We start from the raw sequence: 98,024 nt of genomic DNA on the forward strand, positions 1-98,024 counted from the left end.
TATTGGATTTTGAAAACAGGTATTAAACAGATGAGGCACAGACTATTGACGCTCCTGATGTTTGCCGTGTGCGGCTATATGGCACACGCCCAGCAGGTCTTGTTCCAACGCCTGACATGGCAAGAGGCCAAGGATAAAGCTCGCGCCGAGGGTAAAGGTATTTTTGTTGACGTCTATACCACATGGTGCGCGCCCTGCAAAAAAATGGCTAAACAGGTGTTCACGCAGCCTAAAGTGGGCGATTATATCAACAATAACTTCGTCGCCCTGAGCTTAGACGCAGAGAAAGAGGCCGCGCATGGTTTTTTCAAATTGTACAAGGCGTCCGCTTACCCCACCTATTTTTGGTTGGATGCTGACGGTAATCTTTATGACACACAGTCAGGGTTTTACCCCGCCGACGAGTTCATCAGTGTGTCCGAACAGGCTTTGCGCTCTAAGTTTTCGCGTCAATATGTCGCCGACCGCGCTAAGTGGGAGCGTGGGGAACGGTCATTAGATTTTGTCAGGCATTTCCTGTTTGATGTCGTGGCCAAGGTTTATCCAGACTCTGTGCGTCCGTATCTTAACAAATATCTTGGCGGATTGACCGAGCAAGAGATAGCCACCAAGGGGGTAGGCGAGTTACTCCAATGGTTCACCTATACCATCAGGGACGATAGCGTGTGGCTGGCATTGGCCAAGCACAACGATATTTACCAAAAACTTTTGGGCAATGACTTCGGCAAGAAAATGTACATGAACCTCGTGCGCGTGCCCATGATCAACAGCACGGAGGATGTTGTCGAGTTCAACAGAGGTCAATCAATCGTCGAGGTGACCGACTTCCCGAACAAGAAAATGTATAGTGACATTCTCACTATGGAGCGAACGTTGCGGCAAAAGGCCTATGCCCCCGCGCTCAAGAGAGCGCTGGCGATAGGATTGGCGCACGAAGGCCATTTCCCCAACGTGTACTCGGAGATGATATACTCGTTTATCCTTGCCGATTTTTTTGTTGACACCCATAAGCGCACTGCCGAGGAGGTAGCCGACATGCGCCAATTGGCCGACCGTGCCTTTCGCATGGCGCCCTCACAGTGCACGTTGCTTTACAAGGCGGCGGCGCGGGCACTCGGCAACGATTACCAAGCGGCCTATCGCCTGCTCGCCAACCTGCCTTTCTATGGAGAGCCAGCGCTCAGCTCGGCGGTATATGCCAAACTGAATTTGCGACGCATACACATAGACGAAAAATAATTTTCAACGTGATTTAACGCCATGCCCTTATATCCCAATGGCACCCATCCAAACAATGTAAAGGGCGTGGCGCGTCTCGAGGGAAGCCCGAACCACACAATGGCTCATGTGTGGTTCGGGCTTTTAAATGTCCTTGAAATAAACCGACAAAGGCCCATCAATCTCACGTAAATGTCCCAAAACAAGGCAAATGTACCGAAAAACGGCAAAAAACAACGTTTTTGTAAGGCATGGATTGTCAGCGCATTATGAATGGCGGCCATGAGACCTTGGTGGCATAATGTTGAGATCGGTTTGCGATTAGGCCTTAATCGCAAGGCGATTAAGCCTTATACGCAGTGCGTTAAAGGCTCATTCGCCTTGCGTTTAGCACTTGAAGGCGACCCCATTAGATACCAATCGCAAAACGGTGGCTATTTTTGAGGAAGGAAATGGTAGAGAAGTCATGCCATTTTCAAGATTTTTAGGTATGATGGTGGATAACGGAAGAATTTATTATAGACCAATTATTTTTACATTGTGGACTTTTCTTGGTTGTTTTCGAGGTATGTTACAGTCTCGCCAGATGGCATGAAGTGTGTCATGGAGACGAGCTGTCGGTTGATTTTAGAGTGCGTATTTGTTTTTCGGTCAATCGCTTGTGACAATCAAAATAAAAAGTTATCTTTGCAATATGAATTTGCAAGAAACAAGCAATGTCAAGTTGAGCGAAAACATGATTATCGCCGACGCTGATTACATAGACTATGTGGCATTCCAGTTGACGGTACAGTTTGAGCGTATGATAGGCCGCGCTATTCCGCCTGCAGACCTTAGTCGTTGGGTCGTGAATATCGCCTTGGATGGCGGGCTGCGCCAAGACGGACTGTCGCACGAAACGCAGGTGGTGCTGATTCACGACGAGGGCAAACGCGCCTTGGACAATTTTCGTCCATCGGTGTACGACAGCGAGCTTAGCGCGCGGGCTTTCAAAGATGAGCAGTTGGGCGAGTTCTTGGTCAATTCGTACGCCGTGGGTAGTGTGGTTTCGAAAGACGACTATATGCTCGACATCGTGAAGATGGTGCGCGAGCACCCTGAGGTGAAACGCTTGATGGTGGTGCCCAACGCAGAGCGGGGCGACGTTTATGACGAGTTGCGTCATCAGTTGCGTGGCGCGCCCGATGGATTGCGTGCCACTCTCTTTGCCATGCAGCCCATGGAGGGCGGTAATTTCAGGCAGGAGATATTGGGCTATTCGCTCATGAACGCCATGGGTATCATGGCTGACGAACTGAAATGAGGCTTGCGCGGTGGGCGATAGCCTCTTGCGTGCGTTGTCATGGCCCGTGGGGCAAGTGTGGTTAACGTGTTGTCAGAAATAAAAAAGCTAAAATAATGAGTAGAGTATTAATGATTGGAGCCGGTGGCGTGGCCACGGTTTGCGCTTTCAAGATTGTCCAAAACAAGGACGTTTTCAGTGAGTTTATGATTGCCAGCCGCCGCAAGGCGAAGTGTGACAAATTGGTGGCTGACATCCACGCCAAAGGCTACGACATGGATATTAAGACCGCGGAGGTGGACGCTGACGACGTGGAACAGTTGAAAGTTCTCTTCGATAGTTACAAACCGCAGTTGGTAATCAATCTCGCGCTGCCCTACCAAGACCTCACCATCATGGAGGCTTGCTTGGCATGCGGGTGCAACTACCTTGACACGGCCAACTATGAGCCGCGAGATGAGGCTCATTTCGAGTACAGTTGGCAGTGGGCATACAAGGAGAAGTTTGAGAAGGCAGGCCTCACGGCTATCTTGGGTTGTGGTTTCGACCCCGGCGTGTCGCAGGCTTTCACGGCGTACGCGGCCAAGCATCATTTTGACGAAATTCATTATCTCGACATTGTGGACTGCAACGCCGGTGATCATCATAAGGCTTTCGCCACCAACTTCAACCCCGAAATCAATATCAGGGAGATTACGCAGAAAGGACTTTACTATGAGAATGGCGAGTGGATAGAGACAGAGCCTCTGGCCGTGCACCAAGACATCACCTATCCTAATATAGGTCCGCGCGACAGCTATCTCATGCACCACGAGGAGTTGGAAAGCCTTGTCAAAAACTATCCCACCATTAAGCGCGCGCGCTTCTGGATGACGTTCGGGCAGCAATACCTCACCTATCTTGACTGTATACAGAACCTTGGCATGAGCCGCATAGACGAGATAGAATACGAGGCGCCGCTCGCCGATGGCTCAGGAAAAATGGTCAAAGTGAAAATTGTGCCTTTGCAATTCTTGAAGGCGGTGTTGCCCAATCCGCAAGACCTCGGCCAAAACTATGAGGGCGAGACCAGCATAGGGTGTCGCATACGTGGCGTGAAGGATGGCAAGGAGCGCACCTATTATATATACAACAACTGCAAGCATCAAGACGCTTACAACGAGACGGGCATGCAGGGCGTGAGTTATACCACGGGCGTGCCTGCCATGGCTGGCGCGATGATGTTCGTGAAAGGCCTGTGGAAGAAACCCGGCGTGTGGAACGTGGAAGATTTTGACCCGGACCCATTCTTGAGGGTGATAGGAGAGCAGGGTTTGCCCTGGCACGAGGTGCACGACTCGGACCTTGAACTATAAGAAAACAATGATATTAACAGGTGGTTTGAAACCGTAGGCCATGCCTCGCCGATGCGACATGGCGCGAACATGAAATGACAGGCCGCCCTTGAACAAAAAATATTTATGGCAAAAACAGAAGAACAAACAGCCGCCGACAACACGGCTAAACAAAAGACTGAGAAAGAGGCTAAACTCAAAGCCCTGCAGGCTGCCATGTCCAAGATAGAGAAAGACTTTGGCAAAGGCTCTATCATGCGCATGGGTGACGAGAGCATAGAAGACGTGGATGTTGTCCCGACGGGTTCCATTGGTCTTGACGTGGCTTTGGGCGTGGGGGGCTATCCACGTGGCAGGATTATAGAAATATATGGCCCGGAATCGTCTGGTAAGACCACGCTGGCAATTCATGCCATAGCCGAGGCGCAAAAAAAAGGTGGCATAGCAGCTTTTATCGACGCGGAGCACGCCTTTGACAGGTTTTACGCCGAAAAACTTGGCGTAGACGTTGACAATCTGTGGATTTCTCAACCCGACAATGGCGAGCAGGCCTTGCAGATAGCCGACCAGCTCATTAGCAGCTCGGCCGTGGATATCTTGGTAATCGATTCAGTGGCCGCGCTCACGCCAAAAAAAGAAATAGACGGCGAGATGGGCGACTCGATGGTGGGCCTGCAAGCTCGGTTGATGAGCCAGGCGTTGCGCAAGCTTACCAGCACAATATCTAAAACCAACACTTGCTGCATCTTTATCAACCAGTTGCGCGAGAAAATAGGCGTCATGTTTGGCAGTCCGGAAACCACCACTGGAGGTAATGCGCTCAAGTTTTACGCTTCTGTTCGTTTGGACATTCGAAAGTCTAGCCCCATCAAGGACGGCGATAACGTATTGGGTAACCATGCCAAGGTTAAAGTGGTGAAGAACAAAGTGGCTCCTCCTTTCCGCAGAGCCGAGTTTGATATCATGTTTGGTATGGGTATCAACAAGATAGGAGAGATAGTGGATCTGGGTGTGGAATATGGCATAATCCAGAAAAGTGGCAGCTGGTATAGCTACGGCGACACCAAGCTCGCGCAAGGGCGCGATGCCACGCAGAGTATGCTTCGTGACAACCCCGAATTGTGTGATGAGTTGGAACAGCTCATCATGAACGCAATTAGAGAGAAAATGGAATGACGCAAAAGTCTGCGATGCGCTGAGCTGAGCGCGCGCTTGGTGATTTGAGCGCACGCATGCTCGATACGCAAAAGGCCTCAATGCGGTGATATTACCGTGTTGAGGCCTTTTGCGTGTCGGGGTGTCAATGTCGGCATGGCATGGCACTTGTGTCGGCAGTCTAATTCCTTGTCCAGAACGATGGGGTTAGGATGATCAGCACTGTAAATATTTCCAAGCGACCAATGAGCATCATGATGGAGCACATCCACTTGGCGAAGTCGGGCAAGACAGACCATGACATGGTTGGACCAATCTCCACGCCCAACGTGGGTCCTACGTTGCCCAAGCAACTCAGGCAGATGGTGATGGAGTTGGTGTTGTCTATACCCATCGCAATCATGATAAATGCCATCAGCAACAGCAACAGCAAGTAGGCAGTGAGAAAGGCCAATAGCGACACGCGCTGGGCGTTGGGAATGTTCTGACCGTTAATCTTGAGTGGCAATACGGCTTTGGGATGCAATCGCTGCGTGAACTCGTTACGCACAACTTTGGCTACCATTACTGCCCGAATGGCCTTGAAACCACCGCTCGTGCTGCCCGAGCATGCTCCTATGAACATGCAAATGGACAGGACAACCCACGTGACATGTGGCCACTGTCCGGCGTCGTCGTTGTAAAGGCCGGTAGTGGTGATGAATGAAACCACTTGGAAAATGCCACACCGAAAGGCACGCTCGATGCCATAACCGTTTTTGTAAATAAGCTCGAGCATGATGAAAAGCGTGAAGCCTAACACTATGTAGAGGTAAAATCGCAGTTCGGTGTTTTGCCAAAATTGCTTGAATTTGAATTTGGTCGCAATGGCATAGAGCAACGTAAAATTGACACCAGACAAGAAACAAAAGAATGTAGTGGTGTACTCTAACGCTGGCGAATTAAAAAATTCGGTACTATTGTTGTGAATGGAAAAGCCCCCAGTGGCCGCCGACGACATGGCGTAGTTTACGCCTTGGTACCAGTCCATGCCAAAAGTCATGTAGCATGCCATGCAGCCAAAGGTGATAAAGAGATACACTATCCATATCCACCGTGCACTCATGGATAGTTTTGGGTGCAGCTTTGTTTTGATAGGTCCGGTGGCTTCGGCTGCAAACACCTTGGTGCTACCGCCTACAAGCGATGGCAACAGGGCCACGGTGAAGAACACAATGCCTAAACCACCAATCCATTGAGTGAGCGAACGCCAAAACAATATGCCGTGAGGAAGCGCCTCCACGTTGTCAATAATAGTGGCTCCAGTGGTGGTGAACCCAGACATGGTCTCAAAAAAAGCGTCGGTGTAAGTGTGCAAATAGCCACCAATAAGGAAAGGAGCCGTGCCGAAAGCAGAAAAGACGATCCACGCTAACGTGACCACGAGAAACGAATCTCGACGTGAAAGCGTGTCGCCCGAGTTCTGTCCGAAATATCTGAACGTGAAAGCGCCAATCAATGTAATAAGGACGGACGACGTGAATGTAAAAATGTCGTCCTCGCCAAAGTACAAGGCCATGAACAAACAAAGCAGCATTAGCGCGGCTTCGATGAAGAGAAGGGTCCCTAAAATCTTGTATATGATTCGAAAATTAACCATTTAAATAAACAGCTTTTCGATGTTTTTTAAGTTTACATCGTGGCAGAATACCACTACAGAGTCACCTGCTTGGATTTGGGTGTTGCCCGACACGAGCATACCCTCGCCATTTCTCACGATGCCTCCGATGGTGATGCCTTTTGGCAATCCTAAATCTTTGACCGGCTTTCGGGTTACTCTCGAGTCTTCTTTTGGCACAAACTCGGCCACGTCGGCATTGGCAGACATGATAAAGGTGATGTTCAGCACGTCGGCATCAAGCATCAATTGGTATATGCGGCCAGCCGCGATGGCTTTCTTGTTGATAATGGTGCCTATGTCAAGGCTCTCGGCCATGCTCACGTAGTCTACGTTTTCTACCATCGCGACGGTCTTTCTCACACCGAGACGCTTGGCCGCGAGGCACGCCAGGATATTGGCTTCGGCATTGCCCGAAAGTGCGACGAAGGCCTCGGTGTTCCTGATACCCTCGTCGATGAGCAGTGATACGTCGCGAGCGTCTCCATGAATGACCAACACATTGCTGTCCAATAGGTCGTTCAAGTCTTCGCAACGGTCGGCGTTTACCTCAAATATTTTAGCCCCCATATATTTTGGAAGGTTTTGCAACGCTCTAACAGCGGTGGTGCCTCCACCCATGAACATTACGTTCTTGACATCTACGTATTTTTCCTTTCCTACTATTTTCCTGATGTAGGGAATGTATTGTGGGGTGGTCATAAAGTAGGCGAGGTCAAAACATTCCAGTTCATCCTTTCCGCCGGGGATGATTGTTTCGTTGCCGCGTTTGATGGCCACGATGTGGTATGGGTCTTCAGGTCCACAGAGCTTGTGCAGTGGTTGGTTGAGCACTTTGCATTCTTCGCGCAACTTAATGCCTAACATCACGAGCGCTCCGTCGTGCACATCCCATCTCTGTCGTACCCAAGACATCTTCAATCCGTTGATAATATCTCGGGCGGCAAGTATGTCTGGATAAATCAGCTGGTCCACGCCGAGGTCCCTGTACATGTCGCGCACGCTGTCAATCATAAATTCCTCGTCGTTCACTTGTGCCACGGTTTTCTTGGCATGGAGTGCGTGCGCAATGATACAGCTGTTTATGTTTTCCTCCTCGTTGGGTGTAAGGGCAATGAAAAGGTCAGTGTTTTCGATGCCAGCCTGTTTCAATATCTTGACGCTCGAAGGCGATCCTTGCAATGTCATCAGGTCATAGTCTGAACCGATACGTGCCAATCTATCTTCGTCAATGTCAATAACGACCAGTTCTTCTTTGCTGTGCGATAGCAGACGAGCCAAGTATCGCCCAATGGCGTATGCTCCAGAGATGATAATTTTCATATCAAACGTTAAGATTTCATGGTTTTTAAAATAGACGTTGCAATAGAGTCAACATCAAGTCCGCATAGCTGTTGCAGTTGAGGCACGGTGCCATGTTCCACAAAGTTGGTGTCTGGTAGGCCCAATCTGACAATTTTAGGTTGATAATTGTGGTCGTTCATCCACTCCAAAACAGCCGATCCAAGGCCACCATTGCGCACGCCATCCTCAATGGTGATGACGCGCTTAAACTTTCTTCCCACCTCGTCCATGATGTCTTCGTCCATGGGTTTGAGGAAGCGCATGTCATAAAGGGCGCACGACACGCCCGATTTCTCGATGGCTTCCTTGGCCCTGTTGCCTATCGGTCCAATCGAAAGTATCGCCACTTCGGTGCCATCGCATAGCTTTTGCCCCTTTCCTATGGGTATCTCTTCTAACGCGCAGCGCCAATTTTTAAGTTCCCCGCGCCCTCGAGGATAGCGTATCACGAACGTGCCTTGCCCGGGAAGTTGGGCCGTGTACATCATTTTTCGCAACTCGTGCTCATTTAATGGCGAGGCGATGGTGAGGTTGGGGATGGGTCGCAAGGCCGCCAAGTCAAAGGCTCCGTGGTGTGTCGTGCCATCCTCTCCCACCAATCCGGCTCGGTCCAAGCACATCACCACGGGCAGGTTAAGTATGGCCAAGTCATGGATTATATTGTCATAAGCCCGTTGTGAGAATGAGCTGTAGATATTACAAAATGGTATTAGCCCTTCCTTGGCCATTCCGCCGGAGAACGTCACGGCATGCCCCTCGGCAATACCCACGTCGAATACCCGGTCGGGCATGGCTTTCATCATGATGCTCATGGAGCATCCCGTGGGCATAGCAGGTGTAACCCCCATTATCTTTGGGTTTTTCTGGGCTAGTTCTAACAGCGTGTTGCCAAACACATCTTGGTATTTGGGCGGTTGGTTAGAGGTGTCGCAAACATAACGTTCGCCTGTTTTCGCATCAAATTTACCCGGTGCGTGCCATATGGTTGCGGCATTCTCGGCCGGCTTGTAACCTTTGCCCTTCACGGTATGAAGGTGCAATAGTTTTGGCCCTTTCATGTCTTTGATTTGCCTGAGCACGCGCACCATCTCCTGAACGTTATGTCCGTCGAAAGGCCCGAAGTAGCGCACGTTCATGCCTTCGAATATGTTTTGTTGGTGACTGATGGCGCTTTTGATGGCGTTGTTCAGCCTGATAATGCCTTTGCGACGCTTATCGTCCAAATAACCCTTGGCGCTCAGCCATTGGGATGCTTTGAAACGCAACTTGTTATAGGTGGCATTGGTGTCGAGATTGAGCAGGTATTTCTCCATGCCTCCTACCGCTCGGTCTATCGACATGTCATTGTCATTGAGTATGATGAGCAGGTCGTTTGGCGTTGAGCTTGCGTTGTTCAGTCCCTCGAAAGCCAGTCCGCCGCTCATCGCGCCATCTCCAATAACGGCCACCACGTGCCTATTGTCACTACCATTTTTCTTTGCGGCCACCGCCATTCCTAAGGCGGCGGAAATGCTGTTGGACGCATGCCCGCACGTGAAAGTGTCGTACTCGCTTTCCAATGGGGTGGGAAATGGCCTGATGCCGCCCATTTTTCTATTGGTGGCAAATCGCTCTCGTCGCCCGGTCAGTATCTTGTGCCCATAGGCTTGGTGCCCGGTGTCCCATACAATGCGGTCCTCGGGGGTGTCGAACACATAGTGAAGCGCCACCGTCAATTCTACAACGCCGAGACTCGACGCCAAGTGGCCGGGGTTAACAGAGACCTCGTCAATGATGGTTTGGCGCAGCTCTTTGCACACTTCGGGTAGTTGACCAGCGTTTAGCTTTCTAAGATCGGAGGGGTAAACGATTTGGTTTAAAAGTGTGTTTTTGCCTTGTTCCATTGAAAATCTGTTGGAATAACCATGCAAAGATACTATATTTTATTGAGAATGGTGGCTAAACATCGATTATTTTACTACCTTTGCAACATAGCAAAATATATTTTTCACTTACCATTAAAACCTAATTTATGAGCACAAGAGTACTTTTTCTATCCTCCGCTATTGCTTTATGCGGATGCGTCTCGGCGCAAACCGTGGGTGGGGGTGTTTCCCAAGAGATGTTGCGCCAAATACAAATAGCACAACCTCGAGGCGTAGCTGACAAGGCGTTGGCAAACGCAATAGCCGCCAATAAGATTGACGATTTGGCCAGAAACCGCAGCAACCAAGGCAGCGTCGACTCTTATTTCAGCGTCGAAACGCCCAAACAGAGCATCCATGATCAGAAGAGTTCTGGTCGTTGCTGGATGTTTTCAGGATTTAATGTACTTCGTTCCAACTTTGCCAAACGCCATAACGACTCGATTAGGGTGGAGTTTTCGCAAGCCTACCTTTTCTTTTATGACCAGTTAGAAAAGGCCAACCTCATGCTTCAAGGTGTGATAGACTGTGCTCGCAAGCCCATTGACGACACTCGCGTGCAATTCTTTTTTCGCAATCCCATCAACGATGGCGGCACGTTTTGCGGTGTCTCCGACTTGGCAGAAAAGTACGGACTTGTGCCTATGGACGTCATGCCCGAGAGCTATTCGTCTGACAACACTTCGCGTATGCAGCGCATGGTCGCTTCCAAGTTGCGCGAGTTCGGGCTCGAATTGCGCCAAATGGTCAATGGCGGTAAAGGAAAAGCGGCCGTTAACAAGCGCAAAACAGAGATGCTTGGCACCATTTACCACATGCTGTCTTTGACCATAGGCCAACCTGTCAAAGAGTTTACCTACGCCATGCGCGACAAAAATGGCAAACCTGTGGGAGCCGCCCGAAAGTACACTCCCAAGGAGTTTTATGCCGAAACCGTTGGCGGTCCCATCAATGGCACGTTTATTATGGTGATGAACGACCCACGCCGGCCTTATCACAAGACGTTCGAGGTGGAATATGATCGCCATGTTTATGATGGGCACAATTGGAAATACCTCAATCTTCCGATGGAGGAGATAGCCCAATTGGCCATTGCCTCGCTCAAGGATGGACGCAAAATGTATTCCAGCTACGATGTAGGCAAGCAGTTTGACCGTAAGCGTGGCTATCTGGATACAGAGAATTATGATTATGCTTCGCTCTTCGGCACAACGTTTGGCATGAACAAGGCGGAGCGCATAGAGACTTTCGACAGTGGCTCCACCCATGCCATGACGCTTACGGCTGTAGATCTTGACGCCACCGGAAAGCCTTTGAGGTGGAAGGTTGAGAACAGTTGGGGCGCCAATAGCGGTGTGAACGGCTGTCTCATTATGACCAACCGATGGTTCAACGAGTACATGTTCCGCTTGGTGGTAAACAAGAAATATGTACCCGCTAGCTTGCTGAAGGAGTTTGAGCAGAAACCCATCATGGTGGTGCCCGAGGACCCATTGTTCATGCCTGACAACCGCTGATGTGCCTCGTCGCGCTCTTGGTGTCGTTTCTCACGGTCGTGGAGCTGAACTGTGAAAACCTTTTTGACACTGTTGATGATAGTTTGAAGCGAGACGAGAGCTTTCTTCCCGCCTCTAACTATCATTGGACTCCTAATCGCTATTGGCGCAAACTCAATCGCGTCGGGCAGGCCATCCTTTCTTGTGGCATGCTTGACTCGCTTCAGGTGGTGCCCGATTTGGTCGCGCTCACCGAGGTGGAAAACGACTCGGTGATGCGCGATCTCACCTGCCGCTCTCTGCTCAGGCAGGCTGGTTATAGCTATGTCATGACTGATAGCCCCGACGAGCGTGGCATAGATGTGGCTTTACTCTACTCCCCCTTCGCCTTTCGCCTGTTGCGTTACCATTCCATTCGCATTGCCCCGATGAGCCATTTTGGTGCCACGCGCGACATTCTTTACGTTTCGGGCGAGGTCATTTCGGGTGATACGCTGCACGTCTTTGTGGTGCATGCGCCCAGTCGTTCTGGCGGCGAGCGGTTTACACGCCCTTATCGGTTGCATGTGGCCCGGCACTTGTGCCATGCCATCGACTCGCTGCGCGCCACCACGCCTACGCCCCGTATTATAGTGATGGGCGATTTTAATGATTATACCGATGATGCCGCCATGCTCTTGTTGCGATCTAAAAACTTGACAGACATATCAGCCCGCGCCCATGGACGCCATGGCGCCAAGGGCACTTATCGCTACCATGGCGACTGGGGCAGCTTGGACCACGTGCTGTGTGACAGCTCTATGGCTGCCCGATTGGTGGAGTGTCATGTCAACGACGCGCCTTTTTTGCTCTGCGACGATGACAAATATGGGGGTGTCAAGCCCCGTCGCACCTATTTGGGACCGCGCTACCTCGGCGGCTTCAGTGATCACTTGCCATTGGTGTCCGTGTTTCGAATGGGGGAAGCGCAAGGAAGGTAAATTTGCAGTCGGGGCTTCCTCCCTATGTGGATGGTTGCGAAGGTCTGCGTGTTTTATTTGTTTCGCCTGTAATATTCCAGTCCTGCTTGTACGTTTTTCATTAACGCCTTGCTCGACATTGTGGCGCCGCTCACGGCGTCCACGCTCATCTTCTCAGCCTTGCGCGTGGTCTTCCCTTCGTAGTTTTTGAGCAATTTTTTGGCTTTCGCAAAATATTTTGGCGTTTCTTGGTTAGGCAATGCTTCCACTTTTACAACGCGATTTCTCTCTATGTATATTTTCACGGGCGTATTATGCTTGTAGCCTTTCACCCCTTTGGCTATTGTCGTGGTGTTCACAATTGTTGTGTTGCCTTTACTTGTCATCGTGCTATCGGCAGGCATGCCGCTGACTATAAATGCCGCTGATACCGCGACCATACACAGTTTGATATTTTTTTTCTTCATGATAATCTTATGAGTTGATTTAAAAAACTCTATAATCTTAATGTATATAGACAATCAAAAATAAAAAAAAGATCTGAAAAGTCATGTTTCTTTTAACGTTTTTAGCGAGTCTTTTAATGTTTTTTGCTCCCTAATATAATTTTTTCTGATATTTGTTTTTTTTACGATTTGATATGTGTTTCTCTTTTTTTACTTACTTTTGTGATCAAAGAAGTGTTTTATGAAAATCAAAATCAGACACAACAGCTTGATGCGCCTTGTCTTTGGCAGTTTGTTGTTCATAGTTTTGCCAGGTCTGCTGTTTCTTTTTTTATGCCCATTGGTGGGCTGGAAGATAGCGTTGGGGCTGCCAGTCATGGTGTGGGTCGTGGCGATTTATGGTTTCTTTTTTGGTTGGCGACATATCGTGGTACGTCAAACCGTTTGCTCTTCGCCGCTCTTGCCAGTCTCGTTTGATGGCTATAGGGTGTTACAAATATCGGATATTCATATAGGCACTTTTCTTCGCAACCGTCAGTTTGTTAACAAGATGGTAAATCTTGTCAATGCTCAGCGCGCCGATCTTATCGTTTTCACGGGCGACTTGGTCAACGTGAGCGCCGAAGAGCTGATACCTTTTCAGCACGTGCTTGGGCAGATAAGAGCTCGCGACGGTGTGTACTCCATCATGGGCAATCACGATTATTGCGAATATGGCGAGAACAAAAATGGGCGCGACGTTGAGCGTAATCAAACTGTGTTGAAATACATGGAGCGCAAGATGGGGTGGCGATTGTTGCTCAACGAGCATGCGTTTGTCAGCAATGATAGTGGCGATCAGATAGCTGTCATAGGTGTGGAGAACATCAGTAGGCCACCGTTTCAAGACTATGGTGACCTTCAAGCAGCCATGCGCGGTTTGCCTCGTGGCATGTTCAAAATTCTGCTCACCCACGACCCGAGCCATTGGCGTCGTGGCGTTCTTGGCCAAACCGACATCGCCCTCACTCTTTCGGGGCACACCCATGCCGCTCAAATGCGCTTGGGCAGGTTCTCTCCGGCCAAATGGGCGTATAACGAGTGGGGTGGAAAATACACCGAGAAAGGTGTCATGCTTCATGTGTCATTGGGCATAGGTGGCACTGTGCCGTTTCGGTTTGGCGCTTGGCCAGAAATCAATATTATCACGCTACGCCATGCCAAATGATAGTTTGGCGCTTGTCTTTTATTTTTCAAGAAGTGAAAGTAGGATTGGTGGCACAATCTGTGTTATCTGTTACAGCATGCCTTAAATGGGTGTCAAAAATGAAACGTAGGTTTTGCCCTTATGTGTTTTTTTCGATAGACTATCTATAAAAATGAGCATGAATATGATGATAGTAAATGGCAACCACTTGTTTACAATACTTTCTTTTCAAAATAATACATCTGAAAACTTTTGACAAAACATCTGTTGTATTTCGTGTATTTGAAAATTAGAAGCCAATGGTTGTAAATACGCTCAAAACAAGCGTGTTTTTATAACTGATTGTGGACCAGTCTTTTGCGTGTATATGCGTTCTTTTTCTTTAAACTAAGCCCCATGAAAGGGCTGCCTTTAATATCCAATTGGATGGCGATTAGACCTTAATGGTGGTTTGATAACGGCCTATTGGCGTCTCAATTAGGTGCTAATGGCAGTCTGAATAAGTAATAATCGCGAAAGATAGTCAGCTTGCACAAGTGTAAATGTCACTCATTTGTTTCTGTTATGCTGCCGCAATGCGAATATGGCCACTATTTTTTCGCTAAAAGGATAAGTTCTGGAGGTGCTGTTTTTGTGATTATTTATTTACACGCAGGGCAAGGGACGCATGTTTGTGTGATGGGCGAGGATAAAAAAAAGGCTGGCCATCGTGGATGCCAGCCTCTTATGTTGGGAAGATAAAGACATTACACCAATGTTCCGACGATTTCCTCGCGACTGCCAGGTAACATGTCTATCACCGGAATTTCGGGCATGGTATAGCAGCCCGGTTGCAGGCGCATCGAGGCTCTCGCCACGTTAACCAACACCTGTGCCGTGAGCGCCGGGTTGTTGATGCTCATGTTGAACTCCATGCGCTGGTTGGGCGTTTGCCCACTGACACCCTTGCGCACAAGGTTCACGCCATGCCCCATGTCTTGCACGTCCTTTACCGAGGCCACCGCGAACACATGGGTCTCGTCGTGCGCGAAGTAAGGGTCTGCCTTGATTTCGGCCGTCACGTCTTCCAATTTTGCGCCGTCTTCCAATTCCACGTAGACCATACGGCGATGTATGCCCTCGCCCAATGGAATGGTGACAGAGAGCGCGTCTTTCACGCCTTGCTTGCCGCGCACGCACACACTATGGCCCATTGACATGCCCGGGCCAAAGTTGGTGTAGGTTAAGCCCTTGGGAGCGAGGCTCTGCATGAGCACGCGCACGATAGAGTCTGACCCAGGGTCCCATCCGGCCGAAATGACACTGACACGACCGGCGCGTTTGCAATGCTCCATCTGGCTTGTGCGATAGTCTAAGATGGAGGTGTGTATATCAAAGCTATCCACTGTGTTGATACCCATGGCCACTATTTTTTCTGCGTATTCAGGGCACGAACGGGTGGGCGTGGCGAGTATGGCCACGTCAATGTCCTTGAGTTTGGCAATGTTGTCCACCACCTCGTAAGGGGTCAGCGCCAATGGTTTGTCTTTGTCACCCTGACGGCGCACGATGCCCGCAATTTCAAAATCTGAGGCCGCCTCCAACGCCTCCACGGCGTAGCGACCTATGTTGCCATAACCGACAACAGCTGCTCTAATCTTTTTCATAAGCTCTAACTATTTGATTGTTGATATCAATTCATGTCCGCAAAATTACATTTTTCTCACGATAAAATCGTAATCAAGGCCTATTTAAATCTTGAAAAAAGTGTAAAAGATAGCAAAAAGATACTTGATAAATAATTTTTGAGACAATATGGCAAATGCGTATTTCTTTACCCCAAGGATGTATTTGTCATTTGTTGGTGTCGCGTTTGGATGGGTGTGACATATCTATGAGACGGCAATGCTTTTTTTTCGCGTGCGCAATATGCGAGCGTTTAGGGCGTTATTACTTAAAAAGAACAATAGTATGATAGAATATATAAAAGGTGAATTGACCGAACTTACGCCAGCGTTGGCCGTCGTCGAAACCGCTGGCGTGGGTTACGCGCTGAGCATATCGCTCAACACTTATAGTGATATACAAGGAAAAAAGGTGGCAAAACTTTATGTGCACGAGGCCATACAGACGGGTGGCCGCGATGACAACTACACTCTTTATGGGTTTGCGACCAAGCGCGAGCGTGAGCTTTATCGCCTGCTCATCACCGTATCGGGCGTGGGAGCCAATACCGCGCGCACCATGCTGTCCTCGCTCTCGCCACAAGAGTTGTGCAATGCCATTGCAAATGGTGACGAAAAACTCATCAAGACCGTCAAAGGCATAGGCCTGAAGACGGCTCAGCGGGTCATCGTGGACCTGCGTGACAAGATAATGAGCACGGGTATTGCCGACGAGCTGCATGTGGGCAAAGGCACGTCGGCCTCGTCGGCCATCAACACGCCAGTGTACGAAGAGGCCGTTTCGGCCATGACCATGCTTGGTTTTTCTCCGGCTCCAACGGCCAAAGTGGTGACAGAAATTATCAAAGAGCACCCTGACTGGACTGTAGAGACGGTAGTGAAAGAGACCCTCAAACGCGTGAAATGATGTGTAAAGCATGGCCTGCGTTGAATGGCCGGTAGCCATATCAATATGACGGAAAAACGCCATGCGCCCTTGACGGCTGGCACTCGTCATGGATTGTGGCACGGATAATGGCAAAAGAAGAATGGTTTTGACATGAAATTAAGGAAACACTATTTCGTGGTTATGGCGTTGCTGGCCGTGACAATGGCTGCCTATGCGGTGGTGTCTCCTCTTTTTCAGGTAGACCCCAACCGCAAGAAACGTGTGCACGCCCAAACGGGTGCCAACGCCACGAAAAGTAACGCAAACGCCAACGACAGCACACCTGAACGCCACGGCGTGATGGGGCAACCGCTATTGACCGATGAAGACAGTATTCCCGACTCACTGCTCAACCCACGTTGGAAAATACAACGTATCACACCCATCACCTACGACGACTTGGACCAAAGTGCCATGGACTTGCAACGCCCTGCGAGCTTGAGGTATGAGGTGACCTACAACGACTCTATCGACCGCTATATCATTGGCACCAAGATTGGTTCCACATATCTCGCGGCCCCCATCATGATGACACCGGCCGAGTATATGAAATGGAGCGAGAAGCACAGTAGGTACGCTTACTACCGCAGCAAGAACGACGAGATATACAAAGCCAAGGGCAAAGAGAAATTCGATTTTGCCGATATGCACTTCGACCTTGGACCGGCCGAGAAAATTTTTGGGCCGGGTGGGGTGCGTATCAGAACGCAGGGAACGGCCGAGCTAAAATTTGGGGGCACCTATAAAAGTATACAAAACCCATCGCTGCCGATAAGAAACCGCAAGCGATTGTCAATGGATTTTGACGAGAAAATAAACCTGAACGTCAATGGGCGCGTGGGCGACAAGGTGAACATGAACCTCAACTATAACACCGATGCCACATTCGACTTTGACGCCCAGAATATGAAGTTGAAGTATGACGGCAAGGAAGACGAGATCATCAAGCTTGTGGAGGGTGGAAATGTGTCGTTCCCGTCCAACTCTTCTCTCATTCAAGGTGCCAGCAGTCTGTTTGGTCTACGCACTGACTTGCAGTTTGGCAAACTCAAATTGCAATTGGTGGCGTCGCAGAAGAAAAGCTCATCCAAGAGCGTGTCCACACGGGGTGGCAAACAACTCACGGCGTTTGAGATGGGAGCTGCCGACTACGAAGAGAACCGCCACTTCTTTCTTTCACAATATTTTCGCAAGCATTATGATGAGGGCATGCGTACATTGCCCAATCTCACCACTGGCGTGAGCGTCAACAGGGTGGAAATATGGGTTACTAACAAGAATGGTATCACCACCAACACCCGTAACATCGTGGCTCTAACAGACCTTGGAGAGAGCGACAATATCAGCAATACCAAATGGGTCTCGAGCGGCGTGAGTGTGCCGTCTAATGGTGCCAATAGTGAATACGCAGCCTTGGCAGGCTCGCTCAACGCCGCTCGAAACATAGACCAAACATCGATAGTGCTCAATGGCGCTGGCTTGGTGGGTGGAGTGGACTATGAAAAGTTGCAAAGCGCGCGCCTGTTAACCTCATCGGAATACACCTTGAACCAAGCCCTTGGCTACGTGTCTCTGCGCGGAGCGCTACAAACAGACCAAGTGTTGGCAGTGGCTTTTGAGTATACTTACGGTGGACGCACTTACCAAGTGGGCGAGTTTGCGAGCGACGTGAGCGACGTGACGCAGGCCCTTTTTGTCAAGTCGCTGAAAAACACAAGCAACAATCCGTCGCAAGGCAACTGGCGCTTGATGATGAAAAATGTGTATTACCTGGCCTCAAACGTAGAAAAAGACCAGTTCCGCTTGGACGTAAAGTTCCAGAGCGACACCGCGGGCGTATACCTCTCTTATATACCTGAGCCATTGGTGAAGAGCGAACCGCTAATCAAGGTGCTTGGCGCCGACCGCCTTGACAATAACAACAAGGCGCACTCCAATGGCTACTTCGACTTCGTGGAGGGCTACACGGTGAGTGATGGACGGGTGTTTTTCCCTGCTTCAGAACCATTTGGCTCATACCTGTACAATTATTTGCGGTCCAAAGGCGTGGATGCCGCCAAGGCAGAGAGGTACGCTTTCACCGAGCTTTACGATTCGACCAAGACAGTAGCCAAGCAGATAGCAGAGAAAGATAAGTTCTTGTTGCAAGGTCAATATCGTGGCACATCGGCCAACGTCATATCTCTCGGCGCCTTTAACGTGCCGCAAGGATCGGTGGTGGTGACAGCGGGTGGTGTGCGATTGACCGAGGGCGCGGACTATTCGGTAGACTATAGCGCAGGTGAGGTGACCATCCTCAACCAAAGTATCATAGACGCTGGCACGGCCGTGAACGTGTCGTTAGAGAGCCAGTCTGAATACATGCAAGAGCGTAAAACCATGCTTGGCATGAACTGGGAATACGATTTCTCCAAGAGTTTTCAACTGTCGGGCACGCTGCAACATCTCTCGGAGCAGCCCCTCACAACCAAAGTGTCGATGGGAATGGAGCCGCTCAACAACACTCTATGGGGCTTGAACGTTAATTGGAAGAAAGAAAGCCAGTGGCTCACCAACGTGCTTGACCTCATTCCGTTCCTAAGACTGACCCAACCCTCGTCCATCTCGTTCTCCGGGGAGTTTGCCCAGCTCATTGCAGGGCAGAACCACGGAGTGCAAGACAGGGCCTCGTATCTTGACGACTTTGAAAACGCCACCGACAAGATAGATGTCTCCACCCCGACCAACTGGATATTGTCAAGCGTGCCATCAATGTTCGTCGAAAGCAAAGATCATACGGGGTTGACAAGCGGCTTTAACCGGTCACAATTGGCTTGGTACACCATAGACCCACTTTTCACGCGGCGCAGCAGCAGCCTTACGCCCGCTCATATCAAGAGTGACATAGACCAGTTGAGCGATCCATACGTGCGGGAGATATATGTACGCGACCTTTATCCACAACGCAACCAAAGTAGCTACAACGGCGCGACCTCTACGTTGCCCATTTTGAACTTGGCTTATTATCCCAACGAGCGTGGACCCTACAACTTCAACCCCGATCTCTCGCCCACGGGCGCGCTTAACAACCCACGCCGACACTGGGGCGGCATGATGCGCAAACTCGACACTAACGACTTTGAGGCCGCCAACATAGAGTATATCGAGTTTTGGATGCTCGACCCTTTTATCAAATCCAACAGCTTGCCAAACGCGTCGGAGTATGGTGGCGACTTTTATATAAACCTCGGCGAAGTATCGGAGGACGTGCTGCAAGACGGAAAGAAATTTTATGAAAGTGGCATGCCAGTAGACGGTTCGGCCAATTTCGTGTACACGCAGTGGGGAAAGATACCCATGCAAAGCACTGTCACTTACGCCTTCGCTACATCCAAAGGCAGCAGAGCTCTGCAAGACGTGGGATACAATGGCATGAACGACACCGAGGAACAGCGATTTAAATCTTACCAAGACTTTCTCAAGCAGATACAAGGAAAGGTGAATGCCGCGGTGAGGGACTCGATATGGGCCGATCCTGCGCATGATGATTATCATTATTTCAGGGGCGCAGACCTTGACCGTATGGAGGCGTCGATACACCGTCGGTATAAGTATATCAACAATCCGCAGGGCAATTCGCCCGACAACGACAGCCGAACGGAGGGTTACGATACATCTTATAAGGCCACGCCAGACGTCGAGGATATCAACCAAGACTACACGCTCAACGAGTATGAGAAGTATTATCAGTACCACGTCTCTATCAGACCGGAAGACCTTGTGGTTGGTAAAAACTTCATAGTGGACAAGCGAGAGACCATGCGAGCGGCTCGAAACGGCAAGTCGCCCAAGCTCACATGGTATCAATTTCGTATCCCAGTGAGCGAGTTTGAAAGCAAGAATGGCGCCATTTCCGATTTTAGCAGCATACGATTTATGCGCATGTTTCTCACCAATTTTGAGCATCCTGTCATCCTTCGCTTTGGAAGCATGGATCTTGTGAGGGGCACTTGGCGCGTGTATGAGCAGAATTTGGACAACGTGCCTGGCTCGGGTAGCATGACAACGGCATCGGTAAGCGTTGAGGAAAACAACGACAAGACTCCCGTGAACTACGTGTTGCCGCCGGGCATTACGCGCGAACAAGATCCCACGCAGCCCCAATTGGTCGAGGCCAACGAGCAAGCCCTGTCCATAAACGTGTCGAACCTTGCGAATGGTGAGGCGAAGGCCGTGTACAAAAAGACCACTGTCGACATGCGACAGTATAAGCGCATGCAAATGTTCGTGCACGCAAATGCCGACGAAGAGAATGTGACCAATCTTAAAGACGACCAATTGGCGGTGTTCATACGGCTTGGCTCCGACTATAAGAGCAATTTTTATGAGTACGAAATACCATTGAAGCTCACGCCTCCCGGCACCTATAACCGAAGGTCCAGGGCTGATTGTATAGCCGTCTGGCCCGAGGAGAACATGCTTGACGTGCCGTTGTCAAGACTAACCAAGGTGAAAAAGGAACGCAACAAACAAAAAGGCATGGGGCTCGCGTCGTTTAATCGCCCCTATTCCGCGTACGATCCAGAACATCCCAAGAACAAGATTACGGTGATGGGAAACCCCACTTTAGGCGAGGTCAAGACCATGATTATCGGCGTGAGAAACCTTTCGGCCAATCCTAAAAGTGGCGAAATATGGGTTAACGAGCTGCGATTGAAAGAATATAACAATTCGGGAGGATGGGCCGCCAACAGCAATTTGAGCGTGCAATTGTCCGACTTGGGCAACATGAACGTGCAGGGAAGCTATGTGTCGGAGGGCTTTGGAGGACTCGAAGAGGGTGTCAACGCACGCTCTCGAGATGACCAAAGCAATGTGTCGATGATGGCAAACATAGAGCTTGGAAAGTTTTTCCCGGAAAAAGCGAATGTCACCGCACCCTTGTATTATAGTGTTACCAAGCAGGTCAAAAAGCCCAAATACAACCCACTTGATACGGATATGAAATTGAATGACGCCCTTGAGGGCGCCGCTTCAAAGTTTGAGCGCGACTCCATAGAAAGCATTGCCGTGACCAAAAGTATCAGCACCAATTTCTCCTTGTCCAACATAAAGGTGGGAATACAGAACAAACGCCATCCCATGCCATACGACCCCGCGAACTTTACTTTCTTTTACAGCCACAGCCACAATCATATTCAAGGCGAAACAACGGTCTACGAGAACGAGGACAACTGGCGAGGCGGCATGAATTACAACTGGACTCCGGTTTATAAAGCATGGGAACCGTTCAAGAAAACCAAAGGCAAGAACAAATGGTTAGACTTCCCTAAACGTTTCGGACTAAACTGGTTGCCACAAAACGTTGACTTTAACACAGAGCTGACACGTTCTTACTACGAATTGCAAAAACGCGACATGGAGGCCATGGGGAATGCCACGCTGCCCGTTGTGTTTGCCCAACAGTTTCTCTGGAATCGCGAGTTTCGCCTGCGCTGGGATTTAACGCGAAACATTCACATGAACTTCCAAAGCGCCACGCACGCTGAAGTGGAGGAGCCATACGCCCCCGTCAACAAGGATTTGTACCCCGACCACTACGAGGCTTGGAAAGATTCGGTGTGGAATAGTATCCGGAAATTCGGCCGTCCACTGGACTATCAACAAAACTTCGCGTTGTCTTATCAATTGCCTTTGAACCTATTGCCCATATTTGATTGGGTCAGTGGCGATGCCACGTACAACGCCACGTACAACTGGTTGCGCGGAGCCGAACAAGAAAATGGTGCCTCTTTGGGAAACACCATACACAATAATCGACAGTTCAACGTCAATGGCAGATTCGATTTAGTGCGTCTTTACAATCACAGCGCCTTTTTGAAGAAAGCCAACGAACGGTTTAACAGACAACCTTCGGAGACTGACAAGGACAAGAGACAACAGGCTCGGCAGGCTGCCAAGGCCGAAAAACTTAAACAACGCGAAGCCGAGGCCAAGGCCCGCAAGCAGGCCATCGCTGATGGAAAAGACCCCGACGAGGCTGTTCGTCTGTTGCGTGAGAGCCACAAGCAGGCCACGACACGGCAGGGAACGTTGCCATTGAACAAAAATGCGTTCGAGAAAGAGATTACCTTGTTGCCCGATTCCACCATCGAAGTGAACCATGGGCGCAAATCGAAGCGGCTCTTTGTGACGGCCAAAACAGCCGATGGCAAACGGATTAAAATAAGTTTTAAAAAACTTGACGATAACAGAATACGCATCAATAACAAGGTAGATTCGGCACTTAAGGTTAAAATAACGGTTCGCAAAAAACCTGATCTCGATAACGTCGAGTGGTACAAGATAGCTCAGTCGGCCGCGCGGGTGGCCATGATGATACGCAATGTCAGCGTCTCTTACCGCAATCAGTACTCTATGGCGCTACCCGGTTTCATGCCGAATATTGGCGATGCGTTTGGCCAAACCAATCGAACGGCAGCGCAAGGTCTGTCTCCAGGCCTCGATTTTGCGTTCGGCTTGACAGGTGACAACTATATCGAACGAGCGCGAGCCAACGGTTGGTTATTGGTGAATGACAGTGTCGCGACGCCAGCCACAACCAACTTTACCGAGGACTTTCAGTTTAGAACGACCATCGAGCCCATCCGAAATTTGAAGATAGACCTTACCGCAAGCAGGATGAGGACAGTCGCAAAGAGCGTTCAATACATGTACGATGGCAATCCCACCACACAAACCGGCACTTTCACCATGACCACTTTGGCTGTGAAATCGGCTTTCGAGGGTATTGGAGACGCCAACAATGGCTTCCGGAGTGCCACGTTTGAGCGATTTTGCAATGCCTTGGAGGGCTACCGAAGGCGCGTCGAGGCAAGGTATGCGGGCACCCGATACCCGGCTGGAACGCCACTCGCTGGCCGAGCGTTCGACCCTGCCAATGGTGCGACGAACCTTTATGGCGCAGACGTGATGGTGCCCGCCTTCTTGGCTTCGTATACCTCCATAGGTGGCAACAACCTCAGCATCTTTCCCGCTCTTACCCGATTGCTCCCCAACTGGACACTGCGTTACAGTGGCATGAGCAAGTTGCCTTGGTTCAGAGACGTGTTCAAGAGTGTCAATTTGAACCACAGTTACAAAAGCGTTTATGCCGTAGGCAGCTACCAGAGTTACTCCACCTTTATGCGACTTATGGGACCCGACATGGGGTTCATTATCGATGCCACTAACGGTCAAGCCCTGCCCAGTTCCATGTACAATGTCTCCACCGTGAGCATCAACGAGTCTTTCTCGCCACTTTTGGGCGTGGACATGACCTTTCAAAACGATCTTACTGCCAAAATAGAGTATCGCCAAACACGCATTCTCACACTGTCCATGACCAGCGTGCAACTCAATGAGGCCCTGAGCAGAGACTGGGTGGTGGGGCTTAGCTATCGTATTAACGACCTGAACCTGTTTGGCGGGCGTGCCTCGAGACTTGCCAAGAGCGACAAACGCAACCGAGGTGCAGCCGTGATCGATCCATCCGCGCGACCCACCACACGCGACGGTATAAATCATGGGCTTAATATCCGCCTTGACATATCCTATCGCAAACAGGCTTCCATCACCCGCGACATTGCCTCCATGACCTCGTCGGCCAGCAGTGGCAACACAGCTTTCAAGCTGTCGTTCATGGCCGACTATACCCTTTCTAAGCTCATGTCCGTCAGTTTTTATCTTGACAGACAGTCTAACGCACCCCTTCTTAGTAGCAACAGCTATCCCACCACCACCCAAGACTTTGGCTTGAGCCTGAAATTCTCACTCACACGCTGAGCCATTTTGTGACAGGTGTTTAGCATGTCAATAAGTGTTATTTGGTGTCAAAATTAGCAAGAATACATGCCCGTTAACCCATTATTCGCGATAATCTTTGTAATTTTGCACCTATCAATCATCTTTCAGCAGGCGCTCGCACGCTTGTTTGTATGTTATGAGTCGTACTTTTCACCATAAATTTACGATAGGCGCCAAATGTGGAGTTCTGTTTTTCGTGTTCCTTGCCTTTTATTTGTTTTGGGTCAAGGCTTTCCTCATAGGCTTGTTATTAGTGATCTTGGCGGTGTTTCTCATGGAACGGTCGCTCCACTCAGAATATATTTTCAGTGATGAAGAGTTAACTATTTATCGTGGTAGGTTTGGAGGGTCCAAGATTTTGCCTTTGTCGCAAATTCGTTCGTGTCGTCCACAGGTTGCCAATTTTGGCTTGAGCCGTTTCCTCATCCTTGAATACGGCGACAATCGCTATGCCACAGTCCAACCTGATCAAGAAGCGTCTTTCGTGAAATGTCTGCGCGAGCGCATAGCGGCACTTGCAAAAGCTCATGCTGATGAGCGCAAACCAGAGATGTGCGAAGATTAATATTCAGTTGTGATATGTTTTCCATTCGTAATCTAAAAATATTTTTTTGCGGTTTTTCCCTCCTTCTCTACGCGGTGTCCACACGGGCACAGGTCTATGAGGACGAGTTGTCGGCTGATAGCGACACTATCCAAAGTAGTTTGGTTTGGACCGATACCATTGTCATGCGCAATGACACGCTGCCGTGGCCCAAGAGCGTTCAGTCTAAAATAGACCAATTGTTGCGGCATGATATGTTCCAAACTTCCCAACTTGGACTAATGATTTGGGATTTGGATGCTGATTCGGCCATCTACCGTTTCAATGAGCGGCAGCTCATGCGCCCTGCTTCCACGATGAAAGTTGTCACAGCCATTGCCACCCTTGACAAGTTTGGAGAGAACTATCAGTTTAAGACAGAGTTGTGCTATACGGGCAAGGTGGACAGCTGCACACTCTCTGGCGACGTGTATTGCGTGGGCGGCTTTGACCCCCGTTTTAATTCTGACGACATGCGATCGTTTGTTGAGGCATTGCGAAAAATGGGCGTAGACACCATTCGTGGCAATATCTATTCGGACAAGTCGATGAAAAATTCAGACACCTTGGGCGAGGGGTGGTGCTGGGATGATGACAACCCTGTGCTCTCACCCCTGCTTATCTCGCGAAAAGATGAGTTCATGCAGCGGTTTTATACAGAGCTGCGCAAGGCCGGGATATATCTCACGGGTGCGATTGGTGAGCGTCAAAAACCACAGACCGCCAACTGTATCGTGAGTCGTTTCCACACTATAGATCAGATATTGATGCGTATGTTGAAACAGAGTGACAACCTCTACGCTGAGGCCATGTTTTATCAGTTGGCTGCCGCCACGGGCAATAGGCCCGCCACGGCCCAAGGAGCCAGGGATATGATCAAGCAACTTGTCAATAAGTTAGGTTACGATGGTTCGCGCTATCGCTTTGCTGACGGGTCTGGATTGTCACTTTATAATTATATCAGCGCTGAGCTTGAGGTGCGGCTTTTGCGCCATGCCTATAAAAATGAGAATATCTTCAACCATCTCTTGCCAGCCCTGCCCATCGCTGGCGTGGATGGCACGCTCAAGCGGCGCATGCAGTCACAGTTCACGCGTGGCAACGTTCACGCCAAGACCGGCACACTCACCGGAGTAAGTTCGCTGTGTGGTTATCTCACCGCGGCTAATGGGCACCGCATCTGTTTCGCCATCATCAACCAGGGAGTGATGCACGTCAAGAATGGGCGAGCATTTCAAGACAAGGTCTGCTCCATACTGTGCAGCCCCTAATCAATATTTGCATTATAGGTGGTTTTTATAAATTTCCACCGCAACTATATATCTCTTTCATGTGGGTTACGTCCTGTCATCATTTGGTTTCTGTTTGGTTCAATGCGTAAGTACGCTCGCTCGTGTAGTCCACTGCGTTTCTTCTCTTACTTACACTTTGTCCAAAAAAATAAGCTCAAAAACAGACAAGGCAATTTCATAGAATTCAAATAGCGTATAACAAACCGTTTATGGAACAAATCATCGTACTTGTAGAATATCTCATCAAGCAGTGTGGCCTCACTGGCAACGCTGTAATGTGGGTGCGTCACGGCATCCTAATAACCATTGTCGTAGCTTTGGCGTGGGGCGTTTACCGCCTTTGTCGAGGCATCGTGTTGCCTTTGGTTGCTCGTCTCACACGTCGCACGGCCAACGATTGGGATGACATTCTTTTGGGCAGACCGGTACTTTTGGCTGCCTGCGGCATCGTACCTGCTATCGTTGTGTGGCAACTTTTGCCTGTCGTCTTTTTCCAATTCCCCTTGCTTCAGGAATTGTTCAATAGGCTTACGGCTGTCTATATCACTATTGCCACGGTTCGGTTGTTCGTCGTTTTCATCAACAACCTCAAGCTCATAGAGAGTGGGCATCATGCCAATTTGCACCAATATGTCGCGTCTTTCTGCGGACTATTGCAGGTTGTCGTCATTTTTGTGGCTATCATCATCGTGGTGTCTATCATTATCAACCGCAATCCTGTCACGCTCTTCGCAGGTCTTGGTGCCATGTCGGCCGTGTTGATGTTGGTGTTCAAAGATACCATCGAGGGGTTGGTGGCTGGTATACGTCTCACCTCCGCGGACATGTTGCACGTGGGCGATTGGATAACGGTTCCCTCAACCACTGCCGATGGCACGGTCATCGAGATGAATCTCACCACCGTAAAGGTGCGCAATTTTGACAACACCATCGTCACGGTGTCTCCCATGACACTTGTGTCTGGTTCGTTTCAAAACTGGAAAGGCATGGAGGCCAGTGGCATGCGCCGTGTCAATCGCAAGGTCTTTTTTGACGTGCGCAGCATCAGGTTTGTGGATGAAAAGCGCGAGGAGACCAACATGTCGCGCTATCGCGAGGCTTTGGAAAAATATATTGCTGGGCGGTCGGAAGTAAACTCGAACGCACTCGTGTTGGTGAGCCAAGACGAAGCTACACCGAGTGGCTTGCCATTGAGCTTGCTTTTCTTCATCGACAACAAGGGATCCGTTCACTATCAGCACACTTTAGCCAGTGTCATGGAGTATGCCTATATCTTAGCTGGTGAGTATGGCCTGAGGCTTTACGAGCATTTCCCCGAGCAATAGCCGCTCCTTATCATCAAGAGACGCCGCACGATGTGCGGCGTTTTTTTATGTTTTGCGTCCCCGATCCTTGCCAATGCCAATGTCCCCGCGCCTGTTATCCATGATTATTGATGAACGGCCAAATTTTCAAGTAGCCTCTGCCTTCGCATGCGAATGGCGTATGCGATGGATGCCGTTATAGATATGATCACCACATAGACAAGCCACAGTTGTGCCGTACCCATCCGGATATGCTCTATACTCGCTCCCGGCCACTGGGCCATGTGTCCCAATATGCCATTGAGCGTGGCGGCCACGTGCGCCAGCGCCGTACCCAAGAAGTGTTGGATGATGGGAGCGGGCGTGGCCATCGCCATCAGTATGCCCATATATAGAATGATAGTGACGGCTGGGATGGCAATGATATTGGTGAGCAAGAAATAGCATGAGAACCGCCCAAAATAATAGGCTACCAAAGGTGCGGTGCCAATCTGGGCGGCTACGGACAATGCGCACAGACTCCACACCCACCGGGCCATTTTCCATCGTGGCTTGATCAAGCTGAGTATGGGTTGGTAATATACTATGATGGACAGCACTGCCATGAACGACATTTGAAATCCCACGTCCCAAAGAGCCAGTGGGTTGGCCACAAGCAGCGTCAATGCGGCGAAGGCCAACGTGTTGACGGATGCCCTTTGTCGACCCAACAACAGGCAAACGGCATACACCGTGAGCATGGTGGCCGACCGCATGGCGCTGATGGGCATGCCCACCATCACAACAAAGGCCCACACCGTGGCGAGTGTCAATCCCTGTGCCACCCATCGCCACCGCCAAAAGCGTCCTATCAGCAATGTGAACAGCGCATAGATGATGCCGAGATGAAGGCCCGAGAGGGCCAACACGTGCGAGGCTCCCGTGACCGAATAGTTATTTTTGAGCGCGTTTCCAATGTGGCTCTTGTCTCCCAAGGTCATTGCCGCTACCACGGCAAGCTGTTCGTGATCAATACCAAGCTGTTGCAAACACTCAAGCAATGCCTGCCTGAATTTCCGCGCGCGCAATGTGACGCGTTCCCATCGAGATAGCGTGGTGGTGGAGACAGCCGCTTTGCGCCAATATAGCCAGTGCACGAATGTTTGCGCTCGGTAACCATGCGCTCGTAGCCATCGAGGGTAATCAAAGTTTGTGGGCTTAAAAAATCCCTTGGGCGCCTCCAGTGTGGACATAGCCTCGATGCCATCGCCCACATGCAGATGCTGCCAGCGGCGGGTGGCGGCGTCTTTTAGCAAGGTGGCTCTCACCTTGATGGCACGACGTTGTGACAGCCCGTTTATCTTCAAGATGGCTATGTCGCAGCGTATGGTCTTACCCTTTTCTTGTGGCTCTGAGGTCACGATGGCCGAGTAGCTCACCTCGCATGCGGTCTCTATCGGAGTGGTGACGAACTTTTGTCGCATGGAGAGTGCCGCTCCTACCAATAGCGAGCATGCCATGATGCACGCCCCCTGCCAACCGTTGTGCTTGTGTCCTAACGCCGATGCCACCGCTATCAGCACGCCGCCACCCATTAAGAGCGCCCACCATGCCAAGTGTTGCCCCCATGCGTCGCCCACGACGATGCCCGCTATGAACATCAGCGCGATGCGTGTGAGAGAATGTAGGTTCATGCTTTCTGCAGCTTCCATGTTGCAAAAATAGTGTTTTTTGCGATAGGTGGCAACACTCTCCGTTGTTTTTTAGGCGTGGGTGTCAGCCGTTTCGACACTCGATGGCTGGTGTGTCGGCGCCATACCGTGGCATGTCGCTCACTTGCTCAATGGCTTGAAGATACCGTGGGTTAGCGTGGTGGGCGGATATTTGGAGCAAAATGATATGGCAAGGCGATATATGTTGACATGGCATGAATAGTTTGAAAATAGTTGACAAAAGGTCTCTTGTGGCTCGCGTATTTGCAAAAGGGAAGCCGTTCGACCACAAATACGCAATTCTGAGGACTGTTTTGTAAATACTTGTGCTTCAGTAGGCTATAAAATTTCTGACGCTTTTTACCCCCAAATGTTAGACAGTGGCTTCGTGTTTAGTACCTAATCGTGATGCGATGAGGCATTATTCACACTGCCATTAACGTCTTTTCGGATGGCGATTAGGCCTTTGTCATGCTGCCAATAAGTACCAATGGGATGACAGGCGCGCCATGAATCCTACCCGGCCGTATGTCAATGGGCTGTTGATACGTTTTTTGGCACGCTATAAGGTGGCAAGATGAGTATCCTTTTTTTGTGATGTTTATTTGACATTTCAGATACGATCCTCTTGCCATGGCGTGGAGGTAGGGACTTGTTAGAGCGGAGACGAGAAAACTTTGAAAAAATGATGGTGGTTCGTAAAAAATGGCGTAACTTTGGATAACGCTACTACTTTGTGCCATGCGATGCGTTTGACACTTTGTCAAATGATGACGTAGTGGTGCTGTCGTCCACGGTGGCGAGAGATAGCCGTGGTGGCGCGACGCTTGGATGCGTACGATATGATAGTGTGAATATAACCATACATGAACGATGGAACAAAACAATGAACTGGCAACGGCATGGGAATTTGTGGAACATACGGGTATCAGCATTTTTCTCACGGGCAAGGCTGGCACGGGCAAGACCACCTTTCTGAAGGCGGTGAGAGAGCACTCGGCCAAACGTATGATAGTGGTGGCGCCCACGGGCGTAGCTGCCATCAACGCTGGCGGTATGACCATCCATTCGTTTTTCCAGCTGCCCTTGTCGCCCTACGTTCCCGGTACCTCCATCAAGGACCGCTATGATTTCGGCAAAGAGAAACGTAGAATAATCCGCACGTTGGACATGGTGGTGATAGATGAGATATCAATGGTGAGAAGTGACCTGCTCGATGCTATTGACACTGTGCTGCGACGTTACCGCGATCATTCGAGGCCTTTTGGTGGGGTGCAATTGTTGATGATAGGCGATTTGCAACAGCTCACCCCTGTGGTGACACCACAAGACGAAGAAATACTGCGTGGACACTATGACACGCCCTATTTTTTCGGAAGTAAGGCATTGTCTCAAATCAGCTACGTGACTATACAGTTGACACAAGTTTTCAGGCAGCGAGACAAGGCCTTTGTTGACCTTTTGAACCATGTGCGCGATGGTAAGCTCACCGCCAGCGACATGGAAATGCTCAGGTCTCGCTATCAACCCACCTTTGCGCCCATGGCCGAGGATGGGTACATACGCCTGACCACGCACAATCGCATGGCTGATAGCTACAATGAGAACAAGTTGGCCAAACTCAAAGGCGAGAGCCATGTGTATACGGCGAAGATAGAGGGCAACTTCCCGGAGTACAGCTATCCTGCCGATGTGAGGTTGGAACTCAAACCGGGGGCGCAGGTTATGTTTGTCAAGAACGACGCGTCGGGCGCTCGCCGCTATTACAACGGCCGCATAGGGCATGTGGTGGGCATGGACGGTGGAAAAATAGTTGTGCGATGTACCGGCGACCCAAATCCCATCGAGGTGGAACCGCAGGAGTGGGAAAACGCGAAATACGTGATCAATGAGAAAACCAAGGTGATAGAGACTCAGGTGCAGGGGGTGTTCAGGCAATATCCATTGCGGTTGGCATGGGCCATCACCATACACAAAAGCCAAGGGTTGACGTTTGAGCGTGCCATCATCGATGCGGGAAGATCGTTCGCGTCAGGGCAGGTGTATGTGGCGCTGAGTCGCTGCAAGAGCCTTGAGGGTTTGGTGCTGGCGTCGCCCATTCACGAGAGCTGTATTATCAATGACCATAGGGTATCTGACTATATAGTGCACCAGCGAGAGGCTGCCGAGCGGAGCGTTGAGTCACTGTCTGACCTGAAAGATGAGTATTTCAGGTTTCAACTGTTGGATCTTTTTGATTTTGGAGAACTGTATCAGGCGGAGCAGTTGGTGTACCGCACATTGCTGGAGTATTTTAAAGGTTGCCAGTCTCTGACCACGCTGCATGGCGATGTGGTGCGAAACATCAAGACGAGCGTGATGGATGTGGCCTACAAGTGGCAGAGCAAGATGCGCGCCATGAAGGTTGATGAGTTGCGTGAAAACGATTTTTTGGAGCGGGTGAAGCGTGGGGCCGGTTATTTTCTTGATGCCATCGAGGCGCAGTTGAGCGATACTATTGAGAAAACCAAGCGGGCTGAGAGCCAAAACGCCAAGGGTAACGCATTGATGGAAGAGCGATTCAAGGAGCTGTGGATGAGCTATTTGGCCAAGAACAAAGTGCTGCGAAAGATGGAAGAGGAGACCTTTGACGTGCCTCGCTATATGATGGCCAAGCAAGAGGCCATGCTCGACGCCATGGACGTGGTAAGTCCTGGCGCCCGCTCGTCGCGCCCTCGCCGCCGGCGCAAAAATTCCGGCACGCCATTTGGGACTACTGACGATAATGGCCAGAACGGGGAAGCGGAGCGTAAAAGCAAGCGCAAGAAAGGTGAAACATACAGGTTGACTTATGAGATGTTTAAGCAGGGGCAAACGCCAGCGGACATTGCCAAGGAGCGTGGGTTGACCCTTGGCACCGTCTATGGGCATTTGGGACGATTTGTCAAGTCGGGGGATATATCCGCTGACAAGGTGATAGGGGCCTCAAAAGTGAAGGCTATCAGGCACGCCATCAGCCAGTTGCCTGAGGGAGCGACGATAAGAGACGTAAAAGATGCTTGCAGAGCGGACATCACGTGGGATGAGATCAGGTTGATGATGATAGGTTAGGCTAAAGGTATGCCACTATACACGCAAGGCCCGCGCCATAAACGGCGCGGGCCTTGCGTGTGGAGGAACATGTGCGTCTTGGCGTGACGAAAACGCCATCGGGCGGCACGCTTTAGGTGCAAAGGCCCTCTTTATGGGTTCGCGGCGGCTGGCTTCCACTCTTCCAGCAGTGTGACAAGGGTGTCGCCCTTGTCGGTTATGTAGAATTTTGCACGAACCACGTGCCCAAAGTCGGCGTTGCCTGTCACCTTGACGTGTTTGCCTTTGGTGTATATGGCGCTGTCTTGCCGATGCGGATAGCCCACGAGCTGCACGCGGCGGCGTGTGGAAGCGTTGCCGATATAGAAAATGTCAGAGCTGTCCACGGTTGTTGTATCAGTTGCTTTGGCGCGCATGGCTACAAGCGTGGCCGTGTCTGCTGGCTCGAAATATTTGGCCTCAACGGTATCGCCAAGGTTATGTGACGGTTGCATTCGGCAGGAAGTGGATGCCATGAACGATACTGTCAAACCGAAAAAAACAACAATAACTTTTCTCATGGATTGATGTTGTATGAAGGCTGGGTGCTGAAAAGTTTACTCAGGATAGGAGAAATAGTCGAGCGCTGTGGCCAGTCCGCCCTCTGATGTCTCTTTATAAAGTGACGGAATAGCGTGCCCAGTTTGTTTCATCACCTCCACCACGCGGTCAAAGTCCACACGATGTTTGCCGTCGCTGAACGACGCATAGAGGTTGCAATCAAGGGCGCGGGTGGCTGCGAAAGCGTTGCGCTCAATGCAAGGAATTTGCACGAGTCCGCATATAGGGTCGCATGTCATGCCCAAATGGTGTTCGAGCCCCATCTCTGCAGCGTATTCTATTTGTGCCGGACTGCCGCCAAATAGCTGGCAGGCGGCTGCCGAGGCCATGGCACAAGCCGTTCCCACTTCACCCTGACAACCCACGTCGGCACCCGATATGGAGGCGTTCTCTTTGACGATGTTGCCAATAAGACCAGCCGTGGCTAAGGCATGGATAATCTTGCGGTCATTGAAATTGTGCCCACTGGCAAGGTGATAGAGTACGGCGGGCAAGACACCGCAACTGCCACAGGTGGGCGCCGTGACAACAGTGCCTCCCGATGCGTTTTCCTCGCTTACGGCAAGGGCGTAGGCATAGACCAGTCCGCGAGTCTGTAAGCTCTGCTTATATCCTGTGGCTTTGATGTAATAGGACGATGCCTTGCGCTGTAAGTTGAGAGGTCCGGGTAGAACTCCGTCTTTGTTGATACCACGCTCAACGGCCTCTTTCATGGTTTCCCACACTTCCAATAGATAGTTCCAAATGGACGGTTCCTCGTATGCCTCTACGTATTCCCATAGGGTACGACCATTCTTGTCGCACCAATCCAAGATATCCAAGAGGTGTGTGAGCTTGTAGATATCCTTGCTTTCGGGAAACAATCCTGTGGGATGAGGGCCTTCAGAGATAGCGCCGCCGCCCACGCTGTATGCCTTCCATGGCTCTCCCTTTTCGGTTTCGAAGAGCATGGCGTTAGGATGGAACTTCATAAACACGCTCTTTTCCCATACGATCTCCACTGGCGCCGTGGGACTGAGCACCTCAGTGATGGCCACGTCGGTCATATGCCCGCGCCCCGTGGCGGCCAAACTGCCATACAACGTGACGCGAAAACGTTTGGCGTTGGGATGTTTGGATAAATAAACTTGGGCGGCTTTTTGTGGTCCCATGGTGTGACTCGACGAAGGACCTTTACCTATGCGGTAAATCTCACGCAGTGATTTCATAATTGTTTTTTGCTATAATCCTTATAAATTGGGGTGTTAGTGATGTGTGAAAGGGATGTTTGTTTTGTATAAAATAGACGTTCACGGTTTACAAGAATACTTTTTACATGGTAAAAAACTATCTTTACGTTATGTGAAATGAACGTTTATAGTTTTGGGAATAGTGTTTTTATGTTGTTTCAATATTAAAAAGCCCCACCCACATATTTAGTGGGTGAGACTTGTTTTGTTTGTTCATGCCGCGGTCATGCCTCTGTTACGGATACAAACTTGCAATCATCAAGGTCGGTGATGTCAAAAGATTCGATGAATGCAGTGTGTCCGACAACATGTTCTTCTGTCAGTCGAGTGTAAAGCCTTGCGCTCTTGGCAAAAAGCTCTGGAGCTTTTGAGGCGTCATTGATAAGCAGCAGTGACATGATGATTTCGCCCGTCATGTCATACAAGCGGCGTCCCAAATAGTCGTGTTGCTCTTGGTTTGTGCCTGCCTTTACTTTCTCGATGGCCCGTCTGTACAGCTCCACGCAATGGGCAATGCGCTCTCGGTAGGGCTTCAGCTCATCGGAAATTTCACCCTGTAGCAACTCTTGGATGATGTCAAGGTAGGTGCCGTTGGTGATGAAACGGATGGCAGCCACCACTTGCAACTGTGTGGTGCCCTCGTAAATTGAGAATATTCGAGCGTCGCGGTATAAACGTTGGCATTTGTATTCCATGATGAAACCAGAGCCACCATGTACCGAAATGCAATCGTAAGCGTTTTGATTGGCGTATTCAGAGGCCATTCCCTTGCTCAAAGGGGTAAGCGCGTCGGCGAGACGATGGTATGTTTTCATCTCGTTTCGCTCCTCGGGGCTCAGCTTTCGCTCTTTTGAGATATCCTCAAGCGTTTTGTAAATGTCAACGTAGCGCGATGTTTGGTACAATATCGCACGTCCGGCGTCGAGCTTGGCTTTCATTCGAGACAGCATGTCGTACACCGCGGGGAAGGTGATAATGTTCTTGCCGAATTGTGCGCGAGCCTTTGCGTAGCTCACAGCTTCGTTGTAAGCCTCTTGTGACAGCCCCACTGATTGGGCGGCAATGCCAAGGCGAGCGCCGTTCATCAGGCTCATCACGTATTTGATTAGACCCATGCGGCGGTCTCCACAAAGCTCCGCTTTAGCATTCTTGAAGACCAATTCGCAGGTTGGGCTGCCATGAATGCCGAGTTTGTTCTCTATGTGGCGCACGGTCACTCCGCCGTCGTGCTTGTCGTAAATGAACATGGACAGGCCTCGACCATCTTTCGTTCCTGCTTCCGATCGGGCCAAAACCAAGTGTATGTCAGAGTCACCATTGGTGATAAAACGCTTTACTCCATTCAGCCTCCATGTGCCGTCCTTGTCTTGAGTGGCCTTGAGCATCACGCTTTGCAGGTCCGATCCTGCGTCTGGCTCTGTCAAATCCATGGACATTGTCTCGCCAGCGGAGACACGAGGAATATATTTTTCTTTTTGTTCCTCAGAGCCAAACTCGTACAATGTGTCTATGCAGCTTTGCAAACTCCAAATGTTTTGGAAGCCGGAGTCGGCCATGCCCATCATCTCTGAAAGCATTGAGAAAATGGTGATGGGAATGTTCAAGCCGTCATATTGACGTGGCATGGACACTCCCCAAAGGCCAGCTTGTCGTGTGGCTTGTAAGTTCTCTTTGGTCTTCGAGGCGTAAAGCATACGGCCATTCTCGAGGTGAGGTCCCTCCTGATCCACGCTCTCAGAGTTGGGACCGATAATGTTGGCCGTGATATCACCCGTTATTTCGAGTAGTTGCTTGTAATTCTCTATGGCATCATCATAGTTTACGGGAGCCTCGTCGAACTTGTCCCGGTCAGCGTAATTGCGTTCCTTTAGTTCCACGATCCTCTTCATCAATGGATGGTTGAGATGAAATCCTATCTCGGGATGGTCTGTATAATAATTGGACATGGTGCTGATTTTATTCTGTTTCGTCATTGAAGTCCGTGCCAAGAAGCGCGGAAGGCGTGTTATTTGCTGTTTTGTTTGTAGTATTTTATCATCTTGGGGATGACCTCCTCGGCGTTACCGTTGATAACATAGTCGGCTATGGCGTTGATGGGAGCGTCCGGATCGTTGTTCACGGCAATAATGATGCCAGCGTCTTGCATGCCGGCTATGTGCTGGATTTGTCCCGAGATGCCAAACGCGAAATACACTTTCGGATGCACTGTCACGCCAGTTTGTCCTACCTGACGGCTGTTATCCAGCCATCCTGCGTCCACGGCAGCGCGACTGGCGCCCACCTCGGCGTGCAGCACATCGGCCAAATCGTATAGCTTTGCAAAAGCTTCTTTCGATCCCATGCCATAGCCACCAGCCACCACGATGGGCGAAGCCTTGAGGTTATTCTGTGCCGCTTGCACATGGCGGTCAATCACTTTCACCACGTAATCGGTCTCTGGTACGTAGTCGGCAACGTTGGGATAAACCACCTCGCCTTTGTAATCGTTATCCACAATCTCTCGCTTCATCACGCCTGATCGCACGGTTGCCATTTGCGGTCTGTGGTCAGGGTTCACAATGGTGGCCACTATGTTGCCGCCAAAAGCGGGCCTGATTTGGTAGAGCAAGTTCTTGTAGAGCTTGCCCGATTTCTTATCCTCATAGTCGCCGATTTCCAATTGCGTGCAATCGGCCGTCAATCCGGAGGTTAACGAGGAAGAGACGCGTGGGCCAAGGTCACGTCCTATGACGGTGGCGCCCATCAAACAGATCTGCGGTTTCTCCTCTTTAAATAGGTTTACAAGTATGTCTGTATGAGGTGCGGATGTGTATGGAAAAAGTCCCTCGCCGTCGAAGACAAAGAGTTTGTCCACTCCGTAGGGCAGAATTTGGCTCTCCACTTTCCCCTTAACGCCTGCGCCAGCCACTACGGCATGTAGTTTTACGCCTAACTCATCGGCCAATTTGCGACCTTTGCTCAGTAGTTCTTGAGACACTTCCTGCACGGTTGTCCCTTCTATTTCGCAATATACAAAAACGTTATTCATATTTGTTGGATGGCCCGAAGGCACGGTCTATGTTGTCAAATAATTTTTTCGCTGATAAGTTCTTTCATCAATCCCTCGATGTCTGCGTCGCTATCAGTCATTTTTTTGCTTTCCTTGGCTTGGAACACAATGTTCTGAACGGCCTTCACCTTAGTGGGCGAGCCCGACAATCCGCACTGCTCCTCGTCGGCATTAACGTCTGCCACGCTCCATTGGTTGAGCGTAAGGTAAGGTCTCGACTCGTAGAGGGCCGCCCATGGCTCGTCTCCTTTGCGCTCCATGGGGCAGGTGGCGTATTTGTATTTCATTACCAACTTCACGTTGCATGGGCGCGCCGGAGCGGCCGTTCCGTTCACGGTGATCAGCACCGGGAGTGGAGCCACAACGGTTTCCACGCCGCCATCGATGTATCGGCGAATGGTGGCATGCCCATTTTCTATCTTCAAAATCTCCTCGGCATAGGTCACTTGGTTCAGCCCTAATTTTTGAGCCACCTGTGGTCCCACCTGTGCGGTGTCGCCATCAATGGCTTGGCGGCCACCGATGATGATGTCCACCGGCCCTATCTTGCGTATAGCCATAGACAAGGCGTACGACGTAGCCAACGTGTCCGCGCCCGCAAACTTGCGGTCTGTGAGCAGCCAGCCAGTGTCCGCGCCACGGTATAGCCCTTGACGAATAATCTCACCGGCTCTTGGAGGCCCCATCGTGAGCACGCCAACGGTAGATCCCGGGTGGCTTTCTTTTAGGCGAAGAGCCTGCTCCAAAGCGTTCAAATCTTCTGGATTGAAGATGGCGGGCAGAGCGGCTCGGTTCACCGTGCCTTGTGCGGTCATCGCGTCTTTGCCCACATTTCTTGTGTCAGGCACTTGCTTGGCAAGCACAACTATTTTGAGTTTCATGTTTTTTATGCTATATATAATATATGTGTACTACCCAGCAAAATTACTATTTTTTTGTGTCTTGACCAAACAAAACGCACAAAAACAGTGTCTATGTGCATCCTGATGCGTTTCTTGGCTGTGTGACATCTGCGATTGGATATTAATTTTAGCCTTTTTTGTATCATCTGGCAGAGAAAAAAGCGTACCTTTGCCCTACATCGAGACTGGATTATATATGATAGACCGACAAACCGTAGAGAGAATTAAGGATGCCGCCAATATCGTGGAGGTGGTGTCAGAGTTCGTTGCGCTCAAGAAAGCGGGGGCCAACTACAAGGGGCTTTGCCCGTTTCACAATGAGAAAACACCATCTTTTTTTGTTTCGCCGGCTCGTGGCACGTGCCACTGTTTCGGCTGTGGCAAGGGTGGAACGCCTGTCAATTTTGTCATGGAACATGAGCAGATGACATATCCTGAGGCTTTGCGTTGGCTCGCTAACAAATACCATATTGAGATCAAAGAGCGTGAACTCACCGACGAGGAGAAAGAGGAGCAGGGCAAACGCGAGTCCATGTTCATAGTCAACGAGTGGGCATGCAAGTATTTTGAGGATTTGCTTCACAACCATGCTGATGGCGTGGCCATTGGCTTGCGGTATTTTCGTGGCAGGGGTTTTCGCGATGATGTCATCAAGAAGTTTCGGCTGGGCTATGACTTGCTTGACCGTCAGGCTCTTGGTCTTGAGGCTTTGCGGCAAGGATACAAAGAGGAGTTCTTGCTGTCCACCGGCATTTGTTTCAAAACCGATCATGGCGAGCTAATAGATCGTTATGCCGGGCGAGTGGTGTTCCCGTGGATAGGCGTGAGCGGCAAGGTGGTGGGCTTCACCGCTCGTGTCTTGGACAGCCGAACCAAGGGTATAAACCAAAAATACGTCAACTCGCCAGCGAGCGACGTTTACCAAAAAGACCGCGAGCTATATGGTATTTGGCAGGCCAAAAAAGCTATTGTCAAGGAAGACCAAGTGTTCTTGGTAGAGGGACAAGCCGATGTTATCTCCATGTACCAGAGCGGCATAGAGAATGTCGTGGCCAACTCAGGCACGGCGCTTAGCTACCACCAAATACATACGTTGCATCGCTTCACGTCAAACATCACGCTTGTCTACGACAATGACGAGGCGGGGCTTCACGCCGCCTTAAGGGGCACTGACATGCTTCTTTCAGAGGGCATGAACCTCAAGGTGGTGCTCATGCCAGACGGATTAGACCCAGATGAGTACGCCCGTAATCACACGGCCGACGAGATTAAACAATATGTTGAAAGAAATGCCGTGGATTTCATACGCTTCAAGTCAGACTTGCTGCTCAAGGGCGAAACCGACCCTGCCAAGCGCACTGCTGCTATTGGTTCCATCATAGAGTCGGTGTCGCATGTACAAAACCAAATTCTCCGCGACTCTTACATTCACGATTGCGCCATTCGCACGGGTACCAAAGAGTACTCGCTCATCAGCCAAATGAATATCCTTATTCGCAATCGGCGTTCCAAAAAGGTCTTGGAGCCAGAGCAGGTTGGGGCAGAGCCTTCCTCCGTGACCGCGGCCGCGGAAATCCCTCCCATCACCTCCGCCGACCCATTGAGGCAGGCAGCCAAGGTGGAGAGCCTGCTCACGCAGATAGTGGTGCGGCATGGCGAGCGCGTTATCTATGAGAATGTGGAAGACGAAGAGGGTAATGTGCGTGATTTCACGGTGGCGCAATATATCCATTATAGCCTTGACCGTGACAACTTAGCTTTTCAAGAGCCAGTATACAACGATATTTTGAGAGAGGCTGTAGCCATGAGTGACGACGCCAATTTCGTGGCCGAGACCTATTTTGTGCATCACGATGACATTCGTATGAGCAAGGTTGCCATCGCCATGACAGCGGACAGTTACCACTTGCCGAACGTGAAGAAGGAGCAAGCTGTTGGCGAGGAAGATCGAAAAGTACGTGAAGAAAACGATTTGCGCGATTTGCGCGCCCAGACAAACCATCTGCTTCTCGATTTTCGCATGGACTATGTGGAGCATCATCTCAAAGACTTGCAAACGCAAATTAGCCAGGCGGGTACAGATGCCACGCTCTTGGCAGAGCTCTTGGCAGAATACCAGGACATGCAGAACATGCGCAACAAGTTGGCTAAACAGTTGGGCAGCAACATTGTGCTTTAGATTTCTAAAGATCGATTGGCTTTGTGTGGGCGATGGTGCCTTGTGTTATTTGTCAAATATTTATCACGAAAACAGGGCTTTGAGGAGTTGCTGTTTTAGAGATGAAAAAGTCATCGTGTCGTGTCAAAATTGCGCTGTGGGCGCCTTTTTCTTGTGCCCAAGATGCCATTGGTAAGCAATGGTGGCACGATTAGGTATTAATGAAGAGTCGTTTTGGCTTTAATCGTCCGTCGTCAAAGGCTTAATCCCGTTGCGATTAGGCCTTAATGGTATGTTGTGCTGAAAACTTTTTTGTCTGATTTTCTTCCGATTCTCTCTAACTTGTTGCCCTGTAGACAATTGTGAAAAACGCTCGTGTTTGGCGTATTTGCGCCCAAGGTGCCTATGGTTTGTAAATACGCGAGTTTTGAACGTGCTTTTGTCAGTTTTTTTCAAGCCTTTCATATTGTTGTTTTCCAGTGCGCCCTTTTTGTGTATCGAATGTTTCGCAGTGGATGGTTTCATAGTGTATTTTGTGGCACAAAAAGCATTTTTGTAGCTCAAAAAAAAGCATTTATCATTTATTTTCAGTAAGTTTGCAGTCAGAGCATGATAAAAATTTATATCATATTTGTGGTTTTGGCTATCGCATGTGCTGCGGTTGTAGCGACGCTTGTGTTGCGATACATGCGCCATGACGCACGTGTGGGACTTGGTAACCTCGACGCCGCCCACATGAAACGCGTTGTGAGCGGTGCGTTGGACATACTCAATTGCACGGTGCAATGGGAGAAAGACGACGGAAACTATATCGGCACTTATCAGTATCAGAGTGGGCATTTTAGGCTTAACGTGCAAAACGCGGAGCCATACGTGCGCTTGCTATATCCTTTTTTTTACGAGACGGAGCTTGACTATATAGAGACGGTGCGCCAGGTATGCAACGATATCAACTTTCAAGCGGAGATATGCCGGCTCGTCTACTCGATAGACGGAACTCGTGGCAAGGTGCATGTGCACATAATGGGCATGTTGTTGCTCGATGAGGGTAAGGCCAAGGAGATGTTAGAGAGAGCTATGCAAGAGGCTTTCAAATGGCACCACGACTTTGTTTCCGTCATCAAAGAGCGGCTTGACGACGCCAAGGGCGCGCTCAATCATGACGCCGAAAAACGTGACGCGACAAAGCAGCGAGAGCAGTTTCTTGTCAGCGAATTGGAAATGATGTACCAAGAGGCGGGGCCTGATTGGCACAACGACGGAGCTACGGTGCCACTGCAACAGCTTTTGGCTTCCGCAATGGGATTGACGGATATCGTAATGAGACATTTTTCGCTGACGCGCGGCGAACGAGTGGTGATGATTGACAATCCAGATGCTATCGCCTCCTTCGACGTAAAAACGGCGCTCGTGGACGAAGGACGGTTTATGTGCCACTCGGCAGTGGCGTTGCTCGACTATTACGACCCTCGCGACCCTGTGCGGATGCGCCATCTGACTATCCATTTCAAGCAAGAAGGGCAAACGCCCGATACCCTCTACTATCGTGTTACAATGGCGTTAACGCCAGTGTCTATGAGCCGAGCGGTGAGCGAACAGCACATGGACCGGCACAAACAGATGTGTAGTGTGCTCATGGGTTGCGACTTGCAGCCCTCGCAGAAACGGTTGGAACGTTTTAGATACGTTTGGAAAGAGGCAATGGCCAAGGAGCAAAATGGAAATGTGGCGGACATGAACGAGGAGGAAAATATGCTTTGTAGCCTGCGCAACCCACGTTACGGACAGGCGCTGCTACGTGGCAGGGCTCTTTATGATCAAGGCCGTTTCTATGAGAGCGTACGCTGTTTGGAAAATATTTTCGAGCAGATGCAGGAAAGTTACTATCAGATGCCAACAGCGGCAAGGGCCGCTTTCATGGAGATATGCTATATGGTGGGAGCTTGTTATACCCATTTGCGCCAATATCGTAAGGCGTCATACTACCTCCAAATCACTTTGCAAGTTCGCCGAGTGGACTATATGAAAATGTTTATAAACTGCTTGGTAAATGGGCATGACTTTCGAGCCATGTTTTTCATCGACTCTTTTTTGGACGACTTGTCGGCCATGTTTAACAGCGACGCTGGGCTGAGGAGCGACGAGTCTATGCGCGAGGTGGCGACATTCATGAGTTTTTTGCGTCGGCGCAAGGCTTTCTTGTTGGTGCGATCAAAGCGATATGATGAGGCCGAGCTGTTGCTCAAAGAGTTGTTGTCCGATCCTGCCAGTAGTGGTTTTGCTTTGAAACAGTTGGCATACATACAGAAGAAGAAACAAGAGTGAGGTGGTATGACAGTTTAAGTGGCTTGTGATATGGAATATTTGCATTGGATATGGGGCGCACTTTATGGTGTGATCATCATTGGAGTGATGGTCAGGATATTGATGGACAATCGCCAACCGGCCAAGACCATGGCGTGGATTTTGGCGTTGTGGTTCCTGCCTTTGGTAGGGTTGGTGCTATATATCTTTTTCGGTCAGAACCGGCGCAAGGAGCGTTACATCAGCCAGACATCGCTTGATCAGCTCACCAAGCGGTCCATGACAGAGTTTTTGGAGCAAGAAGACCTGACGATGCCTCTGTCGTATCGGTCGTTGATATATTTTTTCTACAACCAGAATATGGCGTTGCCGTTCAAGGACAATGAGGCGGAGATATACACAAGCGGCTACGAGTTCTTTCCTGCCCTGTTGCGCGAGATAGCCAAGGCACGCCACCATATACATGTAGGCATGTACATTTTCAACGACGACGAGCTGGGCAACCTTGTGGCCGATGCCTTGATAGACAAGGCCAGCGAGGGCGTGGAGGTGCGTGTCATCTATGACGACGTGGGTTGTTGGCGTGTGAAAAACTCTTTTTTTGAGCGCATGCGCAATGGTGGCGTGGATGTTCACGCCTTCATGCCTGTTAAATTTCCTTTGTTTACCTCCAAGGTGAACTATCGTAACCATCGCAAGCTCATTGTGATCGATGGCTCTGTTGGCTTTGTCGGTGGTTACAATATTGCCACACGCTACGTTAAGGGATTGGGAGACATGCCTTGGCGCGACACTCATCTGATGGTAAAGGGTGGGGCAGTGTATGGCATTCAGCGAGCCTTTTTGGTGGATTGGTATTTCGTGGACCGTACGCTCATTACCAACCATGATTACTATCCCGAGCAAAACCCAATGATACGCAATAGCTGTTTGGCGCAGGTGGTAACGAGTTCGCCCGTGTCTCCGTGGCGCGACATCATGCAAGGCTATGTCAGAATATTGTACGAGGCACGACGATATGTGTATATGGAGAGTCCCTATTTCTTGCCCTCAGAGCCGGTCATGTTTGCCATGCGCACGGCGGCGCTCACTGGTGTGGACGTGAGGTTGATGCTTCCGCGCCGCAGTGACACAAAAATAGTGGAGTGGGCCAGCATGTCATACGTCATGGAGACGCTCGAGGCGGGAGTCAAGGTGTATCTGTACGCTGATGGATTTAATCACTCCAAATTGTTGGTGAGTGATGACTTGATATCTACCTGTGGGAGCACCAACGTGGATTTTCGTAGCTTCGAGCATAATTTCGAGTCTAACATCTTCTTTTACGATCGTGACATGGCGTTGAGAATAAAGCGTGTTTTCTTGAATGACCAAAAACATTGCCAGCTCATAGAAGAGGTGCGCGAGGTGGAGAGTCGCTCTTTTTTAACCAGACTGTGTGAGAGCGCGCTTCGTATTGTCAGCCCGCTCATGTAGCGATCTATCTGAAAATGCTGAAGTTCACGCTGCCGTAAGCACGGTGTTCCACGAAGTGTTCGTGTGCGGAGAAATCATACTTCTTGCCGTGCTCGAGGACAAAAATACCATCCTCGTTGAGCAGTTGATGTTGAAATATGAGGTCTGGGAGCGTTGGCAATTGTTCCAACGCGTAAGGAGGGTCGGCAAAAATGAAATCGAACGCCTTGTGGCAGGATTTCACGAAACGGAAGACATCGCCTTTGACGAGGATGCTTGATGTGGTGCCGAGCTTTTGCATGCATTGCTTAATAAAGTGGGCGTGGTCTCTGTCAGACTCCACGCTCACCACCGAGGCGCAACCACGCGACAGTAGTTCCAAGGAGATGCTGCCCGTGCCGGCAAACAAGTCGAGAGCCGAGACACCCTCGAGGTCTATGTATCCGTTCATCACGTTGAAGATATTTTCCTTGGCAAAGTCTGTTGTGGGGCGCGCCTTGAACGTGCGTGGTATGTCAAAATGCCTGCCTTTATATTGTCCGGTGATAATTCTCATGGCACGTGTGGTATGTTTGGTTGGTTTGATTAACCCAAATAGAGAGTCAATAGGTCCATGGTAATGTCCTTGATGCGAGTCATTGGCGCGCGATTGAAGTCGGCCGAGGGGTTTATTGCACTTGCTTTTTTGAGGTGAAGTTGCAAGTCGTGCAATAAGTTTTCTCGGTCAATGATGTCGCCAGAGAGGTATAGTTCGTCTTTGAGTTGGTCTAAAGCCAACTCTTTCCATACAAAAAGGATGAAATAAAGCGCGTCTTTGGAGTGCTTGACATCATATCTGTTACTGAACAAGAAGCGGTTGCGCTCAAAGCTGAAAAGTTCTAACAATCCGTCGTGAAAATGGGCGAAGAGTTTGCGGCGAATGCCTATGAAACTACGATGGTGCATGTATCGCCACACGGGTTGCATCAGCGCGGTGAACTTTACGTCTGTGTAGTGATCCTCCACCACCATCTTCAAATCCTTGTTCACCGCGAAGATGGCCACGGCCTTAAGCTCTGGCAGTACGTTTCCCAGCACGGCACAGCCTTCGGTTCCGGGGAAGCTGTGGTGGTATAGGGTGCTCATGTTTTGCTCGTTATATTCTTCTATGGGGATCAATAGCACTGGTTCGTCTACCAAGACGCGAGCTCTGTGGGTGTCGTGGCGTAACAACGGCTCTGTTTTGAAAGCCTCCCGAAGATTGGCCGCGATGGAAACGCCGCTCTTGATAGTGTATGGTTTGTAGACTATCTGCTCCTCGGTTTCTTTCTCGGCGATGGCAAAGGCGAGCGATCCATTGCTCACGCGTATGGTCATTCGGGGTGGTTGGGTGTAATTCATCATGCTCATGTTGTCGTTAAAGGCTCATCTTGTTGCTATTAAAGGCTGCCTGAAGCCATGGGATGGCGGTCAGTGCCAATTGGGCGCATTATCGTTAGGCTCGTTGATATCGCCAATCTTGAGCCCGGGGAAACGCCCCATGGCGTTGGCTTTCTCTGTGATTTCGGCTATGGCATCATCGTCCAGTCCGTTCAGGTAATCCTTGTAGCTCGCGCTGCACTCCATCAAAGGTATTTGCTTGCCGCTCTTACCAATGATAGTGGTAGCCTCGAGCGAGAAAGGTTTGTTGTCAGAGAAGGGAATAATCTTTGTGGAGTCGGCTATCAATTTGGCTTCTACCAGTTTGTCAAAGCTACCTGTATATACCGTGTTTTGGCATTTGTAACGCTCCTCGGCGGCTTTTATCGTCAACAGCCTGCGCTTTACTACCGCCTCCCTTGCCGCCTGCTCACGCTGAAATTGTGCAGGACGGTGAAGGCTTAGCGCGCACAAAACAAGCAGTGTGAGTGCGCAGCCGCTCAATATATAATTATTTTTCAGGTCTATATTCATTTCTCGGCTTTTATCGTTAACTTTGTCTTCGTCCAACAAAGGCCTACTTTTGCAAAGGTACTAAAATATCGATACATATCTTCGCGAGCTGTCAGTCTTTTTATATAAATATGGATGTTTTTTCGCTCTAATGCGCTATGACACAAACAGAATTTATCAATTATATCCTGCGAAACATCGATTTCGCCCCCACCGACGACCAGCGCAACGCCCTCGCGACCTTCGCGCGCTTCTTGGCCGACCGCTCGCCAAACGCGGTGATGGTGCTGAGAGGATCGGCGGGAACAGGCAAAACTACCATTGCCAGTGTCATGGTGAATGCCCTTAGGCGTCTTGGGCAAAAACTTATGCTGTTGGCTCCCACAGGGCGCGCGGCCAAAGTGTTGTCGCTCAACAGTGCAATGCCTGCATATACAGTGCATCGACGCATCTATAGGGAGAAAGCTTACCAAGGTATTGATGGCGTGTTCAATCTCAATGACAATCGTTATCGTAACATGCTTTTTGTCGTCGACGAGGCCTCCATGGTGTCAAACTATCCGTCTGGAGACAATGCTTTTGGCTCGGGCAGTTTGTTGGACGATCTTATGAAATATGTTTATGCCGGAGACAATTGCCGTCTTTTACTCATCGGCGATTGTGCGCAGCTGCCCCCCGTGGGTGAGTCCGAGGCCCCGGCGCTTTGTGCTGATGTGCTCGCGGGATATGGCATGCGGGTGTATGAGTGTGATTTGGATGAGGTTTTAAGACAGAGTGCGGATTCGGGTATACTATATAATGCCACCCTTATCCGCCAAATGATGGCGCGCGATGAGCCTATCAGTCTGCCAAGGATATCGTTAAAGGGTTTCGCGGATATTATGAAACTGCCGGGTGCAGACCTTGTTGAGAGTTTGGAAACAAGTTATAGCCAAATGGGAGAGGATGAGACCATCGTCATAACCCGATCCAACAAGCGGGCCAATGTTTACAACCAGGGCATCCGTAACGCGGTACTCGACCGTGAGGAGGTGCTTTGTTCGAATGATATGCTGATGATAGTGCGCAACAATTATTTTTGGACCGAGAATGTTTCAAAGGGCGAGGCTGACGCCGATGTCAAGGCGCCGTCTTTTCTTGCCAATGGAGATCGTGCGCAAGTGTTACGTGTTCGCAATGTCAGAGAGCTGTATGGGTTTCATTTTGCGGACGTGTGGCTGCGATTTCCAGATTACGACGACTTTGAGTTACAGGTCACAATCGTCATGGATTCGCTCACTACCGACGCGCCAGCACTCTCTCGAGAGCAAATGGAGGACTTGTATAATAAGGTGATGGAAGATTATGCGGACTTGCCCACGAAGCCCCAACGCCTCGCCAAATTGCGCCAAGACATCTATTTTAACGCCTTGCAGGTAAAGTTCGCATATGCCGTAACTTGTCACAAGGCGCAGGGAGGACAGTGGCAACACGTGTACGTTGACCAAGGATACATGACAGACGACATGCTCACGCCCGATTATATCCATTGGCTATACACCGCTTTTACTCGCGCTACCGACAAACTTTTTTTGGTCAATTGGCCCGATAGTCAAGTTGCCGAATAGCGAGGGCGGGCGTCGAAAGTGGGCGAGGCGAGCGTCTTGCGTTTAAAACAGCAATGGCTTCATGGCCTCAGTTTTCTCCTTGAACAATTGAGAGCTGACGCGTCGGCCGCGAAAACTGCGTACTCTTGGCATTCTTTCAAACCACTTGTCGGTCGTTACGTACCACGCGAAATGGGCTATTTCCTTGATGCGAGATAGCTCGGCGTTGAGCTGATGGGCACATTTGGGATTGACGGATGACAAAAAACAACGGCCGTCTGACATTTCTATTGCCAACACCACAAACTCTCTCTTGTTTTCTTCCTTATCCAATTTTGCATACTCTAAACCCTGCGTTCGTGTCGACACACGTATGTCCCACCCATCGTGGTTGAGTTGTCGCATCATCTTTTGGAACAACACGCCATGTGGCGAGGTATCTCTCACGCCACTATGGGCTATGGCAAGATGAATCATCTCATGCAAGAGTACGCTCTTAAAACCGTGTTCTGGCTGGTCATAATAATTGCTTATGCCGATGGCAAAGTCATATCGCGTCGTTCGCCCCCAAGTTCTTTTGCGCTTGAACGACATTGTTCCTAACTGTGTCCTTGCTCGTCCAATGTGAAATCTCGGTTTGGGCAGATTGTTATCAAAGTACTGTGCGTTAAATCTGTCAAACCAATTTTCGAGCCAATGAATGTCAATTTGCATTCCTGTCACGTTTGTTTTTTGCGGTGTTTTGCTTTATGGTTATTGGTAATTGGGCTACCACATACTCTGATTGGGTGCCCAACCGAAACTTGGCACCCCATATGCCTATACCGCTGGAAATGTAATATTGGGTATTTCCCTTTGTCAACGCACCGTGAGCCTTCTCGTATATCACGTCCTCTATCCAGTTGATGGGCCACATTTGACCATAGTGGGTGTGCCCACTCAATTGGAAATCGATGCCCGCTTCTTCTGCTTGCTCCAAATGATAAGGCTGATGGTCAAGCAAAATAGTAAATTTCCGCATGTCCAAATGGCCGGTCAAGTCTTTCAACGAACATCTTTTCTCATTCGTTCTGTCATCTCTTCCGATGATGTTGATACCTTTGACGGTGACTGTTTGGTCTATCAATAAATTGATATTGGCCTCTCTGTAAAACTTCTCGGCCGCTTTTTTGCCCGTGTAATATTCGTGATTGCCTATGCAAGCATATACCGGAGCGTTAAACCTTCTGAACTCTTCGGCCATGTTTTCCTCAATCAGCGGTCGCATTCGGCCGTCTATAATGTCTCCGCCGATGAGTATAAGGTCGGCGTTTTCATCATTGATTTTGTCCACCCATGAACTTAGTTCTTTGCGATCAATGTGATAACCCACATGCAGATCGGATAACATCACTATTTTTTTCACACTGCCTGTCGTCTTGTTCGTTTGCAGTTTTATAGGTACTCTCACTTTGTTGCGATATTGAAAGTAGCCGTATATGAATATCGCCATTAACACCGCAGCTACCGAAAGCGTGCCTTTCCAACTGTCAACCAAAAAACTTCGTGGTAAAATATGCGCCAAGCGTGCCAAGTCTAAAGCTATAAATATCAAGACTGTGTACATCAAAATGAATATAGCCGAGTTGCCTATCTGGTATGACGCACGAGCCAAGGGCATGGGCCAGTGATCTATATTAAAGATGGCAAAGTTTCCGAAAAACCAGCATACCACAGTAGCCAATATCCCGACAACAATGTATTTATAAATATTTGGTATTGGTAATATATGCCAAACGTGCCATAAGCTGTAAACCATACCAACGAGTGGCAGAATAAAAAATATTATAATCCATAACTTGTACATAGCAGTGACAAAGATAATAACAAAACCACAACACAAGATAGCCTTTTAACGCATGTTATGGTAATATCAAGACGCATTAACAATGTATAAGGAATTATTAGAAGAAGTAAAGATTTGATGGTTTTTGTCCCAACCATTTGTATTTGTAATAAAATGAATAAAAGACAGTTGTGATGTTATTTCATCATTTGTTATTCCATCTTATTGATTGTGTTTATTTGTGTGGGACGGATTAAGCAAAGTGTCATGCCGAGTAAATACCACCAAAACACAAAATTATAAAGAGCTTGCAAAAGTCCAAGAAAAACAATGGGAGGAAGACCGCAAGGCCTCCCTCCCATCGTAGTAGGTACCATTACAGTTCTGCCAAAGCCACTACCTTGTCTACCGCGACAGACAGAGCGTCTTTGTCTTTGCCGCCAGCTTGGGCGAAATGGGGCTGTCCGCCACCACCGCCCTGAATGAGTTTGGCCGCCTCGCGCACCATATTACCTGCGTTGAGATGATGTTCTTTCACCATGTCGTCAGACAACATGACTGACAACATGGGTTTGCCGCCATATACGGAACCCAGCACGCACAACAAATTTGCGCCGACAAGCTCTCGAATTTTGAACACGATATCTTTGGCTGAAGCAGGTTCCGCCGGTATCACAGCCTTGACCACGTTCACGCCATTTACCACATTCATGCGTTCCACCAACGTTTTTGCCGTGCGTTCCACGGCTTGGGCGCGAAAACTCTCCACTTCCTTTTTCATGCGAGCGTTCTCGTCCACAAACTTCATCACGGTGGCTTTCAGGTCTTTGGCATTGTTGAGCATGCCACGAATATATTTCATGGTGTCTTCCAATACGTATATAGCTTCCTCGCAAGTCTTGCCCGTCATGGCCTCCACACGGCGCACACCCGCTGCCACGCTGCTCTCGGAGATAATCTTGAACATGCCTATGGCGCCGGTGCTCTTGGCGTGAATGCCGCCACAAAACTCACATGTTGGGCCAAATCGCACCACGCGCACCTTGTCGCCGTATTTTTCTCCGAAAAGGGCTACGGCCCCCATCTCCTTGGCTTTTTCTATGGGGGTGTCCCGATGCTCGTCGAGCGCATAGTCGGCGCGGATGAGCTTGTTTACCAATCGCTCCACTTGGCGAAGCTCCTCGTCGGTCACTTTTTGGAAGTGTGAGAAGTCAAATCGCAGCGTGTCAGGGCTGACATACGAGCCTTTTTGCTCCACGTGGTCTCCCAGCACTTGTTTCAGGGCGTAGTCCAAGAGGTGGGTGGCCGTGTGATTGGCCGCGCTTGCTTCGCGTTTCTCCACGTCGACGCATGCCTTGAATTTCGCCTCGGGGATTTGCGGCAGTTTCTTTACGATGTGAACGCTCAGGTTGTTCTCTCGCTTGGTGTCCACCACGCTCACCGTTTCGTGCTCGTTCTTGAGCGTTCCTTGGTCGCCCACTTGTCCGCCCATTTCCCCATAAAAGGGTGTCTGGTCAAGGATCAGCTCATAAAACACACCCTTTTTCTGTGTCACTTCGCGGTAGCGCAAGATGTGGCAATCACATTCCGAGTAGTCGTAGCCCACAAATTCCTGCTCGCCCTCTCGCAGCGTCACCCAGTCGCCATTCTTCACCGCCGCCGCGTTGCGAGCGCGCGATTTTTGCTTGTCCATCTCATCGTTGAAGCCTTCCGCGTCCACTGTAAAGCCGTGCTCGCGACAAATAAGCTCCGTGAGGTCAAGTGGGAAACCGTAAGTGTCAAACAATCTGAAAGCGTTGGCGCCGTCCAGACGCGTCTGTCCTTTGGCTTTCAGTTCGTCCATGTTGCTGTTGAGTAGCTGGATGCCTTTCTCCAGCGTGTGCAAGAAGCTGTCTTCCTCTTCTTTCACCACGCGGCTGATAAGCTCTTGTTGGGCTGGCAACTCGGGGTAGGTGGCGCCCATCTCTTGTATCAATATGGGCAGCAGCTTAAACATGAACGGGCTGCGTTGCCCTAAGAACGTGTACGCGTAGCGCACGGCTCGTCGCAATATGCGGCGGATAACGTAGCCTGCCTTGGCGTTGCCGGGCAGTTGCCCATCGGCGATGGAGAATGCCACGGTGCGCAGATGGTCGGCCACCACGCGCATGGCAATATCTGTTTTCTCCTGCTCGCTGGCTGGCGCTCCGTGAGGTCCGGACGGGGTGGTGAAGCCATATTTCTTTTTGGAGTGTATCTCTATCTCTTTGATAATGGGCTGGAAGATGTCGGTGTCGTAGTTAGACTGCTTGCCTTGCAGCGTGCGCACCAACCGCTCGAAGCCCATGCCCGTGTCTATCACGTTCATGGCCAATGGCTCTAACGTGCCATTAGCTTTGCGGTTGAACTGCATGAACACGATGTTCCAGATCTCGATGACTTGTGGGTTGTCCTTGTTCACCAGCTCGCGGCCCGGTGTCTTGGCTTTCTCCTCGGCCGATCGAGAGTCTATGTGTATTTCCGAGCATGGACCACAAGGGCCTGTGTCGCCCATCTCCCAGAAGTTGTCATGCTTGTTGCCGTTGATGATATGGTCTTGTGGCACGTGCTTGGCCCAATACTTGGCCGCTTCCTCGTCGCGCGGTATGCGTTCCTCGGGCGAGCCTTCGAAGACCGTCACGTACAGGTCGGCCGGATTTATGCGCAGCACGTCCACCAAAAACTCCCATGCGTAGTCTATGGCACCCTCTTTGAAGTAGTCGCCAAAGCTCCAGTTGCCCAGCATCTCAAACATGGTGTGGTGGTATGTGTCGTAGCCCACCTCCTCCAAGTCGTTGTGCTTGCCGCTCACGCGTAGGCACTTCTGCGAGTCGGTTCGGCGTCGAGGCTCAGGGTCTTTGGTGCCGAGGATAATATCCTTCCATTGGTTCATGCCGGCATTGGTAAACATCAACGTCGGGTCGTCCTTGACCACCATCGGGGCGGACGGGACTATTACGTGACCTTTTGACTCAAAAAATTTCTTGAAAGCGTCGCGTATTTCGTTGGCTGTCATCATCTCAATTATCTATTTATGTTGTTTTTCTGTTGTATAATTTCGTGCAAAGTTACAAAAAAGATGGCATAATGCCCGTGAGTGACAAAGGTTTATTCGATATCTATTATTTTTTTCTAAATAATCGATACAAAACCGATGTGTCTTCAATCTTTTTGCTAACTTTGCATTATACGTCACTTGCGATCATGTCACTATCGTCTTGGGGCATGGCGGATGAGGCGTGGGCGCATGGTGAAACGCGCTCGTAGAATTTTGCAATCAATCTCTAAGCTCCGCTGTGTTATGTCATTGAACTCCAACAAACCACAAAAACTCTATTACTCTATCAAAGAGGTGGCCAAAATGATAGGCGTGAACGAGAGCACGCTGCGCTATTGGGAGACAGAGTTTCCTAACCTCAAGCCCAAGACCGTGAGCTCCACACGGGTTAGGCAGTATACCGAAAGAGATATTGAAGACCTCAAAGTGATATATAATCTCATCAAGGTGCGCGGTTTTAAAATAGCCGCCGCGCGCAAGTATATGCACCAAAATCGCGCGGCGGTGGATCGTACCTCGGAGGTCTTGGACACGCTTATCGGTGTGCGCGACGAGCTGAAGGAAATAAGAAACAGACTTGACAGGTTGGTGTGAGCGGTCATGAAACATCACTTGACGCGATGGCGTGCGGTTTGTTTTCTTGTTTGAAAATATCTGACAAAAGCCTTCAAATGCAGCCGTTATTTGCAAACGCATGTGGTGCTGCTTGCAAATACGCCCTAAATGAGACGTTTTCGCAACGTGCTGAAAATCATCTTTTTATGAAATTCTTGCTAAAATTGTGGTGTCGATCGCATGTTTATGTCTTGCCATTAGGCATTGATGGCATGACGATTAGAGCCTAATGGCATCGTGATTACTGTTTGATGGCGTCGTGTTTAAGGCTTATACGCATGACGTTTAAGGCCTAATCGAAAAGCCAACGCATAAAAACGGTCTGTTGGCAAGTGGTGGAGACCGTGGCTAATTGTATTTCATGCCGAAATCAAGTGTTTTCGATTGCTATTTCTGTTGAAAACCTTTCACTCTTTTTAGTGAAGTTTTTATGACAGAAGTGGATGCCAAGTGGCTCTTGACAACAGTTGCCCACTGGACAAATTTTAGTTGGCAGTTATGGGCGAAGGCTGTCTGATGATGTTTTTTCACGGCATATCCCGATATTGGTGAGCCATGAGTAGATGATGTTTTTCATCTCTTGATATGCCCATTTTGGTAAAGATGGCTTTATGGTATTCTATGAAAGTTCGGCACGCTTTGATGGCATCATCGAAGCTTCAAAACAATGCCATGCCATCATGTCCCATGCGAAGGGTGTCGGGCGCGACGTGTTTGCAGGCGGCGAGAGACGTGGCGCTTGGCGACGTGGATAAGAATAGCTGTAATAAGGATTTGGTGATTACATGATTTGTTGTATCTCTTGCAGGTCTGTTATCTTTTTGAGATGGTCCATGACCACTTTCACCTCGTCTCGATCGTGCACGCGGATTGCTATTTTGCACGTGAAAATACCCTCGTCGGCCTCAAAGTTCATGCGGCGAATGTTAACGTTGAGCTTGTGGGATATTACCTCGGCGATGTCATGAAGCATGCCATTTCGGTCTATTCCATGCACTTCTACGGTGGCGTCAAAGAAGAGTTCCTTGTGCATGTCCCACTTGGCATCGAGAAGGCGAGGTCCAAAACTCGTCTTAAGTTTGGTGGCTACAGGGCACGAGCGTTTGTGTATTTCGACGTGGTTCTTGCCGTCTATGAATCCGAGTATGTCGTCTCCGGGAATGGGGTGACAGCAATGTGGAAAGAGATACATGTTGATAGTGTCCTCGCGTATGACGCAAGCCTTTTTGCGATTGAAGTCTTTGCCAACAAGAAGAAGCTGGTTGGGTGAGGGGAGCACGGTGTCGGGGGCGTCGTGTTTTTTGCTTTTCCCAAAAAAAGGAACGTATCTCAGCCATCTCGAAGAGCTATTGTCTTTCTTCTTGTTGTGCAGCTCCTCAACATCTTTCTCCCCGAGAATGATGGTGTGCTCGCCTAAAGCGCGCAGCAAACTTTCTTGGTTTTGTGTGTCGTGAATTTCGCAAAGGCGGTCGAGGATAAAAGTGGAGAGCTCCAAACCGTTGTTTTTAAGCCAATTGTTCAAAATGTCCTCGCCTTTCCGTTGGGTTTCCCTCTGGTTGCGACGCAAGGCGGCCTGTATTTTGGATTTGGCCCGGCCGGTAGACACAAAGTTTATCCATCCTGGCTGTACATGTTGCGATTTTGAGGTGAGCACCTCCACTTGGTCTCCGCTGTTGAGCTTATGACTCAGTGGAACAAGTCGGTGGTTTACCTTGGCGCCAATGCAATGGCTGCCCAAATCGGTGTGTATATGGAAAGCGAAGTCAAGCACCGTGCATCCGGTGGGCATGGTTTTAACCTCTCCTTTGGGTGTAAAGACAAATATTTCGGAAGCGAAAAGGTTGAGCTTGATGGAGTCCAAGAAATCCATTGCGTCAGGTTGTGGGTCGTCGAGGATGTCTTTGATGGTGCTCAACCAGTTGTTCAGCTCGTCGTCATCGTTCTTGTTTTTTCCTTCCTTGTATTTCCAATGAGCGGCAAATCCCTGCTCAGCGATCTCGTCCATACGCTCTGAACGTATTTGCACCTCTATCCATTGGCCACTCTTGGACATCATGGTGGCGTGTAGAGCTTGGTATCCATTGGCCTTGGGATGGTTTACCCAGTCGCGGAATCGGTCTGGGTGGCTCTTGTAAATGCGGTTTAATATTACGTAGATATGGAAGCACTCATTGATCTCACTGTCTCTATCTTTAGGTGCAAAGATAATTCTGACGGCGAGAATGTCATAGATCTCATCGAAAGTGACATGCTTGTTTTGCATCTTGCACCATATAGAATAAGGACTTTTGATGCGTGCTTTGATGTGGTATTGCAGTCCGATCTCGTCTAAAGCCTTTCGTACCGGTTCGGTGAAATCGTTGAAAAGTTTGGTGCGTTGTTCTTTGGTGAAAGAGAGTTTGCCCACAATGTCCGCGTACTCTTGTGGGTGTTCGTAGCGGAAACTCAGGTCTTCGAGTTCGGTCTTGATTTTGTTTAGGCCGAGGCGGTTGGCCAAAGGGGCGTAGATGTAAAGAGTTTCGCCGGCTATTTTATACTGTTTGTTGGGTGCTTGCGAGGCCAATGTGCGCATGTTGTGCAGGCGGTCGCAAATCTTGATGAGGATGACACGAATGTCGTCGCTCATGGTGAGGAGCAGTTTTTTGAAGTTCTCGGCTTGCGCGGATGCGTGGTCTCCGAAGATGCCTCCACTGATTTTAGTAAGCCCGTCGACTATCTGGGCGATCTTTTCGCCAAAGATATTTTGGATGTCCTCGACCGTATAGTCGGTGTCTTCGACCACATCGTGTAGCAATGCCGAGCAGATACTGGTGGAACCTAAGCCCATTTCTTCGCATGCAATCTGTGCGACGGCTATGGGATGAAGAATATATGGTTCTCCCGACAATCGTCTCACACCTTTGTGTGCCTGCTTGGCGAAGTTGAAAGCTTTGGTGATAATGTCAACCTTTTTGCGGTGAGGAGAGTCTAAATAAGTCTGTACCAAATGGTCGAAGGCTTGCTTGATCATTTCGTTATCAGCCGCTTCTCGCTCCATGTTCCTCTGCTCTTGCTCGTCCATGTTGATAGAAATTATAGGTGATGATGCTCGGTTTTTATTTCACTTTGATTTTTTTGCCAGCTCTGATGTTGTTGCCCTTGATACCATTAAGTTTACGTAGTTTTTTCACGGTGGTGTTGTTGCGCGCGGCAATCTCACTCAGGGTGTCGCCTTTTCTTACGGTGACATTTTTGGAGCGTGCGCGTGACGAGCGCCTATGACGCTTGTTGTTGCGCGCATTGCGTCGGTTGTTTCGACTGCCACTTTTGTGTACGACCGAACGGCTGCCCTTGTTGACATTTGTGTCGCTGTCCGAGGTGTCGCTCGTGAGGAGCATCACTTGGTTTTTATCAACCACATATCTGTCGGCATTGTCAATCTTTACCTCTTTGCGTTTGCTGAGATATTGCTCTTTTTCGTAAGCGTAGATAGAGTCTTCTTTATCTATAAAAGTATTGAGAATGTTTTCGGGCATGCGCAATGAAGATGGCTTCGACAAACCATTGACAATGTTTTGTCGGTATTGTGGGTTGAGGGTTTGCAGCAGCTCCACGTTGATGCCCGTGACATGGGCTATCTGTTCGAAATGCACATTGCGGTTGAGCATCAGCGTGTCTGTCTTGGCTGGCAGCTCAGTGGATAGTGGGCAGATATTGTGCTCGCAATAATAGTTCATGATATAGTTTGCCGCGATGAAGGCTGGGACGTATCCACGTGTCTCGCGCGGTAGTCGTGGAAAGATTTTCCAATAGTCTTTTTCGCCTTTCTCGCGTCTTATAGCCTTGTTTATTTTTTCTGGACCACAATTGTATGCGGCTATCACGAGATTCCAGTCGTTGTATATTTTGTACAAGTCGCTCAGGTAGTGGGCCGCCGCATAGGAGGATTTGACGATGTCTTTGCGCTCGTCCACTAATGAGTTTACCTCGAGACCATATCGTTTACCCGTGGTTATCATGAACTGCCAAAGGCCTGTTGCCCCAACTTTCGACACTGCTTGGGGGTTGAGCGCGGACTCTATCACCGGCAGATACTTCAGCTCAAGCGGTAGTCTGTAGCTCTCGAGGGCTTCCTCGAATATAGGAATGTAGAAATTTTGAGCGCCCAACATGTAAGCTACAGAATGTCTCAACTCGTTGCTATATCGGTCTATGAATTTCTGTACAATGCTGTTGTAAGGCATTTCGATGATAGTGGGGAGCTTGGCCAAACGCTCTTTGTAGACCTCTTTTTCATAGGTAACGTTTTGGTCGGGCATGTTGCAGTCTACGTTTGGCTTAAGATACATCTTAGAATTATAAAGCCCCATAAGGCTGTCAAGCTCTTGGGTCATGGACTCGGGCAAGTCTATCTCTTCTTCAACGCCGTTTTCTTGTGTTACGGTTACGGTTTTGCGGATTTGGGCGTGCATGCTGCACACACCGCAAAAAAACATAGTCGCAATGATGATTTTTTTAAAATTCATAGTCTTTTTCGTGTCAAAGCAGGGTGCAGCATGGTGTCAATACTACATGATGTCACCTTGTGCTACCTGTCTTTTGGAATTTGTTAAAATATCAAGCAGCATTGCAAACCCATTGCCAAGCCACTGGCGGGATTGCGATCAGTGCTGCCGTGAATGATCGTTGGCGCCACGCGCATGCTCAAATCGGGCGAAATGTCAAACTCTGAAAGTGACGCATCGACGTAAGCATCTACCACAGAGAGGGCGTAAACACCTATCAATACAAAGAAACTAAGGTCTCGCCATCTTCTATATCGGTCTTTGCGCTTGCGGAATATGTCTTGCCAGCGCTTCATATTCTCGGGTGTTACTTGGTTGCCTAAGTGCAAAAACTGGTTGTAGCTGTGTGTATTGGGGTCGTCATCCATAATGTCAAGATAGGCCTGGCTATAATCGCGATACATCATGTTGTTCCATCTCATGGCATAAGCGCAACCTACAAATCCACCATATATAATAGGTAATTTCCACAATTTGCGATTGTATATTTGCCCTGCGCCTGGCAATACCAACGCCAACCACAATGCACGCTTTGGACTTGGGGTCCAAGTTTCCCAGTTGCGTTTATGACTTGCTGGCATGCTGTCGGTCGAATTTATAGGGAATATTTCTTTGTCGCCGTTTGGCAGAATATCCAAAGCGTCGATAGAGTCGACCGAAACCATTGGCTTTTGCGCTTTCTTTTCTATAGGAATTCTCACAGAGTCGACCTCGCTTTGCGCTGTCGCGCAGAGTGCTCCCAATGCCCACCCAACAATGATGCATAGCTTGAACAATATCGTTGTGCGCTCGCTCACTTAGTTTTGATGCTTTAGTTTGTCGAAAATATGGATAATACGCTCAAGATCCTCTTCGTTGTTAAATGGTATGCTGATTTTACCTTTGCCCCTGTCCGAGTAAGAAAGTGACACTTTCGTGTCGAAAAAGTCTGACAGTCGCTTCTTGAGCGTTTTAAATTCTTCGGGCAATTGTGCCTTGGCCATGATTTTCTTTTTGCCACTCTCGATGTCATCGCCGTTCTTAAGATGCTGTGCCATCTCCTCCACTTTGCGTACAGACCAACCGTTTTTCAGTATTTCTTTGAAGAGTTTGAGTTGCAGTGATGGGCTGTCAACGGCCAAAAGCGCACGCGCGTGCCCCATATCTATCTCTTTTTTCTGTAGTGACATTTGCACTTGCGCGGGCAATTTCAGAAGCCGCAGGTAGTTGGTTATAGCCGTTCGGCTCTTTCCAACGCGCTCTGATACTTTTTCTTGCGTCATGCCCGATTGCTCCAGCAAGTGCTCGTAGGCCAACGCTATTTCTATGGAGTTGAGGTCTTCGCGTTGTATATTCTCCACCAACGCCATTTCCATGACGTTCTCGTCTTTGATGGTGCGTATGTAAGCAGGAATGGCTTTCAGTCCCGCGATTTGCGAAGCGCGCCATCGGCGTTCTCCCGCGATAATCTGAAATCGGTTGTCAGAAACCTGTCTCAGCGTGATAGGCTGTATGATACCTATTTCCTTGATGCTGTGTGCCAACTCTTCCAGAGCCTCCTCGTTGAACGAATTACGTGGCTGGTCAGCATTGGGCTCAATCTGGTCAATTGGTATTTCGTTGATTGTGGAGGAGCCTTGCGTACGCACAGCTTCTGTCGAAATGAGCGCGTCAAGCCCGCGCCCTAATGCGTTGAATTTTTTTCTAACTGCCATTTTTACATCCTCAAATATTGTGTCATGCCTGCCAAACCTTTTATCCAGAGCTATTTTTTGTCGTTTTTGGTGATAATCTCCTTGGCCAAAGCTAAATGATTCTTGGCTCCTGTTGAATCGGCGTCATATAGAATGACGGGAAGACCGTGGCTGGGGCTCTCCGAAAGTTTGACATTACGCTGGATGACCGTCTTGAAAACCAACTCTTGGAAATGCCGCTTCACCTCATCATAAATTTGGTTGGCCAATCGTAACCGAGAGTCGTACATGGTCAATAAAAATCCTTCAATTTCCAATTTGGGGTTTAGTTTGCTTTTGATTATCTTGATTGTGTTGAGCAATTTGCTAATACCTTCAAGCGCAAAATACTCGCATTGCACGGGGATAATCACCGAGTCGGCCGCTGTTAGCGAGTTAACGGTGATGAGTCCCAATGATGGTGAGCAGTCAATCAGAATATAATCGTATTCCTCTTTCAGTGGTTCGAGGATTGATTTAATAACTTTCTCCCTGTTCTCCAAGTTCAGCATTTCTATCTCCGCGCCCACCAAGTCGATGTGGCTGGGTATGATATCTAATCCGTCTATATCAGTGGTGTATATGGCGTCGCGCACATCGGCGTGGTCAATGATACATTCATAGATGGAACATTCCACCTCGCTGATGTCCACACCCAACCCACTCGAGGCGTTAGCCTGTGGATCTGCGTCAACAACAAGAACCGATTTTTCCAATGTGGCCAATGACGCGGCTAAGTTGATAGTGGTGGTAGTTTTGCCAACGCCACCTTTTTGATTGGCCAAAGCAATAATTTTTGCCATTTTAATCATCTTGTTACGTTTATTCCTAACGATGTGAGTACCCTCCAATCGGCCTCTTTCAAATACGTAAGAATGGTGTATGTATTGTGTGCAAAGATAGTTATTTTATGCGAGAAAGAAGATAATTAAAGGTTTTTTCGTACATTTGCATGTAGAAGTTACGAAAAGAGTGTAATTTATTGAAAATGAGCGTAGGTTAATTGCTCTTGATAGTAATAGGTTACGATTTAGTTAGTTATCTACTGCATTATCCTTCTGCGCGTCGCGTAACCTTCAAAGAACTCTTTGTATGCAAAAGTAGCTATTTTATCCGAGATTTTGATATAAACTCCCGGATTTTTTATCACCTCATTCATTAGTTTTTCCGTAAAAGCGGTATTGTTCGTCGGAACACCATTGCCCAAAACGAGTTTAGAACAAACGTGTGCCGACTACCGCATAGCCAGAGAAAAGGGCATTGCCTCACGCCTAAACGATGTTTAGACTGATGAAGCAATGCCCCTTTCTTTTGCGTCTATGCCAAGAGGTGCTTTTACGGGCTACCAGATGATTTTTCTTTTTTAGCTGTTTTTTGTGCCGGAAGCGGAAAGTGAATGCAGAGAGTGTCAGCCTGCCCCATAAATGAAACAAGCGGCCACACACAGCGGGCAATCCGGGAAGAATGATTGTTGCCACCCGGCTGGACAAGTCCCGTCGGATCGGAAAACAATCATACTCCCTTTGTTGTGGTTTGCCCTTTTCACGCTTCCGGTGATGTCTTTTTCCTTTTGGTGATTCCTTTTTTACGGATTTTCCCCTGAAGTTTTTTCTACCCAATCTGCCTCTGGTTTCGTTTACCTCCATTTTGCGCCTTTCAGTGAGCCGCATCAGTCAGTCATTTTCGTTCAGGGCGCAAAGGTAATTCCGGGATTGGACGGGAAAGCAAGGTCAAGCCTCCTGTTTTCTGCGGAAATCTCCAGCCCTTCGGGTAGTATTTCCCCGAAAAACCTTGCATTCCCTAATCCCTACCTTTTCAAGCACCCGAAACGAAAACGACCGATGCGACAGAAAGACGCATAAAAAAAATGTCGGATAAACGAGAGGCAGATAAGATAGTTTGAAACTCAACTCCCTCAGCTCTTGAATCCGCATAAAAAACAAAAAAATCAAAAACAGCGAAGATATGACGGCAACGGCAAATTTCAGACAAGTGGCGCAATACATCGGGTTGGCGATATGCGGCTTGATGATGCGCACCGCCTTCGGGGTGTTCGGCATCCTTTGGGACATCATCAGAGAGATTATAAACGGAGTGTTCCGAGTGGCGATAGGTGTAATCGTGGCTATCCTTTCCACCATTGCCTACTTCGGCTTCATCCTTTGGTTATTCACCCTTTAACCCTTACCGACATGGCAAAGAGAAACAGCAAGACGGTAGCGCAGCAGTGCAGATATTACGAGGTGGACAACATCTTCGTGTATATGGTGGAAACGTACATCAACGGTAATTTTGAAACTTTCCGAAGATTGTACCACGAACTGAACAAGGACACACGGAGGGACTTCATGGACTTCCTTCTCAGCGAGGTAGAGCCGACCTATTGGAGAGAGAGACTTAAACAGACAATCTAAAAACGACAGCGATATGAAAGGAACAGACCATTTCAAAAGAACGATACAAATGTATCTGGAACAGCGGGCGGAGGAAGATACGCTCTTTGCGAAGAAGTACCGCAACCCTGCCAAAAACATAGACGAGTGCGTGACCCACATTCTGAACTATGTGCAGAAAAGCGGTTGCAGCGGCTTCACGGACGGAGAGATATTCGGGCAAGCCATCCACTACTATGAGGAAAACGAGATAGAGGTGGGCAAACCTATGAACTGCCAAGTGGTGGTGAACCATGTTGTGGAACTCACGGAAGAGGAAAAGGCGGAGGCACGTCAGAACGCAGCTCGCAGATACCAAGAGGAGGAACTCCGCAAGTTGCAAAACCGCAACAGACCGCCAGCGAGAAAAGTAACCCAATCCCAACCCTCATTATTTGATTTAGGCTTATGAAACCGAAGACCAAGATACAGAAAAAGGTGGCAAGACTTTCAGCCAACCTTCGCCCCATATCAGCGACACAAATAGATTGGGCATACCGCCACTGTATTGAACATATCGGCTACCGCACCAAGAAAGGGAACATTACCTGCTCCGACTGCGGTCACGAGTGGTACAGCAACAGCGTACTGTGCGACACCCTTGAAGGCTGTACCTGCCCCAAATGCTATGCCAAACTCAAAGTGCAGGACACACGCAAACGTATCTACAAGGAAACGCAGTATTTCAGCGTGATAACCACCTGCAAAGGCTATCAGGTAATCCGTGTGGCGCAGGTCAGATGCGAGAGCAGGAAAGGCGAGCCGATGCACTTCTATTGCCACGAGGTTGTGCAGCGTTGGATTTCACCCGACGGTAAGGTTACGGACATGGCGTTGCTCCGTGGCTTCACATTCTATTACTGCGATGTATGGGCATTGTGCAGCGCGATGGAGATAAGACCGCACAACAGCCTATACGATGATGTTGTGGCAAGAAGCTGTGCATATCCTAAGATGAGGGTATTACCCCAACTCAGACGCAACGGCTTCAAGGGCGATTTCCACGGCATTTCCCCCGTGCGTCTTTTCAAAGCCTTGCTTTCAGACCCAAGAATTGAAACCCTTATGAAAGGCGATGAGATTGAGGTCATGAAACACTTTCTTTTCAATGCCCGTACTGCCGATGAATGCTGGGCATCATATCTGATTGCCAAGCGTCACAAGTATCGGATAGACAACTTCTCCATGTGGTGCGACTATCTGCGTATGCTCAACAAACTCGGTCAAGACCTCCGCAACCCGAAGAACATCTGCCCCGAAGATTTCATGGCGGCACACGACAACGCAACTCGAAAGATTGAAGCCATACACGAGAAGGAACGGGCCGAACAACGCCGCCGCTGGGAGATTGAAAGGCGTGAGCGTGAACAACAGCGGCAACTGCAAAGGGAAAAAGATGCGGAGGATTTCATTGCCAACAAATCCAAATTCTTCGGATTGGTAATCACTGACGAGGAAATAATCGTCAAGGTACTTGAAAGCATAGACGAGTATTACAGCGAGGGCAAGGCACAGAACATCTGCGTGTTCGGCAGTGAATACTACAAGAAAGCCGACACCCTCATACTCTCGGCAAGGATTGGCGGTGAGATAATTGAAACCGTAGAGGTGGATTTGCGGACACTCAAGGTGGTGCAGTGCCACGGCAAGTACAACCAAGACACCGAATACCACGAGCGCATCATAGACCTTGTGAACAAGAACGCCAACCTTATCCGTGAGCGGATGAAAGCGGCATAGCATAAACCCTAAAACAACATTGATATGGAAGTAAGAATCGAAAGCATGATTTGTGTGTGGGACGATAAAATCCCCACCTTGTTCCTTGAATTTGTAAATCTCCTCACTCTCTCAACAAGTGAGGAGGGATTAAGAAAGAGCGTAAAGGAGTTTGCCGAGAAGCACGAACTTGACAAGTTTTTCCTTTACGGCTTCGGCTCTCACCATTTCTACCTGCACCAACGCTACACGAGCAACCCCGAAATAGTGATGAAGAACAGAGTTCTGTCAGTACATTTTTAATCATCTAAAAAGCAACATTATGGCAACACGAATGACCATCAACGGAGTAAGCACCTGTACGGAAGCAGGGACGGAGAAATATGAGCGTTTCCAATCGGGTATCGGCAGACGCAAGCGGACACTTGTGCAGTACGACTACCGCCATACGGACGGAGAACTGTTCACTTGTGTCAAACCCACATTGGACGAGTGCCGAACCGCAAGGAACAAGTGGCTGAACGCAAAGCAGGGAAAGGAGGGCAACCGATGAACACGACCTATCAAACGCTGATAGTCAAATTCAGCGAACCTATCGCGGCATTGGACGGTATCTTTGACGATGCCCAAGCGTGGGGAACGGACACCCTCAAAGGGTGGATAGATGATTACGAAAGCACACGTTTCACCGCCACCGACAGCCATACGGCAGTCATCACGAGCGAGTACAATATGGAGTGTGTGAAGGAGTGGCTGCAACGGCAGACACCCATTGCCGAGATGCGAGAATTTTGAACAAGTTGGCGGTGTCCGCACCGCCAGCACTTAAAACCCTAAAAACAACGAATATGATAGCACAGACGATATTACAGCAGATAGGTGGAAAACGCTTTACCGCCATGACAGGTAGCCGAGATTACATCAATATGGGCAACGGCTTACGGATGAGCCTTGCAAGGAACAAGACAAGTGCCAACCGCCTTGACATCATCTATGATGCGGGGGCAGATCTCTACAATATGCGCTTCTACCGCAGGACATTCAGCAAAAAGACATTCGAGTGCAGGACGAAGGACATTGCCGTACACGAGGGTATCTATTTTGATATGCTGGAGGAAATGTTCACGATGGTGACGGGACTTTACACACGCTTTTAAGAAGAGGAACGGGCGGTAAAATCGCCGCCCGCTACTTTTGTCAGTGAGCAGTGGGCGGCACAAAAGTAGCAAAAAGCCCAAGTTCCAATCTGTGATACAATTTACAAAAACAAGTTTTAATCATGGAAGCAATCAGACAGAACGGAAAAATCATCTTGCACAGCAACGACGGCATAAGCATAAAGATGATTTTCAGAAACCTTACGGGAAGGAATTTTCAAGGTCAGGAGTATGCGGACTATATTAGCCACATCGCAATTGGGAGCATGGGGTTTACGCCCGGTAGCATTGAGCATTGCAGGGACGGTGGCGTGATAGACACGGGAACAATCCCGAATGTATGAAAAGCGGAAAATCCAATGAAGTTGGCGGCTTCATCGGATTTTTCCGAAATAATCATTAAGTATTTTAATTTTGAAATGTTTTTTGTAAGAATGTTAGTAGTTTAGACATATCTTCCTTTCGATATATCATTTCACAAACTTTTTGAACAAATACATTTTCTTCTATTCCTTGTTCTTTTAAGTTTTTAATGAGGTAATTATAAAACGCCTTGTCGTCATTCTTTTTGATTAAACTATCCACCACTTCTTTTAGTGATTTAACTTTGAAAAAACGGTCACCTATTTCCTTGAAAAAATCAGCATCTTTATTTACAATAATTTTTTCATGTAGGTATTTTTCCAAACTATGTATTGGCAGAAAATTTATTGTTAAATTAGTATATAATCCCTTTTGCTTATATAGTTGTTCAAAATCCGGTTTTACATCACCATCAAGAACACTTAATACTTTTGTTCCAACCCCTGCTAAATTTGACTTACAAATATCATCTTGCATTTTTAACACATTCTCCCAACCACCACTTGGTAGAATATTAATCAATTTACTTTTATACAAGGCATTTTCATCAATTATATTCTCCAATATATATTTAGCCAACACATCCTCTACTAAAATAAGAAAATCGTATCCCGAATGTTGATAAATATCTCGTGTTGCATATGATGGATAACATGGATTTACAATAGCGATATTATCCAACTCCTTTTGTAAATGAAAAATATTTGAAGGCTTTATTTTCCTAAGTAATTCTATTGAATGACTTGAAAAATATATAGCAAGATTATACTCTGTAGCCAATTTTTGCAAAAAATCAACTAACCTCATGATTGCAGATGGATGCAATGCTAATTCAATTTCATCTATCAATATAAGCCGTACATCTTCAGACTTTGCAGGGCGAACAATGACAACATTCAACATATGCAATAAGCTAATCAACATATTTTCTCCTGCACTCATACAAAACTGATTAACTATTCCATTAGTTCCTTCAATGAAATATGGAATTCCTTTGAACGCTTTAAGTTGTGCTAATGTTCTATTTTTAATGCGTTTAAGATTTGTATAGAAATCATAATTTCCATGCAAAATATAACTTAAATTGCGCGAAACAAACGAATCTGCATCAGTTAAAATTGTATTATTAACTCTTTCAGCTTTTAGTAATGTATCATAATTTGCATCTATAAAACGCATTCCATGTATTATGCTACCTTCATAAAAACCTTTTAGAGATATTATATCAGTTGAACTACAACTCCATCCTCTACTGGCTTTTGTCCAAGAATTTTCTTTTCCATCATAGGATATTGTGATTTTACTATTAGATGAATAATCATGAGGTTGAAAAACATTGAATGCAGAGTTACGTACAACCTTAGAAATGACTGTCATGATAGTACTTTTGCCTGTTCCATTAGCTCCAGTTATAGCATAAAGTCCTGTTTCTATTGGTAGATTTAACTCAATATTATTGATGTTCTTTAATTGTTCTATTTTTATATTTAATTTATTATTCATAATTGTTCTGTCTTTGGACGCAAAATTAGGCATTTTATACTGAATGACAAAATGTTATCATAAAATAATACAACTAAAGTAATATTGAGGTGATACATAATTACCCCTGCTCTTGAATTATAAAACAGAGGTAATTATTTTTTTTACGAATTTTGCATCAATCACGGGATATACAGCAGCGCAAACTCCACCTTTCTCCGTGTGAGCAGCATGGCATGGCGTTTTCCCTTGTAACTGCAAAAAGCAATATATTCATGGTAGATGTTCCTGTCGCCAGCCTCCAACTTCTTTATCAAGGTGCTTTTGGGGATTGTCTTGCTACCCAAAAGCCGGTATGGACCCACGTTGTAGGCAAGCGTGGCGAGTAAAAGGCTGTCTTTCCCGAACTGCCGGAACATCGCGCAGAACTTCCGCAAGTCTTTCCGCAGAAGCACGTCCGCCTGCCGCTTCGTCATGGTTCGTGCCGAATATCTTTCGTCCGGCAGAATTTTGTGACCCCAACCCACGTATGGGTGGTGTTTTTCCGAGTGCCAGCCCTCAAAATATTTCGTGCAGCACACCGCCCTCTCGAAAAGTGGCAAACGGTAGATTGCCGCCTGCCCGTCCATTCCCTCTCGGCGGCTGATCCGTGCGGACACGGAACAGACCGCCATAAGCGAACAGAGCATTACCATGAATACACGCATCATTTCAGCAAGGGGCTGAAGTTGCCGATGGGAACGATGGTCAAACCGTCATCCTTTACATTCCGGTTGTTGAAGTCAAATTCCAGCTCGAAGGAGTTGCCGAAGTTGTCCTCCACCACCACAATAAAGTTGTGCGCCTCTTCGCCCTCCGCCGTGTAGTACAGGCGGAACTTTTCGTTCTCCAGCAGGTAGCGGTCGTTGGGCAGGAAGGTGATGCCGTTATCCATTTTCAACTTTCCTTCTCCCTCAAACTGAAAATAGCGGATGGTATAAAGCGTGTTAGCGAAGTCGCCCTCCTTTTTCAGTTCACAGCGGATTTCCACCGTCTGCCCCTTTGTCACCTTGTTCGGCACGGGCATGACCTCCACCGTGAAGGGATAGGACTGTTGGATGTCCATGTCGTCATCGCACGACACGAGGGTGAATGACACAGCGGCTATCAGGCATAACGCCACCACCTTAAAGATGTTTGTACTCTTGTTTCTGTTGTTCAGTATGTTCATTGTTCTTCGATTTTTAGATGATTGTTTTTCTGTTTTTTCGTTGTCCGTTGCAGGTACTCATTCAAGTCCTTGCAACCGTCATAGAGGGAGGAACGGTCGGCGACACGCGCCCCATACCGTTTGGCAAGAGCGTCAAGCGTCCGCCGTCCGGCTTCGTCACGGTCAAGGAAGCATCCGATGCGCCCGTAGCCGTCCAGCAATTCCGCCGCCTTCTCCACGTTGGCGACAGAGTTCAGAACAAGGCAGTCAGCGTTACCGGTTACGCCAAGCGTCACAGCGGAGAGAAAGTCCATGAAGCCCTCAAACACGAGGCACTCGTCAGCCGGGATTTCCTTCGTCCTTGCCAAAGACACATCTTTTGGCGGGATGCACCCCTTGAAAAATCGGCTTCGGACTTCATATCCACCTGCCATATTCAGGAAACCGACAGCAAAATACCGTTTTCCACGCACACTGTAGTTCAGACGGCAACAGTGACGGGATGTGATGGCGATGGGTATGCCACGTTCCGCCAGATAGTCCGTCAACGGTGAGCGAAGTAACGGAGCGACCTCCACATCCTCAAAGACGGGTTCGGTCGGCTTCGGGAGATAGGCGGGCTTTTCCCATCCGGCAACCGTCATATTGGCGGCTTCCGCTATGAACTTCGCTTGCTTCATGAAGTCATCGCTTTGCAGAAACTCCCCGGCAAGCGTGAAGATGTCGCCGCCCTTGCCCAAACCGAAGTCGTACCAGAGCTGTTTCGCCACGTTCACACGGAAAGAGGGTGTGCGCTCGCCCCTGTACGGGGCAAGATACCACAGCTCGTTACTGCTCCTTCTAACAGGCTCATGCCCCAGCCGTGCGAGAAAATCCGTAAGCGGCATCCTTCTGACAGCATCTATTTCCGTCCTTTCCATGCCCGTGTCAGTTGATGATGAACTTGATACCGACCCCGAACTGCGTGTGAAACTTCCGCGTGTCGCCACCCCAAAGGCAACGCTCCCGCAGATTGGCAAGCAGGGCTATACGGTCTGCCACGTAGCATTCCACATCGAGCGTCAGCGCGCCGCCGTAGATGAAGGCGTCCCGGTCGTGCAGCGTAGAACCGTCATGCAGCACCTTCGTTCCCCAGTTCACCGACTCATATCCGGCAAGAGCCGAAGCCCCGGCATAGACGAACACGATTTTTCGAGCGTCCGACAGTATCTTGAAGTAATAGCCGCCCTCCGCCGTGAACTGCGCCACGGGTATCTTGGTGTTCTTGTAAGGATTGTTTTTCAGGAGGTATTCGCCACCGAACACCCACTTGTTTCCCCTCTTCGTGTAGGTGGAAAGAGACGCCCCGAAACTGTAGCCGCCGTCCTTGCCACCGGGATTGAAACCGTCCGCCATGTCCGCCCTTACCTCGATGCCATGCATCTTCGGCAGACACCGCTGGGCGTGCGCCTGCCCCGTGAAAAGGGCAAGCGACGCGATGATTATTGCGATGTATTTTCTCATGGTCAGCGCACTTGAAGTTCGTTAATGGTGCTGGCTCGTACCAAATCCTCGTTCTCAATCACGAAGGACTGGTGACGGCCGCCGTTCTTCTCGTTCAGCTCCACCACGAGGCACTTGTCGTCGGGGATGGTGAACTTCGCCATCGTGAAGACCGTGCGCTCACTTTTTTTGCCCGGCACGAGAGTGGCGTAGTTCTGCGCACGGAGCGGCAGAATGATCTGCTCCTGCACGGCGGTACGTTTCGCCACCTTCTTGTCCACGATTTTCCAAGTGATGTAGTCCACATCGAAAGGCACGTTGCTCTGGTTCTTTATCTCCGTGTGGAAGTAGAGTAAGCCGTTGTGCGTGTAGATGCCTTTCAACAGGTATTGGATGCCGAAACGCTTGCAGCCGATATGCTTCACCTCGCGCTTGTTCTGTTTGTGGATGGACTTCATGATAAGGCGCACCAGCATCGGGCTTTCGCTGCCCAGCTCTTTCAGATAGATTTCCTGCGCATTGTTCGGGCGGTTCACCGTACTGCCGTCATGGATGAAATCGCACATCTCCACGTTGAGTAACAGCGGTTCGGCGGCGTACTTCACGTTGAAGGTGTAGAAACTGCCGTCCTCCGTGATGACGGACATATTCGTTTCGTTGGGAAAATTTCTCACGGTAGCCTTCACGCGGATGACGTTCTCCGCTCCGTCGGCTTTCCCGGCAATCAGGTCGGGCGAGCCTAAATCGACATAGCGCACCTCCGCCGGAAAAATGACGTGGACGGTCTTGTCATAGGTCACTTCCAGTCCGTGCGGCGGTATCATGCGGTCGAAGGTCAGCTTGCGCGACAGACCGTGATACAGGTCGCCGTCCGCCTCCTTCTGCGGATAGACCTCCTTCGTCAAGGTCGGCTGTTCACTTCCTTTGGTCGTTTCAACGGTTACATTCTCCTGCGCGTTGGCAGTTGCGATGCCCATAGCGAGGGCAAACATGATGATTACTTTTCTCATTACTTTTGGATTTTAGTGGTAAATGTTTTTTTGATTGATTGTTGTTTTCAGTCCTTTTCCTGATAGAGCATGACCCTGTACCCGGCTTTCAGATGCACCTTTACGGTTCGCATCTTCTTGGCGATGTACTGGCTCGTGCCTTGTATCAGCCCCTTGCCCAAATCGGAGGCGAGCTGCGCCCCGGCATTGGTGGAGATGTTGATGCTGCTCCCTAACGAGCCGCCCATGTTGGCGGCGACCTCCCTGACGGCGTTCATCTCCATCGAGTTCGGGATGAAGATACCGGGCTGTCCGTCCGTGTCATAGACCGCAAGCTCCACCGGGATAATCGTGCCATCGTATTCCAGCGAGGTGACCTCGATGTCGAGCCGCTCACCCTGTATCTTGCCCGTGCCGACCACCACTGCATTGCGTGGGATTGTTCTGCCCGCCACCGCCATAGGCTCCAGCAGGCGCAACCTTACCGTCTGTCCGTCCGTCACGCTCTGCGCACCATGCACACATGCCGGGATGGTATTCCGGTCCGATACCTCTGTAGTGCCGACAGCCGTGTTGAACCCCCGGTTGCGCTCCTGCGAGAAGGTGGCGACAAACTCCGCGTTGCTCATGGGCTGTGCAAGGGAGGAAACGACTTGGCGGGTCACTTGCCTTACGGGTGTCGCCGTGTTCTTCTTTCCCTTCTGCACGGTGGAAGGCTCTGCCGCCTGTTCCGGCTTTCCTCCGTTCTGACCGCCCATGTACTTTGCCGCCAGCTCATAGGACTTCTCCATAAGTGCCACCTGTTCGTCCATAGATGAAGTCCTGCCCTTCTCGCTTTCCAGTTCCGACTCCAGCGAGGCGATGCGCTCCAACAGCTCATCCATCTCGGCATTGTCGTTCTTCGGCTGTTCGTAGAAGTTGCCGAGGGTGGCGTTCAGGTCACGGTAGGCGGCTGCGGAGGATTGGATGGTCTGCGGCGTGGCGGGCTGTGCCTTTTCCTCTTTGCCGCCCGGATTGGCGAGGTCGAAGTCCGTCCCGTCCTCCGTTCCAGCTATCTCGCGGTCGAACATGTCGCCCAGCTGCCCGATGGCACGGTTGCGGCTCTCCAGACGCTCTTCCATCTCCCCATGCTCGTAGGCTTTCAACTTGTCGCCGATAATCTGCCGGTTCGCCTTGTCCGCGTCGGGCATCTCGGTGTTGTATCCGTCTGTTCCCGGCTGTTGCTCCTTGCCGGAGGACGGGGCGAATATCAGCCACATCGCCCCGATGAACACCAGCACCATAGCGGGCAGGACTATCATCTTCTGCCGTTTCAGCCGCTGCGCCTCGGTCAGCGGTTCGCGCCCCTTTTTCGGCTTTCCCGTGTCGGGAGCGGCTTTGTTCTCTTTCGTCGGTTCATTCTTCGTCTGTTCCATATAAATAAGGTGTTAAGTGATTGTCAGTTTCCACCGGGGTCGGCAGTTCCACCCGTCCGGCGTGTCCCGTTTCCATGCGTAAGCCGTCGTTCCTGCCGATGTCATAGACGGCTCTGCCGAAGGTGTAGAGGGCAAGCACCGCGAAGGCGGCGAGCATCCCCAGTACGATGCGGCGGCGTGTTTCCGGCGGCAAACCGTCCAGATACCCTTTGAGCCTTGCCACCAGCCGTTTCCGTTTGTCGTGGAGCTTCCAGTACACGCCCCACATTGTTTTTCTGATACTTTTTACTTTCCGTTTCATAATCCGTTACCGTTTGATAGTCTGTAAATCCTTATTCTCGATGATGGTGAAACCCTCGATGGTGAAGCCGTTGGGATTGTCGTCCGACCGTGATGCGTTCAGCAGGCGGCAGGTGGTCACGAGGCTGCGCTCGGTGACGTTGCTTTGCCGGATGATTTTCTGCGTGGCGTAGGTCACGGCTCGGTAGGGATAGGCGTTGAAGTCACACACCACGCTGTCCACCTTCAACACTTGGTTGATGTTTCCGGCGATGATGCGGTTGTAGTACCCCTTCTCGGCGAAGTCCGAATAATAGTGGTACACGCTCTTGTCTGCCAGCAGCAAGGCACGTTTTACGTTGTGTTCAATCGCGCTTTTTTCAGGTGACAGCGTGAAGAAAAGCTCGTGGAAGCGGCGCACATGCTCCCGTGCCTCCGCTGGACGGTTCTGCGACAGATCCTGCGACAGCGCAAGCATCAGCGACTTGCCGTTGTCCAACACATAGATTTTCTCCCGTTGCTTCTCCGCGAAACGGTAGGAGTTCCACACGCTCCACACCGTCACCACGGTGCACAGCGAGAGGAAGACGATACCGAACAGGCGTATCTGCCTGAACGATGATTCGATGTTTTTAAGTGACTTAAATTCCATTGTTGTTTATTCGTTTTTAATTGTCAGTTGATTATTTCAGCAGTTTCCCGGCACGTCCGACCACGTTTCCTGCGGCTGCACCCGCCACGCTGCCCGCCATGCTTCCGGCTCGTCCCGCCATCTGGTTCACGTTGCGACCGTAACCGCCCATGCCTCCGGCTTGGATAATCCAGCCGGCAACGGTGGGAATGGTGAAGTATCCGATGATGCCGATGCAGAGGAACACGATATACACCCCGTCGCTCGAATCCAGCGAGAAGTTCGGGTCTGCCTGCATCCGCTCGATGTCGCTTTGCAGCATCAGCACCTGTATCTTCGCCAGTATGGTGCTGAACATGTCCGACACCGGAAGCCACAGATAGACCTGTATGTAGCGGCATATCCACTGCGTGAGCGTGCTTTGGAAACCGTCCCATACCGACAGGGCGAAGGCTATCGGACCGAGTATCGCCAGCACCACGAGAAAGAAGGTGCGGACGGTGTCTATCACGAGGGCGGCGGCTTGGAACAGCAGTTCCAGTATCTCGCGGAAGAAGTCGCGGATACTCTTCTTCATGTTGTACATTCCCCGGTCGATATACATTCCCGCCATCGTCACCATGTCGGAGGGCGACCAGCCGAGTTCCTCCAGTTGCTTGTCAAATTCCTCGTTGGACACGAGGTAGGCGGTTTCGGGGTTGCGTACCATCGCCTCGTATTCCAGCTTGTCCTTCTGCTCCCGGTATCGGTTCATGTCCAGCGTTTCCGCCTCCAGCATCTTTGCCGTGCCCTGTACGACGGGTGAGAGGATGCTGTTTATCGTGCCCAGCACCACAGTCGGGAAGAACATGATGCACAGACCGATGGCAAAAGGACGGAGCATCGGGAATACGTCTATCGGTTCGGCTCTCGCCAGCGACTGCCATACCCGGTAGGCGACGTAGAACAGCGCACCCAGCCCGGCGATGCCTTTCGCCACACCCGCCATGTCCCCACATAGCGGCATCATCTGCTCATAAAGTGAGCGTAAAATCTGATGAAGGTTATCGAACTCCATAGGCTTACCAGTATCTTTCGTTCATGTTCCCGTACAGCCCCATGATGCGGTCGAGGTCGTTCTTTTTCTTCGCACGCAGATAACTCACGGAGATGTTCTTGTTGGTGTAATAGCTCACAAGGTTGCGGTAACGCTTCATTTTGGAGTAGCAGCGTTCCACCACGTCCATGCGCTCCTTGTCGGTCATGGAGAGCGTGGTGATGTTCACCACATTCTTCAGTTCCGTCAATACTTCGTTGCTCTCTTCCAGCAGTTTCGTGTAACCGAAAGCGATTGCCGACAGCTCTTCTGGTCTGAAATTTCCATCACGGAGCATCCTTTGGAAACTGTTTACATAAATGTCGGTGATGTCGCCTACCATCAGGATGGTCTGCTGCACCTTGCGGGCGTCCTTGACGAGATTGTTCACCGATTTGAGGGCATCGTAATACTTTTTGCCCTGCTGATAGATTTTCACCGTTTCCTGAAAGTTGCTCACCATGTTCGTGGCAGTCTTGGAGGTATGGATGATGTTTTTGGAGGCATTGATGATACCCTGCGCCAGATTGCCCGGATCGCTTACGACCCACTGTGCGCTTGCCCTGCCTGCGAAAAGCAGGCACAGGCAGATAATCATTGTTATTCTTGTTCTCATGTTACTTTGGATTTTAGTGGTTGTTATTCTTCTGTCGGGTGTCCCGGCTGCGGTTTCACCCGCACATAGTCGCCGCCCGGCGAGAAGGTCAGCACGTCCGTTGCCTCGTTGTAGGACACGTCGATGCGGAAGCCGGTGTTCATGAACAGGTTGTCGTTTTCCTCCTGCAAGAGATAGGTTTCCGGTTTCAGCTTGCGGCGCAGACCGCTCCGGCGGAACACCGTCACCTTGTAGGCTTCGCCCTCCTTGTAGATAAGCACATCGGGCTTCCCCTCCACGCTCTCCCAGTTCCCGCACAGCATATCACGGCGGTTATCGACCACATCGCAGGATTGCAGCATCATGACCGCCAATCCGATCAGGCACTTGCTGACTTGCAGCATTTTAACTTTTGATAAATTCATACGCATTTCTTGTTTTTAGCTGATGATTAAATGATTAACTTTTGGTTCTCCGCTTCTCGGCAAGTTGCCGGATGGCGGCTTCGATGTCGCCGCCCAACTTCTCCGCCAGACGGTAAACCTCCACTTTCTCCGTTTCCTCGGTGGTGTACGCCAGATATTCTTCTGCACTGACCTCGGTGGCATAGACCGCCGATTGTGTGCCACCCAAGCCTATCCACACCTCCTTGTAGAGCCGTGAAGGGTTGTTCGCCATGTTGATGGAGAGTATCTGCCCTTTCTCCTTTTCCGTCAGTCCGAGCAACGCCTGTATCTGGTCGAACTTGTTCATGTACTTGCGCTGGTCGAGAAGTATCTTGCAGTCGGAGTTGTTGATGATGCTCTCCTTGACCACGGGAGAGGAAATGATGTCGTCCACCTCCTGCGTCACCACGATTGCCTCGCCGTAATATTTTCTGACCGTCTTGTACATATAGCGCAGATATTCAGCCATGTTCGCTGAAGAGAGAGCCTTCCAAGCCTCTTCCACAATAAGCTGTTTCCGTACCCCTTTTAGTCGCCGCATCTTGTTGATGAAGGCTTCCATGATGATGATGGTCACGACGGGGAACAGTTCGCGGTTTTCCTTAATCGAATCTATCTCGAAGACAATGAACCGCTTGCCGAGCAGGTCGATGTTCTCCGTGGAGTTGAGCAGGAAGTCGTAGCGTCCGCCCCGGTAATACTGCCGCATGGTGGTGAGCATGTTGTCGATGTTGAAGTCGGACTTCTCCACCTTGATGTCACGCTGTGCCAGTTCCTTGCGGTAGTCGTCACGCATATACTCGTAGAAGGTGTTGAACGACGGCACGATGCTACGGTCGGATTGGATGCGCTCAATATAGGCACTCACGGCACTGCCCAGCTCGCCGCTCTCCGTCTTTGTCACCTTGTCGTCCTCCGACTTCCAGAGCGTCAGCAGCAGGGTCTTGATGCTGTCCTTCTTCTCCACGTCGAAGATGTAATCGTCGGTGTAGAACGGGTTGAACGATATGGGCTTCTCTTCCGTGTAGGTGAAATACACGCCGTCCGCTCCGCCTGTCTTGCGTCGGATCATGCCGCACAAGCCCTGATAGGAGTTTCCCGTGTCCACCAATACCACATGTGCGCCTTGCTCATAATATTGGCGCACGAGGTGGTTCATGAAGAAAGACTTGCCGCTGCCCGAAGGACCCAGCACGAACTTGTTGCGGTTGGTCGTGATACCCCGCTTCATGGGCAGGTCGGAGATGTCAAGGTGCAGCGGTTTTCCCGTGAGCCTGTCCACCATCTTGATGCCGAAGGGCGAGAGCGAGTTGCGGTAGTTGGTTTCCTCTGTGAACAGGCACACCGCCTGTTCGATGAAGGTGTGGAAACTCTCTTCCGCCGGGAAGTCCGCCGCATTGCCGGGTATCGCCGCCCAGTAGAGTGTCGGGCAGTCGATGGTGTTGTGGCGCGGCACGCATTCCATGCTTGCCAACTGGCTGCCCACGTCGTTCTTGATATGCTTCAGTTCCTCCGCATCGTCGCTCCACGCCATGACGTTGAAGTGTGCCCGTACCGAGGTCAGTCCGTAGGAATGGGCTTCGTTCAGGTATTGGTCTATCCACTCGCGGTTGATGCTGTTGCTCCTTGAATAGCGAGATAGCGACTGCATGTTACGGGCGGACTTCTCGAACTTATGCAAGGTTTCCTCACTGTTGTCTATCAGCACATACTGGTTGTAGATATGGTTGCAGGAGAGCAGAAGCCCCACCGGGGAGGCGAATGACAGTCGGCAGTCACTCCGGTCGGTGGAGAGCTTCTCGTAACGGGTGTCGGTAGCCACCTTGCCCGGCAGGTCTTCCGCGTCGGAGAGGGTGTGCAGACACAGGCGGTTGTCGCCGATGCGCATCTCCCTTGCCGAAAGCTCGATGTCCTGCAAGGTGGTGTCACCTTCCGACATGAGCGAGAAGTAGCGTTCAATAAGTCCCGTATTTCCCTCAGTACCCACAATCTCATCGGTGGAGAGGCGGCGCAGCCTGACAAGCCCGCTGTCGTTCATGATGCGCTCGAACTGTTCGCAGGCTTCCAAGAACTTGGTCGTGGTTTCCCTGTCCAGCTCCTTCGGGATGATATGTCCCCGGCACAGCGTGCTGAAATTGCTCTGCATCCGGTTACGCTCCTTTGTTGTCTTGGTCAGGTAGAGGTAGCAGGTGTGTTTCAGGTACGGACGCTCGTTGAAGTGACGCTCGAAAGAGCGGCTTAAAAAGCTCATGTCGTCCTTCTGAAGCTCCGGTTTGTAGCGTTCCTTGATGAACCAGTCCTGTTTGTGGACGACGGAGTAGTCCGGCAGCACCTTGATAGCCTTGCACCAGCAACTGTGTATCGCCTCGTACTCCGCACCCGTCACGGTGTAAAGTTCCGGCAGTTCCACCTCGAAAGCCACCGTGATGTCGGCGTCCTTTGAGATGATGCAGCCATGCTCCACCGCTAAAAGTGGGAACCTGTTTTCCAGTGTTGTCATTTTCGATGTATTCCTCATTGTCTTTCTTCCTTTCGTTGTCGTTTGAACAGACGGGGTATCCGCCGCCGGTTGATAAGGTATCGGGGATGGCTCCGTGCCGCTCCTAATTTCATCAGCCCGTGTTCGCCGTACCGGGCGTTCAGCGCGAAGGTCTGCCATACAAGGAGGGAGGACGATGCCGCGCCGAAGCCGATACATATCCACTGGTCGATACCGACCATGTAGAGGATGACGAACAGGACGAAGAGAGCCAGCAGACCTCCGCAGAAGATGAAGAGGTACTGTGCCTTCAAGCCCTTGAACTCTACCGGACGGCCGATACCCTTGTTGATTGGGTATTCAGCCATACATTATTTATTAAAGGAAGAATGAGCGCAGGATGGTGGCGGCAACAATCAGGAAGATGCACGCGCCGAACCACGAGGCGGCTGTCTTGCTGGTGTCGGGGTCGCCCGATGAAAACTTGCCGTACACTTTTACGCCCCCGATAAGCCCGACGACTGCACCGATGGCGTATATCAGTTTAGTTCCGGGGTCGAAATAAGAACTCACCATAGAGGTGGCTTCGTTGATGCCCGCGATGCCGTTTCCCTGCGCGAAAGCGGAGGCGGTTGCGGCGATGACAAGTGCCGCGGAGAGGATTGCTTTTCTGTTTTTCAAGATGTTCTTGTTCATAAACTGTTCTTGTTTTTTGCCGTCAAAAGGGTGGATGGTCCTTTGTCGGGCGGTTGATACTTTGTTTCTTTACTTTGGTTTTAGTGGATGCCCGTTTGTTTCCACGGACGTGGGCGTGTCCGTTGCGGATAGGGATGCGCCTTGCGTTTCCTCGCCGCGTGGGTTGATGTCATTCTTTCATGTTCATTTCTTTTATTGTTGTCATACATAGTTGCGAATGTCGAACTCCTCGATGTTGTCCGGCACGACGAACTCCTTTTCAGGTTTCTTCAGCCGAATCTCGATAAGCCCCTTGATGCGGATGCCTATCTCCGAAGAGCCTTCCATCATTTTCTCGTACAACTCCGTGCCCTCCATGTCGGTGAACACCTTCGCCGCCTTTTCACGTTCCGCCTGTGTCGCGTCCGGGTTCTTGGCGGTCTTGCAGGCGTCGTCAATCTCGTCAAAGCTGCTGCCCGAAGCCCGTGGCGTGTCCGAGGCGTCCTCTTCCGGTTCGTCGTCCCCGTATCCCAGTTCCTCCGGCGGTATGCTCGTGAAGGTCTCATCGAGTTTTTCCTCCGGAACTTGTGCCGGGCGGGATGCGTTTCCCGTTTTTCCGTCGTCAAAAGTAGCCTCTTCCTCCGACAGCTCAATGCCTTTTTCCATAGTGGCGGCTTCTTGCGTCGGTATGGCAGCGGTTGTCCGGGTGGATGCCATCCTGAAACGGCTCTTGCCGATGATGTCCGCCTTTTCCGCAGGGACTTCCTCGTGTGCCGCTATGCGTTTAGCCTCATTCCCGTCCAGTGACCGCCATAATCCGACAATGCCCTTGAAGAAGCGGACAATCCGCGTGTCCATGATGCGCTCGTAAAGGAGCAGGAACAGGAACCAGAGGTTGCAGCCGACCGATACCGCCAGCAGAATGTCTGTCATGCTGATTGTGTAATTCATATCCTTCCGTTTTTGGTTAGAATACTGAATTATAATTTCGGGCATAAAGGCTCTTTATCGCATCCTCGCACTGGTTGAAGTGATGCGTCAGCACATGGTCGATGTAAGCGGACAGCATAAGCCGGTCATGCCCGATTACACGGGTGATACACATGATACGCTCGTGGTACTCCGGGCGCACATACGCCATCTTCCCCTCACGTGCCTTTACTTCCGAGTCACGGATGAACAGACGTTCATAGTCCTTCTCGCAGCATTTGCCGCTTACCGGGACAGGCGACAGGATTTCCACACTCGCCTGCACTTGGGCAAACATACCTCCGCAGTCTTGCTGTGGTCTTTTTTCATTCGGTGTCATTTCTTTTTCCATTTTCAAATCAGATCTTCACGTTGTTTCTTGTACAGTTCGTTGATTCTCTCCTTGTGCTGTTCCAGATGTTGGCGCAGCACGGTATCCACATAGCCGCCCACCGAGATTTCACCTCCGGCGATGTCGTTCACGATTCTGAGGATTTTGCCGTGGACATCGCGGCTGATATAGACACACTGGCGGGTCTTTATCTCGTTGCGGCGCAGGAACAGCTCGTTATAGTCCTCATCCTGCCTTTTCCGGCGGCCACTTTCCCTCTGCGCTTTTTCCCGTGTTACTGGTTGCACAGGAGGTGGTTCCGGTGCGGCGGTGTCCTCTTCGGTCGGTGCAGCTGCGGGTACTTCCTGTGCGGGGCGCAGTGTCCCGTCCTGTGTGCGCCGCCCGATGGAAGCTAACAGCAGTTCCTCGTCGATGCCTTCCGTGTTCACTTTCCTGCTGCCCATGCTCACTGCGGTCTGATGATGTCGCTTATCTCTTCGGAAAACTCCCGGATGCCACTCCCTTTCAGCAGTGCCGTGTCCATCGGGAAGATGGTGGAGCGGAAAACGCTCTTGCGCTCTTCCGAAAGGTCACGGCGGAACTTCTTGCTGTCGGGCAAGCGGGTGGAAAGTACCGGAAAGCCCATTTCGGCTATCACTTCCTCGTAGATGCCGTACAGGTCGTTCCTCTCCCTGCCGTCCACCATCGTCCAAAACAGATAAAGCCCCTTTGTTTTCGCCTGTCCGGTAGTCATCAGCCTGTCGCGGAACATTGTGACGAATTTCAGGGTACTCTCCACAACAAAGCGGTCGGCACTCAGCGGAGTGAAGATGTAGTCCATCTGCGAGAGCGTCTTTATCACGCCGTTACTACGGAGTGTGCCGGGCATGTCGAAGAACACCACGTCGGGTTTCACGTCCTCAGTGGCAATCATCCTCTCGGCATCGTCGAGGGCGTTCACCGCATTGCTCTTGACGATGGTGTAGGCGTTCTTTTTCATCCGGCGGAAATGGTCGCAAGCGAGAGCCTTGAAGTAGGTGCTGCTGTCGATAAGCCCCATTTCGTGTTCGCGCAGCCCGTGGATGCTGTGCTGCGGGTCGTCGCAGTCCACGACGGCGACATTGTAGCCTTTCACGTTGTGCAGGTAGCTGGCGGCAAGTGCCGTGACAGTGGATTTGCCGATGCCACCTTTCTGTGTTGCGAATGCAACGAAGATTTCCTTACTCATAGTTCCATTTATTTTAATTGTTGAAGATTTCTTTTTCTATTTATATGCGGATTTGGTTGCTACATTATCCGCTTCAGTGAACAGACACATGGGCGGGTCATCGCGTATCCGGTTCTGTGGTGAAGCGGTGCGGCGAACAAGTGATGAATGACGACACTGCGTCATGAAGTCATTGAATCTGTACTTCACCAGATTGTCGGATAACCGGGGTTCCGACGGTTCGGGTATCCGCTTCGGCAAGTATCCGCCGAAGCGATTGTCCGGGTATTTGAATGTTCCTTTTCTCATATTTTCAAATCGTTCGTTTCTTGAATCATGCTGCAAATAAACAAGTATATTTTGGAACCTGTATCACTTCTCCGGCAAGTGGCAGCACGTTGCGCCGGTTGGCAGTCATTGACCGGGTCAAGCATCTGTCCAATACAGCTTTAAGGGCGTAACTTTGCCCCCCGGACAGCAGGGTTCGCCGATGGTGCGCGGCCCGGAGTCCTGAAAGGTATCTTCCCATCCGTCCCCTGACGGATTTTTATGTTCACCTGAACATAGCAAGGTATGTTTTCAGCCGCTCAAAATATTTTGAGCATCCCGGAAAACGCCTTGCCCTTGCAGGGGGCGGGCTTTCCCTCCGAAGTCGGAAAGCCTTTCAGAACTGCGGTGCTGTGATCCGAAGCGGCGGCTTATGCCGTCAATCCGCTAAATCCAAAGTAATATGAAAGAGAAAAGGAAAAGCAAAGCAGGGAGAAATCCCAAACTTGATCCGGCGGTGTACCGTTACACCGTCCGTTTCAACGAGGAGGAACACAATCGTTTCCTCGCCATGTTCGGAAAATCGGGTGTCTATGCACGGTCGGTTTTCCTCAAAGCGCACTTCTTCGGACAGCCGTTCAAGGTGCTGAAGGTGGACAAGACGCTGGTGGACTATTACACCAAGCTATCGGATTTTCATGCGCAGTTCCGCGCCGTGGGTACGAATTACAACCAAGTCGTGAAGGAACTGAGGCTGCATTTTTCAGAGAAAAAGGCGATGGCGTTGCTCTACAAATTAGAGCAACACACCGTCGAACTCGTGAAACTGAGCCGCCGGATTGTGGAACTTTCAAGGGAAATGGAGGCGAAATGGTCGCAAAAATCAGTGTAGGAAACTCGTTGTACGGCGCGATTGCCTATAACGGGGAGAAGATTAACGAGGCGCAGGGGCGGTTGCTTACGACCAACCGCATCTACAATGACGGTTCGGGAAAGGTGGACATCAACAAGGCGATGGAGGGTTTTCTCACCTTCATGCCGCCACAGATGAAGGTGGAGAAGCCGGTGGTGCATATTTCGCTCAACCCACATCCGGAGGATGTGTTGACCGATGCGGAATTGCAGGATATAGCCCGCGAGTATCTGGAAAAACTCGGTTTCGGCAACCAGCCTTATCTTGTTTTCAAGCACGAGGACATCGACCGCCACCACCTGCACATCGTGACGGTGCGGGTGGACGATAACGGGAAATGTATCAGCGACAAGAACAACTACTATCGTAGCAAACAAATCACCCGTGAGCTGGAGAAGAAATACGGGCTGCACGGCGCGGAGCGCAGGAACCGCCGGCTTGACACGCCGCTAAGCAAGGTGGACGCATCGGCAGGTGATGTGAAGAAGCAGGTGGCTGGCACTGTGAAGGCTCTGAACGGGCAGTACCGTTTTCAGACGATGGGCGAATACCGTGCGCTCCTTTCCTTATATAATATGACGGTGGAGGAAGCGAGAGGCAACGTGCGCGGACGGGAGTATCACGGGCTGGTTTATTCCGTCACGGACGACAAGGGTAACAAGGTGGGCAACCCGTTCAAGTCCTCGCTTTTCGGGAAGTCCGCAGGTTATGAAGCCGTACAGAGAAAATTTATCCGTTCCAAATCAGAGATTAAGGACAGGAAGCTCGCCGACATGACGAAACGCACCGTTCTTTCCGTGCTGCAAGGCACTTATGACAAGGACAAATTTGTATCCCAACTCAAAGAGAAGGGCATCGACACCGTACTGCGCTACACGGATGAAGGGCGTATCTATGGAGCGACGTTTATCGACCACCGCACAGGATGTGTACTGAACGGCTCTCGCATGGGCAAGGAGCTTTCGGCGAATGCCTTGCAGGAACACTTCACCCTGCCATACGCCGGACAACCGCCGATACCGTTATCCATCCCTATGGATGCTGCGGACAAGGCATACGGACAGACCGCATACGACCGTGAAGACGTATCGGGCGGAATGGGCTTGCTCACTCCCGAAGGTCCGGCGGTAGATGCTGAGGAAAAGGCTTTCATCCGGGCGATGAAGCGCAAAAAGAAGAAAAAGCGCAAGGGCTTGGGTTTGTAATCGGAGTATCAACAATTAAAAAATCAATGTATGTCACAACAAGAAGACGATTTGAGGGCATTGGCGAAAATCATGGATTTTCTGCGTGCCGTGAGTATTATTTTAGTGGTTATGAACGTGTACTGGTTCTGTTACGAAGTCATCCGGCTGTGGGGCGTGAACATCGGTGTGGTGGACAGAATCCTTCTGAACTTCGACCGCACGGCGGGGCTGTTCCATTCCATACTGTACACAAAGCTGTTTGCCGTCCTGCTGCTTGCCCTGTCCTGTCTGGGTACAAAGGGGGTCAAGGGAGAGAAAATCACTTGGGGAAGAATATGGACGGCACTCGCCGCCGGGTCCGTGCTGTTTTTCCTAAACTGGTGGATACTGGCTCTGCCGCTTCCGATTGAGGCGGTGATGGGGCTGTATGTCCTTACCATCGGTACGGGCTATGTCTGCCTGTTGATGGGAGGTCTGTGGATGAGCCGTCTGTTGAAACACAATTTGATGGAGGATGTTTTCAACAACGAGAACGAGAGTTTCATGCAGGAAACAAGACTCATCGAAAGCGAGTATTCGGTCAATTTGCCGACACGCTTCTATTACAAAAAGCGTTGGAACAACGGTTGGATCAATGTGGTGAATCCCTTCCGTGCGTCCATCGTGTTGGGTACGCCGGGCAGCGGCAAGTCATACGCCGTGGTAAACAATTTTATCAAGCAACAGATTGAAAAGGGCTTCTTGATGTACGTGTATGACTTCAAATTCAGCGACTTGTCCACCATTGCCTACAATCATCTGCTGAACCACCCTGACGGCTACAAGGTGAAGCCGAAGTTCTATGTGATCAACTTCGACGACCCGCGACGCTCTCATCGGTGCAATCCCATTCACCCGGATTTTATGGAAGATATTACGGACGCCTACGAGAGTGCCTATACAATAATGCTCAACCTCAATAAAACGTGGGTGCAAAAGCAGGGTGACTTCTTTGTGGAATCACCTATCATTTTGTTCGCCAGTATTATATGGTATCTTAAAATCTATCAGAACGGGAAATATTGCACGTTTCCCCATGCCATCGAATTTTTGAACCGCCGCTACGAGGATATTTTTCCGATACTGACTTCCTATCCCGAACTGGAGAACTACCTTTCCCCGTTCATGGATGCGTGGCTCGGAGGGGCTGCGGAGCAGCTCATGGGGCAGATAGCGTCGGCAAAAATTCCGCTTTCGAGGATGATTTCACCGCAGCTCTATTGGGTGATGTCGGACAGCGAGTTTACGCTGGACATCAACAATCCCGAAGAGCCGAAAATCCTATGCGTGGGCAACAATCCCGACCGTCAGAATATCTACGGGGCGGCTCTCGGATTGTATAACTCCCGCATCGTGAAGCTCATCAATAAGAAGGGGATGCTGAAGTCGTCGGTCATCATAGACGAGCTGCCGACGATATATTTCAAAGGGTTGGACAATCTTATAGCTACCGCCCGAAGCAACAAGGTTGCCGTGTGTCTGGGATTTCAGGATTTCAGCCAGCTGGTGCGCGACTACGGTGATAAGGAGGCGAAAGTGGTGATGAATACGGTCGGTAACATTTTCTCCGGGCAGGTGGTAGGTGAAACGGCAAAGACACTATCGGAACGATTCGGTAAGGTGTTGCAGAAACGGCAGTCTATCTCCATCAACCGGCAGGATGTTTCCACCTCCATTAACACGCAGATGGACGCGCTTATCCCGCCCAGCAAGATTTCCGGTTTGACGCAGGGAATGTTTGTCGGTTCGGTGTCCGACAACTTCAACGAGCGTATCGAACAGAAGATTTTCCACTGCGAGATTGTGGTGGATGCCGATAAGGTAAAACGGGAGGAAAGTGCCTACAAGAAAATCCCCGTTATTACCGATTTCACTGACGCAGACGGCAACGACCGCATGAAGGAAACGGTGCAGGCAAATTACCGGCGCATCAAGGAGGAGGTGAAGCAGATTGTTCAGGAGGAATTGGAGCGCATCGCGGGCGATGACAACCTGAAGCATCTGTTGCAGCAGAAGTAACCTATTAAAATAAGGGAGGATAGCTAAAATCCTCCCTTATTTTAATATTCCTCCAAAAGTTTATTTTGACGTAAATCTTCAATGTAACATGCTAAGTTACTTGAAACTTTATTAAATACTTTATCAAGATATGGGATGATATTTTCCAAATTCAATTCCAACTCTAACGGGAAACTATGATATTGATGTAAAAACCTTGTGATGTCATTTCTTTCTGAAACAGATAAAAGCAAAAATGGATTACTGTTTTTATAATATACCATTGCTGAAAGATGAATAAAAGCGCATCCTAATTTATAAACAAAAAAAGGCCAGCCATAAAATTTATCAGCTAAATCCACCATTTGTTTATCGGTCACGACTTTCTTTGTATTGGGATAAGACCATTTTATTCCCTCCAAAGTTTGGTTTATAAAATGCTCTCTAAGGTTTAAGTCGCTAATTGACAACAAAAACATAACTCTTACCATAGAATCTAATTCTTGACGCAGAATAGATATTACCTGCCCATATAATTGTTGTTGCAACAAAATATTTATAGCGCAAGAATGTTCTCCTGACCTTTGAGTAACTATATCGCAAAATAAATTAATATTATTTGTTTTCATTGTTGAGTGATTTCGCTTATAAGATATAGGATTTACTATTGGTTGCCACATATATCTGATGCGGCATTTCTTTTTCGTTGTATATTATTGTATGGTTGTCGCACAAGGTCATTCCCAGCCTTTCAACCACACGGATGGATGCCACGTTTTCCGGTCGGATACTGCAACAGACAGTTTTCAGTTCCAGCTCTCCAAAGGCGTATTCCAAACACGCGCGGGCGGCTTCCGTACCGTAACCGTTATGCCAGTATGTGTTATCGAGTATATAGCCAAGCTCGACAGTCTCGTTCCCGTTTAGGGTACTATTCATCAGACCGGCTTGTCCTATCAATGCGCCGCTTTCTTTCAGTATGACGGCAAAATATCCGAACCCGTCCTTGCGGTATCGGATGAGTTGCCTGTTTATCCATTTGCGCACGTCCTTTTTGGTAAAGCCGTGTTCCCAAGCGTACATGACTTCCGGCTTTCCCATTATGGCAAGGAGTGCGTCCATATCCTTACGGGTTATCCTGCGGATAAGCAGCCGTTCCGTTTCCATGACGACCAGCGATGCGGAATAGGTCTTTATCTCAAATCCGTCCTCTTTCCATTCCTTCACAAGCCTGTTGATCGTTTCTTCCACCAGACTGTCATAAGCGGCATCGGGAATAACCTTTATAAAAAAGGTGTCACGGGTTTCTTTCATGACCCATTCGTTGATGTCTTTCAGTTCCTTGCCTTCGGGAATGTAATTCTTGTGTATCATGAACTCGTTGATGTTGTCCGCCAACAATTCTTCCAACTGATAACGGATGTCATCCTCCAGTTCGGCAAATGGTATGGTTTCCTCTTCATAGATGCCTTCTATTAAAACATCATCCTCTTCCATATCCTCGTCCGGTGTCTGATTGCCCCGTTTCATGTCCAACATATCCTGCGCGAACTGCCCGGATTCCTTGTCCTTGTACTTCTTGGCATATTTTTCCAGCAGTTCCCAGTCCTGACGGCTCATCGGGCATTTGAAAACGGCTCGTTCCACCTCGTTACAGCGCACCATGTCCGCCTTCACATCATCGGGAAGCGACCGGCATTCCTTGCAGATATGCCGCGAGTGTCCTTTGCCGCTGAATTGCTCGTTGGCTTTGTACTCGCTACAAATCCGACAGTAATGCCCCTGTTGTTTCTTCTTTTTCGCCACCATACCCCGTTATTATATCAACAGTTCTTTTCCTTTATCGGTAAGACGATATTTCTGCCGGGGATGTTTCGGATTTTCCGGGTAAATAGGCTCTACCAAATTCTGCCTTATGGCTGGATACAGATATAGTTCTAAAAAATTACTTTTGTCCTTTAATCCTATCACACACATAATCTCTTTGGTTGAAAGTGTCTGTGTGCCGATTGCAGACAACACCTTTTCCACCTGTGGGGTAACTGTGGGGTGACTGTGGGGTAACTGTCGGGTAATTGTCGGGTCGTGCCCCACAGTTTTTCGGGTATAGCGGAAAATAACCCATACACTATTTCCATCTGTATGAAACTCCGGATCGGGAATGCCGACACGCCGGCATTCGCTTATCATAAGCCCGATGCCTCGTCCCCAGCTTTCCAGAACCTCGCTTTTATACAGAACATTCGCAATAATCAGGTTTTGAGGTTCTGAATTATGCCCGCTCAATAACTTTTCCATTGTTATATCCGGCGGAAAAGTTCCACTGTTCTCAATCTCCACACGGTCATCATAGATGGCAATTCCTACCGAACTGCCGGGACGGTGGTATGAGCGGTGGCAAAGGGCATTTGTGCAGCATTCCCTCAATGCCTTGTAAGGAATCTCAAGCTCTTCCTCCCGATACAAGCCTTCAACTTTGCCCGAAAGGGAAAGATGCTTGAAAAAGAACGACATTGCAGTGTCCAGCAGTGTGTAGATATTGCCAGTGGTACGCTGATTGTCTATAAACTCGTCTTTTGTAGTTCCTTTGAAACGCGCCAACCGAAGCAGGCACTGGGGATAGAAGTAAAAATCACGACCGAACAAGACTGCGGAAGCATTATTCAGTTTTCCGTCATGTAACAGGTTGAATTTTTCGAGTATGGTCGGCAAATCCTCCCTTATGGTGGCTTCGGGTAGGCGACCGCACCGGATGCCTCCACGTACCGCTCCCATAATGGCATGTTCATCAAGGTCAGTAACTTTGATGTCGGGATTCGTCATCGCCTCCCAAGCGTATTTCCCACCTCGCTGCATAAGCAGTTGGTTATATACGTCTTGCGGCATGGAGGATGTCACGCTCTCCAATCGAAGATAAGCCCGTCCCTTATAGGAGAACGGACGCATATAACGTTGGCTGTCCGCAGACAAGGCTATCACACTCTTGTCTGTATTTTGGATACTGATATACGAAACTTCGAGTGTGGCAAATGGTTCAAAACGCCGGATGGCTTCCGCAATATCACGCTTCGTCTTGTCGCTCACTTCCTGCCCGATGATCTTTCCTTTGTCGGTCACACCGAACAACACCGTGCCACCTTCGCTGTTAAGGAAAGCGCAGAGCGTTTCCATGCCGCGCTCCAACTGCCCGGTGGTTTCCTTGAACTCCACCTGCCCGTTTTCCTTTTCGGCTATCAGTTGTTTTACTATATCGAGGTTGTCTATGTTCATATTCAATTCGTAACAATTGTACAAAGATAGCGTTTTTCGCTGAAATTCGGGGCAATAGCGCGCCGAAAACGCCCTTTTTCGTATAGATTTTACTCAAACGGGAGAACAGCATGATACCATTCTCCCGCTTATACCTGATTTTATCTTCTCATACGTTCCAGCTCTTCATCGCGCAGCATTCTCTCGTTCAGTTTCTCCTGCATCTTGTCGAGGAAATAGGTACGGCTTTCGTTTTTCCGACGTTTGATGTCGGTATAGAAGCGGTAGCAATCCTTCGACTCAATACCGAATATCTTGTAGAGAATCGGGGCGAGCTGTTTTAGCGGCATATTGCCGTTGTTGATACAGCCCATCTCGTCTATGCCGTAGATAAGTTCCACGAGGTCGATGGCGTTGCCCGTCCAAAGAAGGCTGGCGGTGGTTTCTGTTGCGTTGTTGGCGGATATTAGTGGTGGCACTTGGGGCGTGGCAAGGAATTTCTGCATCTTTCTTACGAAAGACAGAGCCTTGCTGACGTAGGCGGCAATCTCTCTTCTTTCTTCTGACAGATTACGCACCGGATGGTGCTGCAACTCGATTTCGATGTAGGCAAGCGCGATGACGGTAAGGTTCATGTCCATGCCGCCGTTGCACAGTTCTATTACTTGGGTGGCGAAAGCCGTGTATGCTTTTTCCATATTGCAGTCTCCGGCTTCGTTTATCCGGCGGAAGAACTCGGTTTCCGCCAATAAAAAATAATTCATGTCCTGTCAATTTTGAAATTTTACACTCTGTTTTCGGTATGCGCACATGAATATAATTGGCAAAAAACGCGGCAGAAAACAAAAAATCCAACGCTCAATTTTACAAAGTGTTGTATTTCAGTGGTATAAAATTCAATATTTTTTCACAGGGACAAATTATCTCCGACTTAAATTGTTTGTAATCAGAACATTTATTCTATTCTTGAAAATAAAAATGTATGCTTGCCGCACATTTTGGCTATCTTGCTTTTTTATCAAGGATGTAGATAATGCGGCATACACCGTTGGGAAAACTTTTCAAAGAGGAAAGCGTCCAGTGTTGCTCTGGCAGAGCCGACTTAAAAAAATGTCGTCCGCTTCCGGATATGAAAGGAACGGTGTATAGTATGATTTCATCCACAGCGTGCATACGCAGTAGTCCGTTTATATAGTCTGCCGTGTCCGGTGTGGCTTCCGCGAGGTAACGGATGTTTGTGCCGTCTTTTCTCCATTCGTGCAGCATTGAAATGGAATAGTCTGGTGTCACGCGGTAAAGGGCGTTCTTCCTGATTTCATCAAGACCGCAACGGTCAAGGCACAAATCCTGATGTGCTTTATAATATAACTCTGAAGAAAGACATCCGTCCATCGTCAGTACGGCGAGAATCTGAACTTTACCCATAATCGTTACCTTTCATTAGGCAAGGGCAAAAAAGTAGCGTGCAATTCACACTACCTTCAAGCGATGGCTCTGGTAAAGCCTTTACGGAGAGTACGTGAATGCACGCTATGCGTAAGCATAGCATAAGCATCACGCAATCGTCTCCGTAGTTCCAATTTACCAGATTTTCGCTTGAAACGCCTTGCGGTCTTATCCTATATGTTGGCGGCGAAAAGCTCCTGCCAATCGCCGTTTTTCTCAAATGTTATGCAAAGATAGCCAAATTCAGTGAATTACAGGCTATGATTGCTTGAATTTATATTTAAGTCCATACTCTTCAAGTTTGCTGTATAGTGTTGTCCTGCCTATTCCGAGCAGTTCGGCGGCGACACTCCGGTTGCCGTTTGCCTGTTTCAACGCACGCAATATCCGCTCCTTATCCTCCGCGTCATTGCGCAGGGCGAAGTTGACAGTAGAGGTCGGTTTCGTCACGGCAAGTTCCAGATGCTCTTTCATGACAACACCTTCCTGCGCCTGCAATACAGCACCCATAACTTTCTGCCGAAGTTCCCGCACGTTGCCCGGCCATGCGTGTGTCAGCAACGCTTTACGTGCTTCGGAACTGAACCCGCTCACGCTACACTCCAGCTCTCTGTTTGCCATATCACGGAAGAACTCTGCCAGCGGCATGATGTCTTCCTGACAGTCACGCAACGGAGGAACGGTTATCCCGAAGTCGTGCAGGCGGTACAGAAGATCCTGCCGAAAACGCTTTTCACTCACTGCCGCTTCCAGATCCTCGTTGGTGGCGGCGATGATGCGGACATTGAAACTCCTGTCTGCCTTGTCTCCGACCGGGCGATACCGCCTCTCCTGTATGGCGCGGAGCAACATCTGTTGGGTTTCCAACGCGAGGTTTCCTACCTCGTCCAGAAACAGCGTGCCGCCTTCCGCCTCATGGAAATATCCTTTCTTGGCACAATCTGCTCCTGTAAACGCTCCCTTGACGTGTCCGAAGAAGGCCGAGGGCGCAAGCTCTTTGGTGAGTGAACCGCAGTCCACCGCCACGAATGGCTTGACTGCCCGCTTGCTCTTGTCGTGCAGGTGGTGGGCAATATGTTCCTTACCCGTGCCGTTCTCTCCGAATATCATCACGCTCATATCGGTAGCGGCTACCAGCCTTATACGGTGCATGATTTTCTGAAATGCGGAACCGTCACGGGCGAACACAGGCATACGGCGTTGTCCTGCCTGACGTTCTTTCAGTATGGAACGGATCAGGGGGACAAGTTTATCCTCCACAAGCTGTTTGGGAATATAGTCTATCGAGCCGAGTTTCATGCTTTCCACGGCGGTATTAACTTCGGCGTAGTCGGTCATAATGATGAAGGGCTGCATCTTTCCCTCCTTTCGCATCCAGCGCAAAAGGTCAATGCCGTTACCGTCAGGCAGGCGCAGGTCGGCAACCACGATGTCATTATCTGTCGCCTGTTGTAGATGTTTCTTCGCGGTTGAGAGGTGGTAAGCCTTCACGGTGCGGTAGCCCTCCCGCGCCAGCATGTTGCAGACAAACTCGCAGTACACGATATTGTCTTCTACCACAATTATTGTTGTCTTATCCATCTTCGTATTTTCTCCTTTCCTCTTCTGCCAACCGGATTATTTCCGCTCCCTTATCCAGCACGGCAGTCACGGCATGGCTTAACGCTTCACCATCCGGGAGTACATCGCCATGAAGCAATCTGTAAAGTACATTTAGCGGTTGGTCGGCACGTAGCACCTCCCACGAGCTGCGCAGGTGGTGTGTCAGGGAATCCAGCTTTTGCAGGTCTTTTTCTGTTGCCGCTTCCCGTATTGTCTGCATCTCTTTTTCAGTTTCCGTCATCAACTTTTCCAGCATAACGGCTTCATTGCCGTAAGACAGCAAAGCTGAAAAATCCGGTTTCCCGTCCGGTGTTTCTTTTATGGCACACCTGTCGGAAACCTCCATCAACTCCGATATGGAGAACGGCTTGAACAGGCATCCGGCAAAGCCTTTTGCCAATAGTTCCCCTTTGTTACAACTGCCCGAAGCGGTTGCCACAACCACCGGGATTGTTGGTGAATTGCCCACGTTGGACGAACGCAACAGTTCCAGTAATTCGAAACCGTTTATACCGGGCATATTCAAGTCTGTCAGCAACAGGCTGTATTCTTTCTGGCGTATCATTTCCATCAGTTCCGCAGCATCGGTGCAAGTGTCGCAGTGTATTCCTTCTTGGGAGTACATCTCTTTCAGCATCAGAAGTAATACCTCATCATTGTCAATGGCGACAACATCATGGAATTTATTGTTATGATAAACAGGTGTATTGCTTGTATATCCAAGCTGTTCTTCAGCTTCCTGCATAGAAATTTCAACTGTGAAACGACTGCCTTTCCCTTTCTTGCTGTCCAAACGGATTGTTCCGCCAAGCATCGACACAATATTACGCATTATGGCAAGCCCAAGCCCGAAACCCTCCTTTGCGGCGGCATTTGATAGACGTTCAAACGCACCGAACGCTTGTTTCTGTTCCTCTTCTGTCATGCCTGTACCTGTATCTTCAACGACCAGTGTCAGAACTCCATTATCATATTCAGTAATCAAAGAAACACCGCCTTCTTCTGTGAACTTGACTGCGTTTGACAGCAGGTTATTCCCGATTTGTATTATTCGCTCTTTGTCGGTCAATACAATGGCATCGTGTCCAGTCTTCACGGACAAGGACAACCCTTTGTTCACTGCAACAGGAATGAACTCCGTTTCAAGTGTGTGCGTGATTGCAGAAATCCGGCAGGGTGACAGACGGGGCTGTTCCTTGCCGTTGTCCAGGCGGAAGAAGTCAAGCAAAGTGTTGAGCATATCCCGCATACGGTCGGAGGATTGCAGTATATTTCGGATATATTGCCCATTATTACCGCTATTGCATTCTTTCCGCAAAAGTTCGGTATAGCCAGTTATTGCCGTCAGTGGTGTACGCAACTCATGGGTAATAGTATGTACCGCTTTCTTTCGGGAGGTTATGAGTACCTCATTTTGTTGCACGGACTGTTCCAATTGCTCGATCAAATCCGTTGTCTTGCGTTTGTATCGTTTAATGTTCTTTGCATCACGGTGTATGATGATATAGGAAATGACCAACAGCAAAAGAACAAATCCCATCAAGCCGCCTATCTGCATAAATGATTTTTTACGCATCGCTGTTATCTCGCTTTCTCTATTTTGTAAATCAGATTGTACCTTCTTTTCGATTTGGCAAATCAATCCTTGCAGTTGTCTGTTAAGTTCTGCATTACGGGCAGCAAGACTATCGGCTTGTTCTGACAATCGACGGCTCTGCGCTTTCTGTTCGTTGACCATGTTTCTATTGGATGAACGGAGCGTAGTCGTTGTTGTCGTTGGCTTCGTTCCCTCTTTTTTGCCAAAGATGCCCAAGAAACCTTTTCGTTTTGGCTTTTTGGACTGTTCCTGCACACTTTTCTGCACAATAACCGGAATTTGATTGGCTATCTTCTTGTTAATAGATTGTTGTTCATCCATTAACCGGACTATCTGGAACATCTGTCGTTCCTTATCCTCTAAAAGACTGCGCACACTATCGATGCGCTCTGCTGGATAGGTGGCCTTGAAACGGCAGAGCATACTGTCCATTGCCATACGCCGTGCATGGTAATGCTCGATATCTTTATCGTTCCATTCCAGTATTGTTTCACCCAATAGAGAAAATTTTATCATTTGAATATTGATATTGTTTATTTCTTTTCGGAGCTCGTCTATTTTTTTATTGCCAAGTTCTAATGCTTCTATCTCCTGCCATTCATAGAGGCTATTATATGCCATACATCCGATAAGAATGGAGATAAGTATATATCCCAACTGTATTGCCTTATAGAAATTTCCTGACCGCTCCATTATTTTGATGACATTGATTTTTGGAACATGAATAAAAGTTTATCTTTTTCGTTCATGCGGATATTATCAGAATAATCGCCTTTTGTTATTTGATACCCGCATGGCTTGACCATAAAAACGCCTAAACCCTTAGTGTATGAACTTACTTCTGAGGCGTAGTCTTTACTTGTATTTAATGGAACTTTCCCTTTAATATGACACCACTCATTATTGCAACTGATGTCTTCAATCTCAGACATCATTTTTTGCAAATCTGTAATAGCTTTGGAACTTGCCGCTTGGGGTATCTGCAACTCAAAATAGAGCATCGGTTCGAGAATGTCCACACCTGACTGTTGCAAGGCCAGCCTGAAGACATAAGGGGTCAGCTGTCTGAAATCAGCAGGTGTACTTACCGGGCTATAATACTCGGCTTGAGTAAAAGTTACTTTCAGATCAGTCACTTCCCATCCATGTAAACCAGATTGGCAAGACATACGAATCCCTTCAAAAACGGCATTTTGAAAAGAATGGTTCAGATAACCATAGGAGATGTCACTTTCGATTTGCAACCCTGTCCCTAACGGCAAGGGTTCAAGCGTCAGCCCTATTGTGGCCCAGTAAGGGTTGGGTGGCACTTCGATCTGAATAATCTTATTGACCTTTTTTACAGGTCGTTCTTTGTAGATAGTCTTGATCTCATCAAAATGGACCTTTACGGAAAATCGTTCTTCCAGCAATGTCTGTATGATTTCCTTTTGTGTCAAACCATATAACGAGATTTCCAATTCATCACTATATGAGTTTATGGAAAAGGACAAAGACGGGTCTTCAATCCACAATGTATTCAGAGCGGATATCACCTTGCTTCTCTCTTCGGACCTGTCTGGCCGGACGGAGGATTTGAGAGCGGGATGCTGATGAGATAACCCTTGAATCAAACAAGGTTTAGTACCTAAATAATCTCCGATTCGAAAATCTTCCATATCTTCTACAATCGCGATATCATTGGCCCCCACTTCATCAACATTTATCTCTCTGCCCTGATAAATAGTCTTTAGATTTTTAATCTTGATGAATTTTTCCGAATCGTTGATTCTTACAATGTCTCGAAGTCTCAGACTTCCGTCAATTATTTTTAGAAAACTTCTTTTATGTCCTTTGGGGTCATGCTCTATCTTATAGAGATAAGCTGAAAGTCTGTTTGAGACTGATTCTGGAGGAAGTATAAAAGAAGAGATGGCGTCCAACAACTCATTGATACCGATATTGAACATTGCTGATCCATGTAGTACCGGATAGACTTTGGCTTTTGCCACAAGATCGATTATCGTATTCCAATAATCAGCCGGTGAAATTTCGCTATCCGCCAAATATCGTTCTAATATATTGTCGTCATGGTTGCATACAAATTCTTTGTATTCTTCCTTTATATATGTTTGGGAGCAAATCGGATAAACCAATCCATCGACAACAGTTTGCATAAACAGGACATCTTGAGACAGATTTGTTTTTATATCCAGATACAAACGCTCTAAATTCACACCGTCACGGTCAATTTTATTGATAAATATAATTGTCGGGATTTGCAGTTTTTGTAAAGTATTGAACAGCAACTTTGTTTGCGCTTGTATGCCTTCCTTTGCGGATAAGATGAGGACTGCTCCATCAAGCATTTTGAATGTCCGCTCCACTTCCGCAATAAAATCCATGTGTCCCGGAGTGTCAATGATATTGCATTTCACTCCATTCCAGATAATAGATGTCGTAGAAGCCCGAACAGTAATTCCTCTACGTTTCTCTATATCCATAGAGTCTGTTATGGTGTCACCATTATCCACACGGCCGCACTTTTCCGTTGCTCCACTGGCAAACAGCAGATTCTCGGTTACGGAAGTTTTTCCTGCATCAATGTGAGCAAGAATTCCTAAATTTATAATATTCATTTGGATTAAGCAATAATATACTACAATAGATGCATTGTCGAAACGCACCTTTTAATACCTCCTCGTAGCATGTGAGAACTACAGGATTACTAACTCGTATTAATATGTATATTATTACTGCCGCATAACGATTACAAAATTACACAAAAAAATATATCTAACAAAAGTGGGAGGATTTTTTAACTTTTTACCATAGACATTTTATTAGGGAAGCGTAGGTTCAACTGGTAAGTACAAATAAGTAGAAATGTTTGAACAACAACGTTTTAGGAAGTTGAAAAAAATCAAGTTTCTCTCTCGGTATAACGTTTATTTTGGCCAATATCTTCTTTAGTTTGGCATTTGAGTATTTCCCATTCGTGTTCTATTTAGCTCCTTATTATGAGTATGTAGCAAGTTGCTTATCAAATTCAGCCTCTTTGAGGGTCAAATATGGTTTTGCAAATGGTGACTGACAAGACATAAACAAGGTCAGCAGGATTTTTTACATAAATGGACATGAATGTATATAACCTAAAATAAGAATAAATTTTAATAAGGGCTGCCCAAAAAGAAAAAAAATGCAGTTGCCATCCTACAGATACTTGCAGAAAGGATAAAATTTACTTTTAGACCTTTTGGGATAGCCCTTATTAATACTTCAGATAAAATTCCTAAGGTTATATTTTCAATCCTTTGGACCGGGTTTCCTCCTTGGCATACAGCCCCGGATGCCCAGTTATGGTGTGATTGGCGATAATACTTTCCGATGGATTGCGTATTTGCGGTGATGTATCTTCGGGATATTGCCTGATACCGTTTCGCACACCTTTCGCTTCCGGTTTGACCTGTTGCCCTTCATGCTCCTTTTCGGTGATTTCGGGTGTAGGCGGCGCAAGTTCCAGCTGTATCTTGCGGTCAAGGGCGGCAAGTTCGGACTTCAACTGTTTCAGTTCTTCCTCCTTCTTCCACACCTTGCCTGCTATCTCCTGCAACTGCGGTATCTCACGTTCCAAGACCTCATTCTTCGCTTTATACTGGTCGATGATGGAGGGGATTCTCTCAATCGCGTTGAGGAAGTTGCGGGCGGCGGCCAACGGGTCAGCCAGCGCCAGATGCCCGTTGTTGTAGGTGTACTTGTAGTTCCCCTCGACCACGAAGCGGTTGTCGGTAAACTCCAATCCCTCTTTGAGTATCCTTTCGCTGACCACCTTTATCGGGAAACCGTAAAACTCTCCAACCTGCGTGTACAACCCTCCGGTCGTGGCATTCTTGGCTATCTCCTGCAAACGCTTTCCGATGACTTTCTCATCGGCGGAATCCACTCCGTCCACCTTTATTATATTAAGGTGATTGCCCTCCTTGTCGGTCTGCACCACAGAGAGGAAGCGGTTCCAGTCCTCCGTCATGGCATCTATGAAAGCTGTGTTGTTGCCCAGCTCGCGGGTCTTCGATTCCAGCTTGAACTCCGAATCACGCTTGCCCTTGTTGAACGACTTGCGTTCCCCTTCGAGCGAGGCGATACGTTTTTCCAGTTTCGCCTTGTCCAGCAGGTCGGTGTTGCCGGATAGCAACGCCATATATTCCGAGAAGTTCATGCCCGATTTCTCGTCCATTGCCCCCTCGTCGATGGTACGCGCTTCCATAGCACCGCTTTTAAGCTGGCTGATGAAAGTCTGCTTGCAGTGCAGGAGGTTGAACTTGTAACTGTCCAGTGATTTTTCCACCGCGTAGATTATTACGTCCACGTTGTTCCCGGCGAAATGCTTGGCTATCTCGTTGCCTGCTCTAACTCCCCGTCCGTCACGCTGTTGCAGGTCGGACGGTCGCCACGGCGTATCAAGATGATGAATTGCCACACACCGTTTCTGTGCGTTCACACCCGTTCCGAGCATGGAGGTGGAGCCGAACAGCACACGCACCGTCCCGGCGTTCATGGCATCTATCACCGCCTTCCGAGCCTTGTCGGTCTTGCACTCCTGAATGAAGCGCACCTCGCTTGGCGGTATGCCGTAGTCCTCCGTCAGTTTGCGCTTGATTTCCGAATAGACGTTCCACCCATCGCCCGGCTGGTAAGTCCCCAAGTCAGAGAAAACGAACTGCGTGCCTTTCTGCGCGTCGTATTTTTGATAATACTCCGCGATTATTTTGGCACAGTGGCTCGCCTTGTTGTCGGGGTGGTCTTCGTAATGCGGGTCTATCATGCGCATGTCGAGTGCCATCTTCCGGGCATAATCAGTTGTTAAGAATCAAGGGAAACAGAGGGAAAAGCAAGGAATGTAACTATTTGAAATATCATCATTTAGCATTTTTATGCCATTATCGAGTTAGGCGAAAGGAAGCATCAAACGGCAGGAGTTCCGTTACCAAATCGTAACCCATCAAGGAAAAAGCAAAAAGGGGTTACGAATTGAAGGTAAACAACTGTATCATAGGTTTTTATTCTTCATCTTTCATTTTTCTGCATCGCTCAGGAATACTTGTTCATCTGTACCTTTGCAAGCAAAGGAAATTTTGAAAAAACGACAGAAAAAAATGAAGGAAAACAAACTCAAAGTATCGTTCTTCGTTCAGGCGAAACGAACCGACAAGAAAGGACTTGTGCCTGTCATCGGGCGCATCTCCGTTGGCAGAACCCATTCGGGCTTCTCCACCAAGTGTAAGACTCCGCTCGCTCTTTGGGACAGCCGCAAGCAAAGGCTTATCGGCAAGAGCAGCATGGCTGTGTCCGTCAATCAGAAACTTGGTGAATGCACTGCACTTATCCACACACGCTTTCACGAACTCAGTGAAAGAGAAGAATCCTTTACAGCCACAGACGTGAGGGATGCCTATCAGGGGCAAATCCACCGCCAAACCCTGCTCTTGGAGAGTTTCGGGGAGTATCTCACACAGACAAAGGAGCGCATAGG

At 49.3% G+C, this 98,024-nt stretch carries 84 protein-coding genes and 1 pseudogene (1 of these 85 only partly in view); 34 read left to right on the forward strand and 51 right to left on the reverse strand.

The window, feature by feature from the left end:
* The 5 genes from C7379_RS03695 to recA all read left to right on the forward strand — a co-directional run.
* Nucleotides 1–26, forward strand: partial view of a PKD-like family lipoprotein gene (locus C7379_RS03695; protein WP_116616086.1) — the end only. Its footprint begins 1,492 nt before the window's first position; 26 of the gene's 1,518 nt are visible here — the last part of the coding sequence; its start codon lies beyond the left edge, outside the window; its stop codon occupies nt 24–26.
* Nucleotides 10–1,239 (forward strand): thioredoxin family protein, encoded by a 1,230-nt coding sequence (locus tag C7379_RS03700; RefSeq protein WP_165815019.1) that lies wholly within the window; start codon nt 10–12, stop codon nt 1,237–1,239. Before C7379_RS03695 ends, C7379_RS03700 begins: the two co-directional genes overlap by 17 nt.
* Before the next feature lie 673 nt (nt 1,240–1,912).
* Nucleotides 1,913–2,521, forward strand: a complete 609-nt coding sequence (locus C7379_RS03705) for a DUF6621 family protein (RefSeq protein WP_036892545.1) — start codon at nt 1,913–1,915, stop codon at nt 2,519–2,521.
* 95 nt (nt 2,522–2,616) lie between these two features.
* Nucleotides 2,617–3,855, forward strand: coding sequence for a saccharopine dehydrogenase family protein (locus C7379_RS03710; protein WP_116616088.1), 1,239 nt, complete (start codon nt 2,617–2,619; stop codon nt 3,853–3,855).
* A 105-nt stretch (nt 3,856–3,960) separates the two neighbouring features.
* The gene (recA, locus tag C7379_RS03715) at nt 3,961–5,010 is read left to right on the forward strand and encodes a recombinase RecA (protein ID WP_116616089.1); all 1,050 of its coding nucleotides are present in this window, start codon (nt 3,961–3,963) and stop codon (nt 5,008–5,010) included.
* Between the two features lie 160 nt (nt 5,011–5,170).
* Here recA and C7379_RS03720 read toward each other — a convergent pair whose 3' ends face one another.
* The 3 genes from C7379_RS03720 to dxs are packed head-to-tail and all read right to left on the reverse strand — an operon-like array spanning nt 5,171 to nt 9,873.
* A complete protein-coding gene (locus C7379_RS03720) occupies nt 5,171–6,628 on the reverse strand; it encodes a TrkH family potassium uptake protein (RefSeq protein WP_116616090.1) in 1,458 nt (485 codons plus the stop codon).
* The gene (gene trkA, locus C7379_RS03725) at nt 6,629–7,969 is read right to left on the reverse strand and encodes a Trk system potassium transporter TrkA (RefSeq protein ID WP_116616091.1); all 1,341 of its coding nucleotides are present in this window, start codon (nt 7,967–7,969) and stop codon (nt 6,629–6,631) included. It lies immediately after the preceding gene.
* Nucleotides 7,970–7,977: 8 nt separating this feature from the next.
* Nucleotides 7,978–9,873: a 1-deoxy-D-xylulose-5-phosphate synthase gene (gene dxs / locus C7379_RS03730; protein WP_116616092.1), complete on the reverse strand. Its 1,896-nt coding sequence runs from the start codon at nt 9,871–9,873 to the stop codon at nt 7,978–7,980.
* Between the two features lie 128 nt (nt 9,874–10,001).
* Here dxs and C7379_RS03735 point away from each other — a divergent pair, with 128 nt between their 5' ends.
* Nucleotides 10,002–11,411: a C1 family peptidase gene (locus C7379_RS03735; RefSeq protein ID WP_116616093.1), complete on the forward strand. Its 1,410-nt coding sequence runs from the start codon at nt 10,002–10,004 to the stop codon at nt 11,409–11,411.
* Nucleotides 11,411–12,370: an endonuclease/exonuclease/phosphatase family protein gene (locus tag C7379_RS03740; protein ID WP_116616094.1), complete on the forward strand. Its 960-nt coding sequence runs from the start codon at nt 11,411–11,413 to the stop codon at nt 12,368–12,370. Before C7379_RS03735 ends, C7379_RS03740 begins: the two co-directional genes overlap by 1 nt.
* Before the next feature lie 53 nt (nt 12,371–12,423).
* On the opposite strand, the gene C7379_RS03745 is transcribed toward C7379_RS03740, so the two are convergent.
* Entirely contained in the window at nt 12,424–12,816 is a 393-nt protein-coding gene (locus tag C7379_RS03745; RefSeq protein WP_116616095.1) for an FMN-binding protein, read from the reverse strand.
* Nucleotides 12,817–13,036: 220 nt separating this feature from the next.
* On the opposite strand from C7379_RS03745, the gene C7379_RS03750 reads away from it, so the two are divergent.
* Entirely contained in the window at nt 13,037–14,002 is a 966-nt protein-coding gene (locus C7379_RS03750) for a metallophosphoesterase (RefSeq protein ID WP_116616096.1), read from the forward strand.
* 725 nt (nt 14,003–14,727) lie between these two features.
* On the opposite strand, the gene C7379_RS03755 is transcribed toward C7379_RS03750, so the two are convergent.
* Nucleotides 14,728–15,627: a diaminopimelate dehydrogenase gene (locus C7379_RS03755; protein ID WP_116616097.1), complete on the reverse strand. Its 900-nt coding sequence runs from the start codon at nt 15,625–15,627 to the stop codon at nt 14,728–14,730.
* 304 nt (nt 15,628–15,931) lie between these two features.
* Between C7379_RS03755 and ruvA the strand changes: the two genes are divergently transcribed.
* The 5 genes from ruvA (at nt 15,932) to C7379_RS03780 (ending at nt 27,597) form a co-directional block, all read left to right on the forward strand.
* Complete coding sequence (gene ruvA, locus C7379_RS03760; RefSeq protein WP_116616131.1) at nt 15,932–16,552, forward strand: Holliday junction branch migration protein RuvA; 621 nt, start codon at nt 15,932–15,934, stop codon at nt 16,550–16,552.
* 132 nt (nt 16,553–16,684) lie between these two features.
* Nucleotides 16,685–24,376, forward strand: coding sequence for a T9SS outer membrane translocon Sov/SprA (gene sov, locus C7379_RS03765; protein WP_116616098.1), 7,692 nt, complete (start codon nt 16,685–16,687; stop codon nt 24,374–24,376).
* 157 nt (nt 24,377–24,533) lie between these two features.
* Complete coding sequence (locus tag C7379_RS03770) at nt 24,534–24,962, forward strand: PH domain-containing protein (protein ID WP_116616099.1); 429 nt, start codon at nt 24,534–24,536, stop codon at nt 24,960–24,962.
* Nucleotides 24,963–24,976: 14 nt separating this feature from the next.
* Entirely contained in the window at nt 24,977–26,251 is a 1,275-nt protein-coding gene (gene dacB / locus C7379_RS03775; RefSeq protein WP_116616100.1) for a D-alanyl-D-alanine carboxypeptidase/D-alanyl-D-alanine endopeptidase, read from the forward strand.
* A gap of 230 nt (nt 26,252–26,481) precedes the next feature.
* Nucleotides 26,482–27,597: a mechanosensitive ion channel family protein gene (locus tag C7379_RS03780; protein WP_116616101.1), complete on the forward strand. Its 1,116-nt coding sequence runs from the start codon at nt 26,482–26,484 to the stop codon at nt 27,595–27,597.
* 104 nt (nt 27,598–27,701) lie between these two features.
* Here C7379_RS03780 and C7379_RS03785 read toward each other — a convergent pair whose 3' ends face one another.
* Complete coding sequence (locus C7379_RS03785) at nt 27,702–29,267, reverse strand: ComEC/Rec2 family competence protein (RefSeq protein WP_116616102.1); 1,566 nt, start codon at nt 29,265–29,267, stop codon at nt 27,702–27,704.
* Between the two features lie 64 nt (nt 29,268–29,331).
* Nucleotides 29,332–29,484, reverse strand: coding sequence for a hypothetical protein (locus C7379_RS12825; RefSeq protein ID WP_207773387.1), 153 nt, complete (start codon nt 29,482–29,484; stop codon nt 29,332–29,334).
* A 656-nt stretch (nt 29,485–30,140) separates the two neighbouring features.
* Between C7379_RS12825 and C7379_RS03790 the strand changes: the two genes are divergently transcribed.
* The gene (locus tag C7379_RS03790) at nt 30,141–32,357 is read left to right on the forward strand and encodes a helix-turn-helix domain-containing protein (RefSeq protein ID WP_116616103.1); all 2,217 of its coding nucleotides are present in this window, start codon (nt 30,141–30,143) and stop codon (nt 32,355–32,357) included.
* A gap of 131 nt (nt 32,358–32,488) precedes the next feature.
* Here the strand turns inward: C7379_RS03790 and C7379_RS03795 are convergent, their stop codons facing one another.
* The 5 genes from C7379_RS03795 to C7379_RS03815 all read right to left on the reverse strand — a co-directional run bounded on the left by C7379_RS03795 (nt 32,489) and on the right by C7379_RS03815 (nt 38,095).
* Complete coding sequence (locus tag C7379_RS03795) at nt 32,489–32,896, reverse strand: hypothetical protein (RefSeq protein ID WP_116616104.1); 408 nt, start codon at nt 32,894–32,896, stop codon at nt 32,489–32,491.
* A gap of 36 nt (nt 32,897–32,932) precedes the next feature.
* Nucleotides 32,933–34,144, reverse strand: coding sequence for an L-serine ammonia-lyase, iron-sulfur-dependent, subunit alpha (locus C7379_RS03800; RefSeq protein WP_116616105.1), 1,212 nt, complete (start codon nt 34,142–34,144; stop codon nt 32,933–32,935).
* Nucleotides 34,145–34,389: 245 nt separating this feature from the next.
* Nucleotides 34,390–36,111, reverse strand: coding sequence for an acyl-CoA dehydrogenase family protein (locus tag C7379_RS03805; protein ID WP_116616132.1), 1,722 nt, complete (start codon nt 36,109–36,111; stop codon nt 34,390–34,392).
* 59 nt (nt 36,112–36,170) lie between these two features.
* Nucleotides 36,171–37,193 (reverse strand): electron transfer flavoprotein subunit alpha/FixB family protein, encoded by a 1,023-nt coding sequence (locus C7379_RS03810; RefSeq protein ID WP_116616106.1) that lies wholly within the window; start codon nt 37,191–37,193, stop codon nt 36,171–36,173.
* 35 nt (nt 37,194–37,228) lie between these two features.
* A complete protein-coding gene (locus C7379_RS03815) occupies nt 37,229–38,095 on the reverse strand; it encodes an electron transfer flavoprotein subunit beta/FixA family protein (RefSeq protein ID WP_116616107.1) in 867 nt (288 codons plus the stop codon).
* Nucleotides 38,096–38,312: 217 nt separating this feature from the next.
* Here C7379_RS03815 and dnaG point away from each other — a divergent pair, with 217 nt between their 5' ends.
* The 3 genes from dnaG to cls all read left to right on the forward strand — a co-directional run bounded on the left by dnaG (nt 38,313) and on the right by cls (nt 44,054).
* Nucleotides 38,313–40,295: a DNA primase gene (dnaG, locus tag C7379_RS03820; RefSeq protein WP_116616108.1), complete on the forward strand. Its 1,983-nt coding sequence runs from the start codon at nt 38,313–38,315 to the stop codon at nt 40,293–40,295.
* Between the two features lie 588 nt (nt 40,296–40,883).
* Nucleotides 40,884–42,599, forward strand: coding sequence for a hypothetical protein (locus tag C7379_RS03830; protein ID WP_116616110.1), 1,716 nt, complete (start codon nt 40,884–40,886; stop codon nt 42,597–42,599).
* A 30-nt stretch (nt 42,600–42,629) separates the two neighbouring features.
* Complete coding sequence (gene cls, locus C7379_RS03835) at nt 42,630–44,054, forward strand: cardiolipin synthase (protein ID WP_116616111.1); 1,425 nt, start codon at nt 42,630–42,632, stop codon at nt 44,052–44,054.
* A gap of 4 nt (nt 44,055–44,058) precedes the next feature.
* Here the strand turns inward: cls and rsmD are convergent, their stop codons facing one another.
* The 3 genes from rsmD to C7379_RS03850 form a co-directional block, all read right to left on the reverse strand.
* Nucleotides 44,059–44,619: a 16S rRNA (guanine(966)-N(2))-methyltransferase RsmD gene (gene rsmD / locus C7379_RS03840; RefSeq protein ID WP_262500755.1), complete on the reverse strand. Its 561-nt coding sequence runs from the start codon at nt 44,617–44,619 to the stop codon at nt 44,059–44,061.
* Nucleotides 44,619–45,413 carry a DUF3822 family protein gene (locus tag C7379_RS03845; protein WP_243406704.1) on the reverse strand — a complete coding sequence of 265 codons (795 nt, stop codon included), beginning with the start codon at nt 45,411–45,413 and terminating at the stop codon, nt 44,619–44,621. Before C7379_RS03845 ends, rsmD begins: the two co-directional genes overlap by 1 nt.
* A 69-nt stretch (nt 45,414–45,482) precedes the next feature.
* Nucleotides 45,483–45,965, reverse strand: a complete 483-nt coding sequence (locus C7379_RS03850) for a hypothetical protein (protein WP_207773388.1) — start codon at nt 45,963–45,965, stop codon at nt 45,483–45,485.
* A gap of 137 nt (nt 45,966–46,102) precedes the next feature.
* Here C7379_RS03850 and C7379_RS03855 point away from each other — a divergent pair, with 137 nt between their 5' ends.
* A complete protein-coding gene (locus tag C7379_RS03855; protein WP_116616114.1) occupies nt 46,103–47,551 on the forward strand; it encodes an ATP-dependent DNA helicase in 1,449 nt (482 codons plus the stop codon).
* 42 nt (nt 47,552–47,593) lie between these two features.
* Here C7379_RS03855 and C7379_RS03860 read toward each other — a convergent pair whose 3' ends face one another.
* Both C7379_RS03860 and C7379_RS03865 read right to left on the reverse strand, forming a co-directional pair.
* The gene (locus tag C7379_RS03860) at nt 47,594–48,244 is read right to left on the reverse strand and encodes a SprT-like domain-containing protein (RefSeq protein WP_116616115.1); all 651 of its coding nucleotides are present in this window, start codon (nt 48,242–48,244) and stop codon (nt 47,594–47,596) included.
* Nucleotides 48,234–48,980, reverse strand: coding sequence for a metallophosphoesterase (locus C7379_RS03865; protein WP_336469915.1), 747 nt, complete (start codon nt 48,978–48,980; stop codon nt 48,234–48,236). The genes C7379_RS03860 and C7379_RS03865 overlap by 11 nt, the downstream gene beginning before the upstream one ends.
* Nucleotides 48,981–49,008: 28 nt before the next feature.
* Between C7379_RS03865 and C7379_RS13115 the strand changes: the two genes are divergently transcribed.
* Entirely contained in the window at nt 49,009–49,200 is a 192-nt protein-coding gene (locus C7379_RS13115; RefSeq protein ID WP_336469916.1) for a hypothetical protein, read from the forward strand.
* 531 nt (nt 49,201–49,731) lie between these two features.
* Here the strand turns inward: C7379_RS13115 and alaS are convergent.
* Nucleotides 49,732–52,392 (reverse strand): alanine--tRNA ligase, encoded by a 2,661-nt coding sequence (gene alaS, locus C7379_RS03870; protein WP_116616117.1) that lies wholly within the window; start codon nt 52,390–52,392, stop codon nt 49,732–49,734.
* A gap of 282 nt (nt 52,393–52,674) precedes the next feature.
* On the opposite strand from alaS, the gene C7379_RS03880 reads away from it, so the two are divergent.
* On the forward strand, nt 52,675–53,025 hold the full coding sequence (locus C7379_RS03880) for a MerR family transcriptional regulator (RefSeq protein ID WP_116616119.1): 351 nt from the start codon (nt 52,675–52,677) through the stop codon (nt 53,023–53,025).
* A 632-nt stretch (nt 53,026–53,657) separates the two neighbouring features.
* On the forward strand, nt 53,658–53,801 hold the full coding sequence (locus C7379_RS12685; protein WP_165815020.1) for a hypothetical protein: 144 nt from the start codon (nt 53,658–53,660) through the stop codon (nt 53,799–53,801).
* 26 nt (nt 53,802–53,827) lie between these two features.
* Here the strand turns inward: C7379_RS12685 and C7379_RS03890 are convergent, their stop codons facing one another.
* The 5 genes from C7379_RS03890 to C7379_RS03910 all read right to left on the reverse strand — a co-directional run bounded on the left by C7379_RS03890 (nt 53,828) and on the right by C7379_RS03910 (nt 60,105).
* Nucleotides 53,828–56,107 carry a RelA/SpoT family protein gene (locus C7379_RS03890; protein ID WP_116616121.1) on the reverse strand — a complete coding sequence of 760 codons (2,280 nt, stop codon included), beginning with the start codon at nt 56,105–56,107 and terminating at the stop codon, nt 53,828–53,830.
* A 34-nt stretch (nt 56,108–56,141) separates the two neighbouring features.
* Entirely contained in the window at nt 56,142–57,551 is a 1,410-nt protein-coding gene (locus C7379_RS03895) for a lytic transglycosylase domain-containing protein (RefSeq protein ID WP_116616122.1), read from the reverse strand.
* An 83-nt stretch (nt 57,552–57,634) separates the two neighbouring features.
* Nucleotides 57,635–58,387: a DUF5683 domain-containing protein gene (locus tag C7379_RS03900; RefSeq protein WP_116616123.1), complete on the reverse strand. Its 753-nt coding sequence runs from the start codon at nt 58,385–58,387 to the stop codon at nt 57,635–57,637.
* On the reverse strand, nt 58,388–59,284 hold the full coding sequence (locus C7379_RS03905) for a ParB/RepB/Spo0J family partition protein (RefSeq protein WP_116616124.1): 897 nt from the start codon (nt 59,282–59,284) through the stop codon (nt 58,388–58,390).
* Nucleotides 59,285–59,334: 50 nt separating this feature from the next.
* Nucleotides 59,335–60,105, reverse strand: a complete 771-nt coding sequence (locus C7379_RS03910) for a ParA family protein (protein WP_036894593.1) — start codon at nt 60,103–60,105, stop codon at nt 59,335–59,337.
* Nucleotides 60,106–61,267: 1,162 nt separating this feature from the next.
* Between C7379_RS03910 and C7379_RS03930 the strand changes: the two genes are divergently transcribed.
* From C7379_RS03930 to C7379_RS03970, 9 genes are all read left to right on the forward strand, one after another.
* Nucleotides 61,268–61,483 (forward strand): hypothetical protein, encoded by a 216-nt coding sequence (locus C7379_RS03930; RefSeq protein ID WP_002560959.1) that lies wholly within the window; start codon nt 61,268–61,270, stop codon nt 61,481–61,483.
* Between the two features lie 11 nt (nt 61,484–61,494).
* Nucleotides 61,495–61,716 (forward strand): hypothetical protein, encoded by a 222-nt coding sequence (locus C7379_RS03935; RefSeq protein WP_002560960.1) that lies wholly within the window; start codon nt 61,495–61,497, stop codon nt 61,714–61,716.
* 13 nt (nt 61,717–61,729) lie between these two features.
* Complete coding sequence (locus C7379_RS03940; protein WP_002560961.1) at nt 61,730–62,146, forward strand: PcfK-like family protein; 417 nt, start codon at nt 61,730–61,732, stop codon at nt 62,144–62,146.
* Nucleotides 62,143–63,474: a PcfJ domain-containing protein gene (locus C7379_RS03945; protein WP_002560962.1), complete on the forward strand. Its 1,332-nt coding sequence runs from the start codon at nt 62,143–62,145 to the stop codon at nt 63,472–63,474. The genes C7379_RS03940 and C7379_RS03945 overlap by 4 nt, the downstream gene beginning before the upstream one ends.
* Before the next feature lie 24 nt (nt 63,475–63,498).
* Nucleotides 63,499–63,756: a hypothetical protein gene (locus C7379_RS03950; protein ID WP_002560963.1), complete on the forward strand. Its 258-nt coding sequence runs from the start codon at nt 63,499–63,501 to the stop codon at nt 63,754–63,756.
* Nucleotides 63,757–63,775: 19 nt separating this feature from the next.
* Nucleotides 63,776–64,006, forward strand: a complete 231-nt coding sequence (locus tag C7379_RS03955; RefSeq protein ID WP_002560964.1) for a DUF3873 domain-containing protein — start codon at nt 63,776–63,778, stop codon at nt 64,004–64,006.
* On the forward strand, nt 64,003–64,248 hold the full coding sequence (locus C7379_RS03960) for a DUF6956 domain-containing protein (RefSeq protein ID WP_002560965.1): 246 nt from the start codon (nt 64,003–64,005) through the stop codon (nt 64,246–64,248). Before C7379_RS03955 ends, C7379_RS03960 begins: the two co-directional genes overlap by 4 nt.
* A gap of 53 nt (nt 64,249–64,301) precedes the next feature.
* Entirely contained in the window at nt 64,302–64,610 is a 309-nt protein-coding gene (locus C7379_RS03965) for a hypothetical protein (protein WP_002560966.1), read from the forward strand.
* 122 nt (nt 64,611–64,732) lie between these two features.
* The gene (locus C7379_RS03970) at nt 64,733–64,954 is read left to right on the forward strand and encodes a DUF7688 family protein (RefSeq protein ID WP_004356138.1); all 222 of its coding nucleotides are present in this window, start codon (nt 64,733–64,735) and stop codon (nt 64,952–64,954) included.
* A 64-nt stretch (nt 64,955–65,018) separates the two neighbouring features.
* Here the strand turns inward: C7379_RS03970 and C7379_RS03975 are convergent, their stop codons facing one another.
* The 19 genes from C7379_RS03975 to C7379_RS04065 all read right to left on the reverse strand — a co-directional run bounded on the left by C7379_RS03975 (nt 65,019) and on the right by C7379_RS04065 (nt 80,238).
* Nucleotides 65,019–66,476 (reverse strand): ATP-dependent nuclease, encoded by a 1,458-nt coding sequence (locus tag C7379_RS03975; RefSeq protein WP_002560968.1) that lies wholly within the window; start codon nt 66,474–66,476, stop codon nt 65,019–65,021.
* Nucleotides 66,477–66,637: 161 nt separating this feature from the next.
* Nucleotides 66,638–67,165 (reverse strand): glycoside hydrolase family protein, encoded by a 528-nt coding sequence (locus C7379_RS03980; protein WP_002560969.1) that lies wholly within the window; start codon nt 67,163–67,165, stop codon nt 66,638–66,640.
* On the reverse strand, nt 67,162–67,665 hold the full coding sequence (locus C7379_RS03985; protein WP_002560970.1) for a DUF3872 domain-containing protein: 504 nt from the start codon (nt 67,663–67,665) through the stop codon (nt 67,162–67,164). The genes C7379_RS03980 and C7379_RS03985 overlap by 4 nt, the downstream gene beginning before the upstream one ends.
* Nucleotides 67,662–68,564, reverse strand: a complete 903-nt coding sequence (locus C7379_RS03990) for a toprim domain-containing protein (RefSeq protein WP_002560971.1) — start codon at nt 68,562–68,564, stop codon at nt 67,662–67,664. The genes C7379_RS03985 and C7379_RS03990 overlap by 4 nt, the downstream gene beginning before the upstream one ends.
* 7 nt (nt 68,565–68,571) lie before the next feature.
* Nucleotides 68,572–69,147 (reverse strand): conjugal transfer protein TraO, encoded by a 576-nt coding sequence (locus C7379_RS03995; RefSeq protein WP_008764729.1) that lies wholly within the window; start codon nt 69,145–69,147, stop codon nt 68,572–68,574.
* 2 nt (nt 69,148–69,149) lie between these two features.
* The gene (traN, locus tag C7379_RS04000; protein ID WP_002560973.1) at nt 69,150–70,136 is read right to left on the reverse strand and encodes a conjugative transposon protein TraN; all 987 of its coding nucleotides are present in this window, start codon (nt 70,134–70,136) and stop codon (nt 69,150–69,152) included.
* A 47-nt stretch (nt 70,137–70,183) separates the two neighbouring features.
* Complete coding sequence (gene traM, locus C7379_RS04005; RefSeq protein WP_002560974.1) at nt 70,184–71,530, reverse strand: conjugative transposon protein TraM; 1,347 nt, start codon at nt 71,528–71,530, stop codon at nt 70,184–70,186.
* Nucleotides 71,511–71,798, reverse strand: a complete 288-nt coding sequence (locus C7379_RS04010; protein ID WP_002560975.1) for a TraL conjugative transposon family protein — start codon at nt 71,796–71,798, stop codon at nt 71,511–71,513. Before C7379_RS04010 ends, traM begins: the two co-directional genes overlap by 20 nt.
* Before the next feature lie 39 nt (nt 71,799–71,837).
* Nucleotides 71,838–72,461 carry a conjugative transposon protein TraK gene (traK, locus tag C7379_RS04015; protein WP_002560976.1) on the reverse strand — a complete coding sequence of 208 codons (624 nt, stop codon included), beginning with the start codon at nt 72,459–72,461 and terminating at the stop codon, nt 71,838–71,840.
* 31 nt (nt 72,462–72,492) lie between these two features.
* On the reverse strand, nt 72,493–73,497 hold the full coding sequence (gene traJ / locus C7379_RS04020; protein ID WP_002560977.1) for a conjugative transposon protein TraJ: 1,005 nt from the start codon (nt 73,495–73,497) through the stop codon (nt 72,493–72,495).
* Between the two features lie 4 nt (nt 73,498–73,501).
* Complete coding sequence (locus C7379_RS04025) at nt 73,502–74,131, reverse strand: DUF4141 domain-containing protein (protein ID WP_002560978.1); 630 nt, start codon at nt 74,129–74,131, stop codon at nt 73,502–73,504.
* Nucleotides 74,132–74,154: 23 nt separating this feature from the next.
* Nucleotides 74,155–74,535 (reverse strand): DUF3876 domain-containing protein, encoded by a 381-nt coding sequence (locus C7379_RS04030; protein ID WP_002560979.1) that lies wholly within the window; start codon nt 74,533–74,535, stop codon nt 74,155–74,157.
* Nucleotides 74,536–74,569: 34 nt separating this feature from the next.
* Complete coding sequence (locus C7379_RS04035; protein ID WP_004356142.1) at nt 74,570–77,074, reverse strand: TraG family conjugative transposon ATPase; 2,505 nt, start codon at nt 77,072–77,074, stop codon at nt 74,570–74,572.
* Nucleotides 77,071–77,403: a DUF4133 domain-containing protein gene (locus C7379_RS04040; protein WP_008764731.1), complete on the reverse strand. Its 333-nt coding sequence runs from the start codon at nt 77,401–77,403 to the stop codon at nt 77,071–77,073. Before C7379_RS04040 ends, C7379_RS04035 begins: the two co-directional genes overlap by 4 nt.
* Before the next feature lie 10 nt (nt 77,404–77,413).
* Entirely contained in the window at nt 77,414–77,731 is a 318-nt protein-coding gene (locus C7379_RS04045) for a DUF4134 domain-containing protein (protein WP_002560983.1), read from the reverse strand.
* 201 nt (nt 77,732–77,932) lie between these two features.
* Complete coding sequence (locus C7379_RS04050; protein WP_008764732.1) at nt 77,933–78,661, reverse strand: hypothetical protein; 729 nt, start codon at nt 78,659–78,661, stop codon at nt 77,933–77,935.
* A gap of 16 nt (nt 78,662–78,677) precedes the next feature.
* The gene (locus C7379_RS04055; RefSeq protein ID WP_025880727.1) at nt 78,678–79,031 is read right to left on the reverse strand and encodes a DUF3408 domain-containing protein; all 354 of its coding nucleotides are present in this window, start codon (nt 79,029–79,031) and stop codon (nt 78,678–78,680) included.
* A 2-nt stretch (nt 79,032–79,033) separates the two neighbouring features.
* Nucleotides 79,034–79,474, reverse strand: coding sequence for a DUF3408 domain-containing protein (locus C7379_RS04060; RefSeq protein ID WP_002560986.1), 441 nt, complete (start codon nt 79,472–79,474; stop codon nt 79,034–79,036).
* 2 nt (nt 79,475–79,476) lie between these two features.
* Complete coding sequence (locus tag C7379_RS04065) at nt 79,477–80,238, reverse strand: ParA family protein (RefSeq protein WP_002560987.1); 762 nt, start codon at nt 80,236–80,238, stop codon at nt 79,477–79,479.
* Between the two features lie 709 nt (nt 80,239–80,947).
* On the opposite strand from C7379_RS04065, the gene mobA reads away from it, so the two are divergent.
* Genes mobA through mobC form a run of 3 tightly spaced genes read left to right on the forward strand, consistent with a single transcriptional unit; the run spans nt 80,948 to nt 84,642 of the window.
* Nucleotides 80,948–81,376: a conjugal transfer protein MobA gene (gene mobA, locus C7379_RS04080; RefSeq protein WP_002560988.1), complete on the forward strand. Its 429-nt coding sequence runs from the start codon at nt 80,948–80,950 to the stop codon at nt 81,374–81,376.
* A complete protein-coding gene (mobB, locus tag C7379_RS04085; RefSeq protein WP_002560989.1) occupies nt 81,355–82,602 on the forward strand; it encodes a conjugal transfer protein MobB in 1,248 nt (415 codons plus the stop codon). Before mobA ends, mobB begins: the two co-directional genes overlap by 22 nt.
* Before the next feature lie 30 nt (nt 82,603–82,632).
* A complete protein-coding gene (gene mobC, locus C7379_RS04090) occupies nt 82,633–84,642 on the forward strand; it encodes a conjugal transfer protein MobC (protein ID WP_002560990.1) in 2,010 nt (669 codons plus the stop codon).
* A 41-nt stretch (nt 84,643–84,683) separates the two neighbouring features.
* Here the strand turns inward: mobC and C7379_RS04095 are convergent, their stop codons facing one another.
* The 9 genes and pseudogenes from C7379_RS04095 to C7379_RS04135 form a co-directional block, all read right to left on the reverse strand.
* Nucleotides 84,684–85,250 carry a hypothetical protein gene (locus C7379_RS04095; RefSeq protein ID WP_002560991.1) on the reverse strand — a complete coding sequence of 189 codons (567 nt, stop codon included), beginning with the start codon at nt 85,248–85,250 and terminating at the stop codon, nt 84,684–84,686.
* A gap of 16 nt (nt 85,251–85,266) precedes the next feature.
* Entirely contained in the window at nt 85,267–86,430 is a 1,164-nt protein-coding gene (locus tag C7379_RS04100; protein ID WP_002560992.1) for a GNAT family N-acetyltransferase, read from the reverse strand.
* A gap of 9 nt (nt 86,431–86,439) precedes the next feature.
* The gene (locus C7379_RS04105) at nt 86,440–87,891 is read right to left on the reverse strand and encodes an ATP-binding protein (RefSeq protein WP_002560993.1); all 1,452 of its coding nucleotides are present in this window, start codon (nt 87,889–87,891) and stop codon (nt 86,440–86,442) included.
* 140 nt (nt 87,892–88,031) lie between these two features.
* The gene (locus C7379_RS04110; protein ID WP_002560994.1) at nt 88,032–88,634 is read right to left on the reverse strand and encodes an RteC domain-containing protein; all 603 of its coding nucleotides are present in this window, start codon (nt 88,632–88,634) and stop codon (nt 88,032–88,034) included.
* A gap of 238 nt (nt 88,635–88,872) precedes the next feature.
* Nucleotides 88,873–89,295, reverse strand: a complete 423-nt coding sequence (locus C7379_RS04115) for a dihydrofolate reductase family protein (RefSeq protein ID WP_002560995.1) — start codon at nt 89,293–89,295, stop codon at nt 88,873–88,875.
* A 279-nt stretch (nt 89,296–89,574) separates the two neighbouring features.
* Nucleotides 89,575–90,897 (reverse strand): sigma-54-dependent transcriptional regulator, encoded by a 1,323-nt coding sequence (locus C7379_RS04120; RefSeq protein WP_002560996.1) that lies wholly within the window; start codon nt 90,895–90,897, stop codon nt 89,575–89,577.
* Nucleotides 90,890–93,208 carry a hybrid sensor histidine kinase/response regulator gene (locus tag C7379_RS04125; RefSeq protein ID WP_002560997.1) on the reverse strand — a complete coding sequence of 773 codons (2,319 nt, stop codon included), beginning with the start codon at nt 93,206–93,208 and terminating at the stop codon, nt 90,890–90,892. Before C7379_RS04125 ends, C7379_RS04120 begins: the two co-directional genes overlap by 8 nt.
* A complete protein-coding gene (gene tet(Q) / locus C7379_RS04130; protein WP_002560998.1) occupies nt 93,208–95,133 on the reverse strand; it encodes a tetracycline resistance ribosomal protection protein Tet(Q) in 1,926 nt (641 codons plus the stop codon). Before tet(Q) ends, C7379_RS04125 begins: the two co-directional genes overlap by 1 nt.
* A gap of 659 nt (nt 95,134–95,792) precedes the next feature.
* Nucleotides 95,793–97,358 (reverse strand): annotated as a pseudogene (locus tag C7379_RS04135) (helicase-related protein); the annotation flags it as partial.
* 289 nt (nt 97,359–97,647) lie between these two features.
* On the opposite strand from C7379_RS04135, the gene C7379_RS04140 reads away from it, so the two are divergent.
* On the forward strand, nt 97,648–98,024 hold a 377-nt coding region (locus tag C7379_RS04140), incomplete at its 3' end, for an Arm DNA-binding domain-containing protein (RefSeq protein ID WP_243406700.1).

Source organism: Hallella colorans (assembly GCF_003096815.1).
GTDB classification, from domain to species: domain Bacteria; phylum Bacteroidota; class Bacteroidia; order Bacteroidales; family Bacteroidaceae; genus Prevotella; species Prevotella colorans.

What these genes read in the sequence shown, in the direction of transcription:
- C7379_RS03705 (WP_036892545.1), top strand. Translation starts at nt 1,913, where the DNA reads ATGAATTTGCAAGAAACAAGCAATGTCAAGTTGAGCGAAAACATGATT.
- C7379_RS03710 (WP_116616088.1), top strand. Translation starts at nt 2,617, where the DNA reads ATGAGTAGAGTATTAATGATTGGAGCCGGTGGCGTGGCCACGGTTTGC.
- recA (WP_116616089.1), top strand. Translation starts at nt 3,961, where the DNA reads ATGGCAAAAACAGAAGAACAAACAGCCGCCGACAACACGGCTAAACAA.
- C7379_RS03720 (WP_116616090.1), bottom strand. Translation starts at nt 6,628, where the DNA reads ATGGTTAATTTTCGAATCATATACAAGATTTTAGGGACCCTTCTCTTC.
- trkA (WP_116616091.1), bottom strand. Translation starts at nt 7,969, where the DNA reads ATGAAAATTATCATCTCTGGAGCATACGCCATTGGGCGATACTTGGCT.
- dxs (WP_116616092.1), bottom strand. Translation starts at nt 9,873, where the DNA reads ATGGAACAAGGCAAAAACACACTTTTAAACCAAATCGTTTACCCCTCC.
- C7379_RS03735 (WP_116616093.1), top strand. Translation starts at nt 10,002, where the DNA reads ATGAGCACAAGAGTACTTTTTCTATCCTCCGCTATTGCTTTATGCGGA.
- C7379_RS03740 (WP_116616094.1), top strand. Translation starts at nt 11,411, where the DNA reads ATGTGCCTCGTCGCGCTCTTGGTGTCGTTTCTCACGGTCGTGGAGCTG.
- C7379_RS03745 (WP_116616095.1), bottom strand. Translation starts at nt 12,816, where the DNA reads ATGAAGAAAAAAAATATCAAACTGTGTATGGTCGCGGTATCAGCGGCA.
- C7379_RS03750 (WP_116616096.1), top strand. Translation starts at nt 13,037, where the DNA reads ATGAAAATCAAAATCAGACACAACAGCTTGATGCGCCTTGTCTTTGGC.
- C7379_RS03755 (WP_116616097.1), bottom strand. Translation starts at nt 15,627, where the DNA reads ATGAAAAAGATTAGAGCAGCTGTTGTCGGTTATGGCAACATAGGTCGC.
- ruvA (WP_116616131.1), top strand. Translation starts at nt 15,932, where the DNA reads ATGATAGAATATATAAAAGGTGAATTGACCGAACTTACGCCAGCGTTG.
- sov (WP_116616098.1), top strand. Translation starts at nt 16,685, where the DNA reads ATGAAATTAAGGAAACACTATTTCGTGGTTATGGCGTTGCTGGCCGTG.
- C7379_RS03770 (WP_116616099.1), top strand. Translation starts at nt 24,534, where the DNA reads ATGAGTCGTACTTTTCACCATAAATTTACGATAGGCGCCAAATGTGGA.
- dacB (WP_116616100.1), top strand. Translation starts at nt 24,977, where the DNA reads ATGTTTTCCATTCGTAATCTAAAAATATTTTTTTGCGGTTTTTCCCTC.
- C7379_RS03780 (WP_116616101.1), top strand. Translation starts at nt 26,482, where the DNA reads ATGGAACAAATCATCGTACTTGTAGAATATCTCATCAAGCAGTGTGGC.
- C7379_RS03785 (WP_116616102.1), bottom strand. Translation starts at nt 29,267, where the DNA reads ATGGAAGCTGCAGAAAGCATGAACCTACATTCTCTCACACGCATCGCG.
- C7379_RS12825 (WP_207773387.1), bottom strand. Translation starts at nt 29,484, where the DNA reads ATGCCATGTCAACATATATCGCCTTGCCATATCATTTTGCTCCAAATA.
- C7379_RS03790 (WP_116616103.1), top strand. Translation starts at nt 30,141, where the DNA reads ATGGAACAAAACAATGAACTGGCAACGGCATGGGAATTTGTGGAACAT.
- C7379_RS03795 (WP_116616104.1), bottom strand. Translation starts at nt 32,896, where the DNA reads ATGAGAAAAGTTATTGTTGTTTTTTTCGGTTTGACAGTATCGTTCATG.
- C7379_RS03800 (WP_116616105.1), bottom strand. Translation starts at nt 34,144, where the DNA reads ATGAAATCACTGCGTGAGATTTACCGCATAGGTAAAGGTCCTTCGTCG.
- C7379_RS03805 (WP_116616132.1), bottom strand. Translation starts at nt 36,111, where the DNA reads ATGTCCAATTATTATACAGACCATCCCGAGATAGGATTTCATCTCAAC.
- C7379_RS03810 (WP_116616106.1), bottom strand. Translation starts at nt 37,193, where the DNA reads ATGAATAACGTTTTTGTATATTGCGAAATAGAAGGGACAACCGTGCAG.
- C7379_RS03815 (WP_116616107.1), bottom strand. Translation starts at nt 38,095, where the DNA reads ATGAAACTCAAAATAGTTGTGCTTGCCAAGCAAGTGCCTGACACAAGA.
- dnaG (WP_116616108.1), top strand. Translation starts at nt 38,313, where the DNA reads ATGATAGACCGACAAACCGTAGAGAGAATTAAGGATGCCGCCAATATC.
- C7379_RS03830 (WP_116616110.1), top strand. Translation starts at nt 40,884, where the DNA reads ATGATAAAAATTTATATCATATTTGTGGTTTTGGCTATCGCATGTGCT.
- cls (WP_116616111.1), top strand. Translation starts at nt 42,630, where the DNA reads ATGGAATATTTGCATTGGATATGGGGCGCACTTTATGGTGTGATCATC.
- C7379_RS03845 (WP_243406704.1), bottom strand. Translation starts at nt 45,413, where the DNA reads ATGAATTACACCCAACCACCCCGAATGACCATACGCGTGAGCAATGGA.
- C7379_RS03850 (WP_207773388.1), bottom strand. Translation starts at nt 45,965, where the DNA reads ATGAATATAGACCTGAAAAATAATTATATATTGAGCGGCTGCGCACTC.
- C7379_RS03855 (WP_116616114.1), top strand. Translation starts at nt 46,103, where the DNA reads ATGACACAAACAGAATTTATCAATTATATCCTGCGAAACATCGATTTC.
- C7379_RS03860 (WP_116616115.1), bottom strand. Translation starts at nt 48,244, where the DNA reads ATGCAAATTGACATTCATTGGCTCGAAAATTGGTTTGACAGATTTAAC.
- C7379_RS13115 (WP_336469916.1), top strand. Translation starts at nt 49,009, where the DNA reads ATGAATATCGCCATTAACACCGCAGCTACCGAAAGCGTGCCTTTCCAA.
- alaS (WP_116616117.1), bottom strand. Translation starts at nt 52,392, where the DNA reads ATGATGACAGCCAACGAAATACGCGACGCTTTCAAGAAATTTTTTGAG.
- C7379_RS03880 (WP_116616119.1), top strand. Translation starts at nt 52,675, where the DNA reads ATGTCATTGAACTCCAACAAACCACAAAAACTCTATTACTCTATCAAA.
- C7379_RS12685 (WP_165815020.1), top strand. Translation starts at nt 53,658, where the DNA reads ATGGTATTCTATGAAAGTTCGGCACGCTTTGATGGCATCATCGAAGCT.
- C7379_RS03890 (WP_116616121.1), bottom strand. Translation starts at nt 56,107, where the DNA reads ATGGACGAGCAAGAGCAGAGGAACATGGAGCGAGAAGCGGCTGATAAC.
- C7379_RS03895 (WP_116616122.1), bottom strand. Translation starts at nt 57,551, where the DNA reads ATGAATTTTAAAAAAATCATCATTGCGACTATGTTTTTTTGCGGTGTG.
- C7379_RS03905 (WP_116616124.1), bottom strand. Translation starts at nt 59,284, where the DNA reads ATGGCAGTTAGAAAAAAATTCAACGCATTAGGGCGCGGGCTTGACGCG.
- C7379_RS03910 (WP_036894593.1), bottom strand. Translation starts at nt 60,105, where the DNA reads ATGGCAAAAATTATTGCTTTGGCCAATCAAAAAGGTGGCGTTGGCAAA.
- C7379_RS03930 (WP_002560959.1), top strand. Translation starts at nt 61,268, where the DNA reads ATGACGGCAACGGCAAATTTCAGACAAGTGGCGCAATACATCGGGTTG.
- C7379_RS03935 (WP_002560960.1), top strand. Translation starts at nt 61,495, where the DNA reads ATGGCAAAGAGAAACAGCAAGACGGTAGCGCAGCAGTGCAGATATTAC.
- C7379_RS03940 (WP_002560961.1), top strand. Translation starts at nt 61,730, where the DNA reads ATGAAAGGAACAGACCATTTCAAAAGAACGATACAAATGTATCTGGAA.
- C7379_RS03945 (WP_002560962.1), top strand. Translation starts at nt 62,143, where the DNA reads ATGAAACCGAAGACCAAGATACAGAAAAAGGTGGCAAGACTTTCAGCC.
- C7379_RS03950 (WP_002560963.1), top strand. Translation starts at nt 63,499, where the DNA reads ATGGAAGTAAGAATCGAAAGCATGATTTGTGTGTGGGACGATAAAATC.
- C7379_RS03955 (WP_002560964.1), top strand. Translation starts at nt 63,776, where the DNA reads ATGGCAACACGAATGACCATCAACGGAGTAAGCACCTGTACGGAAGCA.
- C7379_RS03960 (WP_002560965.1), top strand. Translation starts at nt 64,003, where the DNA reads ATGAACACGACCTATCAAACGCTGATAGTCAAATTCAGCGAACCTATC.
- C7379_RS03965 (WP_002560966.1), top strand. Translation starts at nt 64,302, where the DNA reads ATGATAGCACAGACGATATTACAGCAGATAGGTGGAAAACGCTTTACC.
- C7379_RS03970 (WP_004356138.1), top strand. Translation starts at nt 64,733, where the DNA reads ATGGAAGCAATCAGACAGAACGGAAAAATCATCTTGCACAGCAACGAC.
- C7379_RS03975 (WP_002560968.1), bottom strand. Translation starts at nt 66,476, where the DNA reads ATGAATAATAAATTAAATATAAAAATAGAACAATTAAAGAACATCAAT.
- C7379_RS03980 (WP_002560969.1), bottom strand. Translation starts at nt 67,165, where the DNA reads ATGATGCGTGTATTCATGGTAATGCTCTGTTCGCTTATGGCGGTCTGT.
- C7379_RS03985 (WP_002560970.1), bottom strand. Translation starts at nt 67,665, where the DNA reads ATGAACATACTGAACAACAGAAACAAGAGTACAAACATCTTTAAGGTG.
- C7379_RS03990 (WP_002560971.1), bottom strand. Translation starts at nt 68,564, where the DNA reads ATGGAAAGGACGGAAATAGATGCTGTCAGAAGGATGCCGCTTACGGAT.
- C7379_RS03995 (WP_008764729.1), bottom strand. Translation starts at nt 69,147, where the DNA reads ATGAGAAAATACATCGCAATAATCATCGCGTCGCTTGCCCTTTTCACG.
- traN (WP_002560973.1), bottom strand. Translation starts at nt 70,136, where the DNA reads ATGAGAAAAGTAATCATCATGTTTGCCCTCGCTATGGGCATCGCAACT.
- traM (WP_002560974.1), bottom strand. Translation starts at nt 71,530, where the DNA reads ATGGAACAGACGAAGAATGAACCGACGAAAGAGAACAAAGCCGCTCCC.
- C7379_RS04010 (WP_002560975.1), bottom strand. Translation starts at nt 71,798, where the DNA reads ATGTGGGGCGTGTACTGGAAGCTCCACGACAAACGGAAACGGCTGGTG.
- traK (WP_002560976.1), bottom strand. Translation starts at nt 72,461, where the DNA reads ATGGAATTTAAGTCACTTAAAAACATCGAATCATCGTTCAGGCAGATA.
- traJ (WP_002560977.1), bottom strand. Translation starts at nt 73,497, where the DNA reads ATGGAGTTCGATAACCTTCATCAGATTTTACGCTCACTTTATGAGCAG.
- C7379_RS04025 (WP_002560978.1), bottom strand. Translation starts at nt 74,131, where the DNA reads ATGAGAACAAGAATAACAATGATTATCTGCCTGTGCCTGCTTTTCGCA.
- C7379_RS04030 (WP_002560979.1), bottom strand. Translation starts at nt 74,535, where the DNA reads ATGAATTTATCAAAAGTTAAAATGCTGCAAGTCAGCAAGTGCCTGATC.
- C7379_RS04035 (WP_004356142.1), bottom strand. Translation starts at nt 77,074, where the DNA reads ATGAGGAATACATCGAAAATGACAACACTGGAAAACAGGTTCCCACTT.
- C7379_RS04040 (WP_008764731.1), bottom strand. Translation starts at nt 77,403, where the DNA reads ATGGCTGAATACCCAATCAACAAGGGTATCGGCCGTCCGGTAGAGTTC.
- C7379_RS04045 (WP_002560983.1), bottom strand. Translation starts at nt 77,731, where the DNA reads ATGAACAAGAACATCTTGAAAAACAGAAAAGCAATCCTCTCCGCGGCA.
- C7379_RS04050 (WP_008764732.1), bottom strand. Translation starts at nt 78,661, where the DNA reads ATGAATTACACAATCAGCATGACAGACATTCTGCTGGCGGTATCGGTC.
- C7379_RS04055 (WP_025880727.1), bottom strand. Translation starts at nt 79,031, where the DNA reads ATGGAAAAAGAAATGACACCGAATGAAAAAAGACCACAGCAAGACTGC.
- C7379_RS04060 (WP_002560986.1), bottom strand. Translation starts at nt 79,474, where the DNA reads ATGGGCAGCAGGAAAGTGAACACGGAAGGCATCGACGAGGAACTGCTG.
- C7379_RS04065 (WP_002560987.1), bottom strand. Translation starts at nt 80,238, where the DNA reads ATGAGTAAGGAAATCTTCGTTGCATTCGCAACACAGAAAGGTGGCATC.
- mobA (WP_002560988.1), top strand. Translation starts at nt 80,948, where the DNA reads ATGAAAGAGAAAAGGAAAAGCAAAGCAGGGAGAAATCCCAAACTTGAT.
- mobB (WP_002560989.1), top strand. Translation starts at nt 81,355, where the DNA reads ATGGTCGCAAAAATCAGTGTAGGAAACTCGTTGTACGGCGCGATTGCC.
- mobC (WP_002560990.1), top strand. Translation starts at nt 82,633, where the DNA reads ATGTCACAACAAGAAGACGATTTGAGGGCATTGGCGAAAATCATGGAT.
- C7379_RS04095 (WP_002560991.1), bottom strand. Translation starts at nt 85,250, where the DNA reads ATGAAAACAAATAATATTAATTTATTTTGCGATATAGTTACTCAAAGG.
- C7379_RS04100 (WP_002560992.1), bottom strand. Translation starts at nt 86,430, where the DNA reads ATGGTGGCGAAAAAGAAGAAACAACAGGGGCATTACTGTCGGATTTGT.
- C7379_RS04105 (WP_002560993.1), bottom strand. Translation starts at nt 87,891, where the DNA reads ATGAACATAGACAACCTCGATATAGTAAAACAACTGATAGCCGAAAAG.
- C7379_RS04110 (WP_002560994.1), bottom strand. Translation starts at nt 88,634, where the DNA reads ATGAATTATTTTTTATTGGCGGAAACCGAGTTCTTCCGCCGGATAAAC.
- C7379_RS04115 (WP_002560995.1), bottom strand. Translation starts at nt 89,295, where the DNA reads ATGGGTAAAGTTCAGATTCTCGCCGTACTGACGATGGACGGATGTCTT.
- C7379_RS04120 (WP_002560996.1), bottom strand. Translation starts at nt 90,897, where the DNA reads ATGGATAAGACAACAATAATTGTGGTAGAAGACAATATCGTGTACTGC.
- C7379_RS04125 (WP_002560997.1), bottom strand. Translation starts at nt 93,208, where the DNA reads ATGGAGCGGTCAGGAAATTTCTATAAGGCAATACAGTTGGGATATATA.